Source organism: Pseudomonas cuatrocienegasensis (genome assembly GCF_900110925.1).
Classification (GTDB): Bacteria; Pseudomonadota; Gammaproteobacteria; order Pseudomonadales; family Pseudomonadaceae; genus Aquipseudomonas; species Aquipseudomonas cuatrocienegasensis.
Genome location: NZ_FOFP01000022.1, coordinates 1 through 82,400, shown reverse-complemented (window position 1 = coordinate 82,400; position 82,400 = coordinate 1). Strand labels below are relative to the sequence as shown.

The following is an 82,400-nucleotide window of genomic DNA, read 5'->3' as shown; positions in this document are numbered from 1 at the left end:
CAAAATCGAGAAGGCCAAAGCGCAGGTGCGCGCCAAGGTCGAGCACCCGTTCCGGGTGATCAAGCGCCAGTTCGGTTATGTGAAGACGCGCTTCCGTGGCTTGGTGAAGAACACGGCGCAGCTGGTGACGCTGTTCGCCCTGTCGAACCTGTGGATGGCGCGCAGACATTTACTGGCAACAGCAGGAGAGGTGCGTCTGTAATACGGGGGATAGCCGCCGTGAGGCTATCGCAGCGGCTAAGAACACAGAAATGAGCGGGTGATCTGATCGTTTTTGATCGATTTTCCGCTTTCAAAATCAGCGGAGGCTGAAGTCGGCCAGAAATGCATGGCTACTTCAGAGGATCCCTAGGGCCACAACTACGCGCTCTGGGTGGCCCTCGATAGTTCAGAGTATGCAGAACAACCTGTCACCTTATGGGCAGTACAAGTGCCAAGTGCTGAGTTTCTTACGCACTCTGGTTCATCTTGACCGGACGTACCAATATCCGGAACGCAAGCACATCTGGCCTTTGGCAATTCCCTGGCATCCTTTACCCTCCTCGATGTGGCGCAGATTACCAAGAACTGCGCCACATTCGCAGTCAATATTGGCGCAGTTCTGAAAACTGCGCCAATATTGCGCCAACAGCATTTAGACGGTGCCAACTCAGCAATGCCTTCAAGCACTGAAATACTGAACAGCATCCAGGCCTCTGGTAACGGATTGACACTGGCAGAGCTCCTAGCCAGTCACCCTGATATTGCTCGGAGAACAGCGCAGCGGTTAATTGCAAAGATGATCGAGTGCGGTCAAATCACCGCAAGCGGTGAAGGCAGAGCTCGACGCTATTTCGGCGCAATTACCCCGGCTGACGCCAGCACATTGGATACGGGGACCGATAGCTTCCCATCTTTTATTCCACTGTCCGCAGATAGCAGGGACATACTCGTCTACATCAATCAGCCAACAGAGGCGCGCAAGCCCGTAGGCTACCAGCGTGATTTTCTGGGCGCCTACCAACCGAACGAAACCAGCTACTTATCTGAGTCGTTGCGGCGCCAACTGCACAGAATGGGCAAAACCACAGATGCAGTGGAGCCGGCTGGCACATACAGCCGTGCTGTTCTAAATCGTCTGCTGATCGATTTGTCGTGGGCCTCCAGCCACCTGGAGGGGAACACCTACTCGCGACTCGATACACGAGAACTCATTGAGCATGGCATGGCCGCACGAGGCAAAGCAGCTATCGAAACGCAGATGATCTTGAACCATAAGACGGCAATCGAACTGTTGGTCGAGAACATCGAAAGTGCTGAGTTCAACCGCTACACACTTATGAACCTGCACAGCGCCCTGGCCGAAAACCTGCTTCCAAATCCTGCAGATGAAGGCCGCATCCGGCAGCATGCCGTCGACATAGGGAAAAGCACCTATCGCCCTCTCTCGACACCACACCAGATTGAGGACGCCCTGGAGGTTCTACTCAACAAGGCCAATCAGATTAGTGACCCGTTCGAGCAGTCCTTCTTCATGATGGTGCACCTGCCCTACCTGCAGCCCTTTGCCGACATCAACAAGCGCACCTCCCGACTGGCAGCGAACCTGCCACTGTTTCGTGCCAACCTATGCCCGCTGACATTTCTGGATGTGCCCGAACAGGCCTACAGCCGCGCCACGTTAGGCGTCTACGAAATGACCCGGGTAGAGCTACTTCGCGACCTATACCTTTGGGCCTACGAACGTTCAACGCAGGAGTACGTGGCAATCAAGCAAGACCTTGCTGAACCAGACCCCCTTCGACTGACCTGGCGGGATTTCATCAAAACGACCATTCGCGAGGTCGTCACTCATCCGGAGCTTGATCCACTGGCCTGCATTCAACGCGCTGTAGCAGAGCATGTTTCAGAAACTGAGCAGCCAGAAGTACAAGCCCTGATCGTTGAAGAGCTCCGACGGCTGCAAGAAGGGGTACTGGCGCGTTACGGATTACGGCCATCCGAATTCAACCTCTGGAAATCGAGCCATGGGAACTGATGAGTTCACGCCCAACCATTCGCGCCCTCAGGCAGAAAGCGAACACTCAATGCTGAGCCCTATGGATTACGAAAGCCTTCTTGCACAGGTCGTCCAACTAGTCGAAGACGCTGGCCTGCTGCTCATTACTGAATGGCAGCTCACAGAGGGTCCTCGCGGCTCCGGCGATAAAGCTGAAGTCGATATTGAAATCGAGTCACTGCTGAGGCCTGGGCTGCTGCAACTGCGGGACTGCGACTTCTGGGGCGAGGAAACAGGCCATAGGCTCACAGGAGCCAGGTATTGCTGGGTTGTTGACCCCAATGATGGGACTGCAGACTTTCTGAAAGGCCACAAAGGCTCTGCCATATCTGTCGGCTTGCTTGAGGATGTCCAACCGTTGCTTGGCGTGGTCTACGCCCCTGTTTTGCCGAGATGGGAACGCCATCACCTATGAATCGCACCGGGTTTCGTGGAGGCCTCAACTCTTGAGAAGATGAGGCCATGAGAAAGACTACGACCTGCTCCCCCGAAGTCCGTGAACGTGCTGTAAGCATGGTTCTGGAGCACCTGAACGACTACCCCCTCCGAGTGGGCAGCCATTGAAGCCATAGCCCTGAAGATTGGCTGTGCAGCGCAAACCCTGCATGGCTGGATTCGTCGTCATCAGACTGATGCCGGCCAACGTTCTGGGCCGACCACCGAAGAGCGCGAGCGCATCAAAACCCTGGAGCGCGAGAATCGCGAGCTGCGCAAAGCCAACGAGATTCTGCGCCTGGCCAGTGCGTATTTTGCCCAGGCGGAACTCGACCGCCGCACCAAGTCCTGAGGGCATTTGTCGACCAGCATCGTGACCGTCTCGGGGTCGAGTCGATCTGCCGTGTCTTGCAGATCGCCCCGTCCGGTTACCGCACACACGCGGCGCAGCAGCGCAACCCGGCACTGCGCTGTTCACGTACGTATCGACCTGGCAGGGCTGGCTGTACGTGGCGTTTGTGATTGACGTGTTTGCGCGGCGGATCGTCGGTTGGCGAGTCAGTACCAGCATGAGGACGGACTTCGTACTGGATGCCCTGGAGCAAGCCCTGCATGCCCGTCAGCCGCATCGCATGGGAGGGCTAATCCATCACAGCGACCGTGGCAGTCAGTACGTTTCGATACGCTACACAGAGCGGCTGACAGAGGCCGGTATCGAGCCATCGGTGGGTAGCAAGGGCGACAGCTACGACAACGCCCTGGCCGAAACCATCAACGGGCTGTACAAGGCCGAACTGATTTACCGCCAGTCATGGAAGAGCCGCGAGGCGGTTGAGATGGCGGCGTTGAAGTGGGTGCACTGGTACAACCACCAACGCCTGCTGAGCTCAATCGGGTATATCCCGCCTGCGGAGGCTGAGACAAACTTCCACCAGCAACAAACAGATCAGGCCGTGGCGGCCTGACTTAAACGAAATGGCCTCCACGAATCCCGGTGCGATTCAGTGTTCAGAGCGGCATCCATTTGCGGATCGCAACGGGCATCAGGACGCTAGTTCAACTCGAGACCTTCCTCAAGTATGGACTGTTGCACGGCCTCACGGCTCTTCACACGCTCGTACCAAGCCTGCAGATGATGAAGGCTGTCAAGATGAAGTGGCGTGTCCTCGTAAGACTTCAGCCAGGACGCCTTAGCCCAACCAGTCACCGCAAACAGATAGGTGTCGGCGACCGAGAATTTGTCTCCCATAAGATACTGCTTGTCCGCGAGATGCTCATTGATCCAGGCGTAGCGTTTCTCCAGCTTCGGCCTTGCGATCTCGATGTAATCTCCTGCGGGAGCCGCATAGAACAGCGGAATGAAACCCTTATGGATTTCCGTTGAGAGGAAGGCGAGCATCTCCTGAAGCTTGTATCTTTCAAACGTTCCGTTGGCCGGAGCAAGGCCCATTTCGGGCTTCTGGTCCGCAAGATATTGAATGATTACAACGCCTTCCAACAGCATTTCGCCATTATCAAGCTCAAGCGCAGGAATGTAGCCGTGCGGGTTGACCTTGTAAAAATTCTTCCCCTGCTCTGTTACATGATCTTTGAGGTCGACCTTGACGAATTCGACATTGATGCCAAGTTCGTTTGCAACGATGTGGGGCGAAAGGGAGCAGGCGCCAGGCTTGTAGTAGAGCTTCATTCTGTGATCTCCATGGTTTTCATTGTCGCGCTTAGAAAAATGTTATTAGTGGTCACTTTGGTCGCGGTAGGGATGGTCAAATGGATACCTGGCTCCGCATCCGCGATGCTGAGCTATTTCCTGTTGCGGCGGTAACGATGATAAAGGCCTCCTGGCGTCATGGTGGAGAAGACCCCGTCACGGCGCACCCAGGCATGCATGAGTGCAGCGCAAAGATGCATCAGCACGACGGCGAACAGCAGCCAGGCCAGCAGACCGTGGGCGTCACGCAGCACCGCGTACCAGACCGGATGGGTAGGTGCGATGGGCGGCAGCGTGACGCCCGGCAACATCGTCACAGGCCATCCGCCCGCTGAGCGCACGCCCCAGCCGAGCAGTGGTAGCGAGAACATCAGCGCATACAGCACCCAATGCGATGCCTTGGCTGATATTACTTGCCAACGTGGAATGTCTGCGGGCAACGCTGGTGCACCGTGACGCAGCCGGTTGACCAAGCGCACGATCGCCAACAGCAAGATGGCAATGCCCAGCGGTTGATGAAGATCGAGCAACTCGGGCCGCCAGGTCAGGGACGTCATCATGGCCACGCCGATGAACAGCATCGCAATAATTGCTGCCGCCATCGTCCAATGCAGCAGCCGCGCCAGCAGATTGAACCGTTCTGGCTGGCCAGCCTCATTGGCTTGTGAGGTTTTTGTTACGGTGCGGGTTTCGGTAGTCATTGTGCTGTCTTCTTTCCGACGGCATCGGTGGCCTTGCCATAGCCGATCTCGTGCAGCCGTGAGTTGTACGAGTGGGCATAAATACCTGCCCGTGTGGCCAATACCGGATCGTTCGACAGCGCCATACCTGCCGGTATCAAGGTGGGATCGAAATTGACGTCGCGACACACGCCGTCAGTCTGATCAAAGACGCGTTGCACTTCCAACGTTCCGGCGACTACCTGTTGGCGGGTTTCCGGCCAAGGCTGCGATGGATCATCCACCGGATCACCTGGTGCGGCCAATTGCATCACAATATCCCACTGTAACGGCGCCTTTGTCAGGCGTTGCCCTACCTCCTTGAACAAGGCGTCATGACTGGCGCCCGCACGCTCCTCATCACTCCAGGCGGTGAATGCCGCGTGCGGCCGTAGCCACCAGCGCATGGCTTGCCGTCGCCCATCCTCGGCGAGCAGATAGTAGGCGTGGATGGCGTAGTACGTGGCACCGGCAAAGCTGCTGGCCCAGGGTTTCACGGCATCGGCCTCCATGTATTTGCGCGCCTCCGGATACTCGGCGAGGAAAGCTGCCAGCTGCTGGGGGTTGGGATTTCCGGTGCTCGGATCAGGCGCAGTGGCCTTCATCATCTCGAGGAAGCCGGGGGCATCGCGGGTGGGGAAATACGGTTCGTTGTTCATTTTCATGCGCCACTGCTGCCCGTTATCGGCAGTAAGCATCATGGCCATGCTGACGGTGCTGGTGGAGTTGTCCGCGGCATATGGGCTCATGCTCCCAATCGAGAAACGTCCTATGGCCCGTGTCTCCGGTTGAGCGAAAACGCTGGCATGGGAATACTTTGCCGCCTCGCCGCTGGAGCGAAACACCCCTTCGAAACACATTCCCTTGCCATGCGCGCGTCGGTAGCCAGCAGGAAAATCATGCTGCGTGTCTTCCAGGAAAGTCATATTCGTCACTCGCTGGCCGAGCAGGCCGGAGGTCCAGGCGAAGGCCGCGGCCAGTACGGCGATGATCGCGCCGATGCCGGCCAGCGCCGGCCAGCTCCGTTTCAGGTCAATATCGCCGATCTTCATGGTCGGCCTCCGTTACGGCGGCCATTGGTGGCCAGGGCGAATGTGGTGCGGGATGTGTTCATCATGATTCCTTGAATAGATAACATGGCTTACAGAAAGTCTGCGGGGTGCCCACACCGAACATTCTTTGCGGTTGAATTTCGTACCGTTAATGCGAGGCTGTCTTTGAAAACGCATTCATCACAATCACTCCCGTCACAATGAAAACGATGCCGATGATTGCTGGAAGATCCAGTCTTTGCTTGAAAACAACCACTCCCACCAGCGTGGTCAGGACGATGCCTAAACCGGCCCATATGGCGTAAGCGATCCCGAGCGGCAAACCTTTCAGCGCCTGGGCGAGTCCGTAGAATGCAAATCCGTAAAAAACAATCACCAGCCCGGTCGGTACCAACCGGGAAAACTGTTCGGACCTGGCCAGGAAAGCACTGCCGGCGACCTCCGCGACGATTGCTGTTCCTAGCCAGATATAGGGTGTTGCAAGCATGTTCTTCTCTTGTTTTCTGTGGTTATTCCGCGCGCGACGTTATTTTGCCTTCACCGCTTAACTGGGCGATCTTTTACAATACGATCGTATCGTACATCATTTTTGCATTGTAGAATCCAGGCATGACTACTAAAGCGCAGACTTCCCGGCCTCCGAAGCAACCTGACCAGGTCAGAAAGAGGCTTTTCCAAGCCGCCACGGTGTTGTTAAGTACTGGGCAGCCCGTTTCAATCGGAGCAATTGCCAGCGCAGCCGGTGTCAGCAAAGGTGCTGTACAGCATCATTTCGGTACGAAAGAACAGCTGCTAGCTGCACTTTTCGATCTTTATATGGATCAATTCAACGAAGCACTGGCGCTCGAAGACGCCTCGGCTCCCCCGGCCTTGCGCTACGCGCGCATGTCGCTCAATACCACTTCGTATCAGGACACCGATGGATGGCGCGCAATGGTGGTGGCCACTGTCGTAGATCGCGGACTCGCGGCGCGGTGGAGCGAACGGGCAGAAATTGAGCGATCTATGGATCAATCTCCGTCTGCGAATGCCTTGCTCGTTCGTTTGGCGGCAGACGGGTTATGGCTATCGGATTTGCTGTCTACCTATAAGGTCAGCAACAAAGAGCGCGAGGAGCTTGATGTATTGATGCGAGAGCTGCTCAGGGGTTCTTGATCTTGCGTTGTTGAACATCGCCCTGCTCCAGTTGGTAAACACCTGCATCGCCGCGAGCCGAAATCGCGCGTGCATTGTGTGCGGCGCCGCCGTATCGCCTTAGTTATGTCGATCCTTTGCGGGTCGATGGGATCATGCGATCAGCCTGATCGAGGGTAAGCACAGATAAGCAGGGTCGTGCTCCTGAAACGGAACTCGATCAGCGGCAATGGACTATCTTCGCGGAATTTTCGGTGAGAATTTATGCGTATCACACGGGCCACGTGGCCAACAGCACGTGACACGCTGGTAGTTCACCTCAATGCCATAACGCTGAGTGGCCGCCGAAAGCTCAACCCTTGTAGAGGGCCAGTTGACCCTGTGCCAGGCGCTGGCAAAATGTGCGCGGACGCTTACGGGATCTCCATGTCGCATTTTGCTCGTAAATGCGTTGCGCAATGTCATCGGACACTGGCTTGAGATTGAGCCGGGTCGACATCGCCAGCAGTTCCACTTGGCCGGCATGGTCCGTTCTTGCCAGGCTTCGGCAATGGCCGGGCCGGGCCGGGCCGGGCCGACAACGATCACCCGTGGATCTTCAAGGACAACACGTCCGTATTTAGCTGTTCGGAGATGAGCCGGCCTTAGAGGGTGAACTGTGCTAGTGGCGCTTTTGGCCGATTCTGTTGAAAAAGTAGCTTCAGCGGCGGCCAGCCGGTGAGGTGTCCCTGCTGTCGAAGTGGCTGCAGGCCACTTCAGTTGCCCTTTGGTGTTTCACTGAGCGTCCTTGCTCAAGCTTGAGGGTTAATTTGAGGGTTTCTGCGCGCAGCAGGTGTACCTATCCCGTGAGCGGTGGCCCTTGAGGCAAAAGCTTGGCCATGCGGCGCAGGTTCTGCACCATCGCAGCCAAGGTGAATTCGTCAGTGGTACCTGTCAGGCCACGCAATCGTAAACAGTCGAGTTTCATGATCCGTTTGAGGTGGGCGAAAAGCATTTCCACCTTCTTACGTTCGCAGCGAGAGACGAGGTATTCCGGTGTCTTGGCGATGCGCCGGGCCACGTCACGGGCAGCCTCATGGATGCTGCGGACGATTTTCCGATTCGGCGTGTGGGGGTAGCATTTCGCTTTCAAAGGACAGCTGGCGCAGTCAGTTTGGCTGGAGCGGTAGATGATGGTATAGGCCTTGGTCACCCGCGATCTTTTCTGAGTGAAAGCGCGCCATTCACTGCGTAGTGGTTTGCCGGCTGGGCAGCGATATCCATTGGCTTCCTGATTCCAGTGGAATAAAAGGCGCGCTGCCGGCTTGTTGAGTGCTGTCATTGATGGCTGCGTAGTACTCGGCTTGATGCGCGTGCACCAGGCTTTCCACCGGCACATGGGCAAACAGTGGCTGCCAGCGGCTCAGAACCAGGGTTTGCCACAGTCGCCCCATACGCCCATTGCCATCGGCAAAGGGGTGGATAAATTCAAACTCGTAATGAAAGACGCAACTGGCAATCAGGGGCGGCTGATCGGTTGCTTCCACTCATCCAGAGCGTGATCCGCTGGCCTGCATTCAACGCGCTGTAGCAGAGCATGTTTCAGACAGTGAGCAGCCAGAAGTACAGGTGCTAATCGTTGAAGAGCTCCGCCGGCTGCACGAAGGTGTGCTTGCGCATTATGGATTAAGGCCATCCGAGCTCACCCTCTGGAAATCGCGCCATGGCAACTGATGAGCTCAGGTCCAACCATTCATGGCCCGTCAAACAGAAAGCCAACACTCAATGCTGAGCCATACGGATTACGAAAAACCTCTGGCAGTCGTCCGGCTAGTCAAGGACGCTGGCAGGCTGCTCGGGGTGGCCTCACCGCCCCCGGCAAATAATCCACGACCATTCGTGCGCATTGCCGCTTTACGGCTAAGAAGGTGAGGTTTTGCAGGCAGTGACTCTATGGGTTCCAACAAATCACAGGCAAAAGGCAAGTGGGAAGACGGCCACACCTGCAACCGCAGCCCAGCTCTCGCGACGCCAGAGCGCCTCTGCCCTGGCGAATCAGAGGTAAGTCATCTCCATCAATACCAGGGCGCTGTAGCTGCCCGCCTCGGGCGGCTCGTCCAGGGCCACTGGTTTGACCCGCAGGTTTAGCGCCAGTGGTGCATCGGCCAATAGCCAGGCGTTGTCCGCGCCGAGGCTGAAATCGGTTTGGCTGCTGTTGTGCAAGAGGTTCAGGCGCAGGCCCAGGTTGGCACGGTCGGTGAGCAGGGTTTGGCGATCGGCGCTGCCCTGCCCGGGCGACAGTTTAAGGGTTACGCGGGTGCCGGCACGGCAATCGAAAACCAGCGGTACGTCAGTGCTTACGGCGCTGTCGGCAGCCAGTTGGCCAAGGCTGACGTCGCCCAAATCCAATTGTTGCGAGCTGGGGAAGCGCGGCACGCAGGGCGGAGCGACCAAGTTGCCGGTGATGTCGATGCTGGCCTCATCGGCCGCGTGCGCGGCGGCACCCGCCAAGGCAAACAGTATCCATAGCAGGGCTTTCATAGGTAGTTAATCGTCATGACCATGGATGAAGTGAACGCGCTAGGGGCCAGCGCGCCGCGTTCGACCAGTTTCGCCTTGAGGCTGATATCGACGTTGCCGCTGAGGTTGCTATAGGCCTTGGCGGTGCCGGTGAGGTTGGCTGCCGTATCGTCCGCCCACAGCAAGGATACGCCGAGGTTACTGACGCTGGTCTTGGCCACGGTAGTGGTGTGCGTGCCTCTGCTGGAGGTGAAGCTGACATTCAAGGATGAGCCGGCAGGGCAGGTCATGCGCACCGGCACCGCAACAGTGCCGGTACTGGCGACCTGGTCGGTGCGCACGTTGCCAAATTCGGCAGTCAGGGTGGTACCGGTACTGAGCACGCAGGGCGGACGCGTGAGGGTGCCGCTTACGGTGATATTCACTGTGCTGGCGGCAGTGGCGGTGGTGCTGAGCAATACCAACGCGAGCAATGACGTTTTCATAAAGGCCTCACTGGTAACTGATGTTCAGGGTGTATTGGCTCTGGAACGCCCCAGCAGGCGACTGGCCGGCAACCACTTGTGGTTTGAACCGCAAATTCACGTTGTTGTTGCCGGCGCTCATATACATGGTGCGCGCTCTGGAAAAGGTCACCGAGTTGCCGGTATCACTCCAGATCGCCTGCATGTTCAGGCCGTTCAGGGTGGTGCGCGATACACCGCCACTGTCGTTAACCACCGTCTGGCTGGGCGTCAGGGTGACGCTGGCCGTTACTGCAGAGGGGCAATTGACTGAAACGCTGGTCGACTGGGTCTGGCCGCTAATATTGGTATTGCTGACGGTGCCGAAATTGAGGTTGACCGCACTCGGCGAACTCAGGGTGCAGCTGACGGCGGAGACGTTGTAGATAAATGTCATGGGATGGATCCATTCCGCGTAATTCGGGTAACCAATAGCGGTCACGCCCAGCGTCACCTGCGCCACCCGTCTTCCAGGCGTACTGGGAGCAATACCGCCTATGTAGTACTCGTAAGACACCTTGCCACCGACGGGAATCCATACACAGCGCCCACCGAGGCATGACGACCCGTAATTACCCAACGGCAGCTGAGACAGGTAGGTATTGCTGTAATAGTCCAGCCCATACAAACGAGCAGGGCTGCTCCCACTGATGTGAACGATCTGCAGGGTCGGATAGGCACCATTGGGGAAAACGCGTTTTGCCGTGCAGGTGCCACTGAATGGCACTTTCATCTCGGCGCCGGCCGCAAAGGTGTAGCCCGTCGTACTTGACCCCGTTATGTTGCAGTCAAGGCTGCCACCGATCAGCGCCTGAGCGTCCAATGGCAGCCAACAGCCCAATACCAAGAGCGCAAGTAGCCTGCACCAGCAAGCGCCAACATCTTTTTTCACCTTCATACCTTACGAATCCTTGGCACCCGAGCCATCGGCCGTGCGCTCACATTGAATGTTCAGTTGCGTAATCCCGCCTTCGGCAGGGGCGTCCTCTTGCAGCGTCAAGTCGCGACTGCACCAGGGTTGCCCGCCCACGCTGATCGACAGCCGTGACTCAAGCGGCACCCCAGACATGAATACGCGGCCACGGTCAGCAACCAAGGTGCTGCCCAGGGAGCGGCCGTCCGGGGCGTAGAGTTCGGCGTTGGCGGCAAAGGGCGCGGCTTCGCCGTCAGCATCGAGGATGCGAAACAGGATGCGTTTGCCGCGCCGGGTGTCGAAGTCCGCCAGCACAAAGGCCCCACGGTTCGGCGTGACCTCCCTGACCGGCTCGGCAATGTCCACATCAGCGGGCATCGACTGGGTGTCCAGCGACACGCGGTTCTTGCGGTAAGGCAACGCCTGCGGCACCACCGTGTAGCCGTTGGCATTGGTGCGCACGCCCGGCTTGTTGCTGATAGCCACGCCCGCGGCACCTGGGGTGGCCACGATCACGTTGGTTTCGCCCAAGGGCTGACTGAACATCAGGTTGTGGTCATACGCCACCAGCGAACCTTCAATGCCCATGTCCAGCTGGCGATTGCTGGCGGTTTCGTTATAGGCGCCATGCAGTGTCGCGCTGGACGCCTCGTAGCGTGCGGCGAACGTCCCCCCTGCCTGGCGCTCGTCTCCGTTGACTTGCTGCGACACGCCCGCGCTGTAGGCGAGGGTGTTGTCTGCAAAGGCGTTGCCGCTGAGGGTAGCCGTACGCGATGCCATACCGCGTGCGCTCTGGTTGGCACTGGCCGTGACCCGCTGATTGCGTGTGCCGCCCAAAGGCATGCTGAGGCTCAGGGACAAGGTGCGCTCATCCGACGCTGCGCCCTTGTTCAAGCCCAGGCCCAGGGAATAGGCAATGCTCCCGGCGCTGAAGGTGTAACCCAGCTGGATCGAGGTATCGGCCTTGGTCCTGCTCCAGTAATCGGTTTTTGTCACGTTGGCGTACATGCCGCCGTAGCTGCCCAGTTGCTGGGACAGGTTGGCGGTGAAATTGCTCTTCATATGGCCGCTGCGGTAGGTGCCCAGAGATTGCTCGGCGCTGCGGCTGTTCAGCGCTTCGTTGAACGAGTAGTAGCCGCCCGTGGAGTAGCGATAGCCGATCAGGCTGAAGTTGGTGTCGGTAGCGGCCAGGGACTTGGCGTAGCGAAAACGCAACGACTGGCCGCTGGCGCTGGTTTTTGCAGGGCCCATGGCATCGCTGCGGGCGAGGGTCAGGTCCAACGAAATAGCACCGAAGCCTGCAAAGTCATGGGCAAAACCCACTAGACCCGCAGTGTATTGGTCGCTCAGGACGCTCCCGCCAAACAGCGTGGTGCCGCCGCTTAAACCACGGCGCAGGGAAGCCTGGATAAAAGCCGGCGTGTCTTGCAGAACAGCTGTTGGTGCGGGGCGGTAATGGCCGGCGAACACCGAATAACTCTGCTGGCCCTCACGCAGCATGTAAGGCACCGACGAGAACGACTGGGTGTAGACCTGGCGCTGGCCGTCCGGGCCTTCAACGGTGACTTCAATGTCGCCGTTGCTGGCCGTGGGGGACAGGTCGGTCAAGGCGAACGGCCCCGACGGCACCCACTGCTCATAGATCACGTAGCCGCGCTGGCGGATGGTCACCCGCGAGCGGCCATTGGCGATGCCGCGCACCACTGGTGCGAAGTCCCGGGCCTGGTCCGGCAGCATGTCCAGGTCGGTGGCGATGCCCAGGCCGCGATAGGGGATAGCGTCGAACAGGTCGCCCTCGGTGGTGGAGTCGCCCAGGGTGGCAATTGCCATCATGTTGCCCAGGTCGCGCTGGGCGTAGGTTTCCAGCGACTCCCAACGCCCCGTCTGGTCGGTGTCTTTCTGCCAGGTGGAAAAGTTGCGCAGGCGCCAGGCCCCAGCATTGACGCCGCTGCGCAGGCTACCAAACTGATTCTCACGGCGGCCGCTGTCGCTCTGCGCCGTGCTGCCGGAAAAGCTGTAATTAGTGAAGGCCACCTGCTCGCCATCGCTCCACTGGCGCCGGCGTACTTCAAATGGGATGCTGCCCAGGTAAGCTTGGGGAATTTCAATCGACAGCACCTGACGGTTGAAGTCGTAGTCATACACCACACCGGCCAACCCCTGATCGAACGCCAGGCAGGTGGCATCGGCGTCATTGCGGTTTTGCAGGGCCTCTTCGGTGACACCCTGGCTGCGGAAGAACTCGGCATCCAGACAGGGGAACAAGCCTGTGGCGGATTGCTCGCCGGTGCCTGTGGCACGGATAAAACGCAGGTCGCGCGGTTCGAGCGAGCGCTGGTTGAGCAAAATATCCACCCGGTAAATGCCCGGTAACTGCCCTTCACTCATGGCGCTGACCTGTTGCTTCACCGCAGCCGAACTCTGCCCGCCGCCGATTTCGAGGAACGACGCATCGAACTCGTAGGCGGCCTGCACGGGCGCCAGGTGCAAGGCCAGGACGGCTGCGAGTGGGCAGCCGAAAGCCTTCACGGCGCGACGGCGCATGAGTAGGGATGAGCGGGACATGGGGCGTTCCTGAGAAGGTATTGCGGGACGTGCCTGGGCTATCAGTCAATGCGTACGGCGGGCGCCACAACGGTGCTGCCGTAGTCGTCGATGTAGCTCAGTTGCAATTCATCGCCGGTCTTGGCTGAGGTCGACAGCACCTGCTGTTGCCCGGGGCGCAGCACATCTGGGGCCTGGGTGAGCGGCTGACCATTGAGCTTCAGCTCGCTGACCACGACGTGATAGTTGGAGGCGTTTTTGACCACCAGGGCGCCAGCGTTGGCCTGCCAGCTCACCTGCGCCACCGCGTCCTTGAGCGCGCCTTGTAGGCCGGCCGGGCGGTAGAACAGCTTGATGGTGGTCTTGAGGGCAATCTGCAGCACGTTCTTGCCGCGCTGCTCATCACTCATGGCCGGGATCGCTTTGACGTTCATCAGAAACAGGCTTTCGCGGTCCTGGGGGACATCGGCGTCGCCGGCGAAGATCACACGCAGGATGTTTTCCTTGTTGGCATCCAGGCGAAAAAGCGGTGGCGTGACAATAAAGCTGTCGACGCTTTCGTCGCTGGCGCTACCGAAACGGCTGACCCAGGACTGCACCAGATAGGGCGAGCTGTCGTCGCGGTTGTTCACGGTCAGGTTGGCTTCGCTGGAAGCACCGTCGTAGATCAACCGCGTGGCGCCCACGGAGACCGCCGCATGGGCGCCTACGCTATAGCCGAGCGGCGTGAGGGCGAGGAGAACGCAGAGTAATAAACGCATGGCAGTAAACCTTTGATGTCCGCAGGCCTGCGCGCATAGCGCGAGGCCCACGGTGGGTGACGAGCGATTACTTGTAGGTAACGTCGAAGCTGGCCAGGGCGTGCACCTGACCGGTACCGATGCCGGAGGTGGTGACGGCGGCATCGCCTTCACCCGTCGTCTCATCGGCGGCAGTGCGCACATACGCCGCGGTAAAGTCGAAGGTGTTGGACTGGGTACGTAGGTTGTAATCAGTGGTCGGGGTATTGAGCGGCAGCTTGTTGCCCGTGCGGGCGTCGGCAATCTGGATGGCGATACCACGCACCTGGTTTTCACCGGTCAGGCCCAGCAACGAGGAATCGTTGGCGTCCTGCTGGCCGCTGAACGTGATCGCGACGTTGCGCTTGGTCGCAAAGCTGCAGTTGTCCAGGCTGATGGAGAAGGCTTTCTCCTTGGCGGTGGAGCCTACGTTTGTACCAAAGTCGGCAATGCGGACCGGGTCTAGGGCCACGGATTTGCTGACATCGCCAGTGGTGATGGTGCAGGCGTTATCGGTGACCGAACCGGTAAACTCGATTTGCCCATCGGCCGCCTGCGCGGCGGTGCCAGCCAGTAACCAGCAAGCGCCGCAAGCCAGGGTGTATTTGCTCAGTGCGTTGAACATTGCAATGCCTCGTTATAAGAGTTGGATAGATGTGGACTCACCCATGGGTAAGTCAATCCATGGTGCAATGCAGCCTTCGCAGGGTATATAAGACGAGTCTTAAAGCTATTTGATTAATCCATCACAGACAGTCATTTGGTTAATTGCTAGATGACCCAAGTTATATCCAGCAGCGACGCCGAAGTGCCTCGCCCACTGCCGTAGCGCCCGTAAAACCTGGCATCACGCCAAATCGCTGATAGCGCTCGAAACAGCCCAGGGGTTAAACACCCCAACTCGCTGCACAACTTTAGGACTCGTCCTATAGAGGAGTTTTATTTACTTCACTATCGTTTACCGATGAAACCCATATACCCAGCACAATTAATAGACACCTCTTTTTCTACGCCCAAAGCGGCGAAGAAGTTGTTGTGTCTATTGGCGTTGGTATTTGCGGTCTACGCTGGCGCGTACAGTTACCTGCGGGCACAGTTGAACGAGGAAGTCTCCATACGACGCGGCTATATGAACGCCGCACTCACCCAAACCCAGGGCTTCTTCGTCAACCAGCAGGTACTGCTCAAAAGCCTGAGCCTGTCATTGATAGATGCCAGCACAGCCGCTAGGTCTTCCATCCGTCCACTGCCTGCCGAGCAGGTGTCGATCCGCTTGGGCAGCACTCCAGATAACTGGAGCCTGGTGCTGACTCAGCGGATGCTGGCATACCTGCGCGAGCACAACGTCAAACTGCTGCATGTCGCCCAGGATGGCGAGACTGATACCAGCTGGTTAACGACCACGCACACGGCACCCGAGCCTTTACCCCGTAGCCTGTTGCAGCGCCTCAGGGCCCGACAAACAAGCCAGGGGGTAGCAGAGAATGCGTGGTGCCTGGCGGACCCGCGTAACGCCGCGCTGTACATCTTCACTTACCTAGACAGCGCCAATCCGGCGCTGGGTTGGCTAGGGCTGCAGCTGCAAACGGCCGACCTGCTCGCCGCAGCGCAGCATGAAAAAGCCGGTGATTTCATGCTGTTCGATGAGCGCGGCCGGCTGGTCATCAGCAGCGCCACAGAGCGGCAAACGCCCGCACGCATGCGCTTAAGCGCCGGCAGCTATTTTGGTTGGGAAGGCGAACACTGGCTGCCGGACCGCCTGGTGATTCGCAAACGCCTGGAGTATTCCCAATGGCAGATGGCCTACAGCCTTGAGCTGCGCACGCTGCTGCCAGCACTCAGCTCATCGTTGTTTTTCTGCCTGGCGCTGTGCGCGCTGGCCACTGCGCTGATGGACTACCTGGTACGGCGCATTGACCACGGTCTGATCGTCCCGGCAGCCAACCGACTCAACGCGCTGATTGAGAGCGAGGCGTTCAACAGTGCGGTGATCGAAACCGCCCCGGTTGCCCTGTGCGTACTGCGCCGCAGCGACGCTGAGGTGGTCTTGGAGAACGCGCTGTCACAGCGCTGGCTGGGCAACGGGCAGAGCCGTAAGCAGCGCTGTTGCACCTGGATCGGGCGCGCGTTCGACGGTACCGATACAGGTAACAGCGATGAGTTCGAGACGGACGATGGCCGCCAGCTTTACTTGAGTTTCACCCCCACTCGCTACCATGGCGAAGACGTGCTGATCTGCGCCTTCAGCGACATCAGCGCCCGCCGGCATGTGGAGCGGGCACTGGAGCAGGCACGCAGGGCGGCCGATGAGGCCAGCGAGGCCAAGACGCTGTTTCTGGCGAATGTGAGCCATGAGATCCGCACCCCTTTGTACGGCGTGCTGGGTACGCTGGAGCTACTGGGGCGCACGGCCCTGAGCGCGCAACAGAAGGGCTACCTGACGGCACTCGAGGGCTCGTCGAAGAATCTGCTGCACATCATCAGCGATGTCCTCGACGTCTCGAAGATCGAGGCCGGGCAGCTGTCCCTTGAGCTCATCATCTTCTCGCCGATTCAGTTGGTGCAGGAGGTGATTCACGATTATGCCGACGCAGCGCAGAGCAAAGGCCTGCACGTCTTCGCCTGCATCGATCCGCAACTGCCCTATCAGGTCAAAGGCGACCTCCCACGGATTCGGCAGATCCTCAGCAACCTGCTCAGCAACGCAGTGAAGTTCACCGAGCACGGGCGCATCGTGCTACACGCCCGCCTTGAAAGTCGCGAAGACGAGCGCGCGATGCTGCAATGGCAGGTGGTCGACACCGGCAAGGGCATCGCCCCCGAGGATCAACATCACTTGTTCGACCCGTTCTTTCAAGCCCGCTGCGCGCCCCATATCGTCGCGGGCACGGGCCTGGGTCTGGCGATCTGTCAGCGGCTGATGCACCTGATGAACGGCCAGCTGCAGGTCGTCAGTGAACCTGGCTTGGGCACCAGCGTAACCTTATGCCTACCGCTGGAGCAGGTTAACGAGGACCCATCCGCCCCCTGGGCACGCCCGCTACTCGGCGAGAGCCTGTATGTCGTGTCCCCCGTGCAGGAACTGTCAGAGAGCATCGCCGGCTGGCTGCGGCGCTGGGGCGCCAAGGCGACTGTCGGCGTGCCGAAAAACGCCGCCCCTGCTGCCAGCGCCGTACTGGTCGAGCTGCAACCAGGCATGGTCGAGCCCCCCTCGGTAAGCGACTGGTCAGGCCCCCGCGTGATCGCCTGCGCTGTTGCCCAGGCAACGGGCCTGGCGTCGCAGCGCTGCTGGCAGGTCAACCTGAATGACCTGCAGGCGTTGAATCACGCCGTGCGTCTGGCGCAAAACCCGCAGCACGACGAGCTGGCGGCTGACGCAGAGGCCGCCGCGCTGCGCTTGGACTTACGCGTGCTGCTGGCTGAAGACAACGTCATCAGCCAACTGATCCTGCGCGATCAGCTCAAGGAGCTGGGTTGCAGCGTGGTGGTTGCCAGCGACGGTGTTGAAGCACTGGCGCTGTGGCAGGCCGAACCCTTCGACCTGATCCTGACCGATATAAACATGCCGAACCTGAATGGTTACGAGCTGACCCAGGCCTTGCGCCAACACGGCTGTTCAATCCCGATTATCGGTGCAACCGCCAATGCCTTGCAGGGCGAGGGCGAGCGCTGCCTGGCAGCCGGCATGGACCACTGCCTGACTAAACCTTTCACGCTTCGCGCGCTTTACCAATGCCTGCATACCCAGGCCAGGAGGACACCTTGAACCCCTACCGCGTACTCATCGTTGAGGACCATCCATTTCAACATGAGTACTTGTTGAACATCTTCAAGGACGCTGGCTGCTTTCGTGTCGAGTCCGTCTGGGATGGGGAAAGCGCCTTGCAGTGCCTGGCGCGTAACCACTATGACTTGCTGCTCAGCGACTTGATGATGCCCTGCATGGACGGCGTGCAACTGATCCAGAAAGTCGGCGCCATGGACAACCCGCCGGCCCTCGCGGTCATGAGCGTGGCCTCTCGTCGCATGCTGGTAGGCGTCGGCCAGCTGGCTAAAAACCTGGGGCTGAACGTCGCCGGCCTGATCTCCAAACCGGTGCAGGCCATTGAGGTGCTGCGTTTGCGGGAATTCCTCGACACCTTCATCCATCAGGCAAAGGTTATCTGCGCAGGCCCGCCCAGCTACAGCCGGGAAACCCTGCTAGACGCCATGAAAAAGGGCGATATCCAAGCCTGGTTTCAGCCCAAGAAATCCCTGCGCGATGGCCGTATTGTCGCCGCAGAGGCGCTGGTACGCTGGCTACACCCCAGCCTGGGGGTGCTGCTGCCCAAAGACTTTCTCGCGGATATCGAACGCCTGCGCCTGGACAGCGAGCTGATGCTGCTGATGCTCAACCAGGCCCTGAGCGCTCAGGCGCGCTGGCGGCGAGACGGCTACGAGGTGCCGATCTCGATCAACTTGCCCACCCACTTGCTCGATCAGCAGGATTTGCCAGACCGCCTCAAAAGCGCGGTCATCAACCGTGACGCACGCACGCAGGACATCACATTCGAGCTGATGGAGACGTCAACCACACACGCATTGAGCAACTACTACGCAGGTGCCTGCCGCCTGCGCATGATGGGTTTCGGCCTGGCGCAGGACGATTTTGGTCAGGGTTTCAGCTCTTATTTCACCATGCTGTCGACGCCGTTCAGCGAACTCAAGATCGATCGCTCGCTGGTACATGGCTGTGTCGACAATGAAAGCCAGGCCTCGGCACTGGAAAGTATCGTCAAACTCGGCAAGAAGCTTGGCCTGACTACGGTGGCAGAGGGCGTGGAGACAGCCAGTGAGCTGGCTTTGCTGCGTAACCTCCAGTGCGATCAGGCGCAGGGCTTTCTGATTGCCAAGGGGGTCTCGGTGGAGACCTTCAGTGCGTTATTGCGTGATGACGGCCCCGCCATACCCAAGGTCTTGAGCGCTTGACTGACCCGGGGCGCAAGGACTCTTGGCGTGTGCCATGTGCAGCCTGCAACCGCGCAAGCGAGCCGCAGGGTTTGGCTGGCCCGCCCATGACGCTTGGGCACCAGCGTGCAGGCATTCAGGCGAATGCCTTGATGCATCAAGGCTCGGCGGCAAACGCCCAAGCAGCCATGTTGGGTTGCTACCGGGCAGACACGGGATGGCTGAAGGCTACCGCCTGAGCCTCCTCAATGCGCCCCGCTCGCCCCACCCAGCAAGGCACCCACAGGGCTAGTTCAACGAGCAGCGCGCGGCCGGATAATCACTGAATGGCGCGCTTACATTTATGGCCAACGGCCCAGGCGGCGCAGTCTGTAAGATGAGCGAGCGCGGCGGCGAGCTGCTCGCGGCGCCGGGGAAAAACCGGCACACACAAGGGATCTATCGTTGCGGGCGACGGCGTGCGACGAAACGGCAATAGCCCCGAGGAAACCAGACAATGCCCGCACTAAAAGTCGTGATTGCCGATGACCACCCCATCGTGCTGCTGGGCATGAGCCACATGATTCAGCGCGACGCCCGCTTTACCCTGGTCGGCGAGGCGGTCAGCTCGAGCCAGTTAATAGAGCTCCTGCACCAGCACCAGCCGGAAATCGTCATCACGGATTTCAATATGCCCGGCGACGAGGTCTATGGCGATGGCCTGAAGATGATTGAGTACATCATCAGGCACTTCCCGGCGATGCAGATCCTGGTGCTGACCATGCTTTCCAACAGCCTTATCGCGTCCCGGCTGGAAGCGTTGGGCGTTGGCGTCATTCAGAAAAACCACATGCAGGAAGAGATCGGCCAGGCCTTGAGCACCCTGAGCAAAAGGCGCAGCTATCAGCCGCCGACATCGCCAGCGCCCGAGGCAGACAATCCACCTCAGGCCGACACACTGTTTGCCAGCCTCTCGCCACGCGAGCTGGAAGTCGTGCGCCTGCTCGTGGCCGGCATGAGTGTCACCGACATCGCCCGGCAGCTCAGCCGCAGCAAGAAAACCGTGAGCACACAGAAAATTGCCGCCATGCGCAAACTGGGGGTCGACAGCGACATTGCGCTGCTGACCTACTGCATCGAGACCAAACTGTTCAATTAACGATCCGGGCCACCGCACGCCTAATGCTGGGCGACACCGGAACAATCAGTTTCGCAATGCCTGTGGGCGGCATTTGGCACTCCATCGCCGGCGTCATTAAACGCGCCGCTTACTGACCACAACGGCCAGGTAACAGTAGGATTTTTAATGAAGCACGATACCCGCCCGATAGGCGAATTGGCCCTCAGCTCAGTCCGGCAGAATCGCGGCCTGTTACTGCTCAGCGCCTTTTCGCTGGCCTGTACGGCGCTCATGACGTGGGGCATGGCCCGCCTGCTGGAAGAGGAAAACAACAAGGTCAATTACCACTTCGCCCGTTTGATGGCGGATGTACACGAGCACGAAACCTTCCTGCGCAATATCGCCTTGCGCTATCGCGAGGCCTTGCCGCCCGAGTCAGATATACCGCTGGCGGTGAAGCTCGACGCACAAGCGGGCGACGCCGAACGCGCGGTGTACCAGGGTCAGCAGTTTGTCGTCTCGCTTCCCTTCACCCTGGCGTTCAACAAGCGCTACAGCCTGGCAGATATGCGTGCGCCCATCGCCCTGGCGGTGCGCCTGGCCGACTACTACGGCACCTACTGGGCCAACGCGGAGTACACGGCGCCTCAGGTGCTGCTGTTCTCCCCCGAAAACCAGTTCTCCATCGCGCTGCCAGCCGCCGGCTACCCTGCAATGGCCAGGCCCCTGGCGCCCGAGAACTACCTGCCGCTCAGCGATGGCATCTACCAACGGCTGGTGGCACAACAAGCGGCACTGAGCGAGCCGCAGGTGCTCTGGGAGAAAATCAGCCCGGCAGGCAGCGACAGACTTATCGCCTCCATCGGTATCAATCTGGCGGGCACCACCCTGCCCTCGCCGAGCGAGAGCGTGCAGGGCATTCTGACCTCACGCCTGGATATGGATCAGATCGAAGATGTGCAGCGGATTCTGGAGCGTTCGATCTACGACAGCTTCACGCTCATTTCCCCTGGCGGCAAGGTGCTGCTGGGTAGGGCAGACGGCAAAGAGCAGCTACCCGAAGGGCTCAATTTAGGGCGTGACGGCATCAACGTCAGAGTCACCACCCACCAGGGGCCTGCGTGGACCGGCATCTACGTCATCCACTATGCAACCTTTCTGCGCGTCGCCAAATGGCCAATAGTGGCGCTGGCACTCACTCTGCTGGGCTTCTTCGCCTGCACCTGGCTGGCGAACCGCTGGTACCGCTCGCGCGTCGTATTACCCGCGCAGCACGCCCATCAAAGCCTGGTGGAAAGTCAGACGTTCATTCGTGATGTCATCGATGCCTCGCCCACCGGGTTGTCCTTGATCAGGCGCAACGACCGTCACGTATTTCTGAAGAATCAGAGCGCCCAGCAATGGGGCGGCACCACGCAGCTATTGGACCTGATCGAAAACCAGCCCGAGTCCGCCGAGCTGTGCATGAAAGTGGGCGAACGCTACCTGCAGGCGTTCTTTGTGCGCTCGCGCTACCGCGGCGATGACGTGCTGCTGTGCGCCTTTATCGACATCACTCAGCACCACGCCGACAACACCGCCCTGGCCGAAGCGAAAAAGAATGCCGACCACGCCAGTGAAGCGAAGACGCTGTTTTTGGCCACCATGAGCCATGAACTGCGCACCCCGCTGTATGGCGTGCTTGGCAACCTCGAACTGCTCGGCCTGACCGACCTCAACCCACGCCAGCGGGCGTATTTGCAAACCATCCAGAGCTCGTCCGCCAGCCTGTCGGGCTTGATCAGGGACGTGCTCGATGTGTCCAAGATCGAAGCCGGCCAAATCGCCCTGGAACCCGTGCCGTTCAGCCCGCGGGAACTGGCCACGACCTGCCTGGCGGCGATCCGCGCCCATGCCAGCGCCAAGGGTTTGCAACTGGACATCGAGATCGACGAGCACCTGCCAGCGCGCCTGCTGGGCGACCCGATGCGCTTGCAGCAGATCATTGCCAACCTGCTCAACAACGCGCTGAAGTTCACCGAGGTGGGGCGCATCAGCCTGCGCCTGAGCGTCATCGAACAGCAGGATGAGCACGCCACCCTATGCTGGCAGGTGGTAGACACCGGCATCGGCATCTCCCGCGCGCAACAGGCCTGGTTATTCAAACCCTTCTATCAGGTACCGGGCAGCTCGCAGCGAACCGGGGCCGGCCTGGGCCTGTCCATCTGCGCAAGCCTGAGCGAATTGATGGGCGGCCGTTTACGGGTGGTCAGCGAGCCGGGCCTGGGCAGCAAGTTTTCCCTCGAACTGGCAATGAAAATCATGCCAGAGGCACAGGACAGCGCAGGCACGGCAACCAACCCCGCACAACCCATCCACCTGCGCATCCTGGTCGCCGAAGACAACCCGATAAACCGGGCCATTCTGCAGGAGCAACTGAGCGCTCTGGGCGCCCGCGTGGAGACCGTCTGCGACGGCGCCCAGGCGCTGCAGCGCTGGCAGCCTGATGCGTTCGACCTGATCATCACCGACGTCAATATGCCCGTGGTCAACGGCTATGAACTGGCCAGACAACTGCGCGAACGAGGCGCGACGCTGCCGATTATCGGCGTCACCGCCAATGCCCTGCGTGAGGAGGGCCAGCGCTGCCTGTCGATGGGCATGAACGCCTGGATCGTCAAGCCCCTGACCCTGGACAGCCTGCACGCCACCTTGCTGAAGGTGTGCCCGGACTGCCAGGCGGCGCCGCAACCCGTTACTGCCCCACCTGATGGGGCGCTGACGCTGAGCGGCTTCTCAGCACAGATGCAGGCGCTGTTCGTCAGCACGATGGCAACTGACATCGCCACTGCCCGCGACGCACTTGCCAGCGCAGACGCCAGCAGGCTGATTCAGTACCTGCACCGCATGAGCGGCGCTTACGCGGCCGTGGGCGCTAACGAAATTGCCGAGCAGTGTTTCAGCCTGGAAGCAGCCATTAGCGATCAGACACTCACCGCTGAGCTGGCCAACAGAACGGATATATTGCTGCATCAACTCAGCGCTCAGCTCAAGGTCTGAGCCGACGAGTTGAGCACGTGAGGGGCACCTGAGGGACGTGCCCCTCCCGCAACGGCGCTCGCCGGACAATAGGTCTGGTTTCAACAGACCCTATTTTTGGCGTGAGAGCGGCAAGATCGTCGGCATATGGCCTCTGACTGACAGCTTGCCGCCCACCCCTTATTGCCCCCCGCAAGCCTGCGCAAATGATAATCTACCGCATTGCCATCCCGACCTGACTGCATCGTTCGCTCATGACCACACCGACCGCCCTGTTACCTCTGTCACGCGTGCTGGTGGTGGACGATCACCGCAAGATTCGTGAGCCATTGGCCGCCTACCTGCGCAAGCAGGCATTCGATGTACGCACCGCTGACAGCGCCGAAAGCATGTGGCAATTGCTGAGCAGCCAGCCCTTCGACCTGATCGTGCTCGATGTCATGCTGCCAGACGGTGACGGCTTCGACCTCTGCGCCCGCCTCTACCAGTCGAGCCGGACTCCGGTGATTTTACTGACCGCGCGCGACACCCCCGCCGACCGCATCCGCGGTCTCGACCTGGGCGCGGATGATTACCTGGCCAAACCGTTCGAGCCGGGTGAGCTGGTGGCGCGGATCAACAGCGTTTTGCGGCGCAGCGCCCCACACACTGCCACCCCTCGAAAGACACCGGCCGAGCAGGCAGCGACGCGCCACTACCACTTCGCCGATCTGGCCTTTGTTCACCCCGCAGGCGACCTGACCGACAGCAGCGGCAACAGCACTCGGCTGAGCACGGCGCAAGGGCGTCTGCTGCAGGTATTTCTCGAATGCCCGCAGCAGCTCCTCGACCGCGGGCGGCTGATTGAGCTCACCGCCCAGCCAGGCAGCGAGGTGTACGACCGCACCATCGACCGCCAGGTCAGCCGCCTGCGTCGCACCCTGGCAGAGATTGCCGGGCAGGATGACCTGCTACGTACGGTCTGGGGCGGTGGCTACATGCTGGTGGCTGATGTGACGCAACGCCAACCATGAAGCTATGCCAACGCTTGTGGCCACAGCGCCTCGCCCACCAACTGATTCTGCTGCTGGTTCTGGCACTGCTGATGGCTCACGCCCTCAGCATCCTGTTGCTGCAGCGCAACGGCGCCCTGATCCACCCGCTGTCGCGCGAGCGGGTGCTGGAGCAGCTGAGCACCGCCTACCTGGCGGTCGAAGGCCTGACGGAGGTCGAGGCTCAGCGGTTACTGGGGGTGATGGGCAGCGAGCAGTCGCGCTTCTGGGTCGGGGCCAAGGCCGAGGTTGAGCCCTTCGCGATGCACCCCGAAGAACAGCGCCTGGCCACCGAACTGGCGGCGCGCCTGAATCGCCCGCTGAGCAGCATCAGCCTGCAACTGGAACGCGAGCACGGCGGCCCGGCCCGTGAGGACGTGCTGAGCCGCGCGGGCTGGGCACCGCTGCGTCTGCGCAGCACACTTGAGCTGCCATCGGGGCAATACCTCAACGCGCGGCAACACCCCAGCGGGGCTTACGAATGGAGACGCTTGCTGGCCTACGCCCTGCCGGTCAGCACACTGCCGATTGTGCTGATCCTGCTGTTCTTCGCGCTGCGCGTCGTACGCCTGTTCAGGACCCTGGCGAGCGCGACCGAGCAGATCAGCCGTGGCGACTGGTTGGCCAGGTTGCCGCAGTCCGGCCCGCGCGAGGCCCAGGAGCTGACCACCGCCTTCAACCTCATGCAGGAGCGCCTGGCCCGGCATGTCGAGGGGCGTACCCAGATGCTCGCCTCACTCAGCCATGACCTCAATACACCGCTGACCGAACTGCGCCTGCAACTTGAGCTGGTAGCCGACGACGCCCTGCGCGAGGACCTGCTTGAAAGCCTCGACGAGCTGCGCCAGATGGTCGCCGAAACACTGCACTTCATCCGCGACGAATCCATACAGGAAGCGACCTCACGGGTATCACTGAACGCATTGCTCGACGACCTGGTGTGCCGTTATCAGACGCTGGGTAAGCCTGTGACCTGGGTAAACGGCGAGACGCTCTTTTGCCGCGGGCGTCCGCTGGCACTCAAGCGGGCACTCACCAACCTGATCGACAACGCCTTGCGTTATGCCGGCGATGCCAGGCTCAGCCTCACCCGCAAGGGGCGCGACCTGCACCTGGAAATCCTCGATCACGGCCCAGGTATCGACCCCGCCGCCCTTGGCCAGGTGTTCGAGCCGTTCGTGCAACTGCAGGCCCGCGACGGCCTTGGTGTGGGCCTGGGCCTGAGTATCGCCAGGGCCTGCATCCAGGCCCATGGCGGGACACTCACCCTGGAGAACCGTCCACCTGCCGGGCTGTGCGCAGTGGTGCGGTTACCCGCCGATACGGCCTGATTGCACCCAGGCAGCTTCGGCTCAGAAGTCCAGCGAGGCGCCGAGCCAGAAGGTACGACCATAGTTGACGGTGCCGTAGGTTTCATCGTCCAGGCGCTTGTTGGTCAGGTTGTAGACCGCCGCATTGAGCGTCAGGGCATCGGTCAGCGCGTAGGACCCACCGATGTCGGCCGTGGTATAGGCTGGTGCCGTATCGGCGTCTAGAGTCGCCTGGTATTCCTTGCCGTAGTAGTTCAGCGCGGCCCAGGCTTGAGTCTTGCTGCTGAGGTCCCAGTCGGCACGCAGGCTGGCCTTCTGCTCCGGGGTCAAAGCCAGGGGCGCACCCTGGTTGGCACCGCTCTTCTGCTCCGAGTCCAGGTAGGTGTAGTTGCCCTTGAGTGCCACGCTGGGTAGCGCTTGCCAACTGCCATTGAGCTCCAGCCCGCGGATCACCGCCTTGTCCAGGTTGACCCGCTCCATTACGGTCAGCCCTTCCCACTGTTCGCTGGTGGTGATGGTCGACAGCTTGTCTTCAAAGTCGTTGTAGAACAGGGTGGCGCCGGCTGACAGGTCATCACGGTTCGACCACATGGCCGAGATTTCGTAGTTGGTGCTGCTCTCCGGCTTGAGGTCGGGGTTGCCGAACATCACGAAACGATTGCGCCGAATGACCGCATAGCCGTCGATCACCGCCCGCAGTTCAGGCGCCTTGAATCCCCGCGCCACACCGCCCTTCAGAGTCCACTGCGGCGACAGGTGCCAGACCCCGTAAATGCGCGGATTGATATGGCTGCCGTACTGCTCGTGGTGGTCCAGGCGCATGCCAGTGGTCAGGGCGAAATCATCGGTGATCGACCACTCGTTTTCCGCGAACAGGGCCTTCTGCACCACCGAGTACTCCTCGTTCTCGCGCTCACGCGGGGTGTCGCGATTGGCCTGGTTCCAGTCGGTCAGGGTGCCCTCGTTCCACTGCACGCCCGTGGTGGTGATGTGTGCAGCGGTGGGGATCACCAGCTTGCCGTCGAACACCCGGTTGCGGACTTGCGGCTTACGCCCGAAAACATCGCTCTGCGCCGGCGTAGCCTTGCCCTCACGGCTGCTGGTTTCTTCGGCGAAAGACAGGGTCGAATCCGCCCAGCCCCAACGCCCCTCATGGGTCAGCGACCAATGATCACGCTCGTTGTTCTGCTCGCGGGTGGACCAGTTGGGGCTCAGGCCGTCGCCGTTCTTCAGACGCGTGGCGCCAGCTTCTAGGAGGATGTCGTGGTTCTCGGTCGGGGTTAGGGCCAGGCGTGCGGTCAGGCTCTTGTTGTCGGACTTGGCGAACCCTTCGTTCTCCACGGCACCCTCATCGGCCTGACGGTCGAGGTAGTTACCCCACACTTGCAACCCCAGCACCTCGTTGATCAGCGGGCCATTGAGGTAGAACTGAGTGTTGCGGGCATTGCCCTGGTCGCTGTGCTGGCGGGCCGAGTAATCGTAGGAAAGCGTGCCGCCCCACTGCGGCGAAACCTTGCGGGTGATGATATTGATCACCCCGCCGATGGCATCCGAGCCATAAAGTGAAGACATGGGCCCACGCACCACCTCAATACGTTCGATGGCCGCAACAGGCGGCACAAAGCTCTGCTCGTAACCGCGGTTGCCGTTGACCCGCGCATCACGCGCGCTCTGGCGTTTGCCGTCGACCAGGATCAGCGTGTAGTCGCCGGGCATGCCGCGAATCTGGATATCTGTCTCGTTGGCGCCACCATTGACGACCACACCCTGCACGTCGCGCACGGCATCCCCAAGGTTCTGTACCGAGCGCTTGCGCAGCTCATCGCCCTGGATGACCGTGATGGAAGCCGGCGCATCCTCCTGGCTCTGCTCGTAGCCGGAAGCGGTGACCACCATGTCCTGCAGGTCCAACGTATCGGCCTGGGCCAGGCCGCTACTGGTGATCAGGCAAACGATGGCCAGCCGGGTGGCAGCCACAACAGGGCGATAGGAGAAGGGGGCGTGCATAGGGGCTCCTTAAGAATTAATTTCAAAGGAGAATCGTATGCATTAGCGGAGCCGAAGGTTGGACAAGATGTGACAGGCATAACCGCCTGTTCAGGAACTTCCTCGTAGGGGTTCAGGCTCAGTCCAACGCCCCCGCCACCAGCACCCGCCCCTGATCATCCATCACCCCGCGCAAGCCCACGCCATAGGCGCGGAACCCAAGCCGGCGGCTGTGCAAGCGGTAATCGCGGCAGTCGTGATGATGCCCGTGGAAGCTGCGCGAAACGCCCAGGCTGGCGGCCAGTTCGTCGAGCACGGCAAAACCGTGGGGGTGGCAACTGGGTGCTTCGTGGGTCACCAGAATATCGGCGCGGCTGCCAAACAGCTCAGCCAGGTCGCTGGGGAACAGGGTGCTGCGGTGTTTGCGCGGTAACCCACCGCGCCACAAATTGCCCTGGCCGCAGTGGCTGGCGAAGGCCTTGGGCGTGAGGTAGCGCCAGTGTTCGGGGGGCATCCACACCTGACCACGAAACACCCCGCCCACCCCGGCAATGCGCACCCCGGCGACCTCGACGACTCGCCCGTGCAGGTTGCGCCCAGCCAGGGTCGAGCCAAACAGATTGTCGTGGTACAGGTCCGAGTCGGTGTCGTGGTTGCCGTGGATAAACCAGACCTCGGTCAGATCGAGAATCGACGCCAGCTCCACCTCCAGCGGCCGCCGTGCCTGGATATCACCCAAGAGTACGATGGCCGCCGGGCGATGCGCATGCACCGCGGCCAGGGTGGCGCTGAAGTCCCCATGGGGGTCGCCCATAAACAGGATCAGCGGTGCGTCAGTGGCTGGCTCGCTCATTGCGGGAACCGCGCTGGGTCGCTGAAACAGGCAATCAGATGGTCGTAGACCAGGCGCACCCGCGGCGCCACCGGGCCGCGCTGCGGGCGGTAGATAAACAACTCCCAGGGCGGCGGCGCCAGCTCGGGCAACAGCCTGACCAGCTCACCGCGCTCAATGGCCGGCAGGGCCAGGTAGCTCGGCAACTGCCCAATCGCCAGCCCCGCCAGCACGGCATCGCGCTCGGCCTCAGGGTCGTCGCAGGTAAAGGCGGCGCGCTCCGGCTGCCAGACCACGCCATCACGAAACATCCATGGCCAGGGCCGCCCACTGCGCCGGTCGATCAATACCGACAGCGGCCAATGCGCCAGCTCATCCAGGGTTTGCGGGGCGGCATCACGCTGCAACAGCGTGGGGCTGGCGACCACATGCAGCGGCACAGGCGCGACGGCGCGAGCGATATAGCGGCGGTCGCGGATCAGCCCCACGCGCAGGCCGATATCGATCTGCGCATCCACCGAGTCGGTAACCTGATCATCCAGGCGCAACTCCACCTGCAGGTCTGGGTGCTCGGCCAGCAATGGCTGCAAGAAACGCAGCAGGAACAGCCGGCCCACCGCATGGGGGGCGGTAATGCCAACCCGTCCTGCCAAGCCATGGTCGGCGTTGCTGCCGGCCTGACGAAAAAGTTGCTCGAAGCGCTCCAGCGTTCGCGCCGCGTCGCGCGCCAGTTGCTCGCCAAAGGCGGTGATATGAATCTGCCGAGTGCTGCGATGGAACAGCACCTCACCCAGCTCCTGCTCCAGCGCCTTGACTGCACGGGTCACGCCCTGGGGCGAAATGCCCAGACGGCTGGCCGCCTCGCGAAAGCTGCTGGCCTGCGCGGCGACGCAAAAGATGCGCAGCATGTCCATACGGTTCAACACACAGGTGGCCTTTAATTCCAAAAATGGGAATAGCCTAATCCTATCCCTTCCATTCTCTGCTGCCCAGCAACTCGACATACTGGCTGCACGGGGCGCATCCAGCCCCATCACTTCTGGAGATTCAAGCATGAGCAACAATATCGCCGGTAAAGTCGTGGTCATCACCGGGGCCAGCAGTGGCCTGGGCGAAGCCACCGCACGCCACCTCAGCGGCCTGGGCGCCAAAGTGGTACTGGGCGCGCGGCGCAAGGAGCGCCTCGACAGCCTGGTCAGCGAGCTGACCGCAGCCGGCGGCCAGGCAGTGGCTTACGCCACCGACGTGACCGATGCCTCGCAGGTCAACGCGCTGATCCAGGGCGCGCTGGACAGCTTCGGCCGGGTCGACGTACTGATCAACAACGCCGGTCTGATGGCCATCGCGCCCATGAGCGAGACCAAGGTCGAGGAATGGGACCGCATGATCGACATCAACATCAAGGGCCTGCTGTATGGCGTAGCCGCCGCCCTGCCAGTGTTCCAGCGGCAGAACAGCGGTCACTTCATCAACATCGCCTCGGTGGCCGGGATCAAGGTCTTCAGCCCAGGCGGCACCGTGTACAGCGGCACCAAGTTCGCCGTGCGGGCGATTTCCGAAGGCCTGCGTCATGAGGTCGGCGGCAGCATTCGCACCACCACCATCGAGCCGGGCGCGGTTGATTCAGAGCTGAAATACGGCAGCGGCCACGCCCAGAGCCGCGATTTCGTGGTCGAGTTCTACAAGCAGGCAATCCCGGCCGACAGCGTAGCGCGCGCGATTGCCTATGCCATTGACCAGCCGGCAGACGTGGACATCAACGAAATCGTCCTGCGCCCAACCGTGCAGGACTTCTAAGGCGCCGAGCCCCGGCGTGGCAGTAGCCACGCCGGTCAGGTGGCTAGCGCTGTCCATCCCAGAACTTGCCATCCAGGGGCCGTACGCGCGCCGCTTCAGCTTCATCCAACCCCTGGCCAGCACCGATCTCGGCCTCACCGACTTCACGCAATTGCTGATCGGCCGGCCCATCACCACCGGGCTCGTCCGGGCCTCGCGCGCCGCTCTCATCGAGCAGGGTTTCCGGGCTCAGGTCATCCAGCGACACACCGTCCTCATGCACGCCTTCACCCAGGGTTTCGCCGCCGCTAAGCCCGGCCTCGCGCACGCGCTGCGCCTCCTCGGGCGCTACATTCGCCGCTGCGCCCGCACGCCCGTGTTCTTCATCAGCGCGCTCGTCGAAGTCCAGGGGATGAACCGCCCCCATGCGGTCTTCCAGGTCGTCAATTTCACGAGGGGTATCGCGAGTCAAGTCAGTAGCCATACAAGTCTCCATCCTATCTATAAGCGTGTAGGCGATGGACTGACCAGCCGGGGTAAAAATTCAGGTTAAAAGCAGCCCGTTGCCGTTCATCGAATCCATTGAACAGCCCGCAACCGGCACCAGTCGGTTACATACACCCTGCATCAATGGAGAACGACCATGCTGGCTCTCGACCCCAAAGCTCACAAAACCGTTTCACCCTCCCACAACGTGCACGGCATCGAACGCGCGGCGTCGATTGGCGGTGGCCTGCTGCTGATCGCCAAGGGCCTGAGCCATGGTGGCCTGAGTGGTCTGTTGAAGATTGGCCTCGGCGGTATGGGCCTGATGCGCGGCTTCACCGGCCACTGCGGGGCCAAGCGCGTTCTGCAGCAACGCCTGGCCAACCCTACCCGGCAGACCCCGGCCCAGGCCGCACAGTGCTGCGACACCACACCGATCCAGCCCGTCGTCAGCCCGCCCATGCCGACCTCGGCCGTGCCGGGTTCGACTGTCTAATCTACTCATAACCAGGAGCTCACCATGATCGAGACACCTCCCCGTATCGACCCGGACGCGCCCTTCAACGCCCATAACGTACAGGGCTGGGAACGCACGCTGTCCGTCGGCCTCGGCCTTGCCCTGATGGGTGTCGGCCTGGCGCGTGGTGGCCTGTTCGGCCTGTGCAAGACCACTATCGGCGGCGCCATGCTCGCCCGTGGCCTGAGTGGCCACTGCAGCGTGAAGAGCCTGCTCAACGACCCACAGGCCGAAATGCACTACCTCAAGGATGAGCTGCAAGCCGCCAAGGACAAGCTCGCTGGGCTGCTGGAAAGCGCCAAGCCTGGCGCCGCCCGCCCTGCGCCAGCCAGCGTTTCGGATCTTAACGGCAGCAGCACCGGCCTCGGCTAACCCCCACCACGTTTCACCCTGGCTGCAGACCGGCACTCGCCGGTCTCGCCACGCGTTAGGGTTCAGATTCCCCGCCACCTCGGCTGCAGGGTCTGTTCCCGTTTCGTTCGCGGCCGCGCCGGAGCCTGTTTTAGCGCGAGGCAAGGCACGAGATGCGAAGTTTAGTGGGCTAAATGAGCCATCGAGAAACGCCGCATCGCGCTAAAACGGGCCCGGCCCTTCGGGTTGCGCGAAAAATCTCGCCATGCGTTGTTGGAGGACTTGGCAAGGGAACAACCATTCCCTGCGTCCTCCGCCTAGCCTGGCGAGATTTTTCGCGGCAACGCGGCTTGCGACGAAACGGGAACAGACCCTAACATCGCCGCCCCCTGGCTCCGCCCCTCCCGGCACCTTTGCCGGGCGCGCGCCAACGCACCAACATAAAGCCAAAACTGTCTTCTCGGTCAGATTTGAGTGCATGCCTTCAAGACGGCTGCGCCCTGTTTGCGCCTGCAACCCCATAAACCCCGCAATACCACGCTTAAGGATGCTTGCCAGGTGCCCACAGAAGACTTGGCTTCGTTCTTGCTCTGGACCAAATGGTCTGGCCGAATAGACAGATTTAAAACTAATAATCTGCGAACCTAGGAGCACTCATCCGAATGAACCGTACCCTCTCTTCCCTGATCATGACTGGCGGGCTCCTGGCAGGCGGCCAGGCTGTAGCCGCTGACCTGATGCAATGGCAAAACAACAGCCTGACCTACCTCTACGGGCATGACTTCAAGATCGATCCGGAAATCCAGCAGACCATCACCTTCGAGCACGCCAGCGGCTGGAGCGTCGGCGACCTGTTCTTCTTCGTCGACACCATCAAGTTCAACACCGATGCCAAAAATGGCAACGGCGACGGCCACACCTACTACGGTGAGCTGTCCCCGCGCCTGAGCCTGGGCAAGATCTTCGACACCAAGCTGGCGTTCGGCCCGGTGACCGACGTGCTGCTGGCCATGACCTACGAGTTTGGCGAAAAAGACACCGAGGCCTACCTGATCGGTCCGGGCTTCGACCTGGCCATCCCTGGCTTCGACTACTTCCAGCTCAACACCTACCTGCGCACCACCGACGGCAGCCGCCCAGGCGACAACGTCTGGCAGATCACCCCGGTATGGAGCTACACCATTCCGGTGGGCGAGTCCGACATCGTTATCGATGGTTTCATGGACTGGGTCGTCGATAACGACGAGAACAGCCGTGGCGAATACCAGGCCAACCTGCACTTCAACCCACAGATCAAATACGACCTGGGTAAAGCACTGAAGTGGGGTGAAAAGCAGCTGTACGTCGGTATCGAATACGACTATTGGAAGAACAAGTACGGCATCAAGGACGACGGCCCTGTCAGCGCCTTCGTTGGCCCAACCGACCAGAACACCGCCAGCCTGCTGGTCAAGGCACACTTCTAAAACGCTAAACCCCCGGCCCTGTTGCATCCTCGGCCGGGGTGCTGCACCCTCCGTTCACCCCGCTTTCTGCCACCATCGACCAATTTCCTGAGCTCCTCTACCGTGGTTAACTGGCGCGAACTCCACCGCCAGACCTGCGCACAAGGATGGCCGATGACCACCCGCACCCTGCTCTTCACCTGCCTGGCCATGCTCGCCTTCGCCGGCAACTCAATACTGTGCCGCCTGGCGCTCAAAGCCACCGACATCGACGCCGCTACCTTCACCAGCCTGCGCCTGCTCAGTGGTGCGCTGATGCTCTGGTTACTGGTGCGTCTGCACCAGGCCAAGCGTCCAGCCGCCGGCAGTTGGCCGGCCGCACTGGCCTTGTTCAGCTATGCCGCCGCGTTTTCCTTTGCCTATATCAAGCTCGATGCAGGCACCGGGGCACTGCTGCTGTTCGGCGCCGTGCAACTGAGCATGCTCAGCTGGGGCCTGTACCGCGGCGAGCGCCTGGCAGCGCTTGCCTGGCTGGGCCTGGCGGCGGCATTTGCCGGCATCCTTGGCCTGCTGCTGCCAGGCGCCACGGCACCGTCGCTGGACAGCGCGGTGCTGATGATCCTGGCGGGCGCGAGCTTCGCGGTCTACTCCCTGCTGGGCAAGCAAGTGGCCGACCCGCTGGCCAGTACCGCCGGCAACTTTCTACGCTGCGTGCCCCTGGCTGCGCTGCTCAGCCTGCTGTGCTTGAGCGAGGCCCGTGTGGACCCGGCCGGCGCGCTCTACGCCCTGCTCTCGGGCGCCGTGGCCTCGGGCATCGGCTACGCCATCTGGTACACCGCGCTGCCTGGCCTGAAAGCACTGCAGGCATCCACCGTGCAGCTGAGCGTGCCAGTGATCACTGCGTTGGCCGGCACGCTGCTGCTTGGCGAGGCGCTCAGCCTGCGCCTGGTACTGGGCGGCGCGGCCGTGCTCGGCGGCATCGCCCTGGTGCTGGGGGCACGCCAGCGCCAGCATGCCCCAACAGTTGACGTTTCATCGCCAGACTAGGCGCAAGCCCCAGAGCGAAGCCTGTCTTTTGCTTGATGCAGCGTTTCTCGATGGCTCATTTAGCCCGGTAAACTTCGCATCTCGTGCCTTGCCTTGGGCTAAAACGGACTCCGGCCGGCCACAAACACAACGTCAATAGGCTCTAGACAATATGCAAACCCTGCCCCCTCGTTCCCGCCAACGCATGGTCCAAGGCCTGCTGAAAGCGCTCGACCAGTACATCGATCTCTGCGGGCAGGATCAATAACGGTGGCAGGAAGCGCACTACAGCGCCATGGCGTCCACCCAGTTCCAAAATAATGCCCAGCTTCAGGCACTGCTGCTGGATGGCTTTAGCCAGCGCCGCATCGGCTGGTGGTACTCGACTGCCATTGGCAGCACCGACGACCTCCACGCCGACCATCAGGCCACGACCACGTACATCGCCCAGGCAAGGGTAGTCGCGCTGCAGCTGACGCAATTGAGTCATCAGGCGATCCCCCATAAGGGCGGCGTGAGCAGGCAGGTTTTCGCTCAGAATGTGGCGCAGTGTTGCTGCACCCGCGGCCATCGCCATCTGATTGCCACGAAAGGTGCCAGCGTGGGCACCGGGCTTCCAAGTATCCAGCTCCTCACGGTAAATCAGCACGGAGAGCGGCAAGCCACCGCCGAGAGCCTTGGACAACACCAGAATATCGGGCTCGATATTCGCCTGCTCGAAAGCAAACAGGCTGCCGGTACGGCCCAGACCGGTCTGCACCTCATCGATGATCAGCGTTACGCCGTGTTTACGGGTCAGCTGGCGCAGGCCCTGCAACCAGCGCACAGGGGCGGGAATTACGCCCCCCTCACCCTGTACCACCTCCAACACCACAGCAGCGGGTGGCAGCACACCCGATTCCGGATCGCTCAGCAGCTGCTCGATATAGTGTAAGCCTGCATCTATACCCGCCTCTCCCCCCAACCCGAATGGGCAGCGATAATCATAGGGGTAAGGTAAAAACTGCACCTCTGACATCGCCGCGCCCATCGCGAGCTTCGGCCCCAGATTTCCCATCAGGCTCAATGCGCCGTGGGTCATGCCGTGATAACCGCCGGAGAAGGACAAGATGGGCTTGCGCCCGGTAGCGGTACGCGCGAGTTTGAGCGCCGCCTCTATCCCATCGGCACCGGTCGGCCCACAAAACTGGATCCGCGCCTGGCGGGCGAAGCCTTCGGGCAGCGCTGCGAATAGCTCTTCGACAAAACGATCCTTGACCGGTGTCGTCAAGTCCAGGGTATGCAGAGGCAAACCGGCGTCCAGCGTCTGCCGCATGGCGGCAATGGCTACCGGATGGTTATGGCCAAGGGCGAGGGTCCCGGCTCCAGCTAGACAGTCCATAAACAGCTGCCCCTGGGTATCACGAACATAGATCCCATGCGCTTGCTGCAATGCCAAAGGAATGCGCCGCGGGTAGGAGCGCGCATTGGACTCACGGGCAGCCTGACGCTCCAGGTAGGGATTGGGGTTTAGCTTGCGAGGCCCTTGCTGGACAAAATTCTCAAGGGTAAAAGTGCCGCAGGACGGATGCAGGCTCTGAATAGGTTCCATGATGTTTTTCCCTAGGCAATAACAGAAAGCTTGCCGATGTTTAAGCTCCAGCCCTTACCGATAGCCGAAGAGACGTTCAAGAATCGCAGGCCTGGCGCGTAATACTCAGGCTTCGCTCGAACAGCGCGAGCAACTCGGCTTGCTGTTCAAATACAAAGAAATGACCTCCCGCAAACAGCTGGGTATGGCAGCCCGCACGGGTCTCCTCGGCCCAACCATCGAGCAGTGAAAGCGGTACGCTGGCATCATCTCGCCCCGCCAATACCTCGATGGGACAGTCCAGGCGCTGGTGCGGTGAGTAACGGTAATTTTCACACAGGGCGAAATCAGCCCGGATGATCGGCAGGAACAGCTCCAGCCACTCGGCGTTATCGATTAACGCCTGGGGCACACCGTTCATGCTGCGGATAACCTCAAGAAAGGCCGCATCCGGCAGCTCCGCCAGCCGCTCCCGCCAGCCGTGGGCCATGGGCGCTGTACGCCCGGAAACCAGCAAGCGAGTGGGCGACAATCCCATCTGCTGTAAACGTCGCGCTGTTTCAAACGCCAATAACGCGCCCATGCTGTGCCCAAACAGCGCGAACCTTTCGGCCTCTGCGCTGGCCTTTGCGATGTCGGTAGCCAGGCACTCGGCTAACTCGACAATTGAGTGCGCAGGGGGTTCGCCGAAGCGTGCCCCACGTCCTGGCAACTTGATCAGCGCCAACTCAATGTTGGCAGACAGCAGCGCCCTCCAGGGGTGAAAGACCGTATGCCCAGCCCCCGCGTAAGGAAAGCAATACAAGCGCTGCTCGGCCTGCGCACTCCCTCGCGGCAAAACCGAAAACCAAGTGCTGGCAACGGTCTGCATCAGCGCTCCTGAGCCTGCATCGCCTGGCGCAGACTGAGCGGACGCATGTCGGTCCAGACCGACTCGATATAGGCCAGGCACTCTTCCTTGCTGCCCTGTTTTCCTATGCTGCTCCAGCCTGCCGGAAGCGCCTTGTAATCAGGCCAAATGGAATACTGCTCTTCGTGATTACGTACGACCAGAAAGCACGTATCAGGGCTGTCCCAACTCATTTTCCACTCCTCTACTGATGGTTAATGTGAGCGTCCTTACCAGCACCACCGACGTTAACTGGCGAGGTAAGCACAGGCTAATACAATTAATAACAATTATCATTAGCGATTTAAAGAAAGTGCTCCCCTTGCTGCGAAATCGGTAACCGGTTAGCCGACCACAGGTTGGTCTGCCTATAATCCGCCCACAGTTATTGATAACTAGTCTCAAAATAACGTGAGCAACAGATGAGCCAAACACAGCTGCACATCGCACAGGCGCTATCGTCGCTGGCCTGCTGTCAGAGCCATACAACCGTAGCAGCAGTCGCACGGGCAGCTCGGTGGGCACAATGATTGCGAGTCTCGCGCCACTGTTCTGTGGCCCCCTCGCCGAGCATGCCGAGAAGTTGCAGCTCGCTGACCCACAAGCGCCTGCGCTGGCGGGTAGCCTGCTGTTCAAGCCAAGCTATTTCGCCGAGTTCATCGGCACCCTCGCCGAGCGGCATGCCACCGGCGATCTGCTGGCGCTTACATCAATCTGGTCCAAGTGGTACTTCAGCAGCTTTATGGCCTCGACCCTGGCCGCCAATCTGCTGTTGCAGCGCAGCCTGCCCATCGCCCTCGACGATATCGGCGTGGTGCTTTCAACGCAGGATCGTCCGCTGGGCTTGCGCCTTCCCAACGACGGCAGCGCCCTGTTGCCCTGCCCGCCTTTCGAGCGTTTGCGCACGCTGATCGAGGCGCACCTGGAGCCGGCCATCGAAGTGTTCGCAGAGGTTTCCCGAGCATCGCCCCGGCTGTTCTGGAGCAACGCTGGCAATACCTTCGAATTTGTCACCAGCCGCCTCGAACTGCATCCGCTGGCAAGTGCCGACTGCACCGCACCGGCCAGAGCGGTGCTGAACAGTCGCCTACGCCCCGATGGCCGGCGTAACCCGCTGTTCGCCCCAGTGCATTACCGCGATATAGGCACGGACGAGCCGCAGCGCCTGCGGCGCATCTGCTGCATCCGCTACCGCTTGCCCGGTATCGGTTACTGCAGCAGTTGCCCGCTGGATCGCGACAAACAGCCCGACTGACTACCTTGCCAACTGAAATGGGTTTTCGCTGGCCCGGTCGTAGTCCACCAGTTGGCCGTAATCGAGCCGGTAGATGCGATCGGCCACGTCGAAATAACGGTCGTCATGAGTGATGGCAATCACCGTCTTGCCAGCCGCTTTAAGCTCGGGCAGCAGCTCGTGGTAGAACACATGGCGGAACAGCGGGTCCTGGTCCGCCGCCCATTCGTCGAGCAGCAGCACTTCCCGCCCTTCCATCATCAGTAACAACAAAGCCAGGCGCTTGCGCTGGCCCTGGGACAGGGCCGTGGTCGACAGCCGCCCGGCGGCAAATTGCACCTTGTGCGCCAGGCCAAGACGCTCGAGGTAGTAATCCACCCGTGCCTCAAGGCCTTCGTGGTCACCCGCCTCACCGAGCACATCGGCGAACAGGTAGAAGTCGGCGAAGATCGCCGCGAAGTGCTCGCGGTGCCACTCGCTGGTGCTGGCCTCAAGCGTCACGCCGTTAAGCGAAACCACCCCCGAACTCGGTTGATAGAGCCCGGTCAGCAGCTTGGCCAAGGTTGACTTGCCGCTGCCATTGCCGCCGACGACAAAGATCAGCTCGCCACGGCAAATACTCAGGTCAATGGGCCCCAACTGGAAAGCGAACTCATCGCCCTGCCCGGGATAGCGGTACTCCACGTTGCTCAGGCGCAGCTCGCGAAACGGCTCGGAGGCTTGCGTCGGGGTCTTGAATTGCACCGTTTCGCCCAGGGCCAGGGCGTCGATGGCCTGCAAGGCCACGTGGCCGCGAATTACCGCGGGGATGGCATCGAGGATCATCGAGATCGGCGTGCGCAGAAACATGATCGCCAGCACGTAACCCACCACCACCTGCTGGCTCAACAGCCCCATGCCCTGGCCGAGGAAGAACAGCGTGCCGATCAGCACAAACACCAGCAGCGTGGTCCAGTTCAGATTGATCGCCCACAGGGTATCGGCGCGCACCGAAGCCTGCAGCGAGGCGCTGGCAATGGGCTCAAGGCGCTGGTGGTACAGCAACTGCCGACGCTCACGGCTCAGGCCCAGTTCGCAGCGGCCGTTGATGGTCGCCTCGAACTGCTCGGTCAACCGGTCGTCCTGCTGCCGCACCTGCTGCATCAGGCGCTTGACCTTGCGCCCGAGCAGCACGTCGAGCGCGACCCCGAGGGCAATCACGCCCAGGGTCAGCACGAAGAACGGCAGGCTCAGCCAGGCCATATAAGCCAACCCGGCCAGCAGCAGTAAACCGTTGTACAGGGAGATCGGCAGCTGCTTGAACGCCGTGGCCACGGTGGTCACGTCCTTGGTCAGGGCGTTGTAGATGCGCGGGCTGCCCAGGCGCTCGATACGCTCCAGGGCGGTGCCCAGCACCTTGCCCACCAGGCGCAGGCGCAGCTGGTAAACCAGACGATGGCCGATCTGCACCAGCAGCCACTGGGACACCACCCCGCTGATAAACAACACCACCAGCAAAGCGCCGAACAGCAACAGCGCCTGGCCGACGTCGTCGAGCCCTTGTTCCAGGCTGCGGTTGATATAACCGATCAGGCCGATGCTGCTCGCCGCACTCAAGGCGCTGCTGAGCACCGCCAGGAGAATGCGCCAGCGCGCGTCGTGAAGCAGTTCCTTCAATAACATCATGAGTTCGACACCATCTCGGCAGGGTTTTGCAACGAAGCGCTTTCCGTCAGCAAGGACAACAGACCCGCGCTCAGCCGCGGCTCGGCAAGGATCGCATGATGGCCGACATCCAGGCTGAGTTCACGCAACGCCTTTCGTGTGTGCGCTTGCCACTGCCCGCGCAGGTCACCATGGGCGTTGCCGCGCCACAGCCAGATCGGCACATCGACCACTGGCAGCACCTGTTCGTACAGGCACGTCTTGATCGCCCGGTAGCGTGCCACGAGCGCCTGCAAGCCGGCGTCCGCGCTATCCCACTGCAGGTGTTCGCGCACCGCAGCATCCGCAAGCAGCCGCGTCACCCCCTCGGCATAATCACAAGCGGTCAATTGCCCGGCCAGGCGCTCACGCAACGCTTCACCAAGCGGCCGGCCATGACTGCGGCAATGGAAGACGAAATCGGCGAGCAACTGGCCGCCTTCGTCGCCCTCCCCGGCCAGGCTGCGCTGCGGATCGTGATCGACCACGGCCAAGGCATTGACGCTAAAGCCAGCAGCCTGCAGGTGCGGGATCAACAGCAGCGCCAAGCGCGCGGCCAGGCTCCAGCCGAGCAGGGTCAATGGGCGTTGCTTGAAGTCCGCGGGAATGCTCTGCACATAGCGTGCGAGCAGTCCATCGAAGTCGCCCCCCGTCCAGCCGTCGTCGAAGGCCGCCAGGCCGTAAACCGCGCAGGCATCGCCCAGTTGCTCGAGCAAGGGCCGATACGCCTGCAGATGGCCTTGCGCGCCATGCAGCAGAACTACTGTCGGCGCTGGCGTGGCGGGCTCGTGCAGCACCTTCCAGCCCCCGCCACTTTCCGCCTGATCGAGGCTGCGCACCAACTCACGCACCGTCTGCCGCTCGAACAGCAGGTTGGTTGGTGGGTTGACCGCCAGTTGCTCGCGAATCAGCGCCACCACCTTGATCGCCGCCAGGGAATGGCCGCCCACGGCGAAGAAATTGTCGGTCACACCCAGGTCTTCGACACCCAGCACCCGGCACCAGATGTCCAGCACCACGCTTTCCAGCGCACCGACCGGTGCTACCCGGGCGCTTTGCAGGCGTTGCCGGGCGCGCTCCAGCAGCACCTGGCGATCGAGCTTGCCATTGCTGTTGAGCGGCAAGGACTTCACCGCGAAGATCGCCGCCGGCAGCATGTAGTCGGGCAACTGGCGGGCCAGGTCGTCACGCAGCTGTTGCACTGCCTGGGCCTGGCCTTCGTCCTCGACCACAAACGCCAGCAGTCGCTCGCCATCCAGCAGCACCGCCGCCTGCAGTACGCCGGGCTGGCCCAGCAGAGCCTGCTCGACTTCCACCAGCTCCAGGCGGAAGCCGCGGATTTTCACCTGCTGATCGTTGCGCCCGAGGATGCGCAACGCACCATCGGCCTGGCGCAAGGCCTGATCGCCGCTGCGGTACAGACGCGCGCCGGACTGCGTATCGCGGCCGAACGCGCCGCCGCCGACACCGCCCACATAGCCACGACCGACGCTGGCCCCGGCGATGCACAACTCCCCGGGCTGGCCCGAGGGCACCGGGCGCTGGCGTTCATCGAGCAGGTGGATACGGTTATCGCCGATCACCTGGTTCAACGCCGTGCCACTGACGCCCGCTGCAATATCGATAGCCCGCCACAGCACCCCGACCGTGGTTTCCGTCGGCCCGTAGTGGTTGTACAGGCGGCAGCTGGGCGCGGCCTGGGCCAGACGCGCCAACAGGTTTTCACCGACGGGTTCGCCACCGAGCACCAGCACCTGACGTGGCAGCACAGCGTGCGCCGGGTGTTCACCGATCAGCGCTTCGAGGTGCGAGGGCACGATTTTCAGCACATCCAGCGGGTACTCGCGCAGCTCCTCGGCGAAAGCCTGCGCATCGGTGACGCTGGCCTGGCTCAGCAGATGCACACAGCCGCCCTGCAACCAGGCCGGATAAAGCACGGTATTGCCCAGGTCGGCGAGCAAGGAGGAGACCAGCCCGTAGTGCCCACCCTCAGGCAGATCCAGGGCGCGGGTCACCTGGGTCACGTAATGGCGCAACTGGCCCTGTTCGATCTGCACGCCCTTGGGCTTGCCGCTGGTGCCCGAGGTGTAGAGCACGTAGGCCAGATGCTGCGATTCGCAGGCCAACGGCGTGCTGAACGCAGGCCCGCTGCTGGCCACGGACCAGGGCATGGCGGCTATGTCGCTGCCCGCGCCCTGGCCGTCAAGGTGCAGCAGCATGGCGGGCTGTGCATCCTCAAGAATGCCGGCCAGCCGCAAGGGTGGCTGCGCCGGGTCCAGCGGCAGATAGGCGGCACCGGCCTTGAAGCAGGCCAGCATGGCGATGAGCATCTGCGCGCCGCGGGGCAGGTACAGCGCGACCAGTTGCTCGCTGCCGATACCGGCCTGGCGCAGGCTGCCGGCGACCCGGTCGCTGAGGGCATCCAGTTCGGCGTAGGACAGCAGCAGTTCACCGTCGCGCAGAGCCGGCCGGTTCGGCTGGCTGCGGGCATGGGCGCGGAAGGCCGCGACCAGGTCCATATCCATCGCCAGCCCTTCGGGCTCTGGTCGCGGCTGGGCCTCTGCCGGCAACAAGGCGCTGATATCGTCCACAGGCGCTTGCGGCGCCTGCAACAGTTGCCCGAGCCAGTGCGCATAGCGTTCGAGCAGCAGCTGCATCTGCTCGCCCCGGTACAGGCCGGCGTCGTAGGCCAGGGCCAACTGAGCGCGGCCGCGCGGGTCAAGGCTCAGTTGCACTTGCAGCTCCACTGGGCCGTCGAAAGACAGCGCCTGCAACGCATCCAGGTCGTGCAGGCGCAACACCCGCAATCCTGCCTGGTAGCTGGCGCGCCACTCCGGCAGCAGTTGCGCCTGGCCGAGGTATTCCTGCCAGACGATGGCGTTCTCCAGTTGCCGGGCCAGTTGCCGGGCCAGGCTGACCCAGGTGGTGTGTTCCGATAGCTGCAGCTGCATCGGCAGGGTCTGCTCGAACAGCCCGTAAGCGCCCTGCAACTCCTCATAGTCATCGCGAGGGTCATGCTGCACACCCAACTGGCCGTGGCGCTGACCGTTGAGACGACCGAGCAAGGCACCCCAGGCGGCAAGGGCCAGCTGTTCGACGGCGACGCCTTCAGCGCTTGCCAGCGCCTGCAACGCCGCCGGCACTGCCGGTTCAAGCGCCAACTGCACGCAGGCGCGGGCGCCACTGGCCATGCCATAGCGCTCGATCAGGCGCATGCCCGGCACTTCATGCAAGGCCAGGTTGCGCCAGAACTGCGCGCCCTGTTCGGCGTCCTCGTCCAGCTGCAGGCCACTGATCCACTCGACGTATTCGCTGTACTGCATCGGCTCCGCGTCCAGTGCCGCGCCCTGCCCCAGCAAGTCGCTGCGCAACTGCTCAAGGCTGCGCGAATCCAGCGAGTAGACCGGCACGGCCAGCAACAACTGTTCGTCGAACAGCCAGGCCAGTACATCGGGTTGCTGCGCCCGGCAATGCGCCTGAGCTTCACGCAGCCAGGCGTCGGCATCCATGGTGTCGGCGGGATTGGCTTTCCGCCAGTCCAGGTGCAGTTCGCCCGGTTCGACCAGACGCTGGCGCAAGCCGGTGGCGCCAAGCGGGCGCTGGTAGCGCAAACGCAACGCCTGATGCCGCTGCACGGCCTCGCGCAGACGCTGTTCGAGCAACTCGGCGGCAACAGCTGGCACCTGCAGGCGCGCCCAGCGATAGGCCTCGGGGTTGGCCTCGGCCAGTTGCTTCTGTGCCGGTGCAAGGGGCAATCCAAGGTCCATCACTGTGTCACCTCCATAACGTCTGCCTCGGCTTGTGCCGGGGCGGCCGCGACCTGGTCGCGGCGGTAGATTTCGCCCATGGCGACGACTATCCGCCGCTCGCCCTCGAAGGGGTCGCGGGCGTGGGCCGCAAGCATATTGTCGAGCATCACCACATCGCCCTGTTGCCAGTCGAAGCGCACCGCGCAGCGCTCGTAGGCGGTATTGATCGCCTCGATCGCGGCTTCTTCCAGTTCCGTACCGTCGCCATAGAACACCTGCCTCGGCAAGGTGTCGCCGCCCTTGAGGAACTGCTCGCGGATATCCGCGTCGAGAAACGCCGGGTGATAGAGCTGCACCTGGTTGAAGAAGCTGGCATCTCCGGTCAGCGGATGCAGAATCACCGCTGGGCAGACCTGACGGGTATGCAGGTCGCCCGCACCGCGCCAGTGGAACTCGATACCGCCCTCACGGCAGATCCGCTCGACCTCGGCACGCTCCTCGGTCTGGAAGAAATGCTGCCAACTGACATCCAGGCTGGCGCTGAAATTGCGCACGTACATCAGTTGCTTGCGCCGGAGTTTTTCCTGCAGCCAGGCCGGCAGCTCGCGGTACACCTCGCGGCTGTCGACGATAGGCGTGGCCCCGCCACTGGCCGCCGGCGTCTCGCAATAGAACCATTGCCGACGCGGCCAGCGGTGCTGATGGGCGCTCTCGTTGTGAAACAGGATCATGCGGTCCTTGGGATACGGCGTGGACTTGTAGATGTTCTTGCCGCCCTCCTTCTTCGGCAGGTCGCCGTACTGGCCGTACAACTCCGGGCACAGGGCCTGGCAGAACTGCTCGAAAGCCGCCGGGGTCGGCAGGTCGAAGCCGCGAAAGAGAATGCCGCCATGGGCGCGCAACCAGCCTTCAACCTTGTCGCGGTTGGCTTCGGCCCAAACCGCCGGAGCCAGCTCGCGGTCGCGCAGCAACACCTGCAGGGGGAAATTCGAACCGCTGCGCAGCGGTCGGGTCTCTATCGGCTCCAGCGCGCTGGCCGGGCCGCTCTGGCGCAGCTTGCCGAGTTTGCTCATCTTGCGTTGCAGCGGGTTGTCCGTGGATGTGGACATGACAGCGGCTCCCTTGGCAGACAGAGGTAAGGCATCGATGGGGCTGTCCGGCGCGCCGAGGGCGGCGTCGAGCAAGCCCAGGAAGGTATCGCGCAGGCGCTCGACAGTGGCCGCGCGGAACAGGCTGGTGCGGTACACCCAGCGCAGGCTCAGGGCAGCGCCGTCTTCGCTGGCGAACAGCGCCATATCGAATTTGGAATGCTGTTGCTCGCCGAGCAGCGCGCTGACCTCCAGGTTGCCGAGCCGGCGCTGCTGGCGCGGCGTGTTGTCGAGGACGAACAGCGTCTGCAACAGCGGGTGCAGGTTGGCCACGCGCGGCAGGTCGAGGCACTCGACCACCTGCTCGAAGGGCGTGTCCTGCCAGGCGAACGCCTCCAGGCAGACATCCCGAACCAGTGCAGCCTGGTCGCGGAAGCTCAGCTCCGGTTGCAGGCGGATGCGCAGGGCCAGCAGGTTGACGAAGAAACCGATCAGGGCTTCGGTGGCCGGGTGTTCACGGTTGGCCACGTCGGTGCCGATGACCAGATCGCGGCCCTGGGTCTCGCGCTGCAGCACCGCGGCATAGGCGGTCAACAGCAGCATAAACAGGGAAATCCCGCTGTCCTGCTGCAAGGCTTTGAGCCGGGTCAGAGTGGCCGCCGGCAGCTGGAAGTCCAGCGCGGCGCCGCCACCGGTATCGCGTTCTCCCCGCGGGAAGTCGAACGGCAGCGGCACCTGGCTCGGCACGCCGGCCAGGGTGCGCCGCCAGAAGTCCAGGCCCTGACGCTGACGCGCGCGCATCGCTGCCGAGCCCTGCCAGACGGCGTAATCGACATACTGGATCGCCAACTCCGTCTCCAGCGGTTCCACGCCCTGGCTGTAGGCCTCGTAACCCTCAATCAGCTCACCGACCAGCACCGCGCCGGACCAGCCGTCGGAGGCGATATGGTGCAGCACCAGTTGCAGCACATGCTCATGCTCGCCGAGCCGGTAGAGCACCGCGCGCAGCGGCGCTTCGCTGTTCAGCTCGAATGGCTGCAGGGCCAGTTCGCGGGCGGCAGCCGACCACTGCGTCTCGCTTGAAGCCAGCGATTGCAGCGTTACCGTCAACTGCGGATGGATGCGCTGACAAGCCTCGCCCTCGCGCTGATGGTAGGTGGTGCGCAATATCGCGTGGCGCCGCACCAGGCGTTGCAATGCCCGCTCCAGAGCGACCGTGTCCAGCTCGCCGCGCAGACGCACAGCGCTGCTCATATTGAAGCTGCTGTCAGCCAGGTCCAGTTGCTGCATCAGCCAGACCCGTTGCTGGGCCGGCGACAGCGGCTGGTCGAGCTGTTGGTCGACCCGTGGGATCAGCAGCGTTGCGGGATCGAGGGTATCGGCCTGGCTTTCCAGGCGCGTGGCCAGCTCAGCCAGCACCGGGGTTTCGAACAGCCAGCGTAGCGGCACCTCGAAGCCCTGCTCGCGCAAGCGCGACCGCACCTGAGCGGCCATCAGCGAATGCCCACCCAATTGGAAGAAATGGCCATCGACCGGCACCTGTTCGAGCTGCAGCACCTGCGCCCAGATATCACCAAGCAACGCCTCGTTGGCGGTCAGCGGGCGCTGGGCCGCGCTGGCCACCTGAGGTTCGATACGCAGCTGCGGCAATTGCTTGCGGTCCACCTTGCCATTGCTGTTAAGCGGCAAGGATTCCAGCGCTTGCAGGTGGGTCGGCAGCATGTAGGCCGGCAGGCGCGTCTGCAGGTGTTCGCGCAGCATCGCCGCACTCGGCGCGGTGCTGCCACGCGCCACCCAGAATGCCGCCAGTTGCTCGCCCTGCACCGCTACCACCGCCTGGGCGAGGTCCGGGTGACTGAGCAGTGCAGCCTCGATTTCACCCAGTTCGATACGGAAACCGCGCAGTTTGATCTGATCGTCCGTGCGCCCCAGGTAATACAACTGGCCATCAGCCTGCCAGCGCGCCAGGTCGCCGGTTCGGTATAAGCGGCCACCGTCGGCACCGAACGGGTCGGCGATAAAACGCTCGGCGGTCAATCCCGGCTGCCCGGCATAACCACGCGCCAGGCCAAGGCCTGCGATATACAGCTCACCGGCACGCCCAGGCGGTACTTCGCAGAGGTGTTCATCGAGAATATGGCAACGGGTATTGAGCAGCGGACGGCCAATCGGTACGACTGGCAAATCCAATTCCGCGACCGGGGTCTGGGTCGACCAGACGCTGGTTTCGGTCGGCCCGTAAACGTTGATCAGGCAACCCACGGCCTGGCGCAACTCGGCGGCCAGTTCCGCCGCCAACGCCTCACCACCGGCCAGGGCTACACGCCCGGCCAGCACCTGACGGTCGCCTTGCAGCAGCATCGCCCAGGTCGCCGGCGTCGCCTGGATCAGGTCCACCACCTGATCGCGGATCAGTTGCGCCAGCAGCACGGGGTCCTGGCGTTCTTCGTCATCGGCCAGCACCACGGTGCCACCACGCACCAGCGGCAGGCATAGCTCCAGGCCGCTGATATCGAAGGTCACGGTGGTCAGCGCCAGGTAGCGCTGCACGCCGTCCAGGGGCAAGGCGCGCTCCATCGCCAGGAGGAAGTTGGCGAAGTTGCCGCGGCTTATCTGCACGCCCTTGGGCTGCCCGGTGGAGCCGGAGGTGTAGAGGGTGTAGGCCAGCTGCCACAGATCCACCGGCAATGCCGGTGCCTGCGCGGGGTAATCCTGCAACGCCAGGTCGCACCAGCGCTGACAACGCAGCGTAACTGGCAGGCCGCTATCCAGTTGCTCGCACAGCAACAGCTGCGGCCGTGCCCGTTCGAGGATCGCTGCCTGGCGTGCCGGCGGATGGCTCGGATCGAGCGGCAGATACAGCGCCCCGGCCTTCTGAATACCCAGCAGGCATACCAGCAGGCGTTCGTCGCGCGGCAGGCAGAAGGCCACCGTCGATTCGGGTACTACGCCCTGGGCCAGTAACCAATGGGCCAGACGGTTGGCCTGGGCCTGCAATTGCCCATAGCTCAGCCGCCGACCACGGCAGAACACTGCGTTGCGCTCGGGATGGATCGCGGCCTGGGCGTCGAAGCGCGTGACAAAATCCGCTTCGGCGGGCAACTGCAGGCTTTCGCCAGCAGTTGCCAGGCCCTCGACCGACGCCAGCGGCAGCTCTAGCAGCGGCAAGCGCAGATCCAGCTGCGCCAGGCTGTTCAGCAACCCCAGGTAGTCGTCCACCAGGCGCTGAACACTGCCGGGGGCGAACAGCACGGTGGCGTATTCGACAATCAGCCTGGTACTGGCCGTGTCGCCACGGCCCTGGGTGAACAGGTTAAAGGTCAGGTCGAACTTGGCGCTGACCACCCCCTCCGGCAGGGCTTGCGGCGCTATTTCGACGCCCGGTAGCTGCAGGCTGCGTGAGCCCTGGTGATCCACCTGGTAATTGAACATCGTCTGGAACAACGGCGTGCGGTCGAGGCTGCGCTCGACATCGAGCACCTCGAGCAACTGCTCGAACGGCAGCTGCTGATGCGCCCGATCCTCGGCCAGACGCTGGTTCAGCGCCTCGATAAAGCCCTGCAGATTTTGCCGCTCGTCGACCTGCACCCGATAGGCCAGGGTATTGACGAACAGGCCGACCAGCGCCTGGCTGGCCGTCGACTCGCGTCCAGCCACAGGCAGGCCGATGGCGAAGTCACGGCGCCCGGAATGGCGCCACAGCAGCAACTGCTGCGCGGCGAAATACAACACAAAGGGCGTTACTCCGAGCTGCTTCGCCCGGGCTTCAAGCGCCGCCGTCAGTGCCCGCGGCAGCGGGAACTCGGCGCGGCTGCCAGCATATTCCTGCAACGCCGGGCGCGGGCGCTCGGAGAGTTCCAGGGCCTCGTCGCTCAGCCCCTGCAAACGCTGCTGCCAATAATCCAGCAGCGTCTGCCCCGGCGCACCTTCGAGTTGCTGACGCTGCGCCTCGATCACGGCCAACAGGCCGCTCGCCGCCGGCTCCTGACGGCCCTCGTAGATACGCGCCAGATCCTGCACCAGCAGGCCCATGGACCAGCCGTCCACGGCGATATGGTGCACGTTGAACAGCAGGCGATAGTCCTCCTCGCCCAGGCGGAACAGGTCGACCGCCAACAGCGGCCCCTGGGCCAGATCGAAGACCCGCTGCGCCACGCGGGCAATAGCCGCATCCCGCTCGGGTGCCGCCAGCGCGCCCAGGTCGTGCACCACGAAGCTCAGCTCGGGTGCAGCGACCAGGCGTTGGCGAACCTGCCCGTTTTCCTCGAAGAAGCGGCAGCGCAGCGCCTCATGACGCTCGCTCAGGTGCTGGCAGGCCAGCTGCAGGCGCTGCACATCCAGCTCGCCGCGCAAGGCCAGCAACTGGGTGACGTTATAGGCGGTCGCGTCGGGATCAAGCTGCTGCATAAACCACAGCCGTTCCTGGGCATGGGACAAGCGACTCGACGAATTACCGGCAGGCGCAACAACCGCTGCAGCAACAGCCGCCGAGACCGGAGCCAGCACCTTGGCCAACTGCCGCGGTGTCGGCTGCTCCAGCAATTGCCGGGGCATCAGACGCAGCTCTGCCTGGCGCAAGCGGGCGATCAGTTGCAGGCTGATGATCGAGTCACCGCCGGAGGCGAAGAAATCGTCATCCGGGCCCAGATCGGGCTGCGCCAGCAGTTCACGGAATGCAGCGAGAATAGCCGCCAAGTGCGGCTCAACACGGCAATCGGCGCTCAGCGCCATGGCCGCCAAGGTTGAATGCTGCAGCACGTCGCGCGGCTGTAACTTGAGCCCTTCACGGGCGGCCAGACCGATCAGTTGCAGACTGAGAATCGAGTCGCCGCCGAGGGCGAAGAAGTCATCTTCGCGGGCAACCGAGGCGCAGCCGAGAATCGCGCACCACAGCCGCGCCAGGCACTGCTCGGTAGCGCCGAGCGGAGCCTGGCCGAGGTTCTCGCTCGGTTGGTTCGACGCGGGATCGGGCAAGGCGCGGCGATCCAGCTTGCCATTGGCCGCCAGCGGCAGGGCCTCTAGGCTCAGCCAGTGAGCAGGCAACATGGGCTCTGGTAACTGACGCTTAGCCGCGGCCTGCAAGGCGGCCAGCTCGGCAGGCGGCAGAGCCGGACTGAGATAGGCCACCAGTTGCAGCCGGCCCTGGATTTCCTTGGCCAGCACCGCCGCCTCGCGCACCTGGGGCTGGGCGCTGAGCCAGGCCGCAATCTCGCCTGGTTCGATGCGGAAGCCGCGAATCTTTAGCTGATCGTCCTGGCGACCGAGAAACAGCAAGCGGCCGCTGCGATCCAGGCGCACCCGGTCGCCGCTGCGGTAGAAGCGCTGGCCTTCGGCACTGACGCCAAAAGCGGCGGCAGTCGCTTCGGGCTGGCCGAGATAACCCAGCGCCACCTGCGGGCCGCCGATCAACAGTTCGCCGGCCACGCCGAGCGGCACCGGGTTGCCGTCAGCGTCGACGATTCGCAGCTCACAGCCGGCCAGGGGCTGGCCGAGGGGCAGGTAGCTGCCCTGCTCGACCGCAGCGTCTGCGCCAATCTCGCCGCAGACCACGCCGACCGTGGTTTCCGAGGGGCCGTAATGGTTGAACACGCGCAGCTCCGGGGCCAGTTCGCGAATGCGTTCAAGCAAAGCCGCGTCGAAACCCTCGCCGCCGAGAATCAGCAGTTCCCTGGGCAAGACCCGCCCGGCATCGGCCAGGGCCAGCAAACCGCGCAGGTGCGACGGTGCGATCTTCAGGCAATCCACCGGCTGCTGGGCGAGAAAATCGGCCCAGCCCGGTGGGTCGAAAGCCAGGGTCGCGTCCGGCAGTACCAGCGGATCGCCGGCCTGCAACGCAGCGAATACACAGGTCAGGCCCAGGTCCGCGGCTACGGTCGCCAGGGTTGCCCAGCGGCTGCCGGCTTTGGCCTGCAAACGCTGGCCGACCGCAGCGGCGTAGTGCGCCAGGTTGCCGTGGCTGACCAGCACGCCCTTGGGCTGGCCGGTCGATCCCGAGGTAAAAATCAGATAGGCCGCCTGTTCGGCCCGGCTCAGGCTTTCATTGAATAAAGCCGCTGGGCTCGCCGCCAGATCGGCTGCGCCCAGCACCAGGCGCGCGATGTCGCTGCTCAGCGCCGGCCCATCGTCCAGGGTCAACAGCAGACTCGCCGCGCTACTTTCCAACAACTGTGTCAGGCGTTGTGGCGGTTGCGCCGGGTCGAGAAACAGGCAGATCGCACCACGCTGCCAACAGGCCAGGGTGGCCATCAGTTGCTCCGCGGTGCGCGGCATACACAGGCCGACCACCTGGCCCGGACCGATGCCCTGAGCCGCCAACCGTGCGGCCAGGGCCTGAGAGGCGCGACCGAGGTCGGCGTAACTGAACGGCTGCTGGCCAGTGCACAACGCCGGCGCATGCGGCGTGCGAGCAGCCCACTGCAGCACCTGTTGATCCAGCGGCAAGGCGCTCCCGTCCAACGCCGGGCCGCGCAGTTCGCTGAGCGATGACGCCAGACGCAGCTCGGACAGACGCCGCTGAGGATAAGCCGAGGCGTCCTGCAGGATCGCCTGTAAATCGTCGAGCAGTTGTACAGCGGTGGCTTCATCGAACAGCTCGTCGCTGTACTCCAGCTCACAGCGCAGGCGCTGGTCGCTGCCACGCAGCATGCGCAGGGTGAGGTCGAAGCGCGCATGCCGCTGCGGCGGGTCAAGCACCTCGACGGTGACACCAGGCAAGGCCAGGGTGCGGCTTTCCGGCAAGTCGACCTGGACGAACATGGCCTGGAACAGCGGGCTGCTGCGCGGGCGGTCGAGGGCTTCGAGGACTTTTTCAAACGGCAGGGTTTGCTGGTCGAACGCCGCCGCCACGCTGTCACGGGTGCGCTGCAAGGCGCTGCTGAATGCCGGGTCGTCCTCCAGACGCTGGCGAATCACCAGGGTGTTGAGCAGCGGCCCGATCAGGGCGGCCAGCTCGGGCCGATCACGCTGCGCCACCGAGGTGCCCAGGCACAGGTCGCGCTCGCCGCTGTAGCGTGCCAGCAGGCAGGCAAAGGCGGTCAGACCGAAGATATAAAGGGTCACGCCCTGCTCGCGAATGGCCTCATCAACCTGCGCCGACAGTTCCGGCGTCAGTTCCCGGACCAGCACCGCACCGCTGTGGCGGCGCTGCGCGGCAGGCGGGCGCGGACGATCCAGCGGTAACGCCAGCGGGCCCGGCGCGTCGGCCAACTGCCCGCGCCAGTAGTCGAGTTGTTGCTGGCAATTGTCGCTGGCCAGCCACTCACGTTCCCAGGCGGCGTAGTCGGCGTACTGAATGCTCAGCTCGGGCTGTTGGGCCGGCTCGCCCAGGGTCAGGGCGCGGTAGGCCTCGGCCAGTTCGCGGGTCAGTTGCTGGGCCGACCAGGCATCGTAGGCGACGTGATGAATGGTGAAAAACAGCCAGGTCGTGCCCCGCTCGGCATCGCTAAACGCACGCCAGCGCCAGGGCGCGTCGCGGCTCAGGTCGAAGGGTTCGGCAAGCTGGCGGGCATATTCATCGGCGCACCATTGCTGCGGGTCTGCGGCAGTCGGCGGCAGAGGTTCGACCGGCGGCAAGCCCGCTTCCCAGGGTTCGCAATGCCCATGCAACTGGCCCTTAGCATCAGCCAAGTAGCGCGTACGCAGAATCGCCTGACGCTCGACCAGTTGCTGCATGGCCTGCTGCAAACGCGCAAGATCCAGGCGGCCATCAAAGCGCAGCACCGAGCAAAGGTTGTACAGCGCGCGGCTGCTCAGGGCTTCCGCCGAGAGGAAGCGCAGTTGCGCTTGCGACAGGGGCGCGTCCTCGCCTGCGGCCAAGCTGGCCGGGACGATCGGCAAACGCCAACTGTCGATGCCCTTCTCGGCCAGGCGCTGGCGAAACAGCTGTTTCTTGTCCGCCGGCAGGGCCGCCAGACGCTGCGCGATTTCCTGAAATGCCTGTTGTGTCATCGCATTCATTCTTAGTCTTCCATCTCTGCCAGCAGGCGCTGCATTTCATCCAGCGCCTGGTCGGTCGAGGGCCGCTGCGGGTTGTCGATCTGCTCGGCCAGGCCGGCAATCGTCGGGTTATGGAACAGGCTGCGCAGTTCGACCTTGACCCCGAACCGGCTTTCGATTCGGGTCATCAGGCGCATCGCCAACAGCGAATGGCCGCCCAGCTCAAAGAAGCTGGTGAGCACGCCGACCTGCGGCACACCGAGCAGCTCCTGCCACAGCTCGGCCAGTTCCTGCTCCAGCGCGTTGCGCGGCGGCACACCTTGCACAGCGCTGCTTTGCGGCGCGGGCAGGGCCTTGCGGTCGATCTTGCCGTTGGCGTTGAGGGCCAAACGCGGCACCTGGATAAACCCGGCAGGCACCATATAGCCCGGCAACAGGCTTTCCAGATGCCGGCGCAGGGCCGCGTCATCGACCGGCTGCGCGGCCTGCAGCCAGGCGAACAGGCTGTGGCTGCGGGTATCGAGCATCACCACCGCCTCTTCCACGCCGGGGTAGCGGCGCAGCAGCGATTCGATTTCCCCTGGTTCGATGCGGAAACCACGCACCTTGACCTGGAAATCGGCGCGACCGACATAAGCCAGGCGGCCGTCACCGCGCCGGCGCACCAGATCGCCGGTGCGGTACATGCGGCTGCCGGGTTCACCGGCAAAAGGATCGGGCAGGTACACCGCAGCCGTGGTCGCGGCGGCATGCTGATAGCCGCGGGTCACCCCGCAGCCTGCGATATACAGCTCGCCGGTGCTGCCCAGGGGCACCGGACGCAGGGTTTCGTCGAGCACATAGCAGCGGGTGTTGAGCAGCGGTGCGCCGATATCGGCGACCCCGGTCGGCACCTGGCGCAGCGCCTGGGTGGTTGACCAGACCGTGGTTTCAGTCGGGCCATAGGCGTTGATCAGGGTTACGCCGCGGGCCTGCAGCGCACCCACCAGTTCGGCCGGCACCGCCTCGCCACCAATCAGGCCGCGCAGGGCTGGCCAGTCGTCACGCCCGGTTTCCAGCAGAATCTGCCAGCCAGCCGGCGTCGCCTGGAATACCGTTGCGCGGCGCAGCAGCTCGAACAGTTGATGGCCATCGACCACCTGTTCGCGGCGCGCCAGCAAGATCGCCGCGCCCTTGACCAGGGGCAGGAACAGCTCCGGCTTGCACATATCGAAGGCATAGGTGGTGCTCGCCAGCCAGACATCTGCCGGGCCAAGCGGCAACTGCCGATCCAGACCGGCGAGCAAATTGCTCAGGTTGCCACGGCTGACCTGTACGCCCTTCGGCGTGCCGGTGGAGCCGGAGGTGTAGATCACGTAGGCGCGTTGCAACGGCTGAACCGCCAGCGCCGGGTTGCTTGTCGGTTGCTCGCCGAGCGGCAGTTGATCGAGCAACTGGCTGTCGACGCCGCTCAACAACTCGGCACAGGCGCTTTCGCTCAATACCAGCGACGGACGTGCATGGCCGAGAATAAAGCGCAGGCGCTCGGCCGGGTGCTGCGGGTCGAGCGGCAGATAGGCCGCACCGGCCTTGTGAATCGCCAGCAGGGTCGGCAGCAGCCAGGGGCCGCGGCTCAGGCACACCGCCACCAGATCATCGCAACCGACACCCTGGCCCCGCAGCCAATGGGCCAGACGGTTGCTCTGGGCGTTGAGCTGGGCATAGCTGTAGTGCGCGCCCTGCCAATCGACGGCCAGCGCCTCCGGGGTGCGCTCGACCTGCCGCTCGAAACAGGCGATCAGGTCTTCCTCGACGCTCAGGGTCTGCGCCGGCAGGTTCCACGGGCGGCTGACCAGGGCATGATCGGCATTGGCCAGGTCGATGTCCCACAGCCGCGCCTCGGGCTGCGCCAGCATGCCCTCAAGCAGGTAGCGGTATTCGTCGGCATAGCGCTGCGCGGTGCTGGCGAGGAACAGCTCGGTGTTGTATTCCAGCACGCACTGCCAGTCGCTGCCGTATTGCTCGATATGCAGGCCGATATCCACCAGGGCGCTGGCGCTTTCCACATCCAGGCGCTGCACTGCCAGCCCGGCGAAACCCTGGCCCACTGCTGCCACACCGTCGCGCTGGATCAGGTTGAACAGCGCCTGGAACAGCGGCGTGTGGCTAAGGTCACGGCGCACTTGCAGCGCCTCCACCAGGCGCTCGAACGGCACGTCGGCATGCTGCTGGGCGGCCAGATGAGTGGCCTGCAATTGCGCCCAGAAGCGTGCCACCGACTGCTGCGGATCAATGTTGCTGCGCAGCACCTGGGTGCTGGCGAAATAACCGATAAGGTTGTCGGTATGGGCCTGATGACGCTGCGCGACCGGCAAGCCGATCCACAGTTCGCGCTGCCCAGAGTGCCTGGCCAGCAGGACTTTCCAGGCCGCCAACAGCGGCGCAAACGCCGTCAGACCATGGCGTTGGGCGCTGTCGCGCAGCTGCTCGACCAACCCGGCCGGCAGCTCGAAGCGCAGGCGCTGGCCCTTGTAGCCCTGCTCGGCAGGACGCGGCAGATCGGTCGGCAAGTCCAGCACTGGCGGCTCGCCGGCCAGGGTCTGCCGCCAGTAGTCGAGTTGCGCCTCGATGCGGGCCTGGCCCTGGGGGCTCTGCCAACTGGCGGCGATATCGCTGAACTGCAACGGCAGCGGCGCCAGCGCCGCCTGGTTTCCGCTCAGCTCGGCCTGGTACAGGCGTTGCAGCTCGTCGAAGAAGATCTCCAGCGAGCGGGCGTCGGCGATGATGTGGTGCAGGGTCACCTGCAGCACGCAGCGCTCCTCGCCCTGGTACAAGCGCACGCGCCACAGCGGCGGCGCAGTCAGGTCGAAGGCGCGCTGCGCCTCCTCGCTCAAGGTACGGGCAAAGGCTGGCGAGTGTTCGTCGTGCTCAAGCCGCTCGACGCTCAACAGCTCGGTATTAAAGGATTCGACTCGCTGCCGCGCGCCCTCTGCTGTTTCACTGAAGACAGTGCGCAGGCTGTGCTGGCGCTCAACCAACTGGGCCAGGGCGCGTTCCAGTACCTCGGGTTGCAAGACGCCGCCCAGGCGCAATGCCAGGGACAGGTGATAGGCCTGGGTATCGCCCTGCAAGCGGTCGAGAAACCACAGGCGCTGCTGAGTGAAATGCAACGCAGCCGTGGCCTCGGCAAAGGGCCGCAGCACGCTCTCGGCTTCACTGTCGCCAGCATCGGCCAGATAGGCGGCCAATTCGCCCAGCTGCGGGCGCTCAAACACCGCACGCAACGGCAAGCGCCGCCCATGCCGCTCGGCGATCCGCGCCACCAGGCGCGCCGCCAACAGCGAATGGCCGCCGAGGGCGAAGAAGTTGTCCTCGCTGCCGACGGCGCCGCAACCAAGCAACTCTTCCCAGAGCTCGGCCAGTTGCGCCTGCCATGGCTGCGACAGCGCGCCGCCACTATGGCCGTCGCGTTGTAGCGGTGCCGGCAGTGCCTTGCGTTCGACCTTGCCGCTGCTGCTGAGCGGCAACGCGTCCAGGCGGACGAACTGGCTCGGCAGCATATAGTCCGGCAGACGCACTGCCAGTTGCTCGCGCAGCGCGGCATCGCTCAAGGCGCTGCCTGCGTCAGTAACCGAGTAATACGCCACCAACCGGGCGCTTTCACCACTGCCGATCAGCGCCACGGCCGCTTCGCGCACCCCGGGGACACGGGCGAGCAAGGCTTCGATCTCGCCCAGTTCGATGCGGAAACCACGCAGCTTGACCTGGAAATCCAGACGGCCCTGGTAGTCCAGGCCACCTTCGGCGTTACGTCGCACCCGGTCACCGCTGCGGTACATGCGCGCACCGGGCACGAAGGGGTCGGGCAGAAAACTGCCGGCGGTCAGGCCCGGCGCAGCGAAATAGCCGCGCCCCAGATTTTCCCCGGCCAGGTACAGCTCGCCGGAAACACCCGGTGCCACCGGTTGCAGATCGGCATCCAGAACATAGGCGGCGGTATTGGCCAGCGGCCGGCCGATCGGCACTTCGGCGCCAGCGCTGTTGCCGTTGCGAATCTCGAAGGTGCTGTAGACGGTCGCTTCGGTCGGCCCATAGCCGTTGATCACTCGCGCGCCGCGCTGCTCCATGGCCTCGGCCAGGGCGCTGGGTAGCGCCTCGCCGCCGGAAATCGCACGTACGCCCTGCCAGCTGCGCGCGGTATGCGCCACCAGCATGCGCCAGGTGGCCGGGGTGGCCTGCATCACCGTTGGCTGCCCGGTTTCCAGCAGCGCATCGATGGCTTGCGGGTCGCGCGCCTGCTCGCGATCCGCAAGCAGGATGCTGGCCCCTTGGGCCAGCGGCAGCAGCAGTTCGACGATGGCGATATCGAAGGTTGCGGTGGTCAGCGCCAGCACCCGGTCCTGGGCGCTCAGCGGCAGCGCCTGCTGCACGCCGAGCATCAGGTTCATCAGGTTGCCGCGGTTGATCGCCACGCCTTTCGGCTGGCCGGTAGAGCCCGAGGTGTAGAGCACATAGGCGAGCTGCTCGCGGTGCAGCGCCGGTGCGCGATAGGCCGCAGTCGCGGCCAGGTCGTCGATATCCAGCAACTCGACGCCGCTGTTCCACTCGGCCAGTTCCACCAGCGCCGAGGCGTTGCCCAGGCACAGCTTGGGTTGCGCATGGGCGAGGATGTAACGGCCGCGTTCCGCCGGCGTGTCCTCGGCCAGCGGCACATAGGCAGCCCCGCTCTTGAGGATTGCCAGCATGGCCATGGGCAGGCGCGCATCACGCGGCAGGCGCAGCGCCAGCCGATCTTCGACGCCGACGCCACGGGCTTGCAAGGCGGCGGCCAGACGCTCGGCCGCGCGGTCCAGTTCGGCATAGCTCAGCCGCTCGTGGCCCGCCAGCACGGCAATGGCTTCGGGCTGCAGGGCAACCTGGCGCTCGAAGGCTTGCAGAATATCCTCATGGCCGGCCAGGCTGTTGCCCTGCAGCCGCGCCAGCGCTCGTTCGGCGGGCTGCCAGGCAAGCTCGCCAAGCACCTGGTGTGGCTGTTCGAGCAACGCATCAAGCAACGCCAGGTATTGCTCGAGCATGGCGCGCACGGTCTGTTCGCAGAACAGCTCGCTGCTGTATTGCAGGCTCAGGGCGATGCCGTGCTCGCTGTCGCGCACATCCAGATGCAGGTCGCACAGTGCACTGTCCGGACGATTGTCCAGCGGCTCGGCGATCACATCGGTCAGTTCGAAACGCTCCAGGGCATTGCCCGGGAAGTAGTTGAACATGGCCTGGAACAACGGGTTGTAACTGACCTGGCGGGGGATGCCGAGCTGTTCGATCAGGTAGTCGAAAGGCAGGTCCTGATGGGACTGCACCGCCACCGACAGGGCCTGCAGCTCGCTCATCAGTTGCAGCAGGCTGGCCTTGCCGGAGAGTGTCTGCCGATAGACCAGGGTGTTGACGAAGCAACCCAGCAACGGTTGCAGAGCCGCATGGTGACGGTTGGCCGCGGGCACGCCGACGAGGATGTCGTCCTCGCCGCTACGGCTGCGCAGCAGCAACTGGAAGGCGGCGAGCAGGGGGATGAAATTGCTCCAGCCGTGACTGCCGCTGAACGCCCGCAGGCGGGCCGCCAAGGCCTCCGGCAGGCGTTGTTCGACGCGCCCGCCGGCCTGGCTGGCGTGCGCCGGTCGAGGGAAATCCGCAGCCAAGTCGAGCACCGGAATCTCCCCGGACAACTGCTCGCGCCAATACCTCAGTTCCTCCTGGCAGGCGGCGCTGTCCATCCACTGACGCTGCCACAGGGCATAGTCGGCGTACTGCATCGGCTGACTCGCCAGCAGCGGCTTTTGTCCCTGACGCAACTCGCGGTAGTGCTGGCACAGACCGTCGATGATCAGTTGCAACGACCAGCCATCGGCGACTATGTGGTGGCAATTGAGCGCCAGAACGAATGCCTGCGGCGCCAGGCGATACAGGCTGGCGCGCAGCAAGGGCGCCGCTTCCAGGGCGAATGGGGTCATCGCGTCCTGGCGCAGCAGCGCGTGCAGCTGCTCTTCGCTGTCGACCTCGATCAACGGCAGTTGCAACGCCGCGCTGGTGAGGATCACCTGTGAAGGTTCGCCGCCGTCGCTGCTGAAGCCGGTACGCAGAATTTCATGCTGGTCGATTAGCGTCTGCAAAGCCGCATGCAGGTCGGCGATGCACAGCTCACCGGTCAGGCGCACCGCGCCGGAGAGGTTGTAGGCCGGGCTCTGCGGCTCGAGCTGCTGGAGAAACCACAGACGCTGCTGAGCAAACGACAGCGGCAGTTGCGCCGGGCGCGGCAGCAGCGTCGGCGAGGGTTTCGCACTGGCGGTCTGTTGTTCAAGCCAGGCGGCCATGGCGGCGATGGTCGGACATTCGAAGACCACGCGCAGGGGCAACTCCTTGCCGCTGAGCTTGCCGATCTGCCCGATCAGTTGCGTGGCCAGCAGCGAGTGCCCGCCCAATTCGAAAAAGTTGTCCTCAATACCGACCCGGGCCAGCCCCAGCACGCTCTGCCAGGCCTCGGTCAGTTGCGCCTCCAGCTCGCTGCGCGGCGCCACATAGCGGGCCTCGCTCTGAGCGGCGAAATCGGGAGCCGGCAGGGCCTTACGGTCGATCTTGCCGTTAGCGTTGAGCGGCAGGCGTTCGAGCAGAACGAAGGCGCTGGGCAGCATATAGGGCGGCAGGTTGGCCAGGACGAATTCGCGCAGCGACTCGATCAACGGCTGTGGTTCGGCGACCACATAGGCAACCAGCACCTTCGCCCGTTGCTGGTCATCGCGGGCCAGCAGCACCGCCTCGCGCACGCCGGGGTAGCGGGTCAGGCAGGCTTCGATCTCGTCGAGTTCGATGCGGTGACCGCGGACTTTCACCTGATGGTCGGTACGGCCGACATATTCCAGCTCGCCATTGGGCAGAAAGCGCGCCAGGTCGCCGGTGCGGTACAGACGGCTGCCGTCGTTGGCGATCGGGTCCGGCAGGAACACCGCCGCGGTGCGCGCCGGATCGGCCATATAGCCGCGGCCGACACCGACACCAGCGACGAAGATTTCTCCGACCGCACCACGCGGCACCGGCTCCAGCTCGGCATTCAACAGGTACAGACGATTGTTCAGGGTGGCACGACCAATCGGCACGTTGCTGCGCGATTCCGGCAGGCGTTCGAGCAACGGGTGAAAGGCCACGTCGTCTGAGCATTCGGCGGGCCCGTAGGCGTTCATCAACGGAATGCCCGGGTAACGCTCAAACCAGCGCCGCGCCAGCGCCGGCGGCAGTGCCTCGCCGGTGGCCAGCACCCAGCGCAGGGACGAACGCTCCAGCCCGGCGTCCAGCAGGCTTTGCATCAGCGACGGCACCGCTTCGAGAATGCTGATGCCATGGCGCACGATGGCCTCGGCCAGCGCCTCGGGGTTCTGCACCACACAGTCGCCGAGAATCACCGTGCGCGCGCCCAGCACCAGCCCGGCGAGGGTCTGCCAGACGGAGATATCGAAGCACTGTGGCGCGCTCTGGGCGATCACATCGCGGGCGCCGAGGCCCAGCCCCGGCAGTTTGCCGAGGATATTGTTGAGCATGCCGGCGTGGGCCACCATCGCGCCCTTGGGCGTGCCGGTGGAACCCGAGGTGAAGATGCAGTAGGCCAGCGACAGGCCATGCACGGGAATATCCAGGTCGGCATCGCTGTAGCCGCTCAGAACCGCCGGTTCGTAGCAGATCGCTGCCGGACGCTGTTCGAGCTGTGCGAGGGCCTGCGCCGCCAATTCGTCCTGTCCCACGCTGTGAATTAACAGCGGTGTACGGCTTTGCTTGAGCACCTGGGCCAGACGCTGGGGCGGGTTGCGCGGGTCCAGCGGCAGCCAGCCGGCGCCGGCCTTGAGCGTGGCGACGATCATCACCACCAGGTCGAGGCCGCGCTCGTCGAGCAGTGCCAGCAGGTCACCGGACTGCACCCCGGACTCACGCAGGTGCCGAGCCAGGCGATTGGCCGCACGATTCAACTGGTCGAAGCTCAGGCTCTGCTCGCCGTGCATCACAGCGATCCGCTCGGGCGTCTGGCGCACCTGTTGCTGCAGGCGCTCGATATACAAGGGCTGCAATTGCTGCGCATCTGCGGCCAGGCCACCGTTGGCCCACTCTTGCTGGCGGGCGATTTCCGCTTGATCGAGCATGCCGATCCGTTGCAACGGGGTGTCCGCGTCCGTGGCCAGGGCGCTGCCCATATTCAGCAGCAGCGTGCGGAAGTGGCGCAACATCTGCTCGATTTCTTCACGCAGGAACCAGTCGGTCTGGTAGGTCAACTGCAGATGCAGACGCTCGCCAGGCACTATCACCACGGTGATCGGGTAGTTGGTGTGGGTGCGGTTGGCCATGTCGCTGATCAGGTAGTCGAGCTGGCCCTGGCGCAAACTGGCGGAGATCGGCGCGTTCTCGAAGACGAACAGGCTCTGGAACAGGTCCTGGCGCTGCACCTCGCTCCAGCTTTGAATCTCTGCCAGCGACACGCTTTCGTGTTCGCGCAGGCTGAGGTTCTCGCTCTGCAAGGCCTTTAGCCAATCGCCAAGCGATTGCTGCGGCTGCCAGCTCCAGCGCAGCGGCAGGCTGTTGATAAACAGCCCGACGATACTGTCCATACCCTGCAGGTGCACCGGGCGGCCCGCCACCGTGATACCGAACAGCAGATCGCGGTCGCCGCTGTAGCGCGCCAGCAGCAAGGCCCAAGCGCCCTGTACCAGGGTGTTGAGGGTGATGCCCTGGCGACCGGCGGCGTGCTGCAGGTCACGCGTCTGCTCAACACTCAGTTGCTCGACGCAATCCTCCACCGGCTCCGCGGCGTCCTGCACGCGCCCGGCATGGCCAAAGCCGAACTGGTTGGGGCTGTCGAAACCGGCCAGGCGCTGTTGCCAGAAGGCTTGATGATCCTCGGGCTTCTGCTGCTCCAGCCAGCGGATAAAATCGCGATACGGTCGCGGCTTCGGCAGCTCCAGACGGCGCCCTTCGCGGGCGGCGCGGTAGCCGTCGAGGAAGTCCATCATGATGATCGAGAAACACCAGGCATCCATCAGAATGTGGTGGTAGCTGCGCACAAACTGATAGGTGTCCGGCGCCAGTTTGAACAGCCTGACGCGCATCAGCGGGGCCTGGGTGAAGTCCAGGCCCTGCCGACGCTCCTCGGCCAGCAGGTCCTCCAGACGCTGTTGCTGCTCCGGCTCGGCGAGTTCCGACCAGTCCTCGTAGACGATCGGCAGTTCGACCTGCTTGTGCACCACCTGCATCGGGCGCTTCTGCTGTTTCCAGACGAACGAGGTGCGCAGCAGCTCGTGGCGCTCGACCACCTGTGCCCAGGCCTGGCGGAAGGCCGCCAGATCAAGCTCCGGCAGGACCATCACGTGGCGATACTGCAGCAGGTACATGCCCTTGCCCGGGTGCAGCAGGCTGTGGAACAGCAGTCCCTGCTGCATGGGCGCCAACGGGTAGATGGCCTCGATATTGCGGGAAAGTGCTTTGACCTTGTCGTTCATGCCGAGGGGTTCCTTGCCGTGAACGGGGGATGTGGGGGACGCCGGAGTCGTCATTGCAGTTGCTCCAGCAAGCCGAGAAACTCATCATCGGAGAGCCCCGAATCAGCGAAATCAGCAGCGGTGGCGCGTCCGGCCTCGGGCGCCAGGCAGTGCTCGAGCAGGGCTTCGATGCACTGCTGGAACTGCTGCGCCAGTGCGCCGATCAGGGCCTGCTCATGCACCTGTGGGGCGTAGCGCCATTCGATGTGCAACTGGCCCTGGTCGACCAGGGCGGTGACGTCGAGCAGATGGGTGCGGCGGGTGTCGTCGGCACGCATGGCCGGGCACAGCGGTTGCGCCAGGCGCCACAGGCGCGAGCCGCCCAGCCACTGGTCGACCCGGCCCAGGTAGTTGAAGGTGAGCAGCGACGCCGCGCCGAGCCCATGCTGTGGATCGAGGCGCAGCAGGCCGTAACCGATGCCCTGCTCGGGCACCCGGCGCAGGGCCTCCTTGGCGGCGATGATCGACTGCTCCGGGTCCTCGGCAGCGGGCACGGCCAAGGGGTAGCGACTGGTGTGCCAACCCACCGAGCGCGACAGATCCGGGCTCTGTTCCCAGCCACTGCGACCGTGGCTTTCCATCTCCAGGGTGACCTGCTCGCGTCCCAGCCATTGGCCGATCACGCCAGCCAGTGCCGCGACCAGCAGATCCTGCACCTGGGTGCTATAGGCCCCATGGCAGTCGCCCAGCAACAATTCGGTTTTCTCAAGGGACAGCTTGGTTTCCAGCGTGCGGCTTTCGCCATACAGGCTGACGTCGCGGGTGACCTCGCCCTCCTCGGCCAACTGCGCCTGCCAGTACTCGCGCTGGGCCAGCACCTCGGGCTGCAGACGATGGCGCTGCAAGGCCTCGCTCCAGCGATCAAAGCGGGTGGAAACCGCCGGCAACGAAGCTTGCGGGTCGAGGTACAGGCTTTCCAGCTCTTCCAGCAGCACCTGCCAGGACACCGCGTCGACCAGCAGATGGTGCGCGGTGCACAGCAGATGCCCGCTGCCGGTGAAATACACCCAGCGGATCAACGGCGCTTCATCCAGTCGCCAGCCTTGTTGCCACTGCTGCAACAGCGCGTCATCCAGCGGCTGTTCGACCACCTGCAGCAGCTTGCCGGCCATGTCCGCCGACAGCGGCTGATAGCGTTGCTGCCAGCCCTGCCCGCTCGGCTCGAAGATCAGCCGCAGGCTGCTGTGACGCTGCAGCAAGGTCGCCAGCGCCTGGGCCAGGCGCACCGGTTCCAGCGGCTGGTGAACGGCCAGCAGCAGGGACTGGTTCCAGTAGTGCGGCGTGTTCTGCTGCTGGTCGAAGAACCAGGCCTGGATCGGCGTCAGAGCGAAAGCGGCGCTCGGCTCGGCGCTATCGACCTGGGCTTGCCCGGCCGCGCTGGCGAGGTCGCTGGCCTGCTCGGCCCAACCGTTGACCGTGGGGAATTCGAAGATCTGCTTGGGCTTGAGTTGCAGCCCCTGCTGCTTGGCCCGGGCGATGATCTGCAAACTCAAGATCGAGTCGCCACCGACGCTGAAGAAGTTGTCGTCCGCCTGCAGATCCGGCTTGTCGAGAATTTCCCGGGCAATCGCCAGCAGGCAGTGCTCGCGCTTGCGTTGCGGCGTGTCCACCACCCGCGCCAGGGCACGCACGCTCGGCTCGGCGAACAGTTGCTTGGGCGTCATCGAGATCTGTTGCTGACGCGCACGGGCGATGATCTGCAAGCCGAGGATCGAATCGCCGCCGTGGGCGAAAAAGTTATCGTCCGGGCCCAGGTCGGGGTTGCCGAGCAGGCTGCGCCAGATGTCCAGCAAGGCGCTTTCCACGGCGTTCAACGGCAGGTTATCGCTTGCCTCGGTGCGTTGCGGCAACTGCTCGGCCTGGCGCAGCAAGGCCTGGCGGTCGACTTTGCCGTTAGCCAGCAAGGGCAAGGCATCCAGGCAATGCCACTGGGCTGGCTGCATATAGTCCGGCAGCCGCGCCTGCAAGGCTGACTGAATGTCCGCCAGCGCAGTGCGCGGCGCGACCAGGAAAGCCACCAGGCGATTGCCCGACAGCGGCGTCGGCACGTTCAGTACCCGCACATCCTCAACCTGCGCCAGACCGCGTAATTGCGCGGCCACTTCTGCAGGTTCGACCCGGTAGCCGCGGATTTTCAGCTGCTCGTCGAGGCGCCCGAGAAACAGCACCTGACCCTGATGATTGAGGCGCACTCGGTCGCCAGTGCGATAGCCGTGCTCGCCGAAGCGCGCGCGATCCTGGTCTGTAGCACTCAAATAACCGCGCGCCACGGTCGCGCCTTGAACATACAGTTCACCGCTGACGCCCACCGGCAACAGTGCACCATCGGGCGCGCGCACGCTGACCTGCACATTGGCCAAGGGCCGCCCCAGTGGCAGTGTGGCGCCGGCAACTGAGGGGCTGCCCTCGACTTCGTGGGTCAGCACGCCAACTGTGGTTTCGCTGGGCCCATAGTGATTGACGATGCGCAACTGCGGATCCAAGGCGCGCAGGCGCGCGACCAGCTCGGCAGCCAACGCCTCACCGCCGACCACCAGGCATTGGCGCGGCAACAAGCGCTGTGGCTCGCTGGCCACCAGCAAAGCATTGAGGTGCGAGGGCACGATCTTCAGCATATCCACAGGTTGCCGGCCGAGCACCGTCGCCAGCTCCTCGGCGTCGAACGCCAGCTCTTCTTCCAGCAGGCGCAAACGCCGGCCGCTGAGCAGCGCACCGAACAGCGCGGTATGGCCCAGATCGGTGGCGCAACTGGCCAGGCTCGTCAGGCTGGCATCGGCGGACAGGTTCAGGCGTGCCAGGCAGGCCGTGACGTAGTGGATCAGGTTGCCCTGGGTCACTTCCACGCCTTTGGGGCGGCCGCTGGAACCGGAGGTGTAGACCACGTAGGCCGGCAAATCCGCTGGCAGGGCAGCGTGCAGTGGCCCGTCGCTAAACAACTGCCCGCTGGGTACGGGTAGCCAGTGCACCTGCTGCGGCAACCAATCGGGGCGTTGGCCCACGCCGATCCACAGCTGCGGCATGGCGTCCAGGCAGATGTCACGCAGACGGCTTTCGGGCCACTGCGGGTCGAGCGCCAGGTAAGTCGCGCCCGACTGCCAGGCGGCGAGCATGTGCATCACCAGCTCGCGACTGCGCGGCAGACACAAGGCGACCCGCTCGCCCAGCCAACTCAGCGCCCCTTGCATGCGCTCGCCACGGGCAACCACGGCCCTGGCCAACTCTGCATAACTCAGTTGCCCTTGGCTATCTTCCAGGGCGATGGCCTGCGGTTTCTCTGCACACTGCAGGGTAAAGGCCTGCCAGGCAGCGTCGGCCGGCAGCGGCGTCTCTTCACCCTGCAACAGGGATTGCTGCGCGGGCGGCAGCCAGTCGAGTTCGGTGAAGGGCACCTCGGGACGCTCGAGAACCGCTTGAACCAGCGCAATGAACTGATCACGAAAACGCTCGACGGTTTCCTGCCGGTACAGCGCCTTGCTGTAGCGCCAACGCCCGAGAAACCCGGCCTCATCGTCGATGATTACCAGGTTCAGCTCGTGGGCGGCGCCACGCTGTTCAGACAGCAAACGCTCTAAATGCTGCTCAAACGGTGCCTCGCGCTCTTTGTTAAGGGTAAACATATGCTGGAACACAGGCGCCCTGCCCATCTGCCGGGGCAGATCCAGCTGTTTGACCAGACGCGAAAACGGATAGTGACGGTGCTGCAGGCTTTGCTTGAGGGTTGCGCCGACCTGCTTTGCCCAGTCGCCACTGGACAACTCTTGGCGCAAACGGCAGCGGATCGGCAGCGGGTTAACCAGGTAGCCAGGCAATCCGGCCTGGCCGCGCTTCAGCCGCCAGCCACTGGGGGTGCCGAGGACGAAATCGTTCTGCCCGGAGATCACACCGAGAAATTGCTGGAACAGCGAAAACCACAACACATAAGGCGTCACGCCCAAGTTGCGGGCCAGAACGCGCAACCTGGCACTGCTGTCGGCATCGAAGCGCACGGCCAGCTCACCGCCGACAAAACCCTGGCTGCTGCCATAGGGGAAGTCGGTGGGCAATTCCAGGGCCGGGGCATCGGCCAGTTGCGTTTGCCACCAAGCCAGTTCCTCAGGCTCGCTGGCTTCGCTACGGATATGCAGCTCACTGCACCAGGTGCGGTACGCCGCAGGATCGACGGGGGCCAGGGCCTCACCATTGAGCAGCGCAAAGAGTTCGTTGAAGACGATATAAAAGGTCGCCAGATCGGCAGCGATATGGTGGATCACCAGCAATAGGCTTTGCTCGACGCGCGCCTCCAACTGATTGTTCAGCAGCAGCAAGCGGCTGACCTCGCCAGCCTGCAGATCGAAAGGCATATCGGCCAGTTCGACCAGCCGTTGCTGCAGGCCAGCTTCGTCGGCAGCCTCTAAATCAATACACTGCAGCGACCGTGGCTGGGCATGGTTGTCCCACTGCAGCAACTCGCCATCGCGCTCGGCAAAGGCGCTGGACAGTAGCGGATAGCGCTGTTGAACGGCCTGCCAGGCTTGCTCCAGGCGTTGCGGCAAATCCGCAGAGCAGTATTCGGCCTTGATCCGCCCCGCATAGGCAATGTTGTAGGCACAGTTGTCAGGCTCCATACGCTGCAAAAACCACAGCGCCTGCTCGTTATCGGTTAGCGGGCGGGGCTCGAAGTAGTCCGGGTGCGACTCCAGCCACTCGAGGATTTCGTTGCTGCGCGCTTGCAGCTCGCGCTCTAACGTCTCGCTCAGGGCCTGCGGCAAGGAGGCCGAAATCATCAAGCGTCCCGCGCTCGCCGACAGGCGAATTCCACGCAGCCAGCAGCCATGCATCAGGCGATCGAGCATTGGTTGTCCTTCTTTATTGCGAATCGGGTAGCCGCTGTAGCGACGTTTGTACTGGGCCGGCGAGCTTTAGTGCTTCCCGTGGCTCAAGACGCCGGCGCGGGCTCGGCCATGGCCACCACCACCTTGCGTGCGCCCTGAAAGGCGGCCCGGCCATGGGCGACCAGCATGTTGTCGAGCATCAGCACATCACCGGCCTGCCAGGGAAAGGCGATCTGGGTGCCCTGCAGCACCTCGCGGATATGCGCCAGCGCCTCCAGCTCGAGCGGCGAACCGTCGCCGTAGTAGACGTTTCGCGGCAGGTGTTCTTCGCCGACGATGGAGATCAGGGTCTCGCGAAGCTGAGGCGCGAGATTGGACACATGAAACAGATGGGCCTGGTTGAACCACAGCCACTCCTCGGTCACAGGATGCCGGGCAACCGCCTGGCACACCTGGCGGGTGCGCAGCTCGCCGTCATCCTTCCATTCGAAGTCAATGCCACCGAGCCGGCAGAAGCGCTCGACCTCGGCCTTGTCCTCAGTGCTGAAGGCCTGCTGCCAGGTCAGGTCAAGGCCGTTGCCATAATTGCGGACATACATCAGACGCTTCTCGGCGAAGCGCTGACGCACCTGCGGGTCGAGCCGCTGGTAGACCAGGCGACTGTCGGCAATCGGTGTTTCACCGCCGGCCTGGGCAGCCTGCACGCAGTGGAACCAGATCTTCATGGGCCAGTTCAGCGAGTAGGACTGCTCGTTATGCAGCGGGATGATCTGGTGGGCGGGATATTCGGTGGAGGTATAAACCCGGCCGTTGAGCTGGGTGCGTGGCGTGGAGGCGTAGTCGTAGGTCAGCAGTTCGTGGCCGAAACTGCGCGCGAAGCGTTCAAAGCCCTGCTCGCCGTCGAAGGCGAAACCGCGGAACAGAATACCGCCAGCACAGAGCAACTCGCTCTCGACAACCTGACGAATAAGCTCTGCATGCCGTTGCCAGGAATCACCCGATACAGGCGCCTGCAGGATAAACGGCAGAGTATGTGAAGACGCTTCAACCGTTGAATGGCCTGCGCGGCTGAGCAAGTCGGTAACCATCTGGATTCCTTGGCAGTTAAGCGAGGGCACCAAAATTAACGCAACTGACTCTCAACATCAAATAGGAATTATTATTAAATGACCAAATGCACAGCCTACCTCTCTGAACGCGGGCGAGGCCCTACCCTGGCCATTACAAGGCCATCAAACAGCCAGGATTGAGTACAGCGCAAACGGGCCCGCCGCCGAATGATCGGAGCAGCCCCAGTGATAACAGAGGCCCCCGGTTTCGCAGCAGGTGCCATCAAGCAGCAGCCCGGACATCTAGTCCTGCTGCAACTTATAGCCTCGCTCAGCGATATGCGACATCAGCAGGTAAGCCGAGCCGATCATCCCCTGCATGGTGTCGGCGAAGCGACTGCGGTTGAGGTAAAGGAACTGGCGATTCTGCACTGCAAACAAGCTCTGCCACTGCGGCGAACTACGGAAGGCGGCGGTGCCTGCCTCCGAGTCGAGCATCTCTTCGTAGGTATCGATGATGAAATCGCTATTGAAGTCGCCAATCCGTTCCAGGCTGTAGGGCACGTTCTGCCGGGCCTCGCGGTAGGCCGCCACGCGCCCGAGGCCGAAGTCGGCGATCACGTCATCCATGCCGGAGCGGCCGATCAGCTGAAAGCCATCCGGGTAGACTTCCAGGGTCGTGACGGTGATGCGCCCCGGCTCCTTCACCCGTTTGGCAAACTCGCTGACTATCCATTGATACTCGGCCAGTAGCTCCTGATAGCGCTGCTGTTTGCCGACCAGTTCGGCCAGTTCCTTGGCATAGGTCTTGATATCGGCCTCACGGGCGGGCAGCAGGACGACCGGGGCGATCTTGTCGAGCTTTTCCTTGAGCTCGGCGTGGTAGGACAGACCGACGATCAGATCCGGCTGCAGCGCCGCGATAGCCTCCAGGTCGGGGGCCTGATGCGAGCCGATGTACTGAATGCCGGCCACGTCGAAGCGCGGCTGAGCGCCGCGAAACAGCGCATCGGAAAACAGCTTCTTGCGCCCCGTGGAGCCGCAAGGTTTTACCCCCAGCTCGAGCAACTGGGTGGTCAGGCTGAGGTCATGCAGCGAGACCACACAACGTGGCGCCAGCGGCACCTCGACCCGGCCGAAACTGTTTTCGAAAACTTTCGTCTCGGCCGCGGCCGCCGGGCCCGTCAGACCAACACCGAGGCTGGCGCAGGCCGCCAGAAAAAATGCTCTTACCGTTACTGCCATTCTCTGTATGTCCTTTAAAAATACGTGCTAGCGATTGCGCTGCCGGGCCAGCAATACCAATAAATACGGCGCCCCGATAATCGCCACCACCAGGCCGGCGGGCAATTGCAAGGGCGGAAACAGCGCGCGCCCGAGGGTATCGCCGAGCAACACCAACAAGGCGCCGAACAACGCCGACAAGGGGATCAGCGCGCCATGGCGATCGCCGCAGAGTTGCCGCGCCAGATGCGGCGCAACCAGGCCGACGAAGGTCATGACACCGACATTGGCCACCGCCGCTGCAGTGAGCATCACGCTGCACAGCAGCAGCAAGCCCATCACCCAGGGCACGTTCAGGCCGCGACTCAGCGCAACACCCTCGCCCAGTTGCAACAGGTTGAGCTGGCGATGGCAGAACAGCAGTGGCAGGCCGGCGATCAACAGCCAGAGCGTCAGGCTCTGCACCTGCCCCCAACCGCCGCGGTGCAGACTGCCGCCCAACCACATCAGCGCCGACTCGACGCGGTCGATATTGCCGTAGGTGATCAGCAAGTCGGCAACCGCGCCGAGCATGGCGGTCAAACCGACGCCGACCAGAATCAGGCGCAAGGGCGCGATGCCGCGCCGCCAGGACAGGCCAACGACAAACACCGCCACCGCCAGGCCGCCGACCAGCGCCGCCAGGGGATACAGCTGCAGTGGCAAGGCCGACGGCCAGATCACCAGGATCAGCAACATGGTCACACTGGCGCCCGCCTCCACCCCGACCAGACCCGGTGCAGCCAGCGGATTGCGGGTCAGGGACTGCATCAGCAGACCGGCCAGGGCCATCGCCGCGCCGCCGAGGATGGCCAGCAAAATGCGCGGCAGGCGCAGCTCCCAGAGCACATTGCCCTGTGCGCTGGCCAACTGCTCGCCGCCAAGCAACTGCGCCCAGGCCTGGGCCAGGCTCATCGGATAGCTGCCGACGGTGAGCGAATAGGCCGCCATACCCAGCAGCACAAGCACCAGCGCCAGGCTCGAAAGCAGATCGATCGGCCGCCCTACCCAAGGCAACCAGGCAAAACGCCGCGGCGTGGTCAGCCGGCCACTCATTTCAACTTCCTCAAGACCAGGGCGACAAAGATCGGACCGCCGATCAGTGCGGTGACTATCCCGGTATTGAGCTCGTAGGGGCTGACCAGGGTGCGCGCCACCACGTCCGCCAGAATCAGCAGCAAGGCCCCGATCAGTGGCGTCGCCAGCAACAGGTGGCGTAGATCATTGCCAACCAGCAGACGCGCCGCGTGCGGCACCACCAGGCCGACGAAACCGATGGGCCCAGCCAGCGCCACCGCACAACCGGACAACAGCACCACAGCGGCCAGGCTCATCAGGCGCATGCGCAGCAGATTGACGCCCATGCTCGCCGCCGCCTGCGCGCCCAGGCGATAGGTATTCAGTGCCCGCACGTTGCACAGGCACAGCAGCATGCCGATTAACAGATAGGGCCAGAGCCAATGCGGCAGTACCGCGCCGCTGATACCGAGCGAACCGGTCAACCAGCGCCGCAGGCTATCGAGCCCCTGCTGGTCGAGCAGCAGCAGGATCGCGGTAATAGAACTGAACAGCGCCGCCATCACCGCGCCGGAAAGGGTCAGGCGCACCGGGTTGTGGCTCCTGCCGGCCAGCAGCATGACGCCCAGCGCGGCCACCAGTGCGCCACTGAAAGCAAACAACGGGATCATGCTCATATTGTTGCCGGGCAGCACCAGCAGGCCAAACACCACGAACAATGCGGCGCCGCTGTTGATGCCAAGAATCCCAGGGTCGGCCAGCGGATTGTCGCCGACCGCCTGCATCACAGTGCCAGCCAGCCCCAGACAGGCACCGACCACCATCGCCACCCACAGCCGCGGCAGACGCGAACCCTGGATCACACTGTGATCGGAATTGCTCGGGTCATATGCAGTCAGTGCCTGCCAGACCTCGACCCAGGGAATCGACTTGGCGCCCACCGCCAGGTGCAGGATCGACGCACAAGCGATCCCGGTCATGATCAATAACCACACCGGCCAACCCCATTTACGACTCACAGGCCGGCCTGACCAACAGCCGCACCAGCACGGCCCGGCGAAATCGGCACACACAGCAGATCCCCCGAATGAGGGTCGGTGATGATGTGCGCATTTAGATCGAAAACGGCCTTGAGGTTCGCCGAAGTAAAAACCTGCGCAGGTGCCCCCTGGGCATGCACTTTCCCTTGGCGCAGCATCACCAGATGATCGGCATAGCGGGCCGCCTGGTTGAGGTCATGCAACACGGCAATGATCGTTCGGCCCTGGTCACGCAACTCGACCAGGAGTTCAAGCAAGGCAATCTGGTGGGCAATGTCGAGAAAGGTGGTGGGCTCATCGAGCAAGATCACCGGCGTGTCCTGGGCCAGCGTCATGGCAATCCAGCAGCGCTGCAACTGACCACCGGACAAGGTCGACAACGCCCGGTCCTGCAGCGCGACGACGTCCGCCAGCACCAATGCCTGATCCACAGCCTGCTGATCCTTCTCGGTCCACTGCTGCCACCAGCTTTGCCAAGGATATCGGCCCTGCATGACCAACTCACGCACACTCATGCCGGCAGGCGAGCTGGTGCGCTGGGGTAACAGCGCAACGCGCTTGGCCAACTCACGACGGGAAAACTGAGCGTGGGGCTTACCGTCAAGCAGCACCTCGCCGCTCATCGGCGTCAACATCCGCGCGAGGACATTCAGCAAGGTGGTCTTACCGCAACCATTGGCACCGATCAGCGCGGTAAAACGGCCCTCGGGGATAGCCAGACTGACGTCATCAAGCACCTTCAGCTCAGCAAAAGAGAGCTGGAGTTGTGTCGCTTTCAACATGCACAAACACCCAAATTCAAACCTTCGCTCCAGACCAGCTCCAGGCTGACGCCGCTAATGCTTATCCAGCGACGCGCTCTCCACAGGCGCTGCAAAAGGTTGCCTGTGTCATTGAGCGTGCGGGAGTGTTCGCAGCACAGAAGCTGAGCTGCAAGAAAATCCTGTCTAGCTTGCAGCAATAAATCGAGCAAAACAATAAACTCTATCGCAGTGCAAACCCTTCTCATTTAGATATATAGTCTGCCCTGAAATAGCACGCAGCCATCAGCGCCCGAGCTCAAAGGCCCAGCAGAACGCCCCAGCTCAGCGTACTCACTTAACTGAAACGACAGGATTTTTTTGCCATGCGCCACGCGAGGACTCAGCAAACTTCGGCCTACTCATCTCACTGGCCAAAAAGCCGCCTGACAGCTTTAGCCTTGGCTCTGGCCAGCCTAAGTTCAACGCACCTGGCTGCTGCAGAGCAAACCGTGGGCAACGCATCGGACCCTGTCGAACTAGACGCGACCACCGTGACCGGGCAAACCCAGGAGAACCCTACCGGCTACGTGCCGGGTTACGTCGCCAAGCGCAATATGAGCGTCACTAAAACCGACACACCGATTATCGAAACGCCGCAATCGCTTTCCGTGGTGACAAGCGACGAGCTCCGCGACCGCCAGGCTGAAACCCTGTCCCAGGCATTGAGCTACACCCCTGGCTTCACCAGTCAGCCGACCAGTTTCAACCGCACCGCCGACCGTTTCCGCATCCGCGGCTTCGATGTCGAGTCCGGCACCGGTGGCTCGCTGCGCGACGGCCTGCGCCTGCAGAACAACTCCTACGACGGCGTGCAGGAGCCCTATGGCCTGGAGCGCGTCGAAGTCATCCGTGGCGCCGCGTCGGTGCTCTACGGCCAGCTTTCTCCCGGTGGCATGGTCAACGGCGTCAGCAAGCGCCCGACCCAGACACCGCTGCGCGAGCTGAATCTGCAGGTGGGCTCCAACGACCGCAAGCAACTCGCCGCGGACTTCAGCGGCCCGCTGGCCGGCAGCGACACCCTGAGCTACCGCCTGACCCTGCTTAGCCGCAACAGCGATACCCAGCAGGACTATATCAACGACGACAAGTTCTATATCGCCCCGGCCCTGACCTGGCGCCCCAACGAAGACACCTCGTTGACCCTGCTGTCCTTCTACCAGAAGACCGATACGCGTTTCTCCGCTCCGCTGCCTTATCAACTGGTCAAGGGCGTCGGCGACGGCGCCTTCAAGATTGACCGCGACAAGTTTATCGGCGAGCCGGATTACGACGATATGAATGGCGAGATGTCGGCCCTCGGCTACGAGTTCGCCCACAACTTCAATGAGCACTTCAAGCTCAACCACAAGCTGCGTTATTCCGAATCCGATGTGAAGTTCAACTACGTTCAGCTCCCATTCTCTGCTGCCGATAGGGCGACGGCAATCGCCCAAGCAGCAGCAACCGGCATCCTTGCGCGCCAGTACAGTGATCGCCACGAACGCGCGCGGACCTGGGCCAGCGATACCAATATCGAGTCAAAATGGCAGTTCGGCAACATAGAGAACACCGTGCTGGTCGGTTTCGATGGCTATGACACCTCCTATGATTCGCACAATTACCGTGGTAACGCACCAAGCTTGGACCTGACCCGCTACAACTATGGTCAACCCGTTGTGGTCAACAGAAATAGAGATCGCGGCTCGCAACTCGACACGCTGCAAAAAGGTGTCTACCTGCAAAACCAAGTCAAGTTCGACGAGAAATGGGTACTTCTCCTCGGCGGGCGCCACGACTGGGCCGACCAGAAACAGCAAGCCCACTTTAACGGCGCCAAGGCCGACCAGAGTGACGAAGCCACCACCGGCCGCGCAGGCCTTGTCTACCTGGCCGACAACGGCCTGGCCCCCTATATCAGCTACAGCGAGTCGTTCTTTCCGGTCGCAGTGGCAGATGCTCCCGGTCAAAACTTCACCCCAACCGAAGGCAAGCAGTACGAAGTGGGCGTGCGCTATCAGCCTAAAGACAGCAACCTGCTGCTTAGCGCAGCGGTCTACGAGCTAATTCAGACTGATGTTCTGACACGGAACTCCAGCACCGATGAGTACCGACAAACCGGTGAAGTACGCTCCCGTGGCCTAGAACTGGAAGCCAAGGCCGATGTCACCCCTGCACTCAGCGTAATCGCCTCCTACGCCTACACCGACGCCCGCATCACCAAAAGCGCCATCGCGGCGGAAGTTGATCAGCGCAGCGAAGACACCCCTTACCACCAGGCCGCACTGTGGACCAGCTATGACTTCGTCAATTGGGGCATCCCGCAACTGACCATCGGTGTCGGTGCCCGCTACAAAGGCACCACCCAGGCATCGGAGATGGACTCGGCCATGCCGGCCTACACCCTGTTCGACGCCATGGCACGCTACCAGATCGACCAGAACTGGTCAGTAACGCTGAATGCCAACAACCTGACCAACAAAGAGTACACCTACTGCGAATTCGCCAGTTGCCGCTACGGTGACGAGCGCAATATGCTGACCTCGGTGAACTTCACCTGGTAAGGCGCGCTCAGCGACAGACAGAGCGCGAGTGACGGCAGGCAATCTGCCGTCCGATGGAGCAAAGCCGCTGGGTTGAGGTCTTAGCTGGGTAACGCGTCGCTGTTCTGCATTCCTGCAGGGCAGCGACGCCAGCCGGCCTTTTCGACCACGGACGCGCCCATGCCCCTGACCCGCCTGCTTCGCCCGCTACTCGCCGCCGCTCTGCTCGCCAGCCTGGCGGCGTGCAGCACCTTCGCCAACCGCGACCCACTGCACATCGACCTGGTCGGCCTGGAGCCACTGCCCGGCGAAGGCCTGGAAGTGCGCTTTGCGGTCAAGCTGCGCATCCAGAACCCCAACGAAGGCAGCATCGACTACAACGGTGTAGCCCTGCAGCTGGACGTCAACGACCAACCCCTGGCCCGCGGTGTCAGCGACCAGCAGGGCAGCGTGCCGCGTTTCGGTGAGGCGCTGATCAGCGTGCCGGTGACCATCTCGGCCTACTCGGCCATGCGCCAGGCCTGGGGCGCGTCTGCCTATCAGGCAGGGCAGAGTGTGCCCTTTGTCGTGCGCGGCAAGCTGGCCAGCGGCCTATTCGGCACCGTGCGTTTCAGCGACAGCGGCACCCTGGACTGGCCAGCGGGCGCGCCGTGAACAGTTAATCCGCCGGCTGGGCGACTTTCTCGCCCATGTCCTTGCCCTCACGGCAGCTGTGCTCGATCACCGCATTCAGCTCAGCGCCGAATAGCAGCACCGCCGAAGAGATGTACAGGTACAGCAAGAAGATAATGATCGCGCCGATGCTGCCGTAGGTGGCGTTGTAGTTGGCGTAGTTCTGCGCGTAGTACCCAAAGCCAATGGACGCCGCGATCCACACCACCACCGCCAGCACCGAGCCGGGGGTGATAAAGCGAAACTCCTGCTCGACATCCGGCGCGACGTAATAAACCCCCGCCACGGCGACCATCAGCAGCAGCACGATCAGCGGCCAACGCACCCACGACCAGAGCGTGATAACCGCCTGCTCGATACCGATGTAATGCGCCAGCCAGCCCAGTACCTGCGGCCCCAGCACCATAAAGGCCGCAGCAGTCAGCAGCAGTGCGGCAATCGCCAGGGTGTAGAGCAGCGACAGCGGAATACGCTTCCAGGCCGGCCGGCCTTCCTTTACGCCGTAGGCCTTGTTGGTCGCATCCATCACCGAGCGCACCGCCGAAGATGCCGTCCACAGCGCCACCAGAATCCCCACGGAAAACAGCCCGGCCTGCTGCGTCTGCAACTGATCGATGGCGGGGTTGACCAGGTCCAGCGCGGCTTGCGGCATCACCAGTTCGGCCTGCTGGCGCAACCAGTCGAAGAACGGCTGCATATCCAGCACGCTGATCAGCGCGATCAGAAACAGCAAAAAAGGGAACAACGAAAAGAACAACTGGAACGCCAGCGCTGACGCGTAAGTGGGCAACTCATCTTCGATGAAGTCCTGCACCGTGGTCTTGAGGACCGTAAACCAGCCCACGCGCATTCGCGGAAAAAGCATGTCGCCTCCATAAAAACTGTCGTGCCGCCACGGCACCCGTATTAGCCGTTGGAACGACAGGCGTGCAACCGAGTTCAGGCAATCGCACAGCATCCGCTGCCCAGGCCCGCTATGATGGCGCACGCTGTCACCTGCGAGCCACCCCATGCCTTTGCTGCCCACCTTCAACCCGGCCGACACCTCGCGCATCATCGAGATGGCCTGGGAAGACCGCACCCCCTTCGAGGCCATCGAACGCCTGTACGGCCTCGATGAAGCAGCGGTGATCCGCCTGATGCGGCAACAGCTGCGCGCCAGCAGCTTTCGCCTATGGCGCCAACGCATGGCCGGGCGCACCACCAAGCACCAGGCGCTGCGCCACCCGGGCATCAATCGCGGCTACTGCCCCACGCAATACAAACGCTAGGGCCCAACAGCGATCGCGAAAAAATTCGCTCCACAGGCTGCAGCAGCCAGCGCAGACACAGCCGGTTAAAAACCCTATACAATGCGCGCCTTTTCCACCCTGAGGACCGCGCCGTGAGCACCTTGCCCCCCTGCCCCGCCTGTAATTCCGCCTACACCTACGAAGACGGCGCCCAGCTCGTCTGCCCGGAATGCGGCAACGAGTGGTCGGCCACGGCTGCCGCCGACAGCGCCGCAGAAGGCGATAAGGTGATCAAGGATTCGGTCGGCAACGTGCTGCAGGACGGCGACACCATCACCGTGATCAAGGACCTCAAGGTCAAAGGCTCCTCGCTGGTGGTCAAGGTTGGCACCAAGGTCAAAGGCATCCGCCTGGTCGATGGCGACCACGATATCGACTGCAAGATCGATGGCATCGGCGCCATGAAGCTCAAATCCGAGTTCGTGCGCAAAGTCTGAAGCCACACACGCGTCGGGCCTGAACTACGCTCTGAGCATCCGCTCGGAGAACCATCATGCTGCGCTGCCGTACCCATGCCCTGCGCCTTGCCGGCCACGTCCTCGCCCTCGCTATTGCCCTGCACCTGACGCCAGCCATCGCCGATACCTGGCAGGTGGCCGGCGACGAGCAGTTTGCCCCGTATAGCTACCTCAACCCGGACGACGACATCCCTCACGGCCTGGATGTCGAGTTGGTCAGCGCCATACTCAAGGAAGCCGGGGTAACGCCCCAGGTGCGCCTCTACCCCTGGCAGCGGGTCAAGCGCTTGCTCGATCGGCGTGAGGTGGTCATGGCCTTCCAGTTTGCCGATACGCCCGAACGCCGCGCCCAATACACCCTGGTCGGCCCCCTGCGCAGCGGTTCCACGGTGTTCATGACCACGGCGAAAACCGCCATTACCGACTGGCGGACGTTCGACGATCTACAGCCCTACGTCATGGGGCAGGTCCGGGGTTACGCCTATGACGCGGCCTTCGACAAGGCCGATCTGGCCCGCGACACCAGTGCACAGAACCCGCGCCAACTGGTGTCGATGCTGCTGGCCGGGCGCATCGACATCATCGTCGGTGACCGCGTGCAGTTGCTCTACTTCATCAAGGAACAGCGCGCCCTCGAACAGGTACGCATCCTGCCCACGCCCCTGGTGGCGATGTCACGCTTCGTCGCGTTCGACAAACAGGATGCCGCCCAAGCCGAGCGCTTTGCCGCTGCGCTAGAGCGCTTACGCCGCAATGGCAGCCTGCAACACATCGAACAGCGCTGGGTACCCTAAGCCCCTCCCACACGGCCTGGCTATGCACCACCCCGTGATGCATAGCCCAGGCTACTGCGCGGCGAGTGCCGGCCCAGACAGGTAACGGCGGGCAAAGTCATCGGCGGTCATCGGCCGGCCATACAGGTAGCCCTGACCTTCCCCACAGTCATAACGGCGCATCAGCGCGGCCTGCTCCAGGGTCTCGATCCCCTCGGCGATCACCTCCAGATGGAAGCCGGCGGCCAGTCGGGTGACCGCCTCGATAATCGCCTCATCGCGCGAGCTGCGGTCGGCGCCGCTGACAAAGGAGCGGTCGATCTTCAGCCGGCTCACGGGGTAATCCTTGAGCAGGCTCAGGGACGCGAAACCGGTACCGAAGTCATCGAAGGCAATGCCCACCCCCAGGTCACGCAGATGCTGCAGCGGCTGCATGATGCGCTGCTCGTTACGCAGGATGGTGTTCTCGGTGATCTCCAGCTCCAGGGCGCTGGCCGGCAGGTTGAACTCGGCCAGGATGGCCTTGACCATGTCGGCGAAATCACGGGCGCGGAACTGCGCCGCGAACAGGTTTACGCCCATGCGAAAATGCCCAACGCCCATCTGCCGCCACTGTGCGGCCTGCCTGCAGGCGGTGCGCAAAATCCACTCGCCCACCGGCACCGCCAGCAAGCCAGCTTCGAGCACCGGCAGGAACACCGCCGGTGCGGTAACCCCCAGGGTCGGGTGGTTCCAGCGGATCAGCGCCTCGGCCCCACACAACGAGCCATCAGCCAGGTTGATCTGCGGCTGGTAGTACAGCTCGAACTCGCGGCGCTCCCAGGCCTGGCGCATGGATGAACTGATCGCGCCTTTGCGCGAGGCCGTCTGGCGCAACTCGGGCGTAAAGATATTCACCAGATGGCGGCCATCGGACTTGGCCTGATAAAGGGCCAGGTCGGCATTGCCGAGCAACTGTTCCTCGCTTTCAATCGCCCCGGAACTGGCCGCGATACCCACACTGGCACCGATAAAAATCGGCTGTTCGTCGTACTCGATCTGCTCTTCGATTATCGCGATCAGCTCCAGGCCCAGCGCGCGCGCCTGCAGCAGATCGGTGGTGCCAGTGACGAACACGACAAACTCGTCACCACCGAGCCGGCTGACCATAAACTCCCCCGCCACCGCCTGACGCAGGCGTGCGGCCACCACCTGCAGCACAAAGTCACCGGCACTGTGGCCCAGGGTATCGTTGACGTCCTTGAAACCATCCAGATCGATCAGCAACAGGGTCGCCGGGGTATGCGCCGCCAACACCTGCTGAATGCGCTGTTTGAGCAATGAGCGATTGGCAAGCCCGGTCAGATGGTCGTGCTCCGCCGCGTACTTGAGCTGCTTCTCGGCTGCGGCACGCACGGTGATGTCGCGGATGATCGCGCCAAAACAGCGCTCGCCGCCCTCGTGCCACTGCGACAGCGACAGCTCAACGGGGAACTGCGAGCCATCCCGGCGCAACGCACTGAGGTTGATCGCCGCACCGATGAGCCGCGGCGGGCCGCCCGCTGCGACGCGTCCAAACCCTGCGGCATGGGGCGCGCGCATCGGCAGCGGAATGATCAGATCCAGCGGCTGCCCCAGCGCCTCCTGAGCGGTGTAGCCGAACAGGCTCTCGGCGGCTGTGTTCCAGGAGGTGATAACGCTCTGGCTGTTGGCGCAGATGATGCCATCCGGTGAAGTAGCGGCGATGTGGCGGAAGCGGCTGCGGCTGGACTCGCCTTCACGCTCGAAGCGACGCAGATCGATGTGCTCGTTCACCAGCGCAGCCAGGTCACGGAGTATCTGTTGCTCGCGGCTGGTAAAGTCATGGCGCGGCTTGTCATCAATCAAACACAAGCTGCCCAGGGCATGGCCTTCAGCCGTACGCAGCGGCATGCCCGCATAGAAGCGGATATGCGGTGCACCTGTTACCAGGGCATTATTTTTGAAGCGCTCATCCTCAAGAGCGTCCGGCACGATAAACAGTGCCTCGCCCATGATCGCGTGGGTACAAAACGACAGCTCACGGCTGGTCTCCCTAACATCGAGCCCGATACGCGCCTTGAAAAACTGCTGGTCGCGATGCACCAGCGAGACCAGCGCAATGGGAACGTCGAAGATCCGCGAAGCCATCTGCACGATGCGCTCGAACTCCCGCTCCGGGGGCGTGCCCAACAGGTCGAGGGCATCAAGCGCCCCGATGCGCGCTTCGTCATTTAGCGGACGTGGGTAGTCGCTCATGTTCAATGCCTGAGCCAGATGATGACTTTCACTCTAGTGTAAAAATCACATCCTTGGGGCAAGCCCGCGACGACTGAAGCCCTTATTGCACCGGCAGAAAGTTGATAAACAGCAAACCCTGGGCGTAGCTCACGCCAATACGCCGGTAGCGTTCGTCCAGCACATCGGTGAGCAGGTCCAGGCGCGCGACTATCTTGCCGAACTCCACGGCGAAACTCAGGTTACGCGCCTGCTCGCTGATCTCGTTGGACAGCAGCAGCGGCTGGCCACCGGCATCGCGCCGGCTGGTCAGCATCCAGGTAGCCTTCTCGATATTGCGCGCGGCGTTGTGCACGAACTGCGCATCGATCATGTCCGTCAGGTAAAACTCGGTGCGCCCGCCATGGGCGGTCACCAGCATGCTGCCAATGGCATAAATAAAGGCGCCTACACGGTCCCCGCTAAAGTCCGGCCCCAGGGCGTAATTGAGCGCCGCAATGTCCTCCCGCCCCGCCAGCCCAGCCAGCGGCTGCCCCTGCTCGATGGCCTGTTGTACGGCGCGGGCGGCCTCGCTGCGGTTGGCGTGACCGGTTTTGCGCCACTCGCGCGGGTTGCGCTGGTAGAGCTTGTCCATCAGCCGGTACAACGCATTTAGGTTGTTGCGCATCGCCAGAGTGGCCAGACGGTCCGACGGCGTCTGAAAAAACTCGCTGGGCTTGGCCGAGGCTGTATTGGTCACAAAAGCCGCATTGCTCTGGTGCCGCGCGCAGCCGCCAGCCAACAGCATCAACACCAGCAGCGCGGCCGGATACGCCCACCTGCTCGTCTCGCGTCCTGTCATCCTTACCTGCCGTGGCCTGCGCTCTGAGTTCAAACACTATAGCCGCGCCAACACCTTGCAACGACTTTTCACGGCACCCGGCGAACTCTGGTGCATTGCGCCTTTCTAGATGCAGCTCATGCTTAAGGAGGTTCCCATGCCCAGATTCCGCCTCGCCTGCGCCCTCGCGCTTTGCGCGCCCCTGGCCTTTGCCCAGACTCCGAGCGAGCAAGTCGACATCATCGCCCACCTCAACGGCCTGGACGTCATCGTCGAGCCCATGGGCGTGCCCCTGAGCACCGGCAGCGGCGAAACCCACATGGTCGGCGTGCGCGCGGTCAAGGTCATCAACCAGAGCGATAAAAGCGTCACCTGCGAGTTCCAGGTAGCCGACGAAGACCGCACCAGCGTCACCACCCCCATCTTCAGCGTCGCCTCCGGCGCCCAGGTGATCGAACGCGTGCCCGGCGAATACGCCCCCGACAAGCCCTACGCCGAGCTGACCTGCCGCGCCAGCAATTAAACCGGCGTCACCCGCCCACGCGCGGCCTCCCCCCGCGCGCCGCCACCGGCCTGTAGCCATGGGCCAGCATCCGCAGTATCGTCGCCAGACGAGACTTCAAGGATGACCCATGGCCAGCAAACCCCAAGCCCCGCGCCAGCAAAAACACCTCGCCGTACTCATCGACGCCGACAACGCCCCAGCGGCCATCGTCGAAGGCCTGTTCGAAGAAATCGCCAAATACGGCATCGCCAGCGTCAAACGCATCTACGGCGACTGGACCAGCCCACAACTGGGCAGCTGGAAAAAAGTCCTGCTCGACTACTCCATCCAACCCATCCAGCAATTCGCCTACACCCGCGGCAAAAACGCCACCGACAGCTCACTGATCATCGACGCCATGGACCTGCTCTACACCCGGCGTTTTGATGGTTTCTGCCTGGTATCCAGCGACAGCGACTTCACGAGGTTGGCGGCGCGGTTACGGGAGGAAGGGCTGACCGTCTACGGCTTCGGCGAAGAGAAAACCCCCAAAGCCTTCGTCTCAGCGTGCGACAAATTCATCTACACCGAAATCCTCCGTGCCAGCCCTGAACCGCAGGCAGACCACCCCAGCAACGGAGACAAACCTGCCCCAGCGCTGGAGGCGCCCAAGCCACCGGCCGAGAGCAAAAAACTCAAAGTCCCGCTGGAGTTCATTGCCAAAGTGCTGGACGACATCGGCGACGACGAAGACGAATGGGTCCACCTCGGCGCCCTCGGCTCCAACCTCAGCAAACTGCGCCCGGACTTCGACGCGCGCCTGTATGGCTTCAAAAAACTCAGCGACCTGATCAAGGCACAACCCAAACGCTTTGAACTGCAGGCGCGGGTGAGTAGCACCTCGGGTGGGAAAGATTTTTATGCGCGGAATGTGAAACGGGAGCCGTGAGTGCGCTCCCGGGTATCGCTTCGCTCAACCCAGGCTACGGGTTAATAGCGGATTAGCCCACCTGTAGTGGTCAACTAATCCCGGACACTGCGTTAAGTTTTTCTTCCGCCACGGCAGGCGGGAGTCCGCCATTGAATTGATGTGGCCGTTGCCAGTTGTACCGTTGCATTAAAAACCGTCCGATATCTTGCTGTGCGAGCGCAGCGCTCATGTAACCCACACTCGGCACCCATTCTGTTTTCAAGCTGCGAAACAACCGTTCCATTGGCGCGTTGTCGTGGCAGTTTCCGCGGCGGCTCATGCTCTGTTTGAACCGATAGCGCCACAGTCGCTGGCGGAAGCTTCTGCTGCCGTACTGGCTACCCTGATCACTGTGG

54 protein-coding genes, 3 pseudogenes and 1 other annotated feature are annotated in these 82,400 nt (G+C 62.9%); of the genes and pseudogenes, 24 read left to right on the top strand and 33 right to left on the bottom strand.

Translation table 11 applies throughout. The annotated features are described in order from the left end of the window. The 4 genes and pseudogenes from BMW49_RS21945 to BMW49_RS21930 all read left to right on the top strand — a co-directional run. Window positions 1-202: transposase (locus BMW49_RS21945; protein ID WP_139205691.1), on the top strand; the 202-nt coding region annotated here is incomplete at its 5' end. A 453-nt stretch (window positions 203-655) separates the two neighbouring features. Next, a complete protein-coding gene (locus BMW49_RS21940) occupies window positions 656-2,017 on the top strand; it encodes a Fic family protein (RefSeq protein WP_069520205.1) in 1,362 nt (453 codons plus the stop codon). Window positions 2,018-2,066: 49 nt separating this feature from the next. Continuing rightward, a pseudogene (locus BMW49_RS21935) lies at window positions 2,067-2,429 on the top strand (inositol monophosphatase family protein); the annotation flags it as partial. A gap of 71 nt (window positions 2,430-2,500) precedes the next feature. Further along, window positions 2,501-3,438, top strand: a pseudogene (locus BMW49_RS21930) (IS3 family transposase). After that, window positions 2,780-2,896 (top strand) — a sequence feature (AL1L pseudoknot). It overlaps the preceding pseudogene by 117 nt. An 86-nt stretch (window positions 3,439-3,524) precedes the next feature. On the opposite strand, the gene gstA reads toward BMW49_RS21930, so the two are convergent. The 4 genes from gstA to BMW49_RS21910 form a co-directional block, all read right to left on the bottom strand. After that, on the bottom strand, window positions 3,525-4,160 hold the full coding sequence (gene gstA / locus BMW49_RS21925) for a glutathione transferase GstA (RefSeq protein WP_069520203.1): 636 nt from the start codon (window positions 4,158-4,160) through the stop codon (window positions 3,525-3,527). Between the two features lie 113 nt (window positions 4,161-4,273). Next, the gene (locus BMW49_RS21920; protein WP_069520201.1) at window positions 4,274-4,882 is read right to left on the bottom strand and encodes a cytochrome b; all 609 of its coding nucleotides are present in this window, start codon (window positions 4,880-4,882) and stop codon (window positions 4,274-4,276) included. Beyond that, a complete protein-coding gene (locus BMW49_RS21915; protein ID WP_069520199.1) occupies window positions 4,879-5,952 on the bottom strand; it encodes a catalase family peroxidase in 1,074 nt (357 codons plus the stop codon). The genes BMW49_RS21920 and BMW49_RS21915 overlap by 4 nt, the downstream gene beginning before the upstream one ends. Before the next feature lie 148 nt (window positions 5,953-6,100). Next, window positions 6,101-6,439, bottom strand: coding sequence for a DMT family transporter (locus BMW49_RS21910; RefSeq protein WP_069520197.1), 339 nt, complete (start codon window positions 6,437-6,439; stop codon window positions 6,101-6,103). A 122-nt stretch (window positions 6,440-6,561) separates the two neighbouring features. On the opposite strand from BMW49_RS21910, the gene BMW49_RS21905 reads away from it, so the two are divergent. Next, window positions 6,562-7,107 (top strand): TetR/AcrR family transcriptional regulator, encoded by a 546-nt coding sequence (locus BMW49_RS21905; RefSeq protein WP_069520194.1) that lies wholly within the window; start codon window positions 6,562-6,564, stop codon window positions 7,105-7,107. Between the two features lie 817 nt (window positions 7,108-7,924). On the opposite strand, the pseudogene BMW49_RS21900 reads toward BMW49_RS21905, so the two are convergent. The 8 genes and pseudogenes from BMW49_RS21900 to BMW49_RS21865 all read right to left on the bottom strand — a co-directional run. Further along, window positions 7,925-8,371, bottom strand: a pseudogene (locus BMW49_RS21900) (transposase); the annotation flags it as partial. Then, window positions 8,310-8,612, bottom strand: a complete 303-nt coding sequence (locus BMW49_RS21895; protein ID WP_083251800.1) for a Fic family protein — start codon at window positions 8,610-8,612, stop codon at window positions 8,310-8,312. The pseudogene BMW49_RS21900 and the gene BMW49_RS21895, both read right to left, overlap by 62 nt. A 508-nt stretch (window positions 8,613-9,120) precedes the next feature. Next, the gene (locus BMW49_RS21890; RefSeq protein WP_069520192.1) at window positions 9,121-9,606 is read right to left on the bottom strand and encodes a fimbrial protein; all 486 of its coding nucleotides are present in this window, start codon (window positions 9,604-9,606) and stop codon (window positions 9,121-9,123) included. Next, window positions 9,603-10,070: a fimbrial protein gene (locus tag BMW49_RS21885; RefSeq protein ID WP_069520190.1), complete on the bottom strand. Its 468-nt coding sequence runs from the start codon at window positions 10,068-10,070 to the stop codon at window positions 9,603-9,605. Before BMW49_RS21885 ends, BMW49_RS21890 begins: the two co-directional genes overlap by 4 nt. 7 nt (window positions 10,071-10,077) lie before the next feature. Then, window positions 10,078-10,986, bottom strand: a complete 909-nt coding sequence (locus BMW49_RS21880; RefSeq protein WP_069520187.1) for a fimbrial protein — start codon at window positions 10,984-10,986, stop codon at window positions 10,078-10,080. 3 nt (window positions 10,987-10,989) lie between these two features. Then, window positions 10,990-13,566, bottom strand: coding sequence for a fimbria/pilus outer membrane usher protein (locus BMW49_RS21875; protein WP_069520185.1), 2,577 nt, complete (start codon window positions 13,564-13,566; stop codon window positions 10,990-10,992). Between the two features lie 41 nt (window positions 13,567-13,607). Continuing rightward, complete coding sequence (locus tag BMW49_RS21870) at window positions 13,608-14,306, bottom strand: fimbrial biogenesis chaperone (protein ID WP_069520183.1); 699 nt, start codon at window positions 14,304-14,306, stop codon at window positions 13,608-13,610. Between the two features lie 67 nt (window positions 14,307-14,373). After that, window positions 14,374-14,949, bottom strand: a complete 576-nt coding sequence (locus BMW49_RS21865) for a fimbrial protein (RefSeq protein ID WP_069520180.1) — start codon at window positions 14,947-14,949, stop codon at window positions 14,374-14,376. 339 nt (window positions 14,950-15,288) lie between these two features. Between BMW49_RS21865 and BMW49_RS21860 the strand changes: the two genes are divergently transcribed. From BMW49_RS21860 to BMW49_RS21835, 6 genes are all read left to right on the top strand, one after another. Continuing rightward, the gene (locus tag BMW49_RS21860) at window positions 15,289-18,090 is read left to right on the top strand and encodes an ATP-binding protein (protein ID WP_069520179.1); all 2,802 of its coding nucleotides are present in this window, start codon (window positions 15,289-15,291) and stop codon (window positions 18,088-18,090) included. Beyond that, window positions 18,087-19,292, top strand: a complete 1,206-nt coding sequence (pvrR, locus tag BMW49_RS21855; protein WP_069520176.1) for a response regulator cyclic di-GMP phosphodiesterase PvrR — start codon at window positions 18,087-18,089, stop codon at window positions 19,290-19,292. The genes BMW49_RS21860 and pvrR overlap by 4 nt, the downstream gene beginning before the upstream one ends. 475 nt (window positions 19,293-19,767) lie before the next feature. Continuing rightward, entirely contained in the window at window positions 19,768-20,409 is a 642-nt protein-coding gene (locus tag BMW49_RS21850) for a response regulator (protein ID WP_069520174.1), read from the top strand. A 147-nt stretch (window positions 20,410-20,556) separates the two neighbouring features. Next, entirely contained in the window at window positions 20,557-23,409 is a 2,853-nt protein-coding gene (locus BMW49_RS21845) for a hybrid sensor histidine kinase/response regulator (RefSeq protein ID WP_069520172.1), read from the top strand. Between the two features lie 233 nt (window positions 23,410-23,642). Next, complete coding sequence (locus BMW49_RS21840; RefSeq protein ID WP_069520170.1) at window positions 23,643-24,401, top strand: response regulator; 759 nt, start codon at window positions 23,643-23,645, stop codon at window positions 24,399-24,401. Continuing rightward, window positions 24,398-25,750 carry a sensor histidine kinase gene (locus tag BMW49_RS21835; protein WP_069520168.1) on the top strand — a complete coding sequence of 451 codons (1,353 nt, stop codon included), beginning with the start codon at window positions 24,398-24,400 and terminating at the stop codon, window positions 25,748-25,750. The genes BMW49_RS21840 and BMW49_RS21835 overlap by 4 nt, the downstream gene beginning before the upstream one ends. A gap of 21 nt (window positions 25,751-25,771) precedes the next feature. Here BMW49_RS21835 and BMW49_RS21830 read toward each other — a convergent pair whose 3' ends face one another. From BMW49_RS21830 to BMW49_RS21820, 3 genes are all read right to left on the bottom strand, one after another. Continuing rightward, window positions 25,772-27,736 (bottom strand): TonB-dependent receptor domain-containing protein, encoded by a 1,965-nt coding sequence (locus BMW49_RS21830; RefSeq protein WP_069520166.1) that lies wholly within the window; start codon window positions 27,734-27,736, stop codon window positions 25,772-25,774. Between the two features lie 118 nt (window positions 27,737-27,854). Further along, window positions 27,855-28,568: a metallophosphoesterase family protein gene (locus BMW49_RS21825; protein ID WP_244168391.1), complete on the bottom strand. Its 714-nt coding sequence runs from the start codon at window positions 28,566-28,568 to the stop codon at window positions 27,855-27,857. Further along, entirely contained in the window at window positions 28,565-29,473 is a 909-nt protein-coding gene (locus BMW49_RS21820) for a LysR family transcriptional regulator (RefSeq protein ID WP_069520217.1), read from the bottom strand. The genes BMW49_RS21825 and BMW49_RS21820 overlap by 4 nt, the downstream gene beginning before the upstream one ends. Before the next feature lie 127 nt (window positions 29,474-29,600). Here BMW49_RS21820 and BMW49_RS21815 point away from each other — a divergent pair, with 127 nt between their 5' ends. Next, entirely contained in the window at window positions 29,601-30,344 is a 744-nt protein-coding gene (locus tag BMW49_RS21815) for an SDR family oxidoreductase (RefSeq protein WP_069520164.1), read from the top strand. A 43-nt stretch (window positions 30,345-30,387) separates the two neighbouring features. Here BMW49_RS21815 and BMW49_RS21810 read toward each other — a convergent pair whose 3' ends face one another. Further along, window positions 30,388-30,807: a phosphotransferase system, HPr-related protein gene (locus BMW49_RS21810; RefSeq protein WP_069520162.1), complete on the bottom strand. Its 420-nt coding sequence runs from the start codon at window positions 30,805-30,807 to the stop codon at window positions 30,388-30,390. Between the two features lie 159 nt (window positions 30,808-30,966). On the opposite strand from BMW49_RS21810, the gene BMW49_RS21805 reads away from it, so the two are divergent. From BMW49_RS21805 to BMW49_RS21790, 4 genes are all read left to right on the top strand, one after another. Further along, entirely contained in the window at window positions 30,967-31,305 is a 339-nt protein-coding gene (locus BMW49_RS21805; protein ID WP_069520160.1) for a YgaP-like transmembrane domain, read from the top strand. Window positions 31,306-31,329: 24 nt separating this feature from the next. Continuing rightward, on the top strand, window positions 31,330-31,698 hold the full coding sequence (locus BMW49_RS21800; RefSeq protein WP_069520158.1) for a YgaP family membrane protein: 369 nt from the start codon (window positions 31,330-31,332) through the stop codon (window positions 31,696-31,698). 641 nt (window positions 31,699-32,339) lie between these two features. Then, window positions 32,340-33,143, top strand: coding sequence for an outer membrane protein OmpK (locus BMW49_RS21795; RefSeq protein ID WP_069520156.1), 804 nt, complete (start codon window positions 32,340-32,342; stop codon window positions 33,141-33,143). A gap of 153 nt (window positions 33,144-33,296) precedes the next feature. Continuing rightward, entirely contained in the window at window positions 33,297-34,169 is an 873-nt protein-coding gene (locus BMW49_RS21790; protein ID WP_069520155.1) for a DMT family transporter, read from the top strand. 142 nt (window positions 34,170-34,311) lie between these two features. Here BMW49_RS21790 and BMW49_RS21785 read toward each other — a convergent pair whose 3' ends face one another. From BMW49_RS21785 to BMW49_RS21775, 3 genes are all read right to left on the bottom strand, one after another. Continuing rightward, complete coding sequence (locus BMW49_RS21785; protein WP_069520153.1) at window positions 34,312-35,739, bottom strand: diaminobutyrate--2-oxoglutarate transaminase; 1,428 nt, start codon at window positions 35,737-35,739, stop codon at window positions 34,312-34,314. 76 nt (window positions 35,740-35,815) lie between these two features. Continuing rightward, a complete protein-coding gene (locus tag BMW49_RS21780; RefSeq protein WP_069520152.1) occupies window positions 35,816-36,589 on the bottom strand; it encodes a thioesterase II family protein in 774 nt (257 codons plus the stop codon). Continuing rightward, window positions 36,589-36,801 carry an MbtH family protein gene (locus tag BMW49_RS21775; RefSeq protein WP_069520151.1) on the bottom strand — a complete coding sequence of 71 codons (213 nt, stop codon included), beginning with the start codon at window positions 36,799-36,801 and terminating at the stop codon, window positions 36,589-36,591. The genes BMW49_RS21780 and BMW49_RS21775 overlap by 1 nt, the downstream gene beginning before the upstream one ends. Window positions 36,802-37,133: 332 nt before the next feature. Here BMW49_RS21775 and fhuF point away from each other — a divergent pair, with 332 nt between their 5' ends. Beyond that, window positions 37,134-37,862: a siderophore-iron reductase FhuF gene (gene fhuF, locus BMW49_RS21770; protein WP_069520150.1), complete on the top strand. Its 729-nt coding sequence runs from the start codon at window positions 37,134-37,136 to the stop codon at window positions 37,860-37,862. Here fhuF and BMW49_RS21765 read toward each other — a convergent pair whose 3' ends face one another. The 10 genes from BMW49_RS21765 to BMW49_RS21720 form a co-directional block, all read right to left on the bottom strand. Continuing rightward, entirely contained in the window at window positions 37,863-39,506 is a 1,644-nt protein-coding gene (locus BMW49_RS21765) for a cyclic peptide export ABC transporter (protein WP_069520149.1), read from the bottom strand. Next, window positions 39,503-43,291 carry an AMP-binding protein gene (locus BMW49_RS21760; RefSeq protein ID WP_244168390.1) on the bottom strand — a complete coding sequence of 1,263 codons (3,789 nt, stop codon included), beginning with the start codon at window positions 43,289-43,291 and terminating at the stop codon, window positions 39,503-39,505. The genes BMW49_RS21765 and BMW49_RS21760 overlap by 4 nt, the downstream gene beginning before the upstream one ends. Continuing rightward, window positions 43,291-52,317 carry a non-ribosomal peptide synthetase gene (locus BMW49_RS21755; protein WP_083251799.1) on the bottom strand — a complete coding sequence of 3,009 codons (9,027 nt, stop codon included), beginning with the start codon at window positions 52,315-52,317 and terminating at the stop codon, window positions 43,291-43,293. The genes BMW49_RS21760 and BMW49_RS21755 overlap by 1 nt, the downstream gene beginning before the upstream one ends. Before the next feature lie 2 nt (window positions 52,318-52,319). Further along, the gene (locus tag BMW49_RS21750; RefSeq protein ID WP_069520147.1) at window positions 52,320-61,799 is read right to left on the bottom strand and encodes a non-ribosomal peptide synthetase; all 9,480 of its coding nucleotides are present in this window, start codon (window positions 61,797-61,799) and stop codon (window positions 52,320-52,322) included. 50 nt (window positions 61,800-61,849) lie between these two features. Further along, window positions 61,850-66,670 (bottom strand): non-ribosomal peptide synthetase, encoded by a 4,821-nt coding sequence (locus BMW49_RS21745; RefSeq protein WP_069520146.1) that lies wholly within the window; start codon window positions 66,668-66,670, stop codon window positions 61,850-61,852. 83 nt (window positions 66,671-66,753) lie between these two features. Next, a complete protein-coding gene (locus BMW49_RS21740) occupies window positions 66,754-67,737 on the bottom strand; it encodes a TauD/TfdA family dioxygenase (RefSeq protein WP_069520145.1) in 984 nt (327 codons plus the stop codon). 264 nt (window positions 67,738-68,001) lie between these two features. Further along, complete coding sequence (locus BMW49_RS21735; RefSeq protein ID WP_083251798.1) at window positions 68,002-68,943, bottom strand: ABC transporter substrate-binding protein; 942 nt, start codon at window positions 68,941-68,943, stop codon at window positions 68,002-68,004. A 27-nt stretch (window positions 68,944-68,970) separates the two neighbouring features. After that, window positions 68,971-70,017, bottom strand: coding sequence for a FecCD family ABC transporter permease (locus BMW49_RS21730; RefSeq protein WP_069520144.1), 1,047 nt, complete (start codon window positions 70,015-70,017; stop codon window positions 68,971-68,973). Continuing rightward, window positions 70,014-70,997 carry a FecCD family ABC transporter permease gene (locus tag BMW49_RS21725; RefSeq protein WP_069520143.1) on the bottom strand — a complete coding sequence of 328 codons (984 nt, stop codon included), beginning with the start codon at window positions 70,995-70,997 and terminating at the stop codon, window positions 70,014-70,016. The genes BMW49_RS21730 and BMW49_RS21725 overlap by 4 nt, the downstream gene beginning before the upstream one ends. Then, on the bottom strand, window positions 70,994-71,806 hold the full coding sequence (locus BMW49_RS21720; protein ID WP_371850886.1) for an ABC transporter ATP-binding protein: 813 nt from the start codon (window positions 71,804-71,806) through the stop codon (window positions 70,994-70,996). Before BMW49_RS21720 ends, BMW49_RS21725 begins: the two co-directional genes overlap by 4 nt. Before the next feature lie 464 nt (window positions 71,807-72,270). On the opposite strand from BMW49_RS21720, the gene BMW49_RS21715 reads away from it, so the two are divergent. Further along, entirely contained in the window at window positions 72,271-74,361 is a 2,091-nt protein-coding gene (locus tag BMW49_RS21715) for a TonB-dependent siderophore receptor (protein WP_244168389.1), read from the top strand. Window positions 74,362-74,520: 159 nt separating this feature from the next. Further along, window positions 74,521-74,994 carry an LEA/WHy family protein gene (locus BMW49_RS21710; RefSeq protein ID WP_090391076.1) on the top strand — a complete coding sequence of 158 codons (474 nt, stop codon included), beginning with the start codon at window positions 74,521-74,523 and terminating at the stop codon, window positions 74,992-74,994. 4 nt (window positions 74,995-74,998) lie between these two features. On the opposite strand, the gene BMW49_RS21705 is transcribed toward BMW49_RS21710, so the two are convergent. Beyond that, window positions 74,999-75,877: a YihY/virulence factor BrkB family protein gene (locus BMW49_RS21705; protein WP_069520141.1), complete on the bottom strand. Its 879-nt coding sequence runs from the start codon at window positions 75,875-75,877 to the stop codon at window positions 74,999-75,001. Window positions 75,878-76,022: 145 nt separating this feature from the next. On the opposite strand from BMW49_RS21705, the gene BMW49_RS21700 reads away from it, so the two are divergent. The 3 genes from BMW49_RS21700 to BMW49_RS21690 all read left to right on the top strand — a co-directional run bounded on the left by BMW49_RS21700 (window position 76,023) and on the right by BMW49_RS21690 (window position 77,556). Then, window positions 76,023-76,283 (top strand): TIGR03643 family protein, encoded by a 261-nt coding sequence (locus BMW49_RS21700; protein WP_069520140.1) that lies wholly within the window; start codon window positions 76,023-76,025, stop codon window positions 76,281-76,283. Between the two features lie 113 nt (window positions 76,284-76,396). Next, window positions 76,397-76,741: a zinc ribbon domain-containing protein YjdM gene (locus BMW49_RS21695; protein WP_069520139.1), complete on the top strand. Its 345-nt coding sequence runs from the start codon at window positions 76,397-76,399 to the stop codon at window positions 76,739-76,741. A 56-nt stretch (window positions 76,742-76,797) separates the two neighbouring features. Then, window positions 76,798-77,556, top strand: coding sequence for a substrate-binding periplasmic protein (locus BMW49_RS21690; protein WP_083251797.1), 759 nt, complete (start codon window positions 76,798-76,800; stop codon window positions 77,554-77,556). A gap of 51 nt (window positions 77,557-77,607) precedes the next feature. Here BMW49_RS21690 and BMW49_RS21685 read toward each other — a convergent pair whose 3' ends face one another. Then, window positions 77,608-79,791: a putative bifunctional diguanylate cyclase/phosphodiesterase gene (locus BMW49_RS21685; protein WP_069520138.1), complete on the bottom strand. Its 2,184-nt coding sequence runs from the start codon at window positions 79,789-79,791 to the stop codon at window positions 77,608-77,610. 82 nt (window positions 79,792-79,873) lie between these two features. Further along, window positions 79,874-80,611: a hypothetical protein gene (locus BMW49_RS21680; RefSeq protein WP_069520137.1), complete on the bottom strand. Its 738-nt coding sequence runs from the start codon at window positions 80,609-80,611 to the stop codon at window positions 79,874-79,876. Window positions 80,612-80,747: 136 nt separating this feature from the next. On the opposite strand from BMW49_RS21680, the gene BMW49_RS21675 reads away from it, so the two are divergent. Next, the gene (locus BMW49_RS21675) at window positions 80,748-81,113 is read left to right on the top strand and encodes a hypothetical protein (RefSeq protein ID WP_069520136.1); all 366 of its coding nucleotides are present in this window, start codon (window positions 80,748-80,750) and stop codon (window positions 81,111-81,113) included. Window positions 81,114-81,222: 109 nt separating this feature from the next. Then, window positions 81,223-82,023, top strand: a complete 801-nt coding sequence (locus BMW49_RS21670; RefSeq protein ID WP_069520135.1) for an NYN domain-containing protein — start codon at window positions 81,223-81,225, stop codon at window positions 82,021-82,023. Window positions 82,024-82,093: 70 nt separating this feature from the next. On the opposite strand, the gene BMW49_RS21665 is transcribed toward BMW49_RS21670, so the two are convergent. After that, on the bottom strand, window positions 82,094-82,400 hold a 307-nt coding region (locus BMW49_RS21665; RefSeq protein ID WP_139205712.1), incomplete at its 5' end, for an integrase core domain-containing protein.

Coding starts and splice junctions, on each gene's coding strand:
- BMW49_RS21940 (WP_069520205.1), top strand. CDS start 656: ATGCCTTCAAGCACTGAAATACTGAACAGCATCCAGGCCTCTGGTAAC.
- gstA (WP_069520203.1), bottom strand. CDS start 4,160: ATGAAGCTCTACTACAAGCCTGGCGCCTGCTCCCTTTCGCCCCACATC.
- BMW49_RS21920 (WP_069520201.1), bottom strand. CDS start 4,882: ATGACTACCGAAACCCGCACCGTAACAAAAACCTCACAAGCCAATGAG.
- BMW49_RS21915 (WP_069520199.1), bottom strand. CDS start 5,952: ATGAAGATCGGCGATATTGACCTGAAACGGAGCTGGCCGGCGCTGGCC.
- BMW49_RS21910 (WP_069520197.1), bottom strand. CDS start 6,439: ATGCTTGCAACACCCTATATCTGGCTAGGAACAGCAATCGTCGCGGAG.
- BMW49_RS21905 (WP_069520194.1), top strand. CDS start 6,562: ATGACTACTAAAGCGCAGACTTCCCGGCCTCCGAAGCAACCTGACCAG.
- BMW49_RS21890 (WP_069520192.1), bottom strand. CDS start 9,606: ATGAAAGCCCTGCTATGGATACTGTTTGCCTTGGCGGGTGCCGCCGCG.
- BMW49_RS21885 (WP_069520190.1), bottom strand. CDS start 10,070: ATGAAAACGTCATTGCTCGCGTTGGTATTGCTCAGCACCACCGCCACT.
- BMW49_RS21880 (WP_069520187.1), bottom strand. CDS start 10,986: ATGAAGGTGAAAAAAGATGTTGGCGCTTGCTGGTGCAGGCTACTTGCG.
- BMW49_RS21875 (WP_069520185.1), bottom strand. CDS start 13,566: ATGTCCCGCTCATCCCTACTCATGCGCCGTCGCGCCGTGAAGGCTTTC.
- BMW49_RS21870 (WP_069520183.1), bottom strand. CDS start 14,306: ATGCGTTTATTACTCTGCGTTCTCCTCGCCCTCACGCCGCTCGGCTAT.
- BMW49_RS21865 (WP_069520180.1), bottom strand. CDS start 14,949: ATGTTCAACGCACTGAGCAAATACACCCTGGCTTGCGGCGCTTGCTGG.
- BMW49_RS21860 (WP_069520179.1), top strand. CDS start 15,289: ATGAAACCCATATACCCAGCACAATTAATAGACACCTCTTTTTCTACG.
- BMW49_RS21850 (WP_069520174.1), top strand. CDS start 19,768: ATGCCCGCACTAAAAGTCGTGATTGCCGATGACCACCCCATCGTGCTG.
- BMW49_RS21845 (WP_069520172.1), top strand. CDS start 20,557: ATGAAGCACGATACCCGCCCGATAGGCGAATTGGCCCTCAGCTCAGTC.
- BMW49_RS21840 (WP_069520170.1), top strand. CDS start 23,643: ATGACCACACCGACCGCCCTGTTACCTCTGTCACGCGTGCTGGTGGTG.
- BMW49_RS21835 (WP_069520168.1), top strand. CDS start 24,398: ATGAAGCTATGCCAACGCTTGTGGCCACAGCGCCTCGCCCACCAACTG.
- BMW49_RS21830 (WP_069520166.1), bottom strand. CDS start 27,736: ATGCACGCCCCCTTCTCCTATCGCCCTGTTGTGGCTGCCACCCGGCTG.
- BMW49_RS21825 (WP_244168391.1), bottom strand. CDS start 28,568: ATGAGCGAGCCAGCCACTGACGCACCGCTGATCCTGTTTATGGGCGAC.
- BMW49_RS21815 (WP_069520164.1), top strand. CDS start 29,601: ATGAGCAACAATATCGCCGGTAAAGTCGTGGTCATCACCGGGGCCAGC.
- BMW49_RS21810 (WP_069520162.1), bottom strand. CDS start 30,807: ATGGCTACTGACTTGACTCGCGATACCCCTCGTGAAATTGACGACCTG.
- BMW49_RS21805 (WP_069520160.1), top strand. CDS start 30,967: ATGCTGGCTCTCGACCCCAAAGCTCACAAAACCGTTTCACCCTCCCAC.
- BMW49_RS21800 (WP_069520158.1), top strand. CDS start 31,330: ATGATCGAGACACCTCCCCGTATCGACCCGGACGCGCCCTTCAACGCC.
- BMW49_RS21795 (WP_069520156.1), top strand. CDS start 32,340: ATGAACCGTACCCTCTCTTCCCTGATCATGACTGGCGGGCTCCTGGCA.
- BMW49_RS21790 (WP_069520155.1), top strand. CDS start 33,297: ATGACCACCCGCACCCTGCTCTTCACCTGCCTGGCCATGCTCGCCTTC.
- BMW49_RS21785 (WP_069520153.1), bottom strand. CDS start 35,739: ATGGAACCTATTCAGAGCCTGCATCCGTCCTGCGGCACTTTTACCCTT.
- BMW49_RS21780 (WP_069520152.1), bottom strand. CDS start 36,589: ATGCAGACCGTTGCCAGCACTTGGTTTTCGGTTTTGCCGCGAGGGAGT.
- BMW49_RS21775 (WP_069520151.1), bottom strand. CDS start 36,801: ATGAGTTGGGACAGCCCTGATACGTGCTTTCTGGTCGTACGTAATCAC.
- fhuF (WP_069520150.1), top strand. CDS start 37,134: ATGATTGCGAGTCTCGCGCCACTGTTCTGTGGCCCCCTCGCCGAGCAT.
- BMW49_RS21765 (WP_069520149.1), bottom strand. CDS start 39,506: ATGATGTTATTGAAGGAACTGCTTCACGACGCGCGCTGGCGCATTCTC.
- BMW49_RS21760 (WP_244168390.1), bottom strand. CDS start 43,291: ATGGACCTTGGATTGCCCCTTGCACCGGCACAGAAGCAACTGGCCGAG.
- BMW49_RS21755 (WP_083251799.1), bottom strand. CDS start 52,317: ATGAATGCGATGACACAACAGGCATTTCAGGAAATCGCGCAGCGTCTG.
- BMW49_RS21750 (WP_069520147.1), bottom strand. CDS start 61,799: ATGAACGACAAGGTCAAAGCACTTTCCCGCAATATCGAGGCCATCTAC.
- BMW49_RS21745 (WP_069520146.1), bottom strand. CDS start 66,670: ATGCTCGATCGCCTGATGCATGGCTGCTGGCTGCGTGGAATTCGCCTG.
- BMW49_RS21740 (WP_069520145.1), bottom strand. CDS start 67,737: ATGGTTACCGACTTGCTCAGCCGCGCAGGCCATTCAACGGTTGAAGCG.
- BMW49_RS21735 (WP_083251798.1), bottom strand. CDS start 68,943: ATGGCAGTAACGGTAAGAGCATTTTTTCTGGCGGCCTGCGCCAGCCTC.
- BMW49_RS21730 (WP_069520144.1), bottom strand. CDS start 70,017: ATGAGTGGCCGGCTGACCACGCCGCGGCGTTTTGCCTGGTTGCCTTGG.
- BMW49_RS21710 (WP_090391076.1), top strand. CDS start 74,521: ATGCCCCTGACCCGCCTGCTTCGCCCGCTACTCGCCGCCGCTCTGCTC.
- BMW49_RS21705 (WP_069520141.1), bottom strand. CDS start 75,877: ATGCTTTTTCCGCGAATGCGCGTGGGCTGGTTTACGGTCCTCAAGACC.
- BMW49_RS21700 (WP_069520140.1), top strand. CDS start 76,023: ATGCCTTTGCTGCCCACCTTCAACCCGGCCGACACCTCGCGCATCATC.
- BMW49_RS21690 (WP_083251797.1), top strand. CDS start 76,798: ATGCTGCGCTGCCGTACCCATGCCCTGCGCCTTGCCGGCCACGTCCTC.
- BMW49_RS21685 (WP_069520138.1), bottom strand. CDS start 79,791: ATGAGCGACTACCCACGTCCGCTAAATGACGAAGCGCGCATCGGGGCG.
- BMW49_RS21680 (WP_069520137.1), bottom strand. CDS start 80,611: ATGACAGGACGCGAGACGAGCAGGTGGGCGTATCCGGCCGCGCTGCTG.
- BMW49_RS21675 (WP_069520136.1), top strand. CDS start 80,748: ATGCCCAGATTCCGCCTCGCCTGCGCCCTCGCGCTTTGCGCGCCCCTG.
- BMW49_RS21670 (WP_069520135.1), top strand. CDS start 81,223: ATGGCCAGCAAACCCCAAGCCCCGCGCCAGCAAAAACACCTCGCCGTA.